This window comes from Bacteroides sp. 43_46, assembly GCF_001915455.1.
Taxonomy (GTDB): domain Bacteria; phylum Bacteroidota; class Bacteroidia; order Bacteroidales; family Bacteroidaceae; genus Bacteroides; species Bacteroides caccae.
Genome location: NZ_MNQN01000126.1, coordinates 57672 through 173014 on the forward strand (window position 1 = coordinate 57672; position 115343 = coordinate 173014).

At 42.3% G+C, this 115343-nt stretch carries 85 protein-coding genes, 1 tRNA gene and 1 pseudogene (2 of these 87 cut by a window edge); 44 read left to right on the plus strand and 43 right to left on the minus strand.

Features of this window, described 5'->3' with window-relative positions:
* A protein-coding gene (prmC, locus tag BHV72_RS14875) for a peptide chain release factor N(5)-glutamine methyltransferase (protein ID WP_005679010.1) crosses the window boundary here: on the minus strand, positions 1-694 show its 5' portion. Its footprint begins 143 nt before the window's first position; the window shows 694 of its 837 coding nt (coding positions 1-694); it begins with the start codon at positions 692-694; the stop codon falls past the left edge of the window.
* A gap of 54 nt (positions 695-748) precedes the next feature.
* On the opposite strand from prmC, the gene ribD reads away from it, so the two are divergent.
* The 12 genes from ribD (at position 749) to BHV72_RS14935 (ending at position 13628) form a co-directional block, all read left to right on the plus strand.
* Positions 749-1795 carry a bifunctional diaminohydroxyphosphoribosylaminopyrimidine deaminase/5-amino-6-(5-phosphoribosylamino)uracil reductase RibD gene (gene ribD, locus BHV72_RS14880; RefSeq protein ID WP_005679009.1) on the plus strand — a complete coding sequence of 349 codons (1047 nt, stop codon included), beginning with the start codon at positions 749-751 and terminating at the stop codon, positions 1793-1795.
* A gap of 133 nt (positions 1796-1928) precedes the next feature.
* Positions 1929-3422, plus strand: coding sequence for a BamI family beta-barrel-assembly machinery protein (gene bamI / locus BHV72_RS14885; RefSeq protein WP_122295436.1), 1494 nt, complete (start codon positions 1929-1931; stop codon positions 3420-3422).
* Positions 3423-3448: 26 nt separating this feature from the next.
* Complete coding sequence (locus BHV72_RS14890; RefSeq protein WP_005679007.1) at positions 3449-4183, plus strand: isoprenyl transferase; 735 nt, start codon at positions 3449-3451, stop codon at positions 4181-4183.
* Positions 4184-4213: 30 nt separating this feature from the next.
* The gene (locus tag BHV72_RS14895) at positions 4214-6868 is read left to right on the plus strand and encodes a BamA/OMP85 family outer membrane protein (RefSeq protein WP_005679006.1); all 2655 of its coding nucleotides are present in this window, start codon (positions 4214-4216) and stop codon (positions 6866-6868) included.
* Between the two features lie 26 nt (positions 6869-6894).
* Positions 6895-7410, plus strand: coding sequence for an OmpH/Skp family outer membrane protein (locus BHV72_RS14900; protein ID WP_005679005.1), 516 nt, complete (start codon positions 6895-6897; stop codon positions 7408-7410).
* A gap of 56 nt (positions 7411-7466) precedes the next feature.
* Positions 7467-7982, plus strand: a complete 516-nt coding sequence (locus tag BHV72_RS14905; protein ID WP_005682196.1) for an OmpH/Skp family outer membrane protein — start codon at positions 7467-7469, stop codon at positions 7980-7982.
* Between the two features lie 105 nt (positions 7983-8087).
* Entirely contained in the window at positions 8088-8930 is an 843-nt protein-coding gene (gene murI, locus BHV72_RS14910; RefSeq protein WP_022041689.1) for a glutamate racemase, read from the plus strand.
* Positions 8931-9006: 76 nt separating this feature from the next.
* The gene (locus tag BHV72_RS14915) at positions 9007-9240 is read left to right on the plus strand and encodes a DUF2007-related protein (protein WP_005679000.1); all 234 of its coding nucleotides are present in this window, start codon (positions 9007-9009) and stop codon (positions 9238-9240) included.
* 281 nt (positions 9241-9521) lie between these two features.
* On the plus strand, positions 9522-10604 hold the full coding sequence (gene proB, locus BHV72_RS14920) for a glutamate 5-kinase (RefSeq protein WP_122295437.1): 1083 nt from the start codon (positions 9522-9524) through the stop codon (positions 10602-10604).
* 23 nt (positions 10605-10627) lie between these two features.
* Positions 10628-11881 carry a glutamate-5-semialdehyde dehydrogenase gene (locus BHV72_RS14925; protein ID WP_122295438.1) on the plus strand — a complete coding sequence of 418 codons (1254 nt, stop codon included), beginning with the start codon at positions 10628-10630 and terminating at the stop codon, positions 11879-11881.
* 84 nt (positions 11882-11965) lie between these two features.
* Positions 11966-12919: a Rossmann-fold NAD(P)-binding domain-containing protein gene (locus BHV72_RS14930; protein WP_005678996.1), complete on the plus strand. Its 954-nt coding sequence runs from the start codon at positions 11966-11968 to the stop codon at positions 12917-12919.
* A gap of 4 nt (positions 12920-12923) precedes the next feature.
* A complete protein-coding gene (locus BHV72_RS14935; RefSeq protein ID WP_055170234.1) occupies positions 12924-13628 on the plus strand; it encodes a DUF5041 domain-containing protein in 705 nt (234 codons plus the stop codon).
* Between the two features lie 116 nt (positions 13629-13744).
* On the opposite strand, the gene BHV72_RS14940 is transcribed toward BHV72_RS14935, so the two are convergent.
* The 7 genes from BHV72_RS14940 to rpmH form a co-directional block, all read right to left on the minus strand.
* Positions 13745-14137, minus strand: coding sequence for a rhodanese-like domain-containing protein (locus tag BHV72_RS14940; RefSeq protein WP_081447324.1), 393 nt, complete (start codon positions 14135-14137; stop codon positions 13745-13747).
* 13 nt (positions 14138-14150) lie between these two features.
* The gene (locus BHV72_RS14945; protein WP_005682202.1) at positions 14151-14858 is read right to left on the minus strand and encodes a NigD1/NigD2 family lipoprotein; all 708 of its coding nucleotides are present in this window, start codon (positions 14856-14858) and stop codon (positions 14151-14153) included.
* Entirely contained in the window at positions 14855-15976 is a 1122-nt protein-coding gene (locus BHV72_RS14950; protein ID WP_286856388.1) for a 1-acyl-sn-glycerol-3-phosphate acyltransferase, read from the minus strand. Before BHV72_RS14950 ends, BHV72_RS14945 begins: the two co-directional genes overlap by 4 nt.
* 8 nt (positions 15977-15984) lie before the next feature.
* Entirely contained in the window at positions 15985-16959 is a 975-nt protein-coding gene (locus BHV72_RS14955; RefSeq protein WP_005678989.1) for a D-alanine--D-alanine ligase, read from the minus strand.
* On the minus strand, positions 16956-18029 hold the full coding sequence (locus BHV72_RS14960; RefSeq protein WP_005678987.1) for an RluA family pseudouridine synthase: 1074 nt from the start codon (positions 18027-18029) through the stop codon (positions 16956-16958). The genes BHV72_RS14955 and BHV72_RS14960 overlap by 4 nt, the downstream gene beginning before the upstream one ends.
* 26 nt (positions 18030-18055) lie before the next feature.
* Positions 18056-18706: a PASTA domain-containing protein gene (locus BHV72_RS14965; protein WP_286856389.1), complete on the minus strand. Its 651-nt coding sequence runs from the start codon at positions 18704-18706 to the stop codon at positions 18056-18058.
* Between the two features lie 373 nt (positions 18707-19079).
* The gene (gene rpmH / locus BHV72_RS14970; RefSeq protein ID WP_005678985.1) at positions 19080-19241 is read right to left on the minus strand and encodes a 50S ribosomal protein L34; all 162 of its coding nucleotides are present in this window, start codon (positions 19239-19241) and stop codon (positions 19080-19082) included.
* 90 nt (positions 19242-19331) lie between these two features.
* Here rpmH and efp point away from each other — a divergent pair, with 90 nt between their 5' ends.
* Entirely contained in the window at positions 19332-19913 is a 582-nt protein-coding gene (efp, locus tag BHV72_RS14975) for an elongation factor P (protein ID WP_286856401.1), read from the plus strand.
* Positions 19914-20015: 102 nt separating this feature from the next.
* Positions 20016-21416 carry an alkaline phosphatase gene (locus BHV72_RS14980; RefSeq protein WP_005682204.1) on the plus strand — a complete coding sequence of 467 codons (1401 nt, stop codon included), beginning with the start codon at positions 20016-20018 and terminating at the stop codon, positions 21414-21416.
* A gap of 78 nt (positions 21417-21494) precedes the next feature.
* Here the strand turns inward: BHV72_RS14980 and BHV72_RS14985 are convergent, their stop codons facing one another.
* The 6 genes from BHV72_RS14985 to pta all read right to left on the minus strand — a co-directional run bounded on the left by BHV72_RS14985 (position 21495) and on the right by pta (position 27070).
* Positions 21495-22259 (minus strand): UDP-2,3-diacylglucosamine diphosphatase, encoded by a 765-nt coding sequence (locus BHV72_RS14985; RefSeq protein WP_005678980.1) that lies wholly within the window; start codon positions 22257-22259, stop codon positions 21495-21497.
* The gene (locus BHV72_RS14990; RefSeq protein WP_005678979.1) at positions 22256-22567 is read right to left on the minus strand and encodes a metal-sulfur cluster assembly factor; all 312 of its coding nucleotides are present in this window, start codon (positions 22565-22567) and stop codon (positions 22256-22258) included. Before BHV72_RS14990 ends, BHV72_RS14985 begins: the two co-directional genes overlap by 4 nt.
* A gap of 115 nt (positions 22568-22682) precedes the next feature.
* Entirely contained in the window at positions 22683-23378 is a 696-nt protein-coding gene (gene radC, locus BHV72_RS14995) for a RadC family protein (RefSeq protein ID WP_022042776.1), read from the minus strand.
* Between the two features lie 314 nt (positions 23379-23692).
* Positions 23693-24682 carry a glycosyltransferase family 2 protein gene (locus BHV72_RS15000; protein ID WP_005678977.1) on the minus strand — a complete coding sequence of 330 codons (990 nt, stop codon included), beginning with the start codon at positions 24680-24682 and terminating at the stop codon, positions 23693-23695.
* A gap of 141 nt (positions 24683-24823) precedes the next feature.
* Positions 24824-26023, minus strand: coding sequence for an acetate kinase (locus BHV72_RS15005; RefSeq protein ID WP_005678976.1), 1200 nt, complete (start codon positions 26021-26023; stop codon positions 24824-24826).
* Positions 26024-26050: 27 nt separating this feature from the next.
* Positions 26051-27070 (minus strand): phosphate acetyltransferase, encoded by a 1020-nt coding sequence (gene pta / locus BHV72_RS15010; RefSeq protein WP_286856406.1) that lies wholly within the window; start codon positions 27068-27070, stop codon positions 26051-26053.
* 194 nt (positions 27071-27264) lie between these two features.
* Between pta and BHV72_RS15015 the strand changes: the two genes are divergently transcribed.
* The 4 genes from BHV72_RS15015 to BHV72_RS15030 all read left to right on the plus strand — a co-directional run bounded on the left by BHV72_RS15015 (position 27265) and on the right by BHV72_RS15030 (position 31544).
* The gene (locus BHV72_RS15015; protein ID WP_005678974.1) at positions 27265-27708 is read left to right on the plus strand and encodes a CidA/LrgA family protein; all 444 of its coding nucleotides are present in this window, start codon (positions 27265-27267) and stop codon (positions 27706-27708) included.
* Positions 27705-28400, plus strand: a complete 696-nt coding sequence (locus BHV72_RS15020) for an LrgB family protein (RefSeq protein ID WP_005682205.1) — start codon at positions 27705-27707, stop codon at positions 28398-28400. The genes BHV72_RS15015 and BHV72_RS15020 overlap by 4 nt, the downstream gene beginning before the upstream one ends.
* A gap of 61 nt (positions 28401-28461) precedes the next feature.
* Complete coding sequence (locus BHV72_RS15025) at positions 28462-29349, plus strand: DUF2156 domain-containing protein (RefSeq protein WP_122118075.1); 888 nt, start codon at positions 28462-28464, stop codon at positions 29347-29349.
* A gap of 11 nt (positions 29350-29360) precedes the next feature.
* Positions 29361-31544: a GNAT family N-acetyltransferase gene (locus BHV72_RS15030; protein WP_005678969.1), complete on the plus strand. Its 2184-nt coding sequence runs from the start codon at positions 29361-29363 to the stop codon at positions 31542-31544.
* Between the two features lie 94 nt (positions 31545-31638).
* Here the strand turns inward: BHV72_RS15030 and BHV72_RS15035 are convergent, their stop codons facing one another.
* Entirely contained in the window at positions 31639-32481 is an 843-nt protein-coding gene (locus BHV72_RS15035) for a TonB family protein (RefSeq protein WP_005678968.1), read from the minus strand.
* 151 nt (positions 32482-32632) lie between these two features.
* Here BHV72_RS15035 and BHV72_RS15040 point away from each other — a divergent pair, with 151 nt between their 5' ends.
* A complete protein-coding gene (locus tag BHV72_RS15040; protein WP_055170139.1) occupies positions 32633-33643 on the plus strand; it encodes a GNAT family N-acetyltransferase in 1011 nt (336 codons plus the stop codon).
* A gap of 11 nt (positions 33644-33654) precedes the next feature.
* Here BHV72_RS15040 and BHV72_RS15045 read toward each other — a convergent pair whose 3' ends face one another.
* From BHV72_RS15045 to BHV72_RS15100, 12 genes are all read right to left on the minus strand, one after another.
* A complete protein-coding gene (locus BHV72_RS15045) occupies positions 33655-34788 on the minus strand; it encodes a glycoside hydrolase family 88/105 protein (RefSeq protein ID WP_122134117.1) in 1134 nt (377 codons plus the stop codon).
* 4 nt (positions 34789-34792) lie between these two features.
* Positions 34793-36088, minus strand: coding sequence for an alpha-l-rhamnosidase (locus BHV72_RS15050; RefSeq protein ID WP_122264246.1), 1296 nt, complete (start codon positions 36086-36088; stop codon positions 34793-34795).
* A gap of 15 nt (positions 36089-36103) precedes the next feature.
* Entirely contained in the window at positions 36104-37126 is a 1023-nt protein-coding gene (locus tag BHV72_RS15055; RefSeq protein WP_286856412.1) for a glycoside hydrolase family 43 protein, read from the minus strand.
* 27 nt (positions 37127-37153) lie between these two features.
* Entirely contained in the window at positions 37154-38410 is a 1257-nt protein-coding gene (locus BHV72_RS15060) for a DUF2264 domain-containing protein (protein ID WP_122264235.1), read from the minus strand.
* A 123-nt stretch (positions 38411-38533) separates the two neighbouring features.
* Positions 38534-40441 (minus strand): family 43 glycosylhydrolase, encoded by a 1908-nt coding sequence (locus BHV72_RS15065; RefSeq protein ID WP_286856415.1) that lies wholly within the window; start codon positions 40439-40441, stop codon positions 38534-38536.
* Between the two features lie 16 nt (positions 40442-40457).
* Entirely contained in the window at positions 40458-41996 is a 1539-nt protein-coding gene (locus BHV72_RS15070; protein WP_286856417.1) for a BT_3987 domain-containing protein, read from the minus strand.
* 15 nt (positions 41997-42011) lie between these two features.
* Complete coding sequence (locus tag BHV72_RS15075) at positions 42012-42905, minus strand: discoidin domain-containing protein (RefSeq protein WP_005678960.1); 894 nt, start codon at positions 42903-42905, stop codon at positions 42012-42014.
* Between the two features lie 28 nt (positions 42906-42933).
* A complete protein-coding gene (locus tag BHV72_RS15080) occupies positions 42934-44571 on the minus strand; it encodes a RagB/SusD family nutrient uptake outer membrane protein (RefSeq protein ID WP_005682215.1) in 1638 nt (545 codons plus the stop codon).
* Positions 44572-44599: 28 nt separating this feature from the next.
* Positions 44600-47614, minus strand: coding sequence for a SusC/RagA family TonB-linked outer membrane protein (locus BHV72_RS15085; protein ID WP_286856421.1), 3015 nt, complete (start codon positions 47612-47614; stop codon positions 44600-44602).
* A gap of 32 nt (positions 47615-47646) precedes the next feature.
* Positions 47647-49587 carry a RagB/SusD family nutrient uptake outer membrane protein gene (locus BHV72_RS15090; RefSeq protein WP_005678957.1) on the minus strand — a complete coding sequence of 647 codons (1941 nt, stop codon included), beginning with the start codon at positions 49585-49587 and terminating at the stop codon, positions 47647-47649.
* A gap of 6 nt (positions 49588-49593) precedes the next feature.
* Positions 49594-52725: a SusC/RagA family TonB-linked outer membrane protein gene (locus BHV72_RS15095; RefSeq protein WP_258974627.1), complete on the minus strand. Its 3132-nt coding sequence runs from the start codon at positions 52723-52725 to the stop codon at positions 49594-49596.
* 249 nt (positions 52726-52974) lie between these two features.
* Positions 52975-57129, minus strand: a complete 4155-nt coding sequence (locus tag BHV72_RS15100; protein ID WP_286856426.1) for a hybrid sensor histidine kinase/response regulator transcription factor — start codon at positions 57127-57129, stop codon at positions 52975-52977.
* A 200-nt stretch (positions 57130-57329) separates the two neighbouring features.
* Here BHV72_RS15100 and BHV72_RS15105 point away from each other — a divergent pair, with 200 nt between their 5' ends.
* On the plus strand, positions 57330-58334 hold the full coding sequence (locus tag BHV72_RS15105) for a family 43 glycosylhydrolase (RefSeq protein ID WP_005678954.1): 1005 nt from the start codon (positions 57330-57332) through the stop codon (positions 58332-58334).
* 367 nt (positions 58335-58701) lie between these two features.
* Here BHV72_RS15105 and BHV72_RS15110 read toward each other — a convergent pair whose 3' ends face one another.
* The 6 genes from BHV72_RS15110 to folP form a co-directional block, all read right to left on the minus strand.
* Positions 58702-60660, minus strand: a complete 1959-nt coding sequence (locus BHV72_RS15110; protein ID WP_286856429.1) for a glycoside hydrolase family 97 protein — start codon at positions 60658-60660, stop codon at positions 58702-58704.
* A gap of 78 nt (positions 60661-60738) precedes the next feature.
* Positions 60739-63198, minus strand: a complete 2460-nt coding sequence (locus BHV72_RS15115; protein WP_286856474.1) for an alpha-L-arabinofuranosidase family protein — start codon at positions 63196-63198, stop codon at positions 60739-60741.
* Positions 63199-63390: 192 nt separating this feature from the next.
* On the minus strand, positions 63391-64362 hold the full coding sequence (locus BHV72_RS15120) for a glycoside hydrolase family 43 protein (protein ID WP_032838379.1): 972 nt from the start codon (positions 64360-64362) through the stop codon (positions 63391-63393).
* A 28-nt stretch (positions 64363-64390) separates the two neighbouring features.
* Entirely contained in the window at positions 64391-66727 is a 2337-nt protein-coding gene (locus tag BHV72_RS15125; RefSeq protein ID WP_122295441.1) for a beta-galactosidase, read from the minus strand.
* Between the two features lie 191 nt (positions 66728-66918).
* A complete protein-coding gene (gene cdaA / locus BHV72_RS15130; protein WP_005678948.1) occupies positions 66919-67683 on the minus strand; it encodes a diadenylate cyclase CdaA in 765 nt (254 codons plus the stop codon).
* Entirely contained in the window at positions 67673-68536 is an 864-nt protein-coding gene (folP, locus tag BHV72_RS15135; protein ID WP_022042789.1) for a dihydropteroate synthase, read from the minus strand. The genes cdaA and folP overlap by 11 nt, the downstream gene beginning before the upstream one ends.
* A 117-nt stretch (positions 68537-68653) precedes the next feature.
* Between folP and BHV72_RS15140 the strand changes: the two genes are divergently transcribed.
* Positions 68654-70669 (plus strand): tetratricopeptide repeat-containing sensor histidine kinase, encoded by a 2016-nt coding sequence (locus tag BHV72_RS15140; RefSeq protein ID WP_055256582.1) that lies wholly within the window; start codon positions 68654-68656, stop codon positions 70667-70669.
* Between the two features lie 76 nt (positions 70670-70745).
* Entirely contained in the window at positions 70746-72044 is a 1299-nt protein-coding gene (locus BHV72_RS15145; RefSeq protein WP_286856434.1) for a UDP-N-acetylmuramoyl-tripeptide--D-alanyl-D-alanine ligase, read from the plus strand.
* On the opposite strand, the gene BHV72_RS15150 is transcribed toward BHV72_RS15145, so the two are convergent.
* Positions 72045-72434 carry a VanZ family protein gene (locus tag BHV72_RS15150; RefSeq protein WP_005678944.1) on the minus strand — a complete coding sequence of 130 codons (390 nt, stop codon included), beginning with the start codon at positions 72432-72434 and terminating at the stop codon, positions 72045-72047.
* A gap of 103 nt (positions 72435-72537) precedes the next feature.
* Between BHV72_RS15150 and BHV72_RS15155 the strand changes: the two genes are divergently transcribed.
* Together BHV72_RS15155 and BHV72_RS15160 are read left to right on the plus strand one after the other, a co-directional pair.
* Positions 72538-73908: a sodium-dependent transporter gene (locus tag BHV72_RS15155; RefSeq protein ID WP_122134121.1), complete on the plus strand. Its 1371-nt coding sequence runs from the start codon at positions 72538-72540 to the stop codon at positions 73906-73908.
* Positions 73908-74831 (plus strand): ComEA family DNA-binding protein, encoded by a 924-nt coding sequence (locus tag BHV72_RS15160; protein WP_286856438.1) that lies wholly within the window; start codon positions 73908-73910, stop codon positions 74829-74831. Before BHV72_RS15155 ends, BHV72_RS15160 begins: the two co-directional genes overlap by 1 nt.
* A 203-nt stretch (positions 74832-75034) precedes the next feature.
* Here the strand turns inward: BHV72_RS15160 and BHV72_RS15165 are convergent, their stop codons facing one another.
* The 3 genes from BHV72_RS15165 to BHV72_RS15175 are packed head-to-tail and all read right to left on the minus strand — an operon-like array spanning position 75035 to position 78548.
* Positions 75035-75691, minus strand: a complete 657-nt coding sequence (locus tag BHV72_RS15165; RefSeq protein WP_005678941.1) for an ABC transporter ATP-binding protein — start codon at positions 75689-75691, stop codon at positions 75035-75037.
* Positions 75692-75696: 5 nt separating this feature from the next.
* Positions 75697-76431: a tRNA threonylcarbamoyladenosine dehydratase gene (locus BHV72_RS15170; protein WP_286856441.1), complete on the minus strand. Its 735-nt coding sequence runs from the start codon at positions 76429-76431 to the stop codon at positions 75697-75699.
* A complete protein-coding gene (locus BHV72_RS15175; protein ID WP_005682233.1) occupies positions 76413-78548 on the minus strand; it encodes a cation:proton antiporter in 2136 nt (711 codons plus the stop codon). Before BHV72_RS15175 ends, BHV72_RS15170 begins: the two co-directional genes overlap by 19 nt.
* A gap of 260 nt (positions 78549-78808) precedes the next feature.
* Here BHV72_RS15175 and BHV72_RS15180 point away from each other — a divergent pair, with 260 nt between their 5' ends.
* Positions 78809-79795 carry an aspartate-semialdehyde dehydrogenase gene (locus tag BHV72_RS15180; protein WP_286856443.1) on the plus strand — a complete coding sequence of 329 codons (987 nt, stop codon included), beginning with the start codon at positions 78809-78811 and terminating at the stop codon, positions 79793-79795.
* A gap of 200 nt (positions 79796-79995) precedes the next feature.
* On the opposite strand, the gene BHV72_RS15185 is transcribed toward BHV72_RS15180, so the two are convergent.
* The gene (locus BHV72_RS15185) at positions 79996-80535 is read right to left on the minus strand and encodes a DUF5043 domain-containing protein (RefSeq protein WP_005682234.1); all 540 of its coding nucleotides are present in this window, start codon (positions 80533-80535) and stop codon (positions 79996-79998) included.
* A 1-nt stretch (position 80536) separates the two neighbouring features.
* Positions 80537-80851 (minus strand): hypothetical protein, encoded by a 315-nt coding sequence (locus BHV72_RS15190; RefSeq protein WP_005678933.1) that lies wholly within the window; start codon positions 80849-80851, stop codon positions 80537-80539.
* A gap of 222 nt (positions 80852-81073) precedes the next feature.
* On the opposite strand from BHV72_RS15190, the pseudogene BHV72_RS15195 reads away from it, so the two are divergent.
* The 10 genes and pseudogenes from BHV72_RS15195 to murQ all read left to right on the plus strand — a co-directional run.
* A pseudogene (locus BHV72_RS15195) lies at positions 81074-81489 on the plus strand (DUF4857 domain-containing protein); the annotation flags it as partial.
* Positions 81490-81771: 282 nt separating this feature from the next.
* Positions 81772-83067, plus strand: coding sequence for a lamin tail domain-containing protein (locus tag BHV72_RS15200; protein WP_130056542.1), 1296 nt, complete (start codon positions 81772-81774; stop codon positions 83065-83067).
* Positions 83068-83248: 181 nt separating this feature from the next.
* On the plus strand, positions 83249-84691 hold the full coding sequence (locus BHV72_RS15205; protein WP_130056541.1) for an alpha-L-fucosidase: 1443 nt from the start codon (positions 83249-83251) through the stop codon (positions 84689-84691).
* Positions 84692-84725: 34 nt separating this feature from the next.
* Positions 84726-86198 (plus strand): sodium:solute symporter, encoded by a 1473-nt coding sequence (locus tag BHV72_RS15210; protein ID WP_005678928.1) that lies wholly within the window; start codon positions 84726-84728, stop codon positions 86196-86198.
* Positions 86199-86212: 14 nt separating this feature from the next.
* On the plus strand, positions 86213-88684 hold the full coding sequence (locus BHV72_RS15215) for a DUF4922 domain-containing protein (protein WP_286856450.1): 2472 nt from the start codon (positions 86213-86215) through the stop codon (positions 88682-88684).
* A 6-nt stretch (positions 88685-88690) separates the two neighbouring features.
* Positions 88691-90031, plus strand: a complete 1341-nt coding sequence (locus tag BHV72_RS15220) for a SpoIID/LytB domain-containing protein (protein WP_286856451.1) — start codon at positions 88691-88693, stop codon at positions 90029-90031.
* Positions 90032-90046: 15 nt separating this feature from the next.
* Positions 90047-91330 carry an MFS transporter gene (locus BHV72_RS15225; RefSeq protein ID WP_055170224.1) on the plus strand — a complete coding sequence of 428 codons (1284 nt, stop codon included), beginning with the start codon at positions 90047-90049 and terminating at the stop codon, positions 91328-91330.
* Positions 91331-91371: 41 nt separating this feature from the next.
* Positions 91372-92487, plus strand: a complete 1116-nt coding sequence (locus BHV72_RS15230; protein ID WP_055170121.1) for an acyltransferase family protein — start codon at positions 91372-91374, stop codon at positions 92485-92487.
* Entirely contained in the window at positions 92484-93320 is an 837-nt protein-coding gene (locus BHV72_RS15235) for an ATPase (protein WP_286856454.1), read from the plus strand. The genes BHV72_RS15230 and BHV72_RS15235 overlap by 4 nt, the downstream gene beginning before the upstream one ends.
* Positions 93321-93361: 41 nt before the next feature.
* The gene (gene murQ / locus BHV72_RS15240) at positions 93362-94192 is read left to right on the plus strand and encodes an N-acetylmuramic acid 6-phosphate etherase (protein WP_005678919.1); all 831 of its coding nucleotides are present in this window, start codon (positions 93362-93364) and stop codon (positions 94190-94192) included.
* A 180-nt stretch (positions 94193-94372) separates the two neighbouring features.
* Here the strand turns inward: murQ and bamJ are convergent, their stop codons facing one another.
* The 3 genes from bamJ to BHV72_RS15255 all read right to left on the minus strand — a co-directional run bounded on the left by bamJ (position 94373) and on the right by BHV72_RS15255 (position 99483).
* Positions 94373-94942, minus strand: coding sequence for a BamJ family beta-barrel-assembly machinery protein (gene bamJ / locus BHV72_RS15245; RefSeq protein WP_005678918.1), 570 nt, complete (start codon positions 94940-94942; stop codon positions 94373-94375).
* An 11-nt stretch (positions 94943-94953) separates the two neighbouring features.
* On the minus strand, positions 94954-96495 hold the full coding sequence (locus BHV72_RS15250; RefSeq protein ID WP_005678917.1) for a glycine--tRNA ligase: 1542 nt from the start codon (positions 96493-96495) through the stop codon (positions 94954-94956).
* A gap of 702 nt (positions 96496-97197) precedes the next feature.
* Positions 97198-99483 (minus strand): hypothetical protein, encoded by a 2286-nt coding sequence (locus BHV72_RS15255; protein ID WP_195414393.1) that lies wholly within the window; start codon positions 99481-99483, stop codon positions 97198-97200.
* A gap of 423 nt (positions 99484-99906) precedes the next feature.
* On the opposite strand from BHV72_RS15255, the gene BHV72_RS15260 reads away from it, so the two are divergent.
* From BHV72_RS15260 to BHV72_RS15300, 9 genes are all read left to right on the plus strand, one after another.
* A complete protein-coding gene (locus BHV72_RS15260; RefSeq protein ID WP_005678912.1) occupies positions 99907-102552 on the plus strand; it encodes a DNA gyrase/topoisomerase IV subunit A in 2646 nt (881 codons plus the stop codon).
* Complete coding sequence (locus BHV72_RS15265) at positions 102552-103415, plus strand: DUF3316 domain-containing protein (protein ID WP_122140668.1); 864 nt, start codon at positions 102552-102554, stop codon at positions 103413-103415. The genes BHV72_RS15260 and BHV72_RS15265 overlap by 1 nt, the downstream gene beginning before the upstream one ends.
* Positions 103416-103465: 50 nt before the next feature.
* On the plus strand, positions 103466-104488 hold the full coding sequence (locus BHV72_RS15270; protein WP_022042801.1) for a S41 family peptidase: 1023 nt from the start codon (positions 103466-103468) through the stop codon (positions 104486-104488).
* Between the two features lie 71 nt (positions 104489-104559).
* A tRNA-Leu gene (locus tag BHV72_RS15275) sits at positions 104560-104644 on the plus strand.
* Positions 104645-104701: 57 nt separating this feature from the next.
* On the plus strand, positions 104702-105592 hold the full coding sequence (locus tag BHV72_RS15280) for a carbohydrate kinase family protein (protein ID WP_055170117.1): 891 nt from the start codon (positions 104702-104704) through the stop codon (positions 105590-105592).
* Positions 105593-105739: 147 nt separating this feature from the next.
* Positions 105740-108805 carry a SusC/RagA family TonB-linked outer membrane protein gene (locus BHV72_RS15285; protein WP_286856460.1) on the plus strand — a complete coding sequence of 1022 codons (3066 nt, stop codon included), beginning with the start codon at positions 105740-105742 and terminating at the stop codon, positions 108803-108805.
* Between the two features lie 91 nt (positions 108806-108896).
* Positions 108897-110426: a RagB/SusD family nutrient uptake outer membrane protein gene (locus tag BHV72_RS15290; protein ID WP_005679333.1), complete on the plus strand. Its 1530-nt coding sequence runs from the start codon at positions 108897-108899 to the stop codon at positions 110424-110426.
* Positions 110427-110447: 21 nt separating this feature from the next.
* Positions 110448-112757 carry a beta-glucosidase BglX gene (bglX, locus tag BHV72_RS15295; protein WP_055170115.1) on the plus strand — a complete coding sequence of 770 codons (2310 nt, stop codon included), beginning with the start codon at positions 110448-110450 and terminating at the stop codon, positions 112755-112757.
* A gap of 290 nt (positions 112758-113047) precedes the next feature.
* Positions 113048-114400: a glucoamylase family protein gene (locus BHV72_RS15300; protein WP_502691118.1), complete on the plus strand. Its 1353-nt coding sequence runs from the start codon at positions 113048-113050 to the stop codon at positions 114398-114400.
* Between the two features lie 25 nt (positions 114401-114425).
* Here the strand turns inward: BHV72_RS15300 and BHV72_RS15305 are convergent, their stop codons facing one another.
* Positions 114426-115343, minus strand: partial view of a TonB-dependent receptor gene (locus tag BHV72_RS15305; RefSeq protein ID WP_130056537.1) — the end only. 1635 nt of this gene lie beyond the right edge of the window; only the last 918 of its 2553 coding nucleotides appear in the window; its start codon lies beyond the right edge, outside the window — the gene reads right to left on this strand; the stop codon is at positions 114426-114428.

Consider the following 115343-nt stretch of genomic DNA (forward strand, 5'->3'; position numbering starts at 1 on the left):
AAAGTAAGTCGCACCCCAGACGGGCAATCCGACGATAGAACCGCAAAGGATCATCATCGGGGACAAACAGGGCAAGTCCCGGTTCCCAATCAAGTACATTGGCTTCCATATCCTGCTTCTCCGCCTCAGTTATATAAGGTGGATTGCTGACAATAACGTCATAACAAGAAGTCGCGCCGAGTTCATCAGACAGCACATCTCTCCGTCGAAACATAACCCGGGCGTCCAACTCTTTATTATTTTCACTAGCTATGGCTAACGCCTCTTCCGAAACATCCCAAGCCTCTACTTCTGCATCCGGAAGGTTCTGATCCAAAGAGATTGCGATACATCCGCTTCCCGTACCTATATCTAATAGGTGACGGGCACCCGGATTCTCCTTCACTATCAATTCTACCAGCTCTGCCGTTTCCGGACGAGGAATCAAGACACCGGGAGCAACTTTAAATTTCCTTCCGCAAAATTCAGCAAAGCCGCGAATGTACTGTATCGGCTCATTTTTCTGCAAACGGAATATAATGTTTTCTAATTCACGCTGTTTGCATTCGGATAAAATTATATCTTTGCCCATGTAAATATCAAGCGCATCTAAACCTAACATGTCGCAACAGATCAACATCGAAAGAGCTTTTACCTCTTCCGGAGGATAAATATCCTGTAATGACTGACGGATGTAAGTAGTGATACGATTCATATTTTCACAATTTCGGAGTGCAAAAGTAAGAATAATATAGCGAAGAGCACCAAAATGGAAGAAGAAAAATACATGAGACGTTGCATTGAGCTGGCAAAAAATGGTCTATGTAACGCCGCCCCCAACCCAATGGTAGGGGCTGTCATTGTATGCGACGGACGTATTATCGGCGAAGGTTATCACATTCGTTGTGGAGAAGCGCACGCAGAAGTTAATGCGATTCGTTCCGTCAAAGACGAATCATTATTAAAACGTTCTACTATTTATGTCAGTCTGGAGCCATGTTCCCATTACGGAAAAACGCCACCTTGCGCTGACTTGATTATAGAGAAACAGATTCCACGTATTGTTATCGGTTGCCAGGACCCGTTTTCACAAGTTGCAGGAAGGGGTATCCAAAAACTAAAAGATGCAGGACGGGAAGTAATTGTAGGCGTATTAGAAAGTGAATGCAGACAGTTGATTCGTCGTTTCATCACTTTCAACACGCTTCATCGGCCTTATATTACTCTTAAATGGGCGGAATCTGCCGATCATTTTATTGACTTGGAACGAACGGACGGGCAACCTGTTGTACTCTCCTCTCCTCTGACTTCAATGCTCGTACATAAAAGAAGAGCAGAATCTGTTGCTATCATGGTAGGCAGGCGAACAGCATTACTAGACAATCCTTCTCTGACCGTACGTAACTGGTATGGACGAAATCCGATACGTGTCGTATTAGACCGTACGTTGTCTCTTCCTAATGATTTGCAGCTATTTGACGGCAATGTGCCAACATTAGTCTTTACAGCAAACAAACATCCGGAAGCAAAGAATATCACATATATCACAATCGACTTTAATCACAACCTATTCACTCAGATAATGGAAGAACTCTATCAACGAAAAATACAATCATTACTGGTGGAAGGAGGCAGCCAACTTCTTCAGTCATTTATAGCCAATGAGTTATGGGATGAAATATATATCGAGAAGTGCCCCAACAAGCTATATTCCGGTGTTAAAGCACCTGAAATATGCGATAAATTTAGTTATTCGACAGAAGAACACTTCGGAAGACAGTTTTGGCATTACATTCATCAAGATAAGCTAAAATAGTCCTATTCAGGGAGTTTTACGTCGATAAAATCGACGTTATTATCTATAATTTTATATAAAACTTGCTGGGAATGTTCTTTATCGGAAAAAATGTTTCTATTTTTGCAACTTGTAAATAAACACAATCTTTCAAATGAGAATAAAGTTTTTATCATTTATTGCGAGTTTTTTCATGGTGTCATTCGTTATAACGTCATGTCTTGACGATGATAACAACATCGAATATAGTCCGGACGCGACTATACATGCGTTTGAACTTGATACAACAGGCCTTGGGAAGTATAAATTCACTATTGACCAATTGAAAAGTGAAATCTATAATGAAGATTCACTTCCTGTTCATGCTGATACCATTATTGATAAAATTCTAATAACTAAATTGACTACAGCGTCCGGTGTCGTGACAATGAAAGACCAAAGCGGCAAGGATTCTATCATTAACATCGCAGATTCTATTGATCTCAGAAAGCCTATCAAACTTAAAGTATGGTCAACAGAAGCATTGGCCGGCACTTCTCCTGATCAAACAAGAGAATACACGATTAGTGTACGAGTACATAAGCATGATCCGGATTCATTGAGGTGGAATTATGTTGCTAATATTAGTAATTCTGAGTCCATTAAAGAACAAAAAACAGTCATTTTAGGAGAGAACATTCTTACTTATTCTGTAGTGGATAATGTCCTCAAAGTATATATTGCACAAAAAGGAAACGCAATGTCATGGGTCTCAAACTCTTTGGAAGAGAATCCATTTAAGAATAGTCTTCCTTCTTCAATATTGTCATACAACAATAAATTATATGCAACAACAGCCGATAATAATGACGGTAACGTGTATGAATCTACCAATGGTATAAAATGGGAGACTTCAGGCTTATTTGAAAATGAACATGTAAATCTACTCCTAGCTCCTTTAAGTAATAAAATAACATACATCAAGACAATAAATGAAACAAAAGTTTTTGCTTCTACTAATGAAATAACTTCCAACGCAAAAACAGACCAAGAACTTCAAGTTGTACCAGATGACTTCCCTATTGGAAACATATCTTATACAACTTATACTACAGCAACTGGTCTTGAAGGAATTATGCTCATCGGAGAACATGCTAAACAGCCAATAGCCGGAGATATTGAAGCTATCGTTCCATGGGGATATATGGGCAGTATATGGGTTTCATTCCCACCAAATAACGAAGAGACAAGCTGCCCGGTACTACAAACCCCTACCATTATGTATTATAACAACCAGTTCTATATCTTTGGAGAGAAATTTGAATCATTCTATACCTCAGAAGCAGGTCTTGCATGGAAAAAAGCAAATAAAAAGTTCTCTTTCCCTTATCAGGACTGGAGCGAAGCTGATTTTAAGCCAAGTAAAGAGCAACCGGAATTCAGAGGTAGAGAAACCTATTCCTCTGTATTAGACGACAAGAATGACTATATATATATTTTATTTAGCGGAGGAACTGCTAGTTTTGAGGAAGAAGTGGAAGATGAGGAAGATGAGGAAAAAAGTAGTAAAGCTACTAAAACACATACCTACACTTATGAATCTGAAGTATGGCGCGGTCGTTTGAACCAGCTATGGTTTGACAAGGATCCGCTAAATGCCGGTAAATAATAAACGTATACGTTTAAAATAAGAAGATGTCCTATATAGAGCAAATAGACAAAACTCGGATCCCCCAACACGTAGCTATTATTATGGATGGCAACGGACGGTGGGCTAAGCAACGGGGAAAAGAACGTACTTACGGTCACCACGCAGGCGCGGAAACAGTGCAGAAAATCACAGAAGACGCTGCACGGTTGGGAATTAAGTATCTGACTTTATACACCTTCTCAACCGAGAACTGGAATCGACCACAGAAAGAAGTGTCGGCTCTGATGAATCTATTGTTAGATTCTATTGAAGAGGAGACATTGATGAAGAATAATCTCCGCTTTCAAGTCATCGGTGATTTCATGAAATTACCTGCTGATGTGCAAGCTAGTCTGAAAGCATGCATAGAACATACAGTTCATAATACAGGTATGTGTCTGGTGTTAGCTCTTAGTTATTCTTCCCGTTGGGAGATAACTGAAGCAGCCCGACAAATAGCAGCACAAGTTAAAGCAGGAGAAATATCTCCTGAACAAATAACAGATGAGTACATATCCTCTCACCTATCAACAAACTTCATGCCTGATCCGGATCTGTTGATCCGCACGGGGGGAGAAATCCGGTTAAGCAACTATATGTTATGGCAATGTGCTTATTCGGAACTTTATTTTTGTGATACCTTTTGGCCGGATTTTGACAACGAAGAACTCTATAAAGCTATCTGCGAATATCAACAAAGAGAACGCAGGTTCGGCAAAACCAGTGAACAAATCAGCTAACATTATTCGAAACATCAAATTATAACATAAATGCATTATCGTATTTCCTTTATATTCGTAACGTTTATCTGTCTGTTCTGTTTTGTAACAACAGGCATTGCGCAAGAAGCCAACACTGATGAAGACTCGAAACCTGTCATCTTATACTCCGGTACACCGAAACAGTATGAGATAGCGGATATCAAAGTCGAAGGCGTGAAGAATTATGAAGACTATGTATTGATTGGAATATCCGGATTATCGGTAGGACAAACAATTACTGTGCCGGGTGATGAAATCACTGGAGCAATCAAACGCTACTGGCGTCATGGTTTATTCTCCAACGTACAAATTACAGCCGAAAAAATAGAGGGTAACAAGATCTGGTTAAAAATCAGTCTAACGCAGCGTCCCCGTATCTCTGAGGTACGTTATCACGGCGTTAAGAAGTCGGAACGCACCGATTTGGAAGGTAAGCTGGGAATGGTAAAAGGTATGCAGATCACTCCGAATACCGTAGACCGCGCAAAGACACTTATCAAACGATATTTTGATGACAAAGGATTTAAAAATGCCGAAGTGATCATTTCACAAAAAGATGATCCATCCAGCGAGAACCAGGTTCTTGTAGATATCGATATCGACAAGAAGGAAAAAGTAAAAGTTCACGAGATACAAATCGTTGGAAATACAGCTATCAAAGCTTCCAAGTTGAAACGAGTAATGAAGAAAACCAATGAAAAAGGTAAACTTCGTAACTTGTTCCGTACTAAAAAATTCGTACCGGAAAACTATGAAGCGGATAAACAGCTTATCATCGACAAATATAATGAATTAGGCTACCGTGATGCAATGATTGTAAAGGACAGCATATCACAGTATGACGAAAAAACAGTTAACGTCTTTCTGGATATAGATGAAGGTCAGAAATATTATCTCCGTAACGTTGCATGGGTAGGTAATACGCTCTATCCGTCGGAACAATTAAACTACCTGCTTCGCATGAAGAAGGGTGACGTTTACAACCAAAAGTTACTGAACGAGCGTATTTCCACAGACGATGACGCTATCGGCAACTTATACTATAACAACGGTTACCTATTCTATAATCTCGATCCGGTCGAGGTAAATATTGTAGGTGACTCTATCGACCTCGAAATGAGAATCTATGAAGGCCGCCAGGCTACTATTAATAAAATCAATATTAGTGGTAACGACCGTTTGTATGAAAACGTAGTCCGTCGTGAGCTTCGTATCCGTCCGGGACAATTGTTCAGCAAAGAAGACTTGATGCGTTCTTTACGTGAGATTCAGCAAATGGGACACTTTGACCCGGAAAAATTGCAACCGGATATCCAACCGGATCCTATGAACGGAACCGTTGACATAGGTTTGCCTTTGACTTCTAAAGCCAATGACCAGGTAGAATTCTCTGCCGGTTGGGGACAGACTGGTATCATTGGTAAACTGAGTTTGAAGTTCACCAACTTCTCCATAGCCAATCTGCTGCATCCGGGGGAAAATTATCGCGGTATCCTGCCACAGGGTGACGGACAGACATTGACTATCAGCGGACAGACAAATGCTAAGTATTATCAATCGTATAGTATTTCATTCTTCGATCCTTGGTTTGGTGGTAAACGTCCGAACTCATTCTCCGTATCCGCCTTCTTCTCTGTACAAACGGATATCAGTAGCCGTTACTACAATTCCAGCTACTTTAACAACTACTACAACAGTATGTATAGCGGTTATGGTGGTTATGGCATGTACAATTATGGCAACTACAATAACTACGAGAACTACTATGACCCGGACAAGTCTATCAAAATGTGGGGACTTTCCGTTGGTTGGGGTAAACGTCTTAAATGGCCCGATGACTACTTCACCCTTTCTGCAGAGTTGGCTTATCAACGCTACAACCTGAAAGACTGGCAGTACTTCCCGGTAACTAACGGTAAGTGTAATGATTTGAGCATTTCATTGACGTTGGCACGTAACTCTATTGACAACCCGATCTTCCCGCGCTCCGGTTCGGATTTCTCATTATCAGTACAGTTCACTCCGCCGTATTCAGCTTTCGATGGCAAGGATTATAAAGGTTACTACTCTAACCCTAAAACAGGTAGTATCACCCAAGACAATATGAACAAACTTCATAAATGGGTAGAATACCACAAATGGAAATTTAAAGGTAAAACATATACCCCGTTAATGGACCCTATTGCTCATCCGAAGTGTCTGGTATTGATGACACGTACAGAATTCGGTTTGTTGGGTCATTACAATGAATACAAGAAATCACCATTCGGTACATTTGATGTCGGTGGTGATGGTATGACCGGTTACTCAAGCTACGCAACAGAAAGTATCGCATTGCGTGGTTATGAAAATAGCTCATTGACACCATACGGTTCCGAAGGTTATGCTTACACACGTCTCGGAATTGAATTAAGATATCCGTTAATGCTGGAAACAAGTACCAACATTTATGTGTTAGGTTTCTTGGAAGCTGGTAACGCTTGGAATGATATCAAGAAATTCAATCCGTTCGATTTGAAACGTTCTGCCGGAGTTGGTGTGCGTATCTTCCTGCCGATGATTGGTATGATGGGTATTGACTGGGGTTACGGTTTCGACAAGGTATTTGGTTCTAAACAATATGGAGGAAGCCAATTCCACTTTATCTTAGGACAAGAATTCTAAAATGTATCACCAAAAAACTAAACGTCATGAGAAAGTCTGTTCTATTTATCACTCTGCTGTTTGCCATTAGTATGGCAGCTAACGCACAGAAATTTGCATTGATCGATACGGAATATATTATGAAGAATATTCCGGCTGCTCAAAGCGCTAATGAACAAATGCAAGAAGCTACGAAGAAATATCAGGCTGAAGTAGAAGTCTTGGCAAAAGAGGCACAGAAAATGTTTCAGGACTACCAAGCGAAATCGTCAACTCTTTCTGCTGCACAAAAAACAAAGAAAGAGGATGAAATCGTAGCCAAAGAGAAGGCTGCCGCTGAACTAAAACGTACTTATTTTGGTCCGGAGGGTGAATTGGCAAAGATGAGAAACAAGCTGATTACTCCGATTCAAGATGAAATTTATGAAGCAGTAAAGGCTGTATCTCAACAACATGGATACGACATGGTAGTCGATAGAGCCTCTGCCGCAGGCATAATTTTTGCAAATCCGCGCATTGATATCAGCGATGAAATATTAAGAAGATTAGGATATTCAAATTAATTTCATACATTTGCAACTGGAAATAACTAAAAATCATTCAAATAAATTATAGAACTATGCTAAAAAAAATCGCACTTGTAATGTTGCTTGCACTCCCAATGGGTGTATTTGCACAGAACTTAAAATTCGGTCATATTAACGCACAGGAAATTATCACTGTGATGCCGGAATTCACAAAGGCTCAAAATGACATTCAGAATTTAGAAAAACAACTTACTGCTGAACTTCAAAGAACCCAAGAAGAATTCAACAAGAAATATCAGGAATTCCAGCAAGCTATCGCTAAGGATTCTCTTCCGGCTAATATCGCTGAAAGAAGACAGAAAGAGTTGCAGGATATGATGCAAAGACAAGAACAGTTCCAGCAAGATGCTCAGCAACAAATGGCAAAGGCACAAAATGATGCAATGGCTCCTATTTACAAAAAATTAGATGACGCTATCAAGGCAGTTGGTGCCGCTGAAGGAGTAATTTACATCTTCGACCTTGCAAGAACTCCAATACCTTATGTTAATGAGACATTAAGCATCAACCTGACTAACAAGGTAAAAGCTAATCTCGGTATTAAATAAGCAATAAGAGTAAGAAATTCTAAAAGGGAAAGGGAAAAGAAGCACAGACTTCTTTCTCTTTCCCTTTTTTTCATGTACATTTGCGTATATAAATTCTCATCCGTTATGAAACAACAGTTACCCTATACCCCCGGACCGATCGGAGTATTTGACTCCGGATACGGCGGACTGACTATTCTCAATAAGATAAGAGAGATATTACCTGAATATGACTATATTTATCTGGGAGATAATGCCCGTACACCCTACGGAACACGTTCTTTTGAAATCGTATACGAATTCACTCTACAAGCAGTCAACAAGTTATTTGAATTGGGCTGCCATCTTGTTATATTAGCTTGCAACACAGCCTCTGCCAAAGCATTGCGTAGTATACAGATGAACAATCTACCGAAGATAGATCCGGAACGTCGTGTACTCGGAGTAATCCGTCCCACGGTAGAGTGCATAGGGAATATAACACAAAGCCGACATATCGGAATATTAGCGACAGCAGGTACAATTAAATCAGAGTCTTACCCGCTGGAAGTTCATAAACTATACCCCGATATTCAAGTAAAGGGAGTTGCCTGCCCGATGTGGGTACCATTAGTAGAAAATAATGAAGCACAGAATGAAGGAGCAGATTATTTCATCCGGAAATATATAAATCAGTTATTGCAGAAAGACTCACAGATTGACACTGTGATTCTGGGTTGTACACATTACCCTCTGCTACTTCCGAAAATTCAGCAATATATTCCGGATAATATCCGCGTGATCGCACAAGGTGAATATGTCGCCGAAAGCTTAAAAGATTATTTGTGCAGACACCCGGAAATGGATATTAAATGTACTAAAAATAACAGTTGTTTGTTTTATACAACAGAAGCGGAAGATAAGTTCATCGAGTCAGCCTCGACTTTCCTAAACCAACAGATTAATGTAAAACGAATCACGCTCGAATAAAATTCTGGAAAAGAATAACTATTTATTGCCATTTCTTGTTATATTTGTAAACAACAACCCTTAATACCATAAGATCATGAAAGAAGAAGATTACAGCAAGTCGATAGAAGTATTCTCCGGCTCTCCGTGGGAGGCAGAAATCATCAAGGGATTATTAGAAAGCAATGACATTCGCTGCGTTATCAAAGATGGAATTATGGGTACATTGGCACCCTATATTGCTCCGGCAGTCTCTGTCCTTGTCACTGAAGACGAATACGAATCCGCCACCGAACTAATCAGAAGTCGAGCTGAAAAAGATAACGACTAATACACTTCAGGCCTTCTCTGATATTCTTCAGTGAATTGGCCTAGGAGGACCGTATGCATATTTTTCACCTCCCGTACCCAAATTGACACAGGGAGTAATATTGATGTGTGCACTTTCAAATATGATGAAGGAAGTCATCTGTTCTACTTGTAGATTCGTATATTTCATTATTTACTTTTTCTCTATCAGGATGCTAAGATAATTCTTTTCAGCCCGTTTTGGTAACATATCGATAAAAAGTTCTATATTTGTACTTTCAAATCGTCAGTAAATTAGCAAAAATGAAACAGGTATTTACACGGGTTGCAGTAAAGGTCGGTAGCAATGTATTAACACGCCGAGATGGGACGCTGGACGTTACTCGTATGTCAGCGCTTGTTGATCAGATAGCAGAATTGCATAAATCGGGAGTGGAGATTATTCTCATTTCGTCAGGAGCGGTAGCGTCAGGACGTAGTGAAGTATCCCCACAAAAAAAACTCGACAGTGTAGACCAACGCCAATTGTTTTCTGCAGTAGGACAGGCAAAGTTAATCAATCGTTATTATGAGCTTTTCCGCGAACATAATATTCCTGTCGGCCAGGTATTGACTACAAAAGAAAGTTTTGGCACACGCCGCCATTATCTCAATCAGAAAAACTGTATGACAGTGATGCTTGCAAATGGAGTAATTCCGATTGTAAATGAAAACGATACGATTTCTGTCAGTGAACTGATGTTCACCGATAATGATGAACTATCCGGACTCATTGCCTCGATGATGAATGTACAAGCATTGATTATCCTCAGCAATATAAACGGAATTTATAATGGTTCTCCTTCAAATCCGGATTCTTCCGTCATTCGTGAGATTGAGCATGGAAAAGATCTATCCAACTATATCCAAGCTTCCAAGTCCAGTTTCGGCCGAGGGGGGATGTTGACAAAGACCAATATAGCCCGCAAAGTAGCAGATGAAGGGATTACGGTAATTATCGCCAATGGGAAACGAGATAATATCCTGGTCGACCTGCTTCAACATCCGGATGAAACTCTCTGCACACGATTCATTCCTTCCAACGAACCGGTATCCAGCGTAAAAAAATGGATTGCCCACAGTGAGGGATTCGCAAAAGGTGAAATTCACATTAATAAGTGTGCTACCGAAATACTAAATTCTGAAAATGCAGTCAGTATTCTTCCGATCGGTATTACACGTATTGAAGGAGAATTTGAAAAAGACGATATTGTGCGTATCATGGATTTTCAGGGAAATCAGGTAGGAATAGGGAAAGTAAATTGTGATGCTAAACAAGCAAAGGAAGCTATAGGAAAACATGGTAAAAAAGCGGTAGTACATTACGACTATCTATACATTGAATAATTAATCGAAAGAAAAAAAAGTGTATGGTTACTAACTTAAACGAAACCTTCGCTGCCGTACAAGCAGCTAGCCGTGAATTGGCAATCCTGGATGACACAATAATCAATCAGATACTAAATGCAGTAGCTGATGCAGCTATTGCAGAGACACCGTTTATTCTGGCAGAAAATGAAAAAGACCTCGCACGAATGGATAAGAATGATCCAAAGTATGACCGGTTGAAACTGACAGAGGAGCGTTTGAAAGACATTGCCACAGATACACGTAATGTTGCAACGCTTCCCTCTCCCTTAGGAAGGGTGTTGAAAGAGACCATACGCCCCAACGGAATGAAACTGACCAAAATCAGCGTGCCTTTCGGAGCAATAGGAATCATCTACGAAGCACGACCTAATGTGAGTTTCGATGTATTCTCCCTTTGCCTGAAAAGCGGAAATGCCTGTGTATTGAAAGGAGGAAGCGACGCCGATTATTCCAACCGGGCCATTATCTGTGTTATTCACGAAGTACTAAAAGAATTCAATATCAATCCACATATTGTCGAGCTACTCCCAGTCGATAGAGAAGCTACAACAGCATTACTAAATGCAGTAGGTTATATCGATCTGGTTATCCCCAGAGGAAGTAGTAACCTTATCAATTTTGTACGCAACAATGCAAAAATCCCGGTCATTGAAACAGGGGCCGGTATTTGCCACACTTACTTTGATGAGTTTGGAGATGTAAGTAAAGGGGCAGATATTATTTATAATGCCAAAACACGCAGAGTCAGTGTATGTAATGCATTGGACTGTACTATCGTACATGAAAAAAGACTGGATAAGCTTCCTTTGCTTTGCGAAAAGTTAAAAGACAGCAATGTGATTATATATGCCGATCCGCGAGCCTATCAGGCATTAGACGGCCATTATCCTGCCGAACTTCTGCAACCTGCAACGAAAGAAAGTTTCGGCACAGAGTTCTTGGACTATAAAATGGCGGTTAAAACAGTGAAGAGTTTTGAAGATGCTTTGAGGCATATCCAAGAAAACAGTTCCAGACACAGCGAATGCATCGTCACAGAGAACAAGGAACGTGCAGCGTTGTTTACTAAAATAGTAGATGCTGCTTGTATATATACTAATGTCTCTACGGCCTTCACCGATGGAGCCCAATTCGGTTTGGGAGCAGAAATAGGTATCAGTACCCAGAAATTGCATGCACGTGGTCCCATGGGATTGGAAGAAATGACCTCATATAAATGGGTCATTGAAGGAAATGGACAGACAAGATGGTAATATGTATGTAATAGTGAACTATAAACTGTGAATAGCAAACAGTTGAAAGATAAATCGTATAATAACGAATTAATTATAGAAAACATGAAGAAATTTACTTGTGTACAGGACATCGGCGATTTAAAATCAGCCCTTGCAGAAGCATTTGAAATCAAAAAAGACCGCTTCAAGTATGTAGAATTAGGACGTAACAAGACATTAATGATGATCTTCTTCAATTCCAGTCTACGTACACGCCTCAGCACACAGAAGGCCGCTTTAAATCTGGGAATGAACGTAATGGTGTTGGACATCAACCAGGGTGCATGGAAACTGGAAACAGAACGCGGTGTTATCATGGACGGCGACAAACCCGAACATTTACTGGAAGCCATCCCCGTCATGGGATGTTACTGCGATATAATCGGAGTACGCTCTTTTGCACGCTTCGAGAATCGTGATTTCGATTATCAGGAAACGATTCTGAATCAATTTATCCAGTATTCGGGACGCCCCGTATTCTCTATGGAAGCAGCAACCCGCCATCCGTTGCAAAGTTTCGCAGACTTGATCACCATCGAAGAATACAAAAAAACTGTACGCCCGAAAGTGGTTATGACTTGGGCTCCGCATCCGCGTCCATTACCACAGGCTGTTCCCAACTCATTTGCCGAATGGATGAACGCCACCGACTATGATTTCGTCATTACTCATCCCGAAGGCTATGAACTGGCTCCACAATTTGTAGGAAATGCCAAGGTGGAATACGACCAAATGAAGGCTTTCGAAGGAGCCGACTTTATATATGCCAAGAACTGGGCAGCCTATGCAGGCGACAATTACGGACAGATATTGAGTAAAGACCGAGAATGGACTGTCAGCGACCGACAAATGGAAGTGACTAATAACGCTTTCTTCATGCACTGTCTTCCTGTACGCAGAAACATGATTGTGACGGATGACGTTATCGAAAGCCCGCAATCTATCGTTATTCCGGAAGCTGCTAACCGTGAGATCTCAGCGACAGTCGTCTTAAAGAAATTACTTGAAAGTCTATAACATCATGTTCAAAAGTAAACTAATAATCATATTGCTATGCCTGTGCGTTGTTGCAGGCATAGCAAATGCCCAAGAAAAAAAGCCTCAAGTAATACAGTCAGAACCACAATTAGAAGATATCTATAATGTACTGGAAGCTATGGACATTCACATGTTCCGTTTTGAATTAAAAGAGTTTCTGAACAAAGTATATACGGTCACTGTCTACATGGATGAGTATGAAAATGGAAAATCCCCCAAACAAGTGCATAATATCAGACTCGGGAAAAACATTCAGTCTTTAAATGCAGTACCAGAAGAACATCGTCAAGCTTTCCGGGAAATAAAACATATTCCGGAAGGCAAGAACGAATGGGAGAATATCAAAGAGATGTCAATATATCTTAGAAAGTCCAATGATTCGACTTCAGTTTGCACTATTAATGTACCGGGAACGATGAAAGGTGGTGCACCATTAAAATTACAGGCAATAGAAAAATACCACTCTTATATTTATTACCCGCGCCTATTTAAATTTCAGCCTATACAAGACACAGACCATTTGAAAATTCCTTTAATTTTATATGGTTCCGCTTGGCTGGACAAGCAACATGACATCATCCGATTTTGTGGAGAAAGAGAAATTGATCCGGAAATGAAAGCAGAAATCCTTAAAGACATACCCCATTATTTTGTAATAGGAATAGAGCTTAAAGCTGAGAAAGAGTGATCAACTTTTTATTTTTAGACATGGACTAAACGAATAGACAATTCTCTATTAATATCACCGCCACACCGTCAAACCAATTAATCCATGTCTAAAACCTATATTTTTCACCACATCGACTAATGCTCAATCTCCTTGCCTGCCTCCTGCCAAGAATTGAATCCCTTATCAAGTTCAAAGACCTTATACCCTTTCTCACTCAGAATATTCGCAGCCTTTTTGCTCCGCTTGCCGCTACGGCAATACACAGCTACCGGTTTATCTTTTTGCAACAGCGAATCTGCCATTGAAGCAAAAGAATCATCCATTACATTGATATTGATTGTCTTTGCAATATGTCCTTCCGAATACTCTGCCAAAGTACGGACATCCAAACGCTGTATATCCTCATTCTGAATGAGGTTATCAAAATCATCCACGTTCATAGACTTGAAATCTCCTTTCTGCTGACAAGAGAAAAGAGAAGAGAGAAATAAAAATAATCCCACAGCTAGTTGATTCATTTTAAACATCATACTCTATTATTCAATTCTTATCCGGAACATATTCAAATCCGGGGTTACAGTACTTACCAGATTCTATTGCAGTGCCGTCCTTATCATACGTATAATATTTGAACTTAATCGTTATCTTTTGACCGGGATTCTCTGCATCCGCATATTTATCCAAAGGAACAGAGAGATAAGCACGACGATTATAGTACTCCTCATCACCATTCGCATCATGGTACAATAACATATTTACAGTACCATTTGTTTCAAATTCGGACAAATCTTCCACTATGCCGAAAACATGCTGTTTACCACCATTAACCTTGAGATTCAGAATCATATTCAGATAACCTCTTCCCAACCAGATACTGACAACATCTACCGGATCATGCTTTAACCCGTCTTTATAAGTTGGATCATCTGCCGGTTTAGGTGTCGGCGTAACAAGAGATTGCAAAGAATAAATCACAGCTGTAGCCGTGTGCCCGTTCGAAAGCGTTTCATAATTACTCATTACACGCCTGGAAGTATTTGGCGAAATAGCAGAACCCGTACGATCTTTAGATACAGTCAACGCTTCCCCATTATCAGGTATCAACGTCTGTATACTACCATCCGTTCCAGCCTTCACTGTTACAAATTCCAATTTAACCGACGGATAATAATAATCATCCTCCCCACAAGCGGACATCAGCAAAAGTAATCCCCAAAACCAGACTATATGTAACTTTCTTATTCTCATCGACACGCAGCTAAATGGTTTATTAATGGATTGGCATACATTAATAACAACTTCTCACGCAGAAAAGCTTCATCCTTATTAGGAATCTCTATTTTACCCAATTGTTGCTCAATATAGCCTACAAACTGCTGTTTCTCCTCCTGCGAATAAATCCCGGTAAACTCTGTCGTCCCATTCAACCAGTCATAAGCAACGTAATTTCCCGGATACATCCGGTAATTACGATAAATTCTCTGATCAATACAAGCAGAAATAGCAGCAAACAATTCCGGTTTCGGTAACGAGCGGTCTATTTGTTCCAGTTCATCATTTATGCAAGAAGCAACTTGAAAATGCACCTTACCTTTATATCCGAAAAGCCCGGTTTGCATATTAATCAAGTCGTCTTGTGTTGTTTTTTTATATCCTTCTATATCCCTTTTCAACTGAAATTCACGTGCTTTCAGGAAGTCGCAAGGATCATATTCGTATGAAATGGCAAGCGGAGCAATATTCATTTCCTTCAAGCGATCTATCAAATCTCCTTCACCTCCCATTGCCAGCATTTTCAGGACACTATCTTGCGTGCGGTCATTAGAATCCTTCGCCCGTCCTTCACGCTGTGCAATCCAAATAGATTGATTTTTCTCTGCAATGGTATAATGCATATATCGGGACATCCGCGTCGAAGCCTCCAACATCTGGCGCATCGTAAGCGCCCGCTGAACAATAAAAGACTTGTTGACACGCACCAGCTTCTTTATCCAAGGATAAATAAGTAAGTTATCACCAATAGCAATCTCTACCGTATCCATTCCCTGATCGACCAACAGAATAGAAAGGAAGCCTGAATCCAAGATAATATCCCTGTGATTTGAAATATATGTATAGGCTTTCTTCTTATTCGGCAAAGCATTGTGATCTAATGTCAGCCCATTTGTATGTTCTTCTGCTATCTTCCACAAAATACCATAACAGAATGCTTTCTGGAAATCAAGTTTCGTCTTACACGTACGCATTTTCTGCGCCAGAAGTTCAAATGGAACGTTCGGTATAGCTCCGGTAGCAGCTTTCCGAAAAGCCGGATCGGCAATCAGTTCCTCAAAGATTTGAGGAAGATTAAACTCTGTCAGATCCATAACGGTAATTAAAATTTATTTTCGATAATATCAGTCATCACATCCTTTATCTCCAGACCGGCAGCACGTACTTGCTGGGGAATAAAACTTGTCGCAGTCATTCCCGGAGTGGTATTCACTTCAAGAAGATTAATCTTTTCACCGGCTGTAACAATATAATCCACACGGATAATGCCGGAACAACCCAATATATCATAGATAGCTGAAGTCAACATCTGCACCCGGTCGGTCAATTCGTCCGAAATGCGTGCAGGAGTTATCTCGTCTACCTGCCCATTATATTTAGCATCATAATCGAAAAACTCATTATGAGTCACTACTTCCGTAGGCGGAAAAACTACTGACTTTTCCTTGGTTTTATAACAACCGCAAGTCAATTCCGTACCTTCCATAAAAGCTTCCACAAGCACTTCTTCCGCCTCACCGAAAGCTTTAACAATAGCCGGTTGGATTTGTTCTTTCGTCTTCACCTTCGTAACTCCAAAACTGGAGCCACCCAGACTTGGTTTGATAAAGCAAGGCAAACCAATCTTTTCCAAGACATCCTCGTCGGACACCGATTGTCCCTGACGCAATAACAATGATTCGGCAATACGCACTCCAAAGGCTTTCAGATATTGATTGCAAGCGAACTTATCATAGGTAATGGCAGCTGCCAACACTCCACAACAAGAATACGGAATACGCATCATATCGAAGTAACCTTGCAAACGTCCATCCTCACCCGGCGTACCGTGAATGGTGATATAAGCAAAATCGAACACAACCTTTTCCGTTCCGTTCATAAAACTAAAGTCATTTCTGTCTACCGGTACTTTATTTCCGTCCGGTAATTGTACCTCCCAGCGACGGCCCTCCATCTCTACGATGTACAAATTATACTTTTCCTTGTCAATAAAGGAGTAAATACCCTGTGCACTACGCAGGGAAACTACGATTTCAGAGGTATCCCCTCCTGCTACGATAGCAATGTTGCGTTTCATTCTAATTCTCTGTTACTTATATAGCCTCTCCACTTCTCGATAAGCCGGGCCATGTCATCCGGAAGTTCGGAAGTAAAATACATCTCCTCACCAGTGACGGGATGCACAAAGCCCAACGTCATAGCATGCAAAGCCTGTCGGGGACAAGTGTCAAAGCAATTATTTACAAACTGTTTGTACTTACTAAAATGAGTACCTTTCAATATCTCATGACCACCATAACGCTCGTCGTTAAACAGTACGTGCCCGATATGTTTCATGTGAACACGAATCTGATGAGTACGTCCGGTTTCAAGTATGCACTCCACCAAAGTGACATATCCCAACCGTTCCAATACCCGATAATGAGTTACGGCATGTTTTCCTACTGCCGGGTCGGACATCACCGCCATTTGCATCCGGTCCTTCGGATTACGGGCAATGTTACCGACAATCGTTCCTTCATCCTGTTCCACAGTTCCCCACACCAAAGCACGGTACTTGCGTTTGGTTGTCTTATTAAAGAACTGCAATCCCAGATTTGTTTTAGCATCCGGTGTTTTGGCAATCACCAGCAACCCGGAAGTATCTTTATCAATCCGATGAACAAGCCCGACGTGAGGGTCATTAGCATCATAATCAGGCACATCTTTCATGTGCCAGGCCAGTGCATTCACCAAAGTGCCGTGATAGTTTCCGTGTCCCGGATGTACTACCAGCCCTGCAGGCTTATTCACAACCATTACATACTTATCTTCATATACGATATTAAGAGGAATATCTTCAGGAATAATTTCATTTTCATAACGCGGACGATCCATTACCACAGTAATGACATCCAACGGCTTCACCTTATAGCTACTCTTCACCGGCTTGCCGTTAGCCATAACGAATCCGTCTTCGGCAGCCTTCTGAATGCGGTTACGCGAAGCGTTGACAATACGTTCGAATAGATATTTGTCGACTCTGACCATCGCCTGCCCCTTATCTACCACTACACGGAAGTGTTCGTAGAGTTGCGATTCGTCACCGACAGGTTCTATATCATCCAAGTCATTTTCCAATTCATCAGGAAGTTCTTCCTCTATCATGCGAGTCTGTTTCTGTTGTTTATCAATTAAAACCAACTATCATCTTGTGTGGATGATGATTCTGACGCCACCGGCTCTTCCGTGTCTAGATCGATATCAATAGAATCTTCTTCCACTGTATCACCGGCTCCATCTCCTACCATTAATGTCAAGGAGGCTCCCATAGGGATTTTCTCCCCTGCCGTTAATTGGCGTCCCTGAAATTTCACACCATACACCCAGTCTTTCTCTCCATTGACCAACTGTACTTCGTTCAATTTAAACCCGGCACTCAGCAACTTAGCCTGTGCTTGGCGAAGCGAACTGTTATCAGCAACATCCGGAATCACACGCAACGGCACATCCAAGGTATTAACCGTCAGATAGACCGTACGTCCTTCTTTAACTTTCTCACCGGCCCCCGGCTTCAGTTCAAGAATAATTCCTGCCGCTTTATCCTTAACATACTTAGTATCCGAGATCACCGCCACCAATCCACGATTGCGGAACATCTTTGCAGCCTCTTCCGTAGTCATACCTTTCACATCAGGCACAACCACAGTTTCTCCATGATGGGTGTACACATCCATCCATTTCAGCACACCGAATATCATTACTACCACTACCACAATCATGGCAACAATATTCAGCCAGAAAAATTTATTTGTTTTAAAAGAAAAGAATTCTTTAATAGTCATACGCTTTGCTGTTAATATGCGCCAAAGATACGACAAAATAGTTGAATTTTTGAATAGTAGGCAATGAAAAATGTCCTACCTCATGATGTTAGGACACTTATCATTGCCGGAATTGTTGCAACTATAATCCCCACTCCTATAGATTTCAACAACCTTATTATTTTCATCCGGGGGGTTCATTTCCCGAATATATTCCCATATTATACACAGCTTGTCTACAAATACTGATTCATATCACAAAGAAAAGCAAAAAAGCAACAAACAAGAATAAACAGCTGAATGTTTTAACATTCTATTAGCAAATTAAAAATCAGAAGAAACAAAAAGGCGAAGAGTTATTCTTCGCCTTTTTGTTTCTTCTGATGACTAGTGATTACCACTTCTGTCCATTGTACTCATCAGAAACAGTCAGTTTCTTTCTGCCTTTTGCACGGCGAGCAGCTAATACTCTACGACCATTAGCCGATGCCATTCTCTCACGGAAACCGTGTTTGTTTTTTCTCTTTCTGTTAGAGGGTTGAAATGTTCTTTTCATTACTGTATCTTGTTTTTTATGTTATTATTCTACGTAATCGGGCTGCAAAAATAGGCACTTTTTTTAAATTAACCAAGAGATAACTCATTTTTGCTCAAAAGTTTTTGTGTTTTTGCTCAAGACATCAAAAACGGAACTTGTATCCGTATGGACGGAAAGCTCTATTTCTGTATCGAATTCCTACATGTAAAACCTGGTAAAGGTAATACTTTCATGCGTACAAAACTCAAAGATGTAGTTAGCGGATACGTTCTTGAACGTCGTTTCAACATCGGCGAAAAGCTGGAAGATGTACGTGTAGAACGTCGTCCATATCAGTTTTTGTATAAAGAAGGAGATGATTATATCTTCATGAATCAGGAAACTTTCGACCAGCATCCTATCGCTCACGATTTGATTAACGGCGTTGACTTCTTGCTCGAAGGCATGACTTTGGACGTTGTCTCCGATGCTTCTACAGAAACTGTACTCTATGCAGACATGCCTATCAAAGTTCAGATGAAAATCACATATACAGAACCGGGCCTGAAAGGTGATACAGCTACCAACACACTGAAACCGGCAACGGTAGAATCTGGTGCAACAGTACGCGTTCCGTTATTCATCAACGAAGGCGAAACAATTGAAATTGATACACGCGACGGTTCCTACGTAGGACGTGTGAAAGCATAATTGTTATATAAATGACATAAAGAAACGGTGGATTTGCTACGGCATCTCCACCGTTTTTTATTAACTTTGTGCCACACTAACTCTATACAAAAATATAAAAGAATGAAAAAGTTAATCTACACGTTATTCTTTGTCCTCATCTCCGTCGTTGCAAACGGTCAGGCAAAGTACGTATTCTATTTCATCGGAGATGGAATGGGAGTCAACCAAGTCAATGGCACAGAGATGTTCCAAGCCGAATTGCAAAACGGGCGTATCGGTGTTGAGCCACTACTGTTTACACAATTTCCGGTAGCTACTATGGCCACTACTTTTTCCGCTACAAATTCTGTTACCGACTCTGCCGCCGCAGGTACAGCACTCGCCACCGGAAAGAAAACCTACAACCATGCAATTTCCGTGAATGAAGAGAAAAATGCCATACAAACAGTAGCCGAGAAGGCTAAGAAAGCCGGTAAGAAAGTAGGTGTCACCACTTCGGTCAGTGTAGACCATGCCACTCCTGCTGCATTTTATGCTCATCAACCGGATCGTAATATGTATTACGAAATCGCTCTAGACCTGCCAAAAGCTAATTTCGATTTCTACGCAGGCGGTGGTTTTCTAAAGCCAACCACTACGTTCGACAACAAAAAGGCTCCGAGCATCTTCCCTATTTTCGAAGAAGCCGGTTACACCGTAGCACGCGGTTACAATGATTACAAAGCAAAATCCCAGAATGCCGAAAAGATGATATTGATACAGGAAGAAGGAGCAAATCCTTCCTGTTTGCCTTATGCTATCGACCGTAAAGACAATGATCTGACTCTTGCCCAAATCACCGAAAGTGCTATTGACTTTCTGACTAAAGGTAAAAATAAAGGCTTTTTCTTAATGGTAGAAGGCGGAAAAATCGACTGGGCTTGCCATGCAAATGACGCAGCTACTGTATTCAATGAAGTAAAAGACATGGATAATGCGATCAAAGTAGCGTATGAATTCTACAAGAAACACCCGAAAGAAACTCTTATCGTAGTAACAGCCGATCACGAAACCGGTGGTATCGTATTAGGTACAGGCAAATATGCATTGAACCTGAAAGCACTTCAACATCAGAAACATTCTGCTGACGGCCTTTCCAAACGTATCAGCGAACTAAGAAAATCCAAAGGAAACAAAGTGACTTGGGAAGATATGAAAACATTCCTTGGTGAAGAAATGGGCTTTTGGAAACAATTCCCTATTTCTTGGGAGCAAGAAAAGAAGTTACGCGACGAATTTGAGAAGTCATTCATCAAAAACAAAGTAGTATTTGCTGAAAGTATGTATTCCAAAAGTGAACCAATGGCTGCATGTGCCAAAGAAGTAATGGACGAAATCTCCATGGTAGGCTGGGTAAGCGGCGGCCATTCAGCAGGTTTTGTTCCTGTATTCGCTATCGGGGCAGGTTCTCACTTGTTCAGTGAAAAAATAGACAATACGGAGATTCCCAAAAGAATTGCTAAAGCGGCAGGGTACAAATAAGATATTAAATAATAAGTATTAAGTATTAGTTTGCGCTATAACTGCATAGAATTAATGCTTAATACTTATTATTTATTTCTAAGCTTGTGTCTCTCCTTCTATATAATCTTCAAGGAAAAGGTTTTCGCCGTCGAATACTGCATATGAAAAATAATTAATCCAGTCCCCAAGAATCAACACGCGTGAAGTGGTACTCAACATCAGATCCAGTTCAATGTGACGATGACCATAAATAAAGAAGTTGATATTAGGATGACTTTTCAGATACTCCTTCGTATATAGTACCAGATGTTCCTGGTTTTCTCCCATATAATCCGGTTCCTTTCCATCAGCCCGTTTCTGTCGGCTGTGTTTTGCCCATGTCAATCCCAATTCCACACTCCAACGAGGATGAAGGGCGGAAAATAGGGTCTGCAATGTTTTGCTGTGAAACATGGAACGAAGTAATTTGAACTTTTTATCCGGGTCACCAAGTCCGTCACCATGAGCAAGATAGAACTCTTTTCCATAGATCTCAGTAGTCAATGGTTCACGGTGCATAATGACACCACACTCTTTGGTAAGATAATCTCCGCACCAAATATCATGGTTACCGGTAAAAAAATGTACTTCTACTCCCATATCCGTCAGCTCGGAAATTTTCCCCAGGAAACGGGTGTAACCCTTAGGTACGACCAACCGGAATTCATACCAGAAGTCGAACATATCTCCCAGCAGATAAACGGCAGCTGCCTTGTGCTTTATACTATCAAGAAAATTCACCAAACGCCGTTCCTGTGTACGCCCATGTTCAATAGCACGGGAACCAAGATGTGCATCGGAAAGGAAATAGACATTCTTCATAAAAAACCCAGTTCCAGTTTAGCCTCCTCACTCATCATATCCTTATCCCATTCCGGTTCAAACACCAGATTAATGGTAGCCGAGTTCACTCCTTCCACAGATTCTATCTTCTGGCGAATATCTTCCATGATAAAATCAGCGGCCGGACAGTTCGGTGCTGTCAGTGTCATATCCAGCACCACTTCCCCATTATCAGAGACATCTATCTTATAGATCAGCCCAAGATCGTATACATTCACCGGGATTTCCGGATCGTACACAGTTTTTAGCATGGCTACAATCTTTTCTTCTATTTCAAACTTTTCCATACGTTCTTATTTATGTATTGCAAAGATAGAGATAAAAAATTAGACACGGAATGCGTACCTAACTAAAAAACATACCGAGAGACTAAATTGTTGCGGGAAATATTCATCAATCGTTTCAGAGCAGCCCTTCATCTGCAAAGCTGTAAAAGCCGTCCTCACAGACTATGACATGGTCTATCAGGCGAATATTCATCGTATCCGCCGCTTTACGGATATGTTCCGTCAATGTCCTGTCAGGCTGGCTAGGCTGAATATTTCCGGAAGGGTGATTGTGCACCACAGCTATTTGTGTAGCCCTTTGCATCAATGCTTCCCGAAGAATGGAACGCACATCGGCATAAGTACCGTCTATACCGCCGGAACTGATACGTATCTTATCAATCAGTTTCGTTGCCTGATTCAACAACAGTACCCAGAACTCTTCTTGCGCCAGGTCGCACATTAGTGGTTGAAAAATCTCGTAGATATCTTTTGAGCAGGTGATCCGAAGTCTCTCTCTGATGTTTTGCAATTTCCGCCGCTTGCCTAATTCAAGGGCGGCCATAACCGTAATGCTCTTTGCCGGTCCCATTCCTTTAAAACGGGAATAGTCGCACACTTCCCACTTCGCCAAAGCATTCAGGTTATTATCACAGGACAAAAGCAGGCGTCGCATCAGTTCGACAGCGCTTTCTTCCGTATTCCCGGAGCCTATTAATATAGCGAGTAGTTCGGCGTCACTCAATGCGGCTGCTCCCTTCTCTATCATTTTCTCCCGCGGACGATCCTCCGGTGCCCATTGGTTGATAGATAACTTGTGTTTGTTTTCCATTTTCTATGTTTTGAAAGTGTAAAGGTAGACTTATTTTATTTAATGGCAGGGGATATAGAAAAGAAAATAAAATACCGGTGGTATTTCCCTATAGGAAACTGAAAGTTTCAAGCCTTGGGAACTTTAGTTTCAAGCGTCTGAAACTAAAGTTTCTCCATGATGAAACTAAAGTTTCCCACCGGTGAAACTATAGTTTCTCTACCGCGAAACCAAAGGTTCCAATGCATGAAACTATTGGTTTTGCCGTATTAATTTATAGTCATATAAGTATCCTAGTTCATAACCGTGAAGACACAATTCAGAATCATACGAGTTTACTTATAAAAGTTCTTTTGAAATGCTTCAAACTCATCTTTTCCTCTGATGCAACGTTGCCACCATGCACGCCAGAAACCTGTACCATAGCCTATAAGCTGAATAAATGCGGCAGCAATGGAATATATTCCGATACTTAAACTCTTATTTTGAATCGTCGAGTCTATACAGACCAACAGTGCATAAAGAAGAATAGGCGTGAAACTAAACAGACAAAACGGTGTCCCCAATAATAAAACAGCTACTCCTAATGTAAAGACCGCCGGAAGCAGATGCACCAGTTTCAACGAATCAGGGTACTTCTTGTAAAGATTGATACGGGCAATACCGGAGTTGTGCACTTGTTTGAAGAATTTCTTCAAGTCTGTCCGGCGCTTGTGATATACCCAGGCATCCGGAAAAAGCCGACAGGTATAACCACCTTTAAAAATACGGATGCTGAAATCAATATCCTCGCCGAAACGCATCTTCGAGAATCCTCCCAAGGTTTCATACACCGTCCGACGTACCCCCATATTGAAACTACGGGGATAGAATTTATCCATTTTCTTTTTTCCGCCACGAATACCTCCCGTTGTGAAAAAAGAAGTCATGGAATAATTAATCGCTTTCTGGATATCCGTAAAGGAATCGTGTGCGCGGTCGGGACCTCCGAAAGCATCGGCAGGAGAAGCGAGAAGTTCCGCCTCGATGGCATCGAAATATCTCTCGGGGAGAATCACATCAGAATCCAGTATAATAAGGTATTCACCCTCGCTGCGTTCCGCTCCGTAGTTACGTGTTTGCCCTGGTCCTGAATTTGGCTTAGAGAAATATTTGATATTCAACCGGTCAATATAGCGGTCTGTTACTTCTTTGCAGGGAATGGAAGAACCGTCTTCCACTACAACAACTTCAAAATCTTTAAAGTACTGTGCCGTGAGACTTTGTAATAGTTCATCCACTTCATCGGGACGATTGTAAACGGGGATTATGACAGAGTAACGCATAGTAAAATACTGGATATAACTGTTTGATATGCAAAGTAAAGGAAAAAAAATGAGACTGATACAGGAATGATAAATTTCTATTCATTAAAAAAGGCGACACTTTTATAGAGCCGCCTTATCATATATACAAAAGTATGTTTATTACTTATTCAGAATATCCATTGTATCCGAAGCAATCAGCAATTCTTCATCTGTCGGAATCACTACCACTTTTACCTTAGAAGCAGGAGTAGAAATGACTGCTTCCTCACCGCGAACCTTAGCATTCACGTCATTATCAAGTTCGATACCCATGAATTCCATGTCTTTACAAACTTCACGACGACATTCCATCTGGTTCTCACCTACACCACCTGTAAACAAGATGATATCCACACCACCTAATGCAGCAGCATAAGCACCAATGTATTTCTTGATACGATAATAGTACATCTTCTCAGCCAGAATTGCTTTTTCATTACCGGCAGCACAAGCAGCCAATAATTCACGCATATCGCTTGATACTCCGGAAATACCCAATACACCGCTCTTCTTATTCAGCAAATTAGAAACTCCTGTTGTATTCAAGCCTTCCTTTTCCATGATAAATGTCACTGCACCGGCGTCAATATCACCACTACGAGTTCCCATCATCAAACCTTCCAATGGAGTCAGTCCCATTGTAGTATCAATACATTTACCGTCTTTGATAGCAGCAATAGAGCCGCCATTACCGATGTGGCAAGTGATAATTTTCTTTCCTTCCGGATTCACACCCAGAAATTCACACACACGTTTTGATACATAACGGTGAGAAGTTCCGTGAAAGCCATAACGACGTACACCATATTTCTCGTACAATTCGTAAGGGATAGCATACATGTAAGCATAATCCGGCATAGTCTGGTGGAAAGCTGTGTCAAATACGCCTACCTGCGGAATATTAGGAAGAATAGCGGAAACTGCGTTTACTCCTTTCAAGTTGGCAGGATTGTGAAGTGGAGCCAAGTCGTTACAAGCAGTAAATGCTTCCAATACCTCTTTATTCAGCAATACAGATTCGCTGAAACGTTCTCCTCCGTGTACCATACGATGACCTACGGCATTGATTTCATCCAATGACTTGATAGCTCCATATTCAGGGCTAATCAATGTATTCAGGATAAACTCCACACCCACTGTATGCTCCGGAATATCTTTTTCCAGGATTTTCTTTTCACCATTCGGCAAAGTCAATTTCAGGAATGAACCCTTCAGACCGATTTTTTCAATACCACCTTGAGCAATTACCTCTTTGGTGGTCATGTCGAACAATTTGTATTTAATAGATGAACTACCACAGTTCAATACTAAAATCTTCATATCGTTTTATTATTTAATATCCGTTATTTATTTGTTAGCTTTTGCTGCAATAGCTTGATTAGCAGTGATAGCAATCATACGGTAAACGTCTTCGATAGAGCAACCGCGTGACAGGTCGTTCACCGGGCAAGCAATTCCCTGGAGAATCGGGCCGATAGCGTCAGCATGTCCCAAACGTTGTACCAGTTTATAAGAAATATTTCCTACTTCCAAGCTCGGAACAATCAGAACGTTTGCCTGTCCGGCTACGTCTGAACCCGGAGCCTTACTTGCACCCACTTCAGGAACAAGAGCAGCATCTGCCTGCATTTCACCATCCAAGTCGAGAGTCGGAGCCATTTCTTTAGCGATCTTCGTAGCTTCCACGACTTTGTCTACCACTTCATGTTTTGCAGAACCCTTCGTAGAGAAGCTCAACAGGGCAACTTTCGGATTTTCGATACCTGCCACAGCTTTAGCTGTTTGAGCTGTGCACACAGCAATCTGAGCTAACTGGTTAGCATCCGGTACCTGAGTAACAGCAACATCGCCCATTACCAAAATTCCATTCTTTCCATATTCAGGAGCGTGAGTTAGCAACAACATTGCACCTGATACACAAGTGATTCCGGGCGCTGTCTTGATAATCTGCAAAGCAGGACGCAATACATTACCAGTAGTGTTGCGTGCACCAGCCAAATGGCCATCAGCATCACCGCTCTTAATCATTAAACAACCATAGAACAAAGGATCATTCGTCAACTTACGAGCTTCTTCAATAGTCATTCCTTTCTTTTTACGAAGTTCACACAGCAATTGTGCATATTCTTCGTGTTTCGGAGAAGTCTCAGGATCAATAATAGTAGCTTTACCAATGTTGCCCAATCCCCATTTTACAGCAAGTTCGATGATTTCTGCCGGTTTACCCAGTAGAATAAGGTCAGCAACTTCATCTGTCAAAATCTGATTGGCAGCTTTTAATGTGCGTTCTTCAGTTCCTTCAGGAAGAACAATACGCTGGCGGTTTGCTTTCGCACGCGCCACAATTTGGTTGATTAAATTGAGCATAGAAATATTGAATAATGTTATAAAACCTGGTTACAATTTATAATTTGCGGTGCAAAAGTACTCAATTTTGTAATATACACATTACAAATCCGTCCATTTTTCGAACCCAAGTCTAAAATATTATAATATTTAACACTGTACTTCTATTTTTTCTACCTTTGCAGCGTTTTCAAACAAATCAATAGGTAATTAGTATGATACGTCAGTGCGCCATTTTATTTGGCTGTTTGGCTTTGGGTGAATTAATAGTTTATCTTACAGGCATCAAACTTCCCTCCAGCATCATAGGCATGCTGCTGCTCACCCTTTTTTTGAAATTAGGTTGGATTAAACTACACTGGGTGCAGGGCTTATCCGACTTTCTGGTAGCTAACTTAGGTTTCTTTTTCGTTCCGCCCGGAGTGGCGCTTATGCTATATTTTGATGTAATTGCTGCCGAATTCTGGCCGATAGTGATAGCAACAATTGTCAGTACCGCCCTTGTGCTAGTCGTTACGGGTTGGGTACACCAGATTGTTCGTAAGTTCAGGCTGGCGCGCCAAATAAAACTGGCGCGTAAACTTCATTTACCGGATCTCCATCTATCGGACAGACTTCGTTTAAAAGATAAAATCAACTTAATGAATAAAGACAAATGAGCTTTTTAGAAAATGACTTTTTCCTGTTAGCTGTCACTTTCGGGATTTTCTTCTTCGCCAAACTACTCCAGAAGAAAACAGGACTGGTATTGCTAAACCCGATATTACTTACAATCGCAGTGCTTATTATTTTTCTTAAAATGACACATATCTCTTATGAGACTTACAACAAAGGCGGACATCTTATCGAATTTTGGTTACGTCCGGCAGTTGTAGCTTTAGGTGTGCCCTTATATCTTCAGTTGGAAATGATAAAGAAACAACTTTTACCGATTCTTCTGTCCCAACTGGCAGGATGTATTGTCGGAGTTATTTCAGTAGTGCTGATAGCCAAACTCATGGGAGCTTCGCAGGAGGTTATTCTTTCACTGGCTCCAAAATCCGTCACTACGCCGATTGCCATGGAAGTAACCAAAGCTATCGGAGGTATTCCGTCACTCACTGCGGCTGTCGTGGTTGCAGTAGGCTTACTAGGCGCTATTTGCGGTTTTAAAACGATGAAAATCATGCATGTAGGTAGCCCGATAGCACAAGGTCTCTCAATGGGAACGGCTGCACATGCGGTCGGAACCTCCACTGCAATGGATATCAGTAGCAAATATGGAGCGTATGCCAGCTTGGGCCTAACCTTGAATGGAATATTCACAGCATTACTGACACCTACTATCCTTCGATTATTGGGTGTTTTGTAATTGAATTGAACAATTTCAAGCAATAATCCGTTATTGAGAAACAAACCAATATTGTCAAATCATGTTAGACTTTCAACCAATCACAATAGAATCTTTCCACGATATTCTCCCATACCTAAAACAACAAACGTACAGAACTTGTGACTTTACAATAGGAGGTATATATATGTGGATTGATTATTTCCAATATGAATATTGTATTGCTGATGATTTACTATTCATCAAAGGATATGCTGAAAATGAAAACAAGAAACTATCTTTTACTATACCTATCGGAGCTTCCTCTTTGTCACATGGTATCTCACTGCTAAAGGAATATTGTGACAATCATCATTTACCGCTATTTTTATCGGCAGTTCCTGAAGAAGGTAAAAGACAAATAGAAATGCTATTTTCATGTCAGTCTACGCCTCTACCTGATTGGAGTGACTATTTATATGACCAGAAAGACTTGTCCATTTTACCAGGCCGAAAATTTAACAAAAAGAGGAATCGAGTTAATAAATTCTACAAAGAATACACTAACATCAGCTATGAACCGATCACGATAAACAATATAGAAGCAGTAAAACAGTTTTTTCGCGAATTTTATAGTATAAATCAAAAAGAAAGTCTTTATTTTGCATATGAGGAAGAGATGGTCAATCAAGTACTCAACAACTATTTTAAGTTGAACTTTACGGGTGGGATATTAAAAGCTGAAGGTTGCATTATCGGATTCAGTATAGGCGAAATAATCAATGATACGTTATTCGTCCATATCGAGAAGGCACTCAAACAATATTCCGGAGCATACGAAACTATCAATTTTTTGTTCGCTCAAAATGCTATCACACCTGAAGTTCTTTATATCAATAGAGAAGAAGATGTCGGAGATGTCGGTTTGAGAAAGGCTAAATTGTCCTATAACCCGATCCATATATTGACAAAGTATAATATCATTTTATAATAATAAGTTACATGATAATTAAACCTATAAAAATAGCAGATATAGACATTGTTGCCCAAGTAGCTGCCGAATGTTTTGCCGACGATCATTTTTATGCTAGCCTACATAGTGACAGGGAACAAAGAAAAGAACTTCTCAAGAAACTTTTTATAGAAAGTATCCATATTTGTATCCTTCATGGACATGCTTATTTTTATGAATCAAAAGGAGAATGCATAGCTTTTGCATTATGGTTTAATTATAACCGGCTCAAAAAATTAGACATTAAAGCATTTAATCATATATTTACTTCTACAGACAACCATTTAGAAGGTAAACTCAAAGAAGAATTACATTCCATTGAAAATATCTTAAATGGCAGTCGTGAATACTTTTATTTACTCGCTATCGGAGTAACGCCTTCTCATCGAAGACAGGGTATAGCCACAACATTAGTTAGAAAAATGTTAGATACATATCCTCAATACAATTTATTCGCAGATGTTTCCAATCAACGTTCTCTTAAAATATATGAACAATTAGGGTTCGAAATTCTGGAAAAGTCAGGAAGCTGTACTTTTATCCGTTTACTTAGTCAACAAAAAGACTACTGTATACCAGAAGATAATAATATTTATCTAGCAATACCAAATACTTGCTCTGCAGAATCATTTTTCAACAAGAAAGTCAAATCCCAGCCAATCACTTTGCCATATATGGAAGTGATAGAAACAGGTTGTCCTTTCTTTCGCCAGTCTCTTTATCAGTCTTGTCCCGCTCGACTAATAAAAATTAGTTATATTGAATTACTGCGTTATCAGCGTTTTATCAATATTCTCAATTTTCAGGAAATAGAATTAACAATTGACAATACTTCATGCTTAGTATATGTTTATTCCGGGCATGATGAGAGAAACATTATATACAATAACGAGATACATCATTCACTTTACTGTAAACAATGTGAATGGTCAATCGTCCCAGATGTATATATATCTGTTCCTATTCTTTATAACAATATAGACAAACTTATTCAGACTCACAATCAGCATGATGAATTTACAATTAACCGGGTATTAACATCATTAGACTTTCGAACAACATACGAAGCCGGCATACCTGTCAAAGACCTTGACAGCAGATGCTTCAAATATAGAATTCACCGTTTCTATTTAGGAAAAGTTACAGTACAGATCCAATCCGAGGATCAGATTTCATTTAACGGACTAGCCAACAAAATAAATATTGGTACACCTGTAGAAATCGGATTAATTATTTCCGTTGATGAAATGACCCAATGCGGTGTTTTACACCTTATTTCTTTATCATGCGGATTGCCAATCACCCAGTTATTGGATTCTGTTTCTAGAAATCAAATCAATATCATAAAGGCTACTTCTCAATCTGAGAATTTTTACCAATATATTAAAAATGAATTTGATCTTGAAAAAAAAGGTACAGCTAAAAGTTTTATTACCATTCCTCAAAAAAGGGAAGAAATTGGTAATGACTTATTAGCTTCCATGTTATTTTGTGAAACACTCTATGAAGACAATGAGTCTATCGGAAAAGTGGCAGATAAAGAAATTGTTCAGAAATTAGTATCACCGACCGGAATTGCTCAATATAACTATGCATGCGTTTTTGCCCATACTAACATAGTAATGCAAATTTCCGACACTCTGCAAGGAAGTGTTACCGAACGAATTATAAAAGAATCTATCACTCTTTTTTACATAGAACTAATTCTTTTTGAAGAAGCTGCCATTTATATAGCTGATGACAGAATTGTCAACTTCCTTACTCAACTTGATCAATACAGTCCTAACCAAGTATTAAAGAATATCAATCTTATTATCAGTAACCACGTACGCACTATTGAATTTTGGGATATACAAATGAATTACCCTTCCTCGAAAAAGTCCGTTGACGACATACGTAGAGCCTTTAAAATCAGAAAGGAGCAAGAAAAGATTGAATGTAATAAAGCACAGTTATTAACTATTCATCAAATTAGAAGCGCTATTGTAGATCGTACCGAAGCCTCCATATTATCTGCTGCCGGTATTATACTAACCGTCATTTCTGTCATAGATATAATAACCGACACATCCAAAAGTCCGATATTATCAGTCGTAGCCTTACTTGTTGGTATATTATTATTGATTAAACGTTCTATTTTTCAAAGAATAATTTCAGTGTCTCGCATCAAATAATTTATATAAGAAAAAAATAAAGAGCAAGTTCAATTGAAAAGTAAAACTTGCTCTTTTAGGAATATCTAAAGGCGGTATATACAGAACAGCCCTATTAATCAGCCATAATCTTTATATCCGGTGACGGAACCCGATACCAATATTCTACTCCCGGTTCTTCTCTTCCCGGGATTTTAAATGTCAACTTAATTAAGTTATCATGCAAGCGTTCAACACTGATTTCGTTTTCAACACCTGCGGGGAAAACTGAGTAAACAGATTTTGTAATGTTCTCCACATAGATACTATCCGACTTTAATTCATATTCGCCCTGAACCAGAATTACCGAACCCATTTTATTAGTATCAATAATGATATTCATGAATGTATTATCGACCGAGATAAATTTCAACAATGGGCCTAGTGACAATCTGTAACCCTTTTCGACCGATTCTACCATACATGTCTGCCATACCCCTTGCATTCTCTTATTCTTTATCTCCTGTCCATTGGGTATCACAAGTTTGAACGGGACATTTTTTGAACTATTTTTTTGTAGACTGAACATAATGGGAACCGTGAATTTCACCTTGACTGTCTTGCCGTCTACTATTCCCGGAGTCCATTTAGGCATTTCTTTTACCACACGTAAAGCCTCTTCATCCAATAAAGGGTCAACACCTCTTATTACCTTTGCCTGACTTAGTGTTCCATCTTCCATAACTACAAACTGAACAATAACACGCCCTGAGATAGCATTTTTCTGTGCTTCCACCGGATATTTGACGTTCGAAGACAAGAACTTCATCATGGCCGGAACGCCACCCGGATACTCCGGCATTTTATCAGGAATCAGGTAAACGCCATTTACATCCACCTTCTGTATCGGTTGCTCCTGTGCAACTAATAGTGAACAAGCAAATAAAGAGATAATCAGACTAAGTAGTTTTGTTTTCATAATATATTAATTTAAGAGTTAGAACAGCAAATCAATTATGCAATAATACCTAAAAAAGAATGAAATCACAAACATTATTGAACATTTCTACTCTCCTCATACGTTTTTAAGGTACCTTTGCAGAAATAACGAAGAAAAACCTAAGCATACAATGAAAGAAAAAGTAAAAGCATTATGGAAGTTGTGTTTCGACGATAGTGATCAGTTCATCGATATGTACTTCAGACTACGGTATAAGAGTGAAATAAATGTTGTTATTGAAAGCGGGAACGAAGTGATTTCCGCCCTTCAAATGCTTCCTTACCCCATGAGTTTTTGCGGGAAACAGGTAGCTACTTCTTATATATCCGGCGCCTGCACTCATCCGGACTTTCGGAACAGAGGAGTAATGCGTCAGCTTTTATCACAAGCTTTTGCCCGAATGCTACCGAACGGGATCTTCTTCAGTACACTGATACCGGCAAATCCGTGGCTATTCGATTATTATGCACGCATAGGATATGCTCCGGTGTTTCAATATTCTACGAAAGAAATCATTCTTCCGGAGTTTATTCCTTCCAAAGAAATAAAGGTTGATATCGTGTCCGAATATAAGGAAGAAGTATATTCCTATTTGAATAAGAAACTTGCGGAACGCCCTTGTTGCATCCAGCATACAACAGAAGATTTTGAGGTAATTATGGCTGATCTCGCTATCAGTAATGGTATTTTGCTCGTAGCCAAATTAAATAACGAAATAAACGGAATAGCGATTGTGTATAAAAGAGACGAAAGCGTCATTATCAACGAACTTCTCGTAGAAACTAAAGACGCTGAACATAGTTTATTGTTTCATCTCAAACAACATACCGGATGTAATCGTATGATTCAATTATTACCTCCTGACAAAAAGCGGCCTCAACAAGCATTAGGAATGGCACGCATCATCAATGCAAAAGAAGTTCTACAATTATACGCTGCCACTTTCCCGGAAGATGAAATGCAGATAGAGGTATCAGACAAGCAGTTATCTGTAAATAATGGTTATTACTACTTATGCAAAGGAAAATGTATGTATAGCACCGAACGTTTGCCCGGTGCACACATACAAATGAATATCACTGAATTAACTAACAGAATCCTCCAACCGTTAAATCCCTATATGAGCCTTATGCTGAATTAAAAGCATCTATTTTATTTATTCAGATAACGTACCCGTTCACAAGCTGCCAACAGAAATGCTCCCACTCCAAAATTGGAAGTAGAATTAGCATCTACTACTTGTCCCGGTATAGCCTTTTCGCCGATAGGCTGTACATAACCGATTTTCCCATCAGGTTGAAGGGCAACTGTTATCAAATATTGCCATGCTTTTTCAACTATCGGCTGATATTCGCCGGCATTCAGGAAACCGTTATTAATTCCCCATTGCAGACCATAAGCAAAGAAAGCTGTTCCGCTGGTTTCCGGTCCCGGTGCATGTTGCGGATCAAGCATACTGCGTGTCCAATAACCTTCCGGTTGCTGACAAGCAGCAACAGATTTAGCCAATGTACGGAAACGGTCTATATATTCCTGGCGATATTTATCCGTTTTAGGCAAGTCTTTCAGCACCTTTGCCAGTCCGGCTAATACCCAACCGTCACCGCGTGCCCAAAAATCTTTTTTACCATTCACACTTTTATGCTTCGGATATACGTATTTTCCATCCCGATAATAAAGTCCGGCTTCTTCGTCGTACATAATACTATCGGCATAAACGAGATATTCATGCAATTTCTCCAGGTAAAGTGGATTCTTGGTGATATTATACATCTTTGTCATCACCGGCATTACCATATACAGTCCATCGGCCCACCACCAATAATCACGGTTAGGTGTACTCATCTGATACTCCATTACTTCGCGGGCACGGGCTATTTTTTGCGTATCCGGCTCCAAATTATATAAATCGGCATAGGTTTGAAAACAAATCTGATAATCTCCGAAAAGCACATAGTCGTCACTTTCTCCATAGCTGTATTTCCAGCAGGTTTTATCGTCCGACTTAGCTCCTTTCCATTGATTATGCTCAGCCCACTCTTTCGAATATTCCAGATATTCCGGTTTCTTTGTCAAAAAATAAACTTCCATATTCCCGGTATGATAGGCGGCATTATCCCAGAAGGACCGACCATGTTCCGGATGATTCGTCTGCCAATAGCCATTCACTTTATGAATCATCTCTATCACTTCTCCCGAAGAACCGGTTTTCTTTTCCGCACAACCTGTACATATTGTACTTCCCAAAAGGAAAGCCGAAAAAAGAGTTACATATAAATTCTTCATATTTTTATTTTTTTGTATTCATATCCATTTCCAACACATATACCATTTGAGGTTCAATCTCGGCCATACGTTCGCCGTCCCCCTGACGAGTGTGTTGTACAAAGAGATGTAGTTTCCGTTGTTTCTTCCAAAGCTCCGTATCATGTGAAGGTTCCCAGGCATCCACCGAGAAATCTGTTAGATCCGTTATCGTCCATTGACTGATAGCAAGATCAGTAGCGTGAGCTATTGAAACACAACTTCCCCGTTCTTCGTCACGAAAGATGTAGAAAACTTCCCCTCCCCCTACAACAATACGCGGACGAGCAATAGGAATCATTTTCGTACCGCCGCCTTTCAACGTGAAAGGTGTTTTCCGATCGGTTACCTGACGATGATGCCATACCTTCCCATCATTCCAGACAATGCGATATTGAGGTATATTACTGTCAGGGTCCCTCCAATAAGTAGCTATATAAGGATTTCCTCCAGCATCGGCACTCATACTGGTCTGATTGATTAACTCACTATTTTGGGGTAGCCGACAAGCGTATTCCGCATTCGACAACTTAATCGGAAGTTCGTATTGTTCTCCGCTTGATTTGTACCATGTCACACCATTATCAAATGAACGGGCATAACAGATATCGTGGTTTGTCTCCACTTGCCAAGTTTCACGCCATACCCAGGAAAGGTGAATCGTTCCTTGCTCGTCAACATATAGCTGCCAATAAGCATTCCGCTTATTTTCTCCGTCTATTAAGACATCTTGAACACGGCTCCACTTATGTTCTTTCAATGAATAACGGTTCATTACCAAATTACCACGTCCGGAAGAACCGGAACGGTAAACAAACAATAAATCTCCACCGGACAAAGAGTAAAATTCCGGATAAGTAACATTGCCTTCATCTACTCCGGTCATTGGCATTTTCTCTCCCAATTCCAAAGAAGCGGGAGCAATGCTCCGGCAGTAATTCAGTTTATGCCCGTGATGATCAAACGAAATATGCAAATACCCTTCTCCATCTATTATCATACTGATGATATTATGAGCATCTTTCACATTTCCACGATATTGTGTACGGTGCAATGTCCACAGTTCCGAATTCAGTTTACGTTTTCCCAATACAAGATAACCTTCAGCATCATAATAGCTGATATACTGCTCATCACCGTGAGTTATCAGGGAGTTGTTACGGAATACCGTAGTATTGACCGAAGTACAACTATATCCCTTCCCCACTTCAACCAAATGTTGAGGGTAACATAGTACAGGAATAAACATGATTCCGCAAAGTAGTAGCAATATTCGCCTCATGTTCATTCTTCTTTTTTATTTATCAAAAATAGAAAAGTCCCATTTCTCATGCCAGGGAATTGTAATTTTCCCGTCTTTTATCAATACAGGCAACCAGACATAGCGAGAATCCTCCAAATCTTTCTTTTTCCAACGGTCAAACATAGCGATGTATGCATCCTTCTTGCCAATAACAGGCTGAACGTATGTGCTTTGTGCATAGAATGTCTTGTCCGCATCCGGCCCCGTGCAAGGATTACCGATTGTTTTCCACGTACCCATGATAGAATCCGCAACCGCAATCTCCGCTACATTCGGATCCCAGCCTGTACAACCGGAACTCAACATATAGTATTTACCATCATATTTAAAGACAGCAGGAGCTTCACGGGATTCTTTCACAAAATTACGTGTAAAACGTCCGCTCGGTTTCAGATAGTCGTCAGTCAGCAAGCTGATATACATTGTAGCATTGTTCTCCGAAGAGTAGAATTGATAAGCACGGCCATCATCATCCACAAAAACGGTCTGGTCGCGACTCATCGCATTGTTAGGGCGGAAACTTCCCTGATAAATAAATGGCCCGACAGGAGAATCGGAAACAGCAACTCCGGCACAAGCCTTGCTGTAATCGGCACTTTCCACATGTGCCCACATCACAAATTTACCTGTCTTTTTATTATAAACCACTTTTGGGCGTTCCAAGACTTTGGACGGATGCAGATCGTGATCCGGGTCATTTTTAACAGCCGGAAGCACAATACCTTCAAATTTCCAGTTCAGTAAGTCCTTGGAAGAGTAGCAACCTACTCCAGTCACATCCGTACGATAACATTCCCACGTAGCCCATTCGGGCAGAACGGTTTTTCCTTTCTTATATTCACCATACCAATAGTAAGTGCCATTGTGATAAAGAAGCCCGCCACCATGAGCATTGATCGGATTTCCATCCGTATCTTCCCATACTTCGCCGGGAATAAACTCCGTATTCTCCTGAGCCTGTACCGCCACAGGTAATAAGCCTACGCAAATTACAAATAGTAATAATAGTTTAGCCATATATCAATCTCTGTTAGTTAGTTTATTTTAATGAAAAGCATGATCTTTCGGAAAGTCCTTTCCTTCCCAAGCCTTTTTACTGGTCCAATCTTCAGCAGGAGATGTCCAGAATGTATGGTCGGCGGGAAGTCCGAGCGGCAGGAAAGCAAGTGATGCCATATATAGACTGCCATTGTTCGTATACCAGTCGGAAATATTCGGCTGCTTGCCATTGAATCCTAAAGTTAAAAATCCCTTTTCATTGAAGTTACGGTCATCACCAAACATTCTTTTAATAACTGCCGTCATAGCTGCACGAACTTGTCCATCCGGTAATTCCTTGGGCAGCCATCCTCTCCATGCCAATAAAGCTAAAGGCTGCAAAGTTCCTGTACGATAAGTGATAGAACGACCGAAAACCGGAAGCGCCCCTTCCGGAGAGATAAACCGTTCCAAAATCATTCCGAAACGCTGCATCCGTTTCTTTGCACGGTTATAGTCACAATCCGGTGCGTTCCAAATCTTACTTTTACCAGCATTTGTCATGATTTCCAAAGGTTCTATATACATCGGATGCAAAACAAAACTATTATAATAGTCAAAAGCAAAACCCGGACCATCGGAGTACCAACCATCGCCTACGTACCACTCTTCTACTTTACGCAAAGCGGAAACTATGCGGTAAGTATCACTTGGAGCGCCTGCTTTACGCAAGAATGCTTCGACCGTAGCAGAAAACAACAACCAATTTGTGTAAGGCGGATCTACTCGGCGAAGTTGTGTAAACTCAGCTATATAACGTTGTTTCGTAACACTATCTAAAGGAATCCATAAAGCATCATAGCCTCTTATAAAACTCTCTGCAATATAGGCTGCGTCAACCAACGTTTGCCCTTCTTTTCTCCACAAAAGATAATCGGGACTTTCGGGGTCAACAGCCTGTACGTAACTTTTCAAAGCCCATTCACGCAATTGTTTTCGTTGAATGCCTTCTGCCGTATCATCGTCCGGCAAAGAAATCCAAGGAGCTAACCCAGCCATTAATCGACCAAAGCACTCCATATAGGTTACCTTCTTGTTTCGCCCATCCCATGTAGGACTGACTTCTACCAGCATATTCTGTTGCAGCTTCCCTTCACTCAGATTACTAAGTACCGGAGCAGCCATTCGGTACAACACCCCCGCCCATAATTCACGGTCAGTCGGTTCCTTTACTTGTTTCTTCTTTTTTGCCAATAAGTCCTGTGACGGAATCAGCAAGATTGCGATCAGCAATAGTAATGTACAATGTTTATTCAATCTCATGATATTATTTAGGATTTTCGTACGCAAAGATACTTTATACTCATAAGAGTAAGGTTCAATTTTATATCAAAAAAGGGATACAAAACAACCATTTTTCATACAAAAGCTGTAATATATGCGAGTTTAATCAGGTTTCCACCTATCCACCCATTCTATAAAAGGTATTCCTTTCTCATCAAACCGGACAGGTAGCCAAATGTAACGAGAGTCAGCCAAACTTTCCGGCCTCCAACTATCTGCCATAAAAATAAATTGTTTTTCAGTCCCTTGCAAAGGGAGCACATACGTGCTCTGCCCTCCGAAAGTTTTATCCGCATTCTCTCCGACACAAGGATTTGGTAGTTGTTTCCATTCCCCTAAAATCGAAGTAGCAGTCAACAAACGAGCTTTATTAGGTTCCCAACCCGTACAGCCGGAAGTTATCATCCAGTAGATTCCGTCTTTTTTAAAAATAGCAGGAGCTTCATTATGTCCACCTGGAAAAATACGTATATACTTGCCTGTATGACTAAGATAATCATCAGACAATTCTGCAATCTGCAATGTCAAATTGTCTTCCGAAGAATAAATATGATAAGCTTTTCCATCATCATCCACAAACAAAGTCATATCACGGGACATTTGTCCTCCTTCCAAATCTCTTTTCACAAACATTCCCTTTTCAACTGCATCATACCATTCCGGAGTCCACCATTTTTCATATTCTGAAAGATTCCATTTGATCCGTTTCTCTTTCTTCGTCATATTCAATGGATAGATACTCGAATTTACACGAGCCGAACGAATAAAACAATAAGGTCCAGTTGGTGAGTCACTGACAGCGACGGCAGCACGGGCCGGTCCATACCCCCGGCCTTTCAATTCCAGATGAAACCACATTACGAATTTTCCGGTCTGCTTATTATAAATAACTTTCGGGCGTTCCATGATGCACCCTTTTTCAATATCACTTCCTTTTGCTTCAGATATGGGTAACACCACTCCTTCATAGTTCCAGTTCAACAAATCAGTAGATGAATAACAATTGATCCCTTTTTCGGTCACAAAGCCCGAATCGGGGCGATGTTCACCGAACCAATAATATTTTCCTTCATGATACAAAACGCCTCCACCATGAGCATTAATCACATTTCCCTCCGTATCTCTCCAAACCTTACCAGAAACAATTTTTTTCTCTTTCTGATAAACCCGCACATAATCTATTTCATACTTCATCGGCAAAGCACTCTCATCAATCGGACCACCATTGATACCACCAATAGCCAAATTCAACAAAAGATATTGCGGTTTCGTAAAAGGATTCGTCCTCTTGCCGATACTTCCGTTTACAGTATCCTTTAAAGGAATCTCATTCAACAGTTCATCATCCAAATAGAGTTTGATAACTTCTTCATCCCAATCCATCCGCCAAATGTGAAATTTGGAAGCCCATTCCGGATCTTTCTCCGTAAAATGGATATAGGGTGTGGCCTTACTATTCCATTTAGCCCCCCATTGCTTGTCCGTGCCCCACGCAGCATTTGCCAAAATATGAGGAACTCCTTTGATTTGGTAATATTCCATAATATCTATCTCTCCACATGAAGGCCACTCCATATTACTACCCAATGTCCAGATAGCCGGCCATGCACCTTTCGCCACCGGTATGCGGGCACGTACTTCAAAACGCCCATAGAGAAACTCCTTCTTTCCGGCAGTCGTCACCGATGAAGAAGTATATTCTATAAATTCCCGTTCTTTACGCCAATCGTTACTACCGGGTATGTAAAGAGGATTCTGACGATTCCGCTCTTTCCGAGCTTCGATGACAAGGAAGCCTCCTTTACAAACTGCATTGTCCGGCTGATACCATTGAGCCTCCTCATTGCGGACATAACCCTGTTCATAGTTCCATACGGAAGGGGATAATCTCCCCTCCGTATTAAACTCATCGCTCCAGACCAGCCTCCAATCGTCATTCCGCGCAGTTGCGAGCAAAGGCAAGGTCGTCAGTAACAGCAATATAACTGAATAATTTTTCAAATATACCATTGCTTAATCCTATCGTTTATTCAAACTGATAAACACGAACATAATCCACATGATATTCAAGCGGGAACTTAGACAAGTCCGGTTCACCTCCATTGGATCCCAAAGCCAGATTCAACCAGATACATTGTCCGAATCCTTCATCATTCTCTTTACCCGCGTTATTACCTTCATCAAGATATGGATTACGATATGATCCTCTCCACCAATCATCCAGTCCACCAGATCCATTTCCTGTAGTCGCTTTCAAATCCTTAATTTCATTCATCAATTCGTCATCCAAATAAAGTCTCAAGGTATTCTCGTCCTCATCCAGGCACCAGTCCATACGCCAAATATGATACTTCTTCCCCCAATCTTTATCTTTCGCTATAAATTCAGCAACCGGCCTGTTATAAGACTGCCATTTGCCGTTCCAACGGGTGTCCGATCCCCAACAAACATTGGCGTGTACGCTCGGCTTTCCATTTACCAGATAATATTCAAGCAAATCAATTTCGCCTCCCAGCGGCCATTCCCAGCACCAACTGTCAGTGCTTCCACCAGTCGTCCAGATAGCCGGCCATGCTCCCATTGCCGTAGGAATCTTGGCTCTGACGAGCATTCGTCCTTTCCGGAATCTATAATCTTTTGTAATCAGGCAGCTCGAAGTATACTCAGCATATTCACGATTCTTTTTCCAGTCGCTACTTCCAGCTTCATAATTCGTATTCTTTACCCATTCCTCTTTTCCTGTAATTATCAATGCCCCGTCTTTACAAATAGCATTTTCTTTCTGATACCATTGCAATTCCTGATTACGTTGGAAGCCTTCTTCCCAACGCCATACATTCCAGTCCGGCTCTCCCGTTCCATTAAATTCATCATGAAACTTCAAAACCAGTCCTTCTTCCGTCGTTTCCGGTGCATCATTGGGATCAGGCACATATTCCGGTCCTTTTTCATCTTCAGCCGATTCTACATAGGTCACATTGAAAAGTAACATCAACGTATTTGTTTTAGAATTAATTCCATAAGAGGATGAGCCCTCAATCGCTAACGGAAGTACATACAACAAATTCCTCTCCGCTTCCTGGCAAGCTGCAACCAGTTCACTAGAATAGACTGTTACTGATACGGCATCCGATTTTGTTTCACCAGCTTGTAGCGTTAATGTCTGAGAAGATAAATGATAATAGGACTCCGGAAGTAATTCCGCACCGTCATATTTTGCATAAATGCCTCCTTCCGCCACCTTAGCTAGCACTTTATTCAATGTATCTTTATTCACAACCAAGCTAACTTTAGCTTCTTGTCCGGCTGTGCGTCCTTGATAAAGAGACAAGCTCAACTTATAAGTAAAGTTTTTAACAGGCGTTTCATCCTCACTTTGCCGTAAATCCGTAGTCACGTTACATTCCGCACCATCCCACACTTCACGGGCTTGCGTCAGATTCAACAAATTCAGATCTAGTTGACCTTCATAACTAAAATCTTTATCATCGTCACAGCCATATACTCCACCGATGAGGGTGGCCGCCATACAGGCGACCATCCATATTTTATTCATTTTCATCATAAGTCTCATTTTAAATTAATCCAAAGGAACCGTTTCCGGGTCATACTTTTCAATATCCGCATCAAAAAAGGCAATCTCCCCTATATGAAAATATTTCTTGTTCAACGAACTTGTCAATACATTGAAACGGAAATATTTAAACTTCTTACCCGGCATTACAAAATCAGAAGCGTATTTTGTCTGACGTGTTGTGGGCAATCCACTCAAAGTAGAAACAGTTTCCCAATGTTCACCATCCGTACTAATCTGTAATTCCGCAGAAGTAGGGAATCCGTCCGTGTTACCTGTATCCCGCGTATAATACTCGAATGCAAAATTTTCATGTTCTTCCTTTAAATCGATCTGTATATAATGCGGCAGGTCAACTTGCGGAGAATGCCAGTTGGTGTGAAAAAAAGAGGGATCCGCCGTTTTACCATCTATCAAACGGTCAAAATACCCTTCAGACGCGTCCGGATAATTACAAGATAATTGGTCTACTATCAGACTGACCTGTGTACGGGATTTCTCCGTATACGATGCCGGCATCGCTCCCGACCGTGCTTTCAATTCCTGAACTGCTCCTGCTTCATGAGCCGCATTAAAGGTCTGCAAATAAAAAGTATAGTCTCCGAAACGAGCACGAGTATTTTCTATCAACATTTCCGTTGTTCCTTTAGAAGCAATCTTACAGATATTTTTCTTTTGTAAAGGGTCATAATAGCGAATCTGCATATAAGCGTAATCTCCTTCCGGTGCTTTCCAAGTCAGTTTAATCTGTCCCGGCAAAGCCTCCGACACGACCGTAGAAAGTTCAACGGCAGCAGGACTTCCTCCCCCCGATGTTTCAAATTCTTCAAAATTCTTATCACAGCCAACCAGTCCTAAAAGCGCAAAGGCTGCAATCATATATTTAACATTCAACTTCATAGCTTTTATCTTTTATCATTAATAAAACTTACCAACCCGGATTCTGGCTCAGATTCGGATTCTTACGCATTTCCGAAGCCGGAATCGGAAAGAAATACATTTTATCATCCCAAACCAATGATTTATTTGTCCGCTCATAGAGGAAGTTTCCATCCTCTTTTTGGGTAATCTGCATACGCCCGATTTTAGTGAAGCCACCTTCTTTCCAACGGCGAACATCCCAGAAACGATGTTGTTCAAAAGCCAATTCTACCATTCTTTCTTTTTTATATCGTTCCCAAAATTCAGTGTTAGAAATATTATCCGGGAAATCCGGCATTTGTACATCCGAACGCTGACGCACCTTATTGATTGCGGCACAAGCAGACATCCTGAATTCGTTGTCCGTAGCACCGGCCGCTCCCAAATAACGGTAGATTGCCTCTGCATAATTCAGATAAAATTCTCCCAGACGGAAAATAACCCAGTTATGCCGTTTGCCTCCACTGCCACTCTCCGCACTGATGTCGGTAGACGCATCCAAATACTTCTTCAAATAATAACCGGTCGGTGTTGCATAAGGAAGAGGCAGACCATTCTTACCGCCAATAAATGTTTCCAACGGATTCGGATTCGTATTCGGCCATTTGTCACCATTACATGCGATAGTCATGCCGAAACGCGGATCTTTATCTCCATTATCCTTAGATTCGTAAGCATCCACCAATGTTTGTGTCGGGCAATTACCGGAACTGGCATTCTCCATACCAACCGGGAAATTTGTATATTCCGGACTACTTGTATCTCCAATACGACGAACGAAAATCATTTCAGAAGCTTGATAATTATCCGTACCCCAAATATCCGTATATTTTCCAAGCCGGATACCGTTAGCCGTACAATAATCAATAACAGCTTTATTGGCCACAGCAGCTTCACGCCATAAATTCCGGTCTTCACCACCACTGAACAGTTTGCTTGCTCTATATAATGCGGCACGGGCTTTTAATGCCAAAGCCGTTCCCTGCGTGACACGACCGGCCTCCGGGTTGGAACCACCCGCAGCATCATTATCCAAAGCGGAATAAGAAACGGGCAACTCAGGCGCCACTTCCTCACATTCACTAATAATAAAATCAAAGACTTCCGACGCCGGAGTACGTGAAAGAGAATTAGCTTCTTTCTCTGTCAACACATTCACCGTAAAAGGCACATCCCCATACGCACGCACCAACAAGAAATAGTAATACGCACGTAGCAGACGAACTTCATACTGATAACGATTAAATCGGTTCATCTGAGCCTCATAATCCTGCGCATAGCGTAAATCATAAAAATCAAGGTCTTTACTTTCTTCCAGAAAGTAATTAGCGGCACGAATACCCGAATAATACCCCCACAGAGATTTAGGGTTCAATGCACTCCAAGCACCATTTGTATAGTCGAGAACAGATGAATAAGTAACAGCCATTTCTGCTTCATCACAAGCGGAAGCCAATGACTGATAGCTTGGCAAGTCGGAATCCAGATAACTATAGATATTATTCACAAATCCTGCCGTACGGGAAAAATCCGAAAAGACATAATCCTTGTCGTATGACGTGTATTCATGATAATCCATCTTATCGTTGCAAGCTGACACCACCGCTATACAAGCTATTCCTAGGCATATATTTTTCAATTTCATAGTTTCTTTCTTTTTATAGCGTTAAACGTTAAAATCCTACTGACAAACCAACATGAATAGATCGGGTAGCAGGATAAGAGTTATTCATCGCTTCCGGATCCAATTGGTCAATACTATCGAAGCAAAGTAAATCAACCCCTCTTACATATACTTTCGCATTCTTTACCCAAAACCTGTTCAACCAGGATGAAGGAAGCTTGTAGTACACCTCACAATTACGCAACTTCAAAAAAGAACGATCTGCCAACCATAAAGAGCTTGTCTGCAGATTGTTGTCAACAGTTTCCGTCGTCAACCTTGGGAAACGAGCGTTCGGAGTTTCCGGTGTCCAACGATTCCGGTAAACATAATTAGAAATTGTCGTATTATCCACCAATGGATGATAATAAGTTCCCGACAAGATTGCCGTATAATTTCCCACTCCTTGGAATTGTGCACTAAAACCTAATCCCTTCCATTCCAAACCAAGACTGAACGAATAATAAATTTCAGGACATGTACTATTGTATCCCATAGCTACTCTATCATCCGAATTAATTACTTTATCACCATTCATGTCCTTGTATTTAATATCTCCGGCCTTTACCGGTCCAAACTGCTGTGGCAAGCTATTATCTATATCTGCCTGATCTACAAAATATCCAATAGCCTGCAATCCAAAGATTTGTCCTACCGGATTGCCCGTAGAGCGCGTATAGTCATAAGCTGCCGGTTCTTCTAGCATTTCTATAATTTTACTTCGATTGTAAGTGAACGTTCCTCCCAGATTTAATTCCACATTACCCATCTTCTTATAGTAATTGGCGCCGATTTCCGTGCCCCAACTATCTACGATACCCGCATTTACATAAGAACCGGATGCACCCAACACCGCCGAATTCTGTCCGTCTGAACTGACCCAAATATCAGAACGTCTTTCATAAAAGCCATCCACTGTCAAAGTCAATCCCTTGAACAAGGTAGCATCCACACCCGCATTATACTTATAAGCTTTTTCTGTGGTTCCGTTAACAGATGCCAGACGACCTTCATGCCAGCCTCCATCACCACCGAAATTATTATTTATCGGATAGCCATTACCGCCACCTACCGTCTCATTCCAATAGCCGTTACCGGGAATATTATCCGTATTCAACATACCGAAGGAAGCCCGCAGTTTCAGGAAATCCACCACATTCTGGCTTTGCATAAACTTCTCATTAGAAATAAGCCATGCCAGCCCAACTGTAGGAGATACATTCCAGCGATGATCGGGCGCCAATAAGTTGGAGGCAGAAGCCATCAATGTAAAATCTGCAAAATAACGATTCTTAAAGCCATAATGAGTATACCAACCCGCATTCTGACGGTAGAACGTATTATTGATTCCTTTAGCATTATCATATTTATAGGTATAAAGCAACATGGAATACAGACTGTGTACACCAAACTGACGTTGCCAATCGACATTCATTTGGAAGTTAAAGGCGCGATATTGCCAGTCAAGTTTGCTGTCACCCGACATTTCCGTATCTTTTCCTCCCGTTATTTCCTCACCAGCTATCGGCAATCCGTTTTCCCAGGAAGCGACCGATGCCATACCATATTTATATCCTTTTGTGTGATTCTCCCAGTAAGAAGCGAGATTGTCATATCCTATACGGACAGAAGCTCCTAACCCCTTGGTTAAAGAAGACAAATCCTGCCGTAAAGACATATCAGCATATAATCCACGAGTATGTCCTTTTGAGTATGCGCGCCCTTCAGTCAACGCTACCGGATTCCAGTTCTCACCCCAAGTAGTATTTCCTCCCCACAAACCACTTTCCGTACGGATAGGGAAAGCCGCTGAAGGTAATTGATACAGTTTGCTTATCAAATTATCGCTGCCCATACCCGGACGACTGAATTCATTCAAAATCCCCATGATATTGGCCTGCATCTTTGTTTTCGGTGACAAATCAATATCCAGATTGGTACGGAAGTTAGCTTTTGAATACTTTTCCTGAGTGGAATAGTCAGCATTCGTATCAAAGTTTTTGATAAATCCACGGTTGTTCTGCAAATTCATCATTGTATAATAACGCATCTTGGTAGATCCGCCGCGAAAACTTAATGTTGCGATATCTGACGCCCCACGATCACGAAAAACTTCTTCCCACCAGTTTACATTCGGATAAAGATAAGGAGAAGTGCCATTTTTAAACGCATTCAATTCATTTTGCGAATATCGCACCTGCTTGCCATCATTTGTCAATGCTTCATTTAAGGCAGAAGCATACGTATAGGCATCCGCCAATTCCGGCTTGCGCGTCATATAATTGAAAGCATGGTCATAAGAAAAATTAATCTCACGAGTATCGTATTTACCACGTTTTGTCACAATATTGACTACGCCATTCACTCCCCTATAGCCATAGAGAGCCAACGCGGCCGCATCACGAAGTACACTAACAGATTCCACTTCTTCCGGAGTAATATATTTTAAAGCCTGCCAGTTATTATCCCGTTCAAGTCCGTCCACGACCAACAAGATGCCATTATTACCATTCAGTGTCTTCAGGCCGCGAATATACATCGACGGCATCTGCCCCCATACCACACCGGTACTTTGCATGGTAGTCAGTCCCAGCACATTGCCATATAATGAATTTCCGATTGAAAAAGCCGAGCTTTTATCTATATTCTCTGCATATACAGTAGATACGGCACCAGTAGACTCCGCATTCGTTTGCTGCAATCCAAATCCGTAATTTACTTTCTCTGAAGAGTAATCCATGACAACCGTCAATTCCGAACCGTTTTCTATTTTCACCACCTTCATTGCATCATCACCAGTCTGTACTTTCAAACGGCTTCCTTTCACAGCAGTGATTTCAAAACGTCCATTTTTATCTGTAGCCACCCGCACCAATGGGTTCTCTTCAACCGAAACCAAGGCTCCCGCTACCGGCTTCCCTTTTTCATCAAGAACTCTTCCGGTTACATTATCTTCACTTTGTGCCCAGCCGTTCAAGGTGACGCAAGCGAATATCGCTAAAGCTAGTATCTTATATTTTTTCATTTTATTCTATGATTAATCGTAGTTATTCCACATTAATTCCAACCAGGATTTTGAGTCAATCCGTATTTCTTGTTCACCTCTGATGGTGGGAATGCTGACAAATACCACTTCGGACTAAAATTACTCCACCATGCACGGGAAGGATTCACTAGCGGAAACGCTTCATGAGTGAATTTCGTTGGTTTAGGATAAATACTGCTGTTTCCGGTACTTCCGGACCAAGGCGTATTTCCTCCCCCATCATTTCTATAAATCTTCAATCCATGGAGTTGTTTTCTAAAAAGATCTTCTCTTTTATATCGTGTCATGTCAAACAGACGTACATCTTCCAAGCCTAATTCGCAAGCACGTTCTCTGAGGATCTCTTCCAGCAAGGCATCAGCGTCAGTCGTCAGATTCTTGCCGGGATTGCAAACCGCCAAGTCTCCTAAACCAACACGGGCACGTACTTTATTTACTTGCTCAATAGCACCTGGCAGATCATTCTTCGATTTAAGCAAAGCCTCCGCATAAATCAGATACATTTCTGCCAGACGCAGATATGGCCATTGCAGATATTTATCTTTCAGAGAATTGACACCTTCCTTATAGAACTTGTAACATCCGAATCCAGTAGCATATTTACCTGTCTCTTTCTCTGTATCATTGATATTGTCACGTCCTCCAATCCATAATTCGGCAGCATGATCTCCAAACTGTGTTCCATTCACCAGCATCGTTTCATACAACCGTGGGTCACGAATCGGTTTATTGTAATCATTATCCGTATAAAACAGGTCTGTAGCAGTATTCAACTGGAAAGGTTCGCCATTACTCATTGGAAACATCTCCATAAATTCCAGTGTAGGGGTCAATCCACCCGTAATAACTGTACCATTTCCGCTATTGACAAAAATATACTGCCATTCATCCCATGAATTAAATTTACCGAAACGGGAAATATGCGTAGAAATCAACAGTTCTTTATTATTCTCACGGGTAAAATAGGCCTTATTATACGCATCTCTGTAACCTTTTGCCGTAGCTTCCGTTGCCTGTGTCAGTTCATAATACCCTCTTGATTGAAGTTCTGTAAAGAAATCAACACAAGCCTGCAAACACTGGTCCCATAACTCCGGTTTGTAAGCACCATACCACACCTGATGATTAGTTACAGCATCTTGCGGTGGCTCCGTACAATAGGGGACATTGTCATTAAATAATGGGCTGGCTGCAAACAAAAGAATCTTACACTTGAGCCCCATAGCAGCTGCTTTGGTAAAGCGTCCTTGCCAATTCGTGTCATCCGTACCTAAGTCCCACGGAAGTTGAGGAGTAGCAGCAGCCTCATCTAAAAGATTAATCATGTAATTCACCGTTTCTTCCACCGTAGCGCGAGGCAATTCATAAGAAGGCTGCACGTCATAGGTTTCCTTTATTAACGGAAGCCCTCCAAAGTGGCGAAACAAATCAAAATAACGAGATGCTACAATCACTTTAGCTTCTGCCGCCAAACGTTTTTTCTCCGCATCTTCCATATCCGGAACCCGCTCTACATTCTCCACAAAAAGTAATGCAGCACGAATCGCCTCCCAACAATTCTCTTTAGTATAACCAAAGCGCGTATCATCGCTACTATCCTCATCACCTGCCTTATAAGAGCCTGAATAGTATTTCCGGTTAATTCCATTCCAATCCGTGTGGCTATGCCAGCAATCGGACATCATTTCAAAGATTCCTGTGTTCATTTTCCCCTCCACCGTATTCCAATATACAGGGAGCGCGTAATAAAGTTTACTATAAGTATTCCACAGGAAAGCACGAGCGTACGTAGCTTTTCCGAAGATTGTATCTTGCGTTACCGCTACCCCCGGAGCCTTTTCTAAAAAGCTATCTCCAAATTTCACTTGATCGACACAAGAAGAGGAAAACAAAGCTACTCCTGCCAATGTCGCTATAAACCATTTACTTAAATGTTTCATCATATTATTCATAAAGTATTAGAATCCAAGTTTCAATCCAATATTAAATACACGTGTCAAAGGATAATTAGGGCGGGAGCTCTGACGAGATTCCGGGTCTCCCCATTTGAATCCAGTAATAGTAATCAAATTATATCCATTTACATACAACCGGCAATTATCCATCTTCAGTTTCTTCATGAAAGGGAAATTGAAATTATAACCTATTTCCACACTTTTCAGACGCAAATAGCTGGCATTAATCAAATACAAGTCAGACCCTGCATAATTATTGGAAGCATGCAAACTAGAAGTACGCGGGAATTTAGCAGTGAATGTATCAGCCGATGAACGCCACGTTGTATCATACTGATAAAGCAACAATCCCTTTTCATTTGTATCACCCAACGGACGTCTGAATTCGTCTAACATCCGATCCACATTCCAAGCTCCTGTCCATTGCATGGAAAAATCAAAATTCTTCCAACTGAATCCGGTATTCAATCCGGCAGTGTATTCCGGCATATCGGTATACCCTATATCGCGCGTAGCATCATTGGAATTTATTTCACCATCGGCATTCAAGTCCACATAAACGCAATCACCCGGCACCAATGTAATACCATGATTAGCTATCGGACGTCCAAACTCCTCTTGATAACGCATATCTGCCGTTTCATCATAGAACCCCCAAAACTTATACATCGAACGGGAACCTATTCTACGTCCAGTCTCATACATCCAAGGCTCATTTTGCTCTACCTCATTCTTATAGACAATTTTATTCCTTGAGAAAGAAATATTAAAGTTTGCCCAATATCTGAAATCATTTTTCAGAGTTTCGTTCCATTTCAACTGTACTTCAAATCCTCTATTCAATGTCTCCCCAACGTTAACAGAAGGAAGTGACATACCTAGAATTGCCGGCAAATAATCGGGTTTAGATAAAATATCACTACGATCTTCCCTAAAGTAATCTAAAGAAACCGTCAAACGCTCTGCCAGGAAGGTGGCATCCACTCCATAATTCTGCTTTACTGCAGTTTCCCACTTGGCATCCGGATTAGAACGGCTGACTTCACTGGCACCGGGCATTTTATTTCCAACATTCTGCCCGAAATAATATCCTCCATCACCATATTGATAAGAATCAGGCAAATATAAGAATCGTTGTGATACATCATTACCCACCATTCCTACAGAAGCACGTAGTTTTAAATAATTCACTACACTTTTAATCGGTTGGAAGAAAGATTCCTCACTTACAACCCAGCCCAATGAACCTGCCGGGAAGAAACCATACCGATTTCCTGGACGAAAGTTTTCCGAACCATTATAACCCGCATTAAACTCTGCCATATAACGGGTTTTCCAATCATAAGTCACACGTCCTACCAAACCTACATATCCGGTAGGAATGTCAGAGTACTCTGACGGATAGTATTTCTTTGATTGATTATAGAGTAACAATGCTGTCACATTATGATCCCCAAACTTACGGGCATAATTCAATGCCAGTTCCATATACCAGTTGCGCGCCTTAGAAAAACCGTTATCAGGTTCCCCATAACTTAATTGAGAGTCAGTCCCATATTTACGAAGAGAAATAGATCCATCAGCATTTGCAACAGGTGTATAATAAGCCTTGGATGAACTCGCTTTCTTAGTATTAGCATATTCTGAATTATAAGCACCTTTCAGTTTTACGGACAATCCTTTTGTGATAAAATCCAACTTTTGATTCAATGCAAGGTCTACATTCAACACATTTGTTGTCTTTGTCTGAAAGCCTTTTCCATAATAAGAGCTCAATCCATCCACTCCCGTAAAAGGAAGAACTTCAGAATTAGATACAACACGTTCACCGTTTACAATACCTGCACCCGCAAAAGGAACCGCCCAATAAAGTTTGCGGAACAATTGATTCTGATCTTCACCTGATTCCGGAGTACGCTTTGTCTCTATACGACCGCCAATATTGACTGACAGTAAGGTTGTTTTCGTTACATCAAAATCCAAATTAGCACGATAATTGTATCGTTTGTAATCAAAGTTAAAATCATCTGTCGCATTAAACTGCTTGAACATACCGCCTTGCGTGAACAAACCGGCAGAAACAAAATATTTCATATTACTAGTTCCACCAGATATATTCACATTATGCTGAGACTGAAAAGCAGCCTTATTCATACAATAATCAATCCAATTAATATCCGGATACATCAACGGATTAGAATGATTGCGGAATGTTTCCAACTGTTCATCGCTAAAAGTAGCCACCCCACCATCATTTACTTTCATCATATTATAATAGGAAGCATACTGGTAAGAATTAGCGAACTCCAGATCCTTTGTTCGCACATTGACACCAGCCGATGTAGAGAAAGAAACCTTAGCCTTACCTTCTGCACCACGTTTGGTTGTAATCAAGATAACACCATTGGCACCACGTACACCAAATACAGCCGTAGCTGAAGCGTCTTTCAACACAGTCACGCTCTCAATTTCATTCGGATCAATCTGAGAAAAGTCACGTTCTACACCATCAACCTGAATCAGCGGTTTCGCATTGTTCCATGTAGCGACACCACGCACATAAATATCTGCTGCATCCGCTCCCGGCTCACCGGAATATTGTACAGAAGAAATACCGGTGATTTGCCCGGATAATACATTAGATAAAGATCCTGCCGGAGTCTTCAACAGATCATCCCCCTTCATAGATGAAATAGCTCCTGTGATAGATACTTTTTTCTGTACACCATAAGCTACTACTTGCACTTCACCCAGTGTCTGTGCGTCTTCTTCTAATACTATATTTAGACTAACACCTTTCTTTGCGGTTACCTCTTTATCCTTGTAACCAATAAAACTAATTTTGATTTTCGCACTTGCACCGGATACATTGATTGAAAACTTACCCTCAAAATCGGTAATGGTTCCTTGTGTCGTTCCTACAACCTTTACATTGGCCCCAATCACCGGTTCACCATAGGCATCCTTCACTACACCTGTGATTCTTGTAGAATTCTGTTGTACTACCTCCGGCATGGGAGTATCGTCACCATAGCCGTTCAGAGGAATCAAAAGAAATAAAAACAAAGGGAATACGATTGGGAGTAACCGTTTTTTCCCGACTTGTCTTCCATGGAAGGTCTTTCGCTTTTCCATTCAGTATAAAATTAAGATTAAACATTAAATAAACAAATCTCATGATCCTTAGGAATCACAACGCAAAGATAGAAACCTCCCCTCCTACCAACCTCCAAAGATGCTTTTTAGAGGTAGAATTTTAGACATTCGCCTTTTTTGAATGATAATTCGACATAAAAAAGAGCATAGAAAACCTTCCCTATACAAAGTACAAGGATTAAGCAGAACAAGATAATATAAAATAGAAAGGTAAACCAGAACAGATTTCTACTCGTGCTCTTTTTCAACTACAAATTGGTCGAGGTATTCAGAAGGTAAAACTCCAAACTCTTTCTTGAAGCAAGCACTGAAATATTTTGGATCATTAAATCCGACCGCATAAGCCAATTCGGAGATACGTATACTATTTCCTTTTTCCTCCATAATCCGGCAAGCCGATTTCAAACGGACGTTCCGGATAAAGGCAGAGGTGTTCAGCCCAGTCAAAGACTTTAACTTCTTATATAAAGTAGATTTACTAGTTTTCATTTCATCCGCAAACTGGGGTTGGTCAAATTCACAATCTTCCAAATGATTATTCACACAGTCAATGGCTCGTTGCATAAAATCCTCATCCAGACTGGTATAATTCAAATCTTTTAATTCAAAAACCAGCTGTTTCTTAAATTCGTGCGCCATACGCTCCTTATATTTCAGCAAATTACGAATACGTGCATGCAATACAGCCAAATTGAAAGGTTTGCTTATAAAAGCATCCGCCCCTACCTCATACGCTTCCGCCCTGTCCTCTTCCTTATTTTTAGCAGTCAATAGAATCACAGGAATATGACTGATTTCCAGTTTCCCCTTCACATATTTACAAAACTCCATTCCGTCCATCTCCGGCATCATCACATCAGACACAATCAAATCAATGTCTTCATTCTCCAACACTGCAATGCCTTCTTTTCCATTTTCAGCAGTAAAAACATTGTATTCATGCCTCAAGAGTTTCGTCATTAAATGCAATAGTTCCTCATTATCTTCTATTACTAATATAGAATTTGCCTTTTCGGCCGTAACTAATATTTCATCAGACTGTTTCTCATCCATTTCTTCTTCATAAGCTACTAATTTCTGAACCGGTAAGATTACTTCATCATCAATTTGTTCTTCCCTGAAATAAGAACGGTCAATAGGAAGGCGGATAATAAACTCTGTTCCCTGTCCTTCTTCACTTTCCACAGTAATAGTTCCTTCATGCAACTCTACCAAATCTTTAGTTAATGAAAGCCCGATTCCTGTACCAATGGTATTAAATTTCCGGTAATCACCCTCGTAGAAACGACGGAAAAGTGTCTTTTGTTTCTCTTTCGATATCCCTTTCCCATTGTCCTTTACACGTAAAAGCACCCAATCTTTATTTTCCGCATAGGATAAAGTTACCTGAATAAAACCATCTTCTTTTGTATATTTTGCAGCGTTAGACAGCAGATTATAAAGAATCTTATCCAATTTATCCGTATCAAAATAACCAATGATTGATTCCGGATCACACAACACAGAGAAATGTATCTTTTGTTTCTTAATCAAAGGCTGAAAACTTTCCGCCCCATTTTTCACAAAGGAAGCGATATCTCCCGGAGATACACGAAGCCTCAGATTGCCGGTTTCCGCTTTTCGAAATTCAAGGATTTGTTGTAATAAACGTATCAACCGACGAATATTACTATTCATCACCACATACAAGTCTGTATGCTTTGGAGCTTGTATTTTAAGCTCATCTACGGTAGCTGAAATAATTGTCAACGGAGTCAGCAATTCATGGGTAATATTTGTGAAGAACTGCAACTTGGCATGGTTCAACTCCTCCGCTTTCGCCTTCTCCAATTCACGCAAACGGAGTTCATTCCGTAGTAAAATACGATTTTTCGTTATTCTGTATAGTCCAATGACAGTTCCAATGACAATCAATAAATATAAAATATATGCCCACCAGGTTGCCCAAAATGGAGGAAGCACAACAACCGTCATTTCCCGAATATATCCATTCCAAATACCATTCTCATTTGTCACTTTCAATTTAAATTTATACGTCCCGCTTTTCAAATTATTATAGTAAGCAAAACGACGCTCGGCGCTTGTATAAATCCAATCCTTATCAAATCCCTCTAACTGATAAGCGTATCGGTTAAGTTCGGGATTCTTATATGTCAGTGCCGCAAACTCTATATTGAAGTTATTATATTTATAAGGTAACTCTATTTTCTGAGTAAAAGCAGGAGTTAATGAAGATATTTCCCGTTGCACATCCAAAGGTAATGTACTTATGGAACGATTGAATATCTTTATATCCGTAATTGCAAACTGAACATCTCCTTGAATATCTTCCATATCCTCAGGAATAAAGCTATTATAGCCTTTATAACCACCAAAAAACAATTCTCCCTCCCGACTGCAAGCAGATTGAGCGATAAAGAAATTTCCTTGTAGCCCATCAGCTTCTGTGTACACACGAACAACCGGTTCGTTACTTTTCATTTGAGCACCCAGTTTTACCAAGCCGACATTCGTCCCCAACCACAAATTTCCATTTTTATCTTCTTCGATACTTCCGACCATATCTCCGGGAATATTATATTCCTGATTTTTCTCTTCAAACCGGTCATTCTGTCTATTATACAGATAAATTCCTCCCCCTTCGGTGCCAACCCATAAACGTCCCGATTTATCTATGTGCAAACACAAAACATTATTGGTCAGCATTCTTTTATTATAAAAACTATAATTATAATATTTCAAGGTAGACGGATTTCGGATGTCACCTTCAATATGAATCAGACCATAATTCGAAGTGGCTATCCACATACTATTATCACTATCGGCAATTATATCCCTTACATAAAACCAATTCAATTGAGCACCATCTACAAAACTCATATTTTCGAATAAAAAGCTATTTCCATCCGCCAACTGTACACCTAAACTTCCACGTGTACCTACCCAACAATTAGCATATTTGTCTTCATAAAGTGCAGAAACACAAGAAGAACCTAAGAATTTACAATTTTCCGGAGTCAGGTTTCTTACCCTTTGTCCTTTGTGGTAAGCAAATATTCCACCATCATACGTTCCAAACCAAATTTCTCCACTACCCTTTCTCTGGACGACAGAAAAAACTGTGGGAATAGTCATTCCGGTAAATTCCGGCATTTGTGAATGCGACTTCAATTTTCCTGTTGCGTATTCCAGACAAGCTAATCCATAGGTACCGATCCCCATCCAAATATTATTGTCAGAATCTGTAAACAAAGACCGTACGGAAGTGGTCGGAATATCATCATCGGCAAAATTCAAACTATGAAAGGTAAACATAGACTGATGTGTATCTGCATTCAGGACTCCTCCTCCAATAGAACCAAGCCACATCATACCGGAGTTATCACGTATAATGGAATTTATTTCATCACAAGAAATATAATGAGAAGAGCCGCGGGATTTATAATTAATAAAGTGTCCGGGAGTATCATTGCTCATAATACTCAACCCGCTACGTGTTCCTACCCACAAAGTATTGGTATTCAAGTCTTCAGATATATCATATACAATATCATCGGATAAACTAATATTGTCACCTAATTTATGCCGATAGTTCACGTAAGATACCCGCTGCAGGTCTTTCGGATTATTGAGTTTAAAAAGTCCGCAATTCCAACTACCTACCCATATATTTTTATTGGTATCTTCGTAAATAACATGAGCAGAATTACGTTCATTCAATTGAGGATAAGCATAAAACTTGCCGGTAGAAGGGACATACCTATATAATCCCGACGACCATGTACCAATCCATAAATCACCTTCCGAGTCTTCGAATAAAGATTTGATAGCAGTATAATCCAGGACTCCATCAGTCTGTTCCCGATGATAAACTACAAATGAATCTTTTTCGGCAATATATTTGCACAGCCCGGAATCCGTTCCCAGCCATACAGAATGATCCCGAGTAACCAGCAAACAAGATACGACATTATTAGGAATCTCAGGAGCCAGAATTTTTCTGATCTCCCCTGTTTTTTTATTAAGAATATTCAAGCCTTCCTGAGTGCCAATCCACAAGTTGTGTTTATAATCATCCACCAAACAAAGTATGTTGTTATTAGTCAGTAAACCGGGGGCGTAAAGATTTGATTTATATAACGTTGCCTCATAGCCATCATATTGATAAAACCCGTAACGGCTAGCCAACCAGATAAAGCCATCCTTATCCTGATAAACTTTCTGGATTTCATCTGTAGGCAAATTATTAAGAGCAGGCAGTTTCTTAAAATTCAAATGTGAAACAATATCACCTTCGAATGCGAAAAGTAAAGTTGAAAATAAGGCACAAAAAATAGAGGCATAAAACCTTCTATTGATACAAGAATATTGATTGTTTTCCATAATACAATAATTGTAATATTTGCAAAGATAAAAAAGTTTTATGTATATATAAGGAGAATTATCATTCTTTTTAATCGATTTTACACGCAAAAACGCCCTTTTCTGTAATTGAATGATATATAACCGTTATCGAAACATATTTGCTCCAAAGATTTGATTAAAAGAATTATCTTTGAACCCTGAAACAAATACCTCAAGTCATGAAACATTTATTTATCAGGTTTCTTTTATTTTACCTGTTTTTTATTGGAATAAGCCCAATAAACGCACAACACAGAAAGTCTGCTAATCCTATTTTATCCGGCTTTCATGCCGATCCGGAGATCTTATACTCCCGGCAGACCAAACGTTATTATATCTATCCTACCAGTGACGGTTTCCCCGGTTGGGGTGGAAGTTATTTTAAAGTCTTCTCTTCAAGGAATTTGAAGGAATGGAAAGAAGAAAGAGTCATTTTAGATATGAAAAAAGATGTCTCTTGGGCAAACGGAAATGCTTGGGCCCCCTGTATTGAAGAAAAGGAAATAGACGGGAAATATAAATACTTTTTTTATTACAGTGCAAATTCTGTCACTAATAAAGGCAAGCAAATAGGAGTAGCCACGGCAAACTCACCGACCGGTCCGTTCACCGATTCCGGAAAACCGATTATCACTTCCTCACCTGTCGGACAAGGGCAACAAATTGATGTGGATGTATTTACTGATCCCACATCAGGCAAAAGTTATCTCTACTGGGGGAACGGCTATATGGCAGGGGCCGAACTCAATAATGATATGCTGTCTGTCAAAGAAGAAACAATCACGGTGATGACTCCCAAAGGCGGAACTCTGCAAACGTATGCTTTCCGAGAAGCTCCCTATGTATTCTTCAGAAAAGGAGTTTATTATTTCCTATGGTCCGTTGATGACACGGGATCACCCAATTATCATGTAGCTTATGGGACCGGCAATTCTCCATTAGGCCCCATTCAGGTTGCCAAAGAGCCGATTATTCTCATACAATCTCCTAAAGATGAAATTTACGGTCCGGCACATTGTTCGGTGCTTCAAGTTCCTGACAAAAAGGACAGTTGGTTTATCGTATATCATCGTATTAATAAGGAATATCTGAAACATGGACCGGGTTGGCACCGTGAAGTCTGTATAGACCGGTTGGAATTTAATAAAGACGGGACAATCAAGCAAGTAATTCCCACACCCTAATCCCATTATCAAGTTTCATTAGAAAATGATAAATCAGGATCAGGTAAAGTCAGTTTCCTTATGGGAAACTCTAGTTTCAAAGGTTTGAAACTTTAGTTTCAGAGTCTTGAAACCAATCGTTTCACTAAGGGAAACACTTTGTTTCTCGGTGAGAAACAGAATCGTTTGCCTTAGCTACTTTTTCGCCTGTAGACTCTATCTAAATTGAAGGTGATAGGTGATAGATTAGGTGATAGGTTAGCGACAACCTATCACCATTCTGAATGTACGATGAACAAGCAGTTTCAGAAGGGCGGTGATAGGTTGAAAGAGGATTCTTGTTTTTTACATAGGAAGAGGATTGCGAATATACAGGGTCCGGCATTTATTATGTTTCTTCTATCCGATCAGAAAGCACAATTCCTCCTTGAGGATAAACTTCTAATTGCACCCTTCCCTTTTCTTTTACCTTCAAAGGTATAAGCTGAGGTTCCCCTCTCTTATCATCTTTATAAAGAGACACTGTTTTTCCGGCAAACATATCCAAATCAAGCTTCAATTTTAACGGTTCACTTCCGGCATTTACAGCTGCTACATACCAAGTATCTCCATGACGACGAGCTAAAACTATGTATTTTCCCGGATAACCTTCAATGAAACGTGTTTCATCCCAAGTGACAGGAACCTGTTTCATAAAATCCATGCAAACCGGAGAAACATCATTCAGATTATTCGGAGCAAGAGCAAAGTTCTGAACGGGGTTTTGGAATAGTATGGCTGTCGCCAACTGGAATATGTCAGTAGTACGACGAGTGGTGCCTCCGTCATTGTTACGATTCAGACGCTTGTTCAGGAAGCAGCCGCCAAACTCCATACAGCCTACTGCGTTGCGAATGAACGGATGCAGGCAAGTATTGAATGCTTCTTCATCACAGAAATGCTGGCTGAACACCATATTCTCGGAAGCCAACACAGCTTCGCTGCCTACATAATTGGGATACATACGTTCCCAGCCGCGAGGTAAGGTGCAACCATGGAAGATTACCATTAGCCCGTGGTCATCCGCATCGCTCAGGATCTCTTCATACAGGCGCATCGTCTCCTGTTTGTCGCCACCGAAAAAATCGACTTTGATTCCTTTTACACCCAGGCTTTGCAGCCATTTCATTTCACGTTTGCGGATGATTGCATTGTCCATGTGATTAATCGGGCCTTGTTCAATGTCATTCCAATAGCCGGAGGAACTGTACCACAAAAATAATTCCACTCCTTTGCCACGTGCGTAGTCAATCAGAGATTTCATACGTTCACGGCCGATATTAGTATCCCACCAGTTATCTATCAGTGCATATTCATATCCCATAGCGGCGGCAAAATCAATGTAACGCATCTGGTCGTCATAGTTGATACTGCCGTCCTGCCAAAGAATCCAACTCCATGTGCCACGCCCGAAACGGTAGTCATGCTTCGTCTCATAAAGAGGGTTTACGACATCCCAAGGAACAGTGGTTTCCACAATCGGTTTCAACGTTTCGCCGACGGTAATCGTACGCCAAGGGGTAGCACCGGGTAATGCAAATGCCGGAGCAACCGTTCCGTTGCCATTATTCTCTTCGGGCATCGGGAACGCCACTGTGTACAGATCGCCTTCACTGACATCGCTCAAACGGGAACCGCAATAGCGACTGTCTACTCCTGTTTCGCTCACCAGCACCCAACCGGCGTCACCGATACGGAACAGACAAGGGAAAGTATATCCATGACCGTACTGCGAACGTTCGCTCATCGGTGCATCCGCTTTATATTCTTCTTCATAACTCGGTTTTGTGCGCTTCCATCCGATCATCGCATCGCTCTGCGGACACAGGAAAGTTGTAGTCTGCCGTGGAAAACGGAAACCGGTCTGTTCATGATTGACGGTAACGCTGCCTTTCCCTCCCTGTCGCGGTAAGGTATAACGGAAAGCGACATCATTATTACTTACGCGGAAAACGATTCCTATCTTCTGTCCCTGCGCATTCTCCAAATTACAAGTCAGTTCATTCGCACGATAATGTACTTGGGAAGTCTTAATACGTGTCTGATGATAGACAGTGTCTATCACCTCTACGGAATGCCCCGACAACTTCAGGGCTTTCGTAAAGTCGCCTATATTCGTGCTGATTCCCAAAGGAGATTTTTCCAGCATTGCTTTCCCGTTGTAGGTAACGGAATAGCAGGGAGTTTCTTCGTCCTGCACAAATACAACTAATTGCAGTTTCTCATCCGGGCCTTTCACTACTACATCTTGTGCTGCAAGGCTATTCAGGCTGAGAGATATCGCCAATATGCTTACAATGTTTTTCATATATACTAATTCCAGCTTATTATCTTTAGAAAATTCACATCTACCCCCAGATACGTTCTTTTTCACTTCCAGCAACTTCTACTTCGTTTTCAGACGAATCACCGTAAATGAATAGGCGGGTAGTTGCTGCTTGAAGTTTGCTCCGACTTCGATAGTGTCGGTCACGGGAAGTGGAGTTGATTCCGGTGCACCTGCCAATACTGTCCTTACAGCAGAAGGTTGAACACTGCCTATGCCGGGTAATTGTATTTCTGTCTCCACACTGACAGGCAATAAGTTGACCAGTTTCACAATCACATCTCCGGTCTTGCTATCGCGGATAATGGAGGAACCGATACGAAGCTTCACCCGGTTGTCCTGATTATCAAGAAGTATCTGTGAGGGGATATAATGGCTACCTGCATTCTGCCCATATAACTTTTGAACGTAATATCCGGTAGTCGGTTTCACTTCACGGTTATTGAAGTAAATCAAGTCCGGGCTCCATTGGGTATGCTTTTCTTTTGCCAGCAAAGGAGCATAAGAAGTCATGTGTACTACGTCTCCATTACGTTCCAAGGCGGTCAGGTAAAGAGCTTCAGTCAATGCTGTTTCCATATTGGCTTTCCGCCCGGGAATATGAGTGGCATATTCGCCCAAATAAACTTTAGTCTTTTTTGAACGGTCGTATTTATCGTAGAAGTCCTGATTATGCAGAAACCACCCCGGAGACTGATAATAATGTTCGTCTACCATAGGAATGCCTAATTTATCCGCCAACTTCCAACCTTCGACGTAATCGGTACCTTCATTGAAAGGACCAACTGTACCTACAACGATTATTTCAGGGTATTTCTCCTTAATCGCATTGAAAATCATCGTAAAGCGTTCCTCGAAAATATCAGTGATAAGATCCTCATTACCGATACCTATATACTTCAGATTGAAAGGCTTCGGATGTCCGGATTCGGCACGTACCTTTCCCCATTTTGTCTTTCGGGCGTCACCATTCGCCCATTCTATCAAATCCAGAATATCCTGAATATAAGCAGGCATTTCACTCATCGGGATACCGCCTTGTTGTCCGCCTCTCAAATCACCGTGACAAGCAGAGTTCTGACAAGGCACACCGGCAGCAAGCACCGGAAGCGGTTCGGCACCTATATCCTCGCAAAACTGGAAATATTCATAATAACCCAGTCCCATGCTCTGATGATACCCCCAAAGGTTGCGGGCAGATTTACGGGCTTCCAACGGGCCAATCGTATTTTTCCATTGATAGATATTCTTCAAACCGTCTCCATGAGCTACACAACCACCGGGGAAACGGACAAAGCGAGGATGTATATCGGCTAGTGTCTGCGCCAAATCGGCACGCAGACCATTCTTTCTACCTTTGAATGTATTCTGTGGAAAAAGAGAAATCATATCCAATTCGACTTCTCCCACTGATTGCAGTTGAAGTTCCAGATGCGTATCGGCAGCTGTTTTTGCAGTCAATACAGTTTTATAAGTTTTCCATGAACGGGAAGAAACGGTTATCGATGCCTCTCCCTGCACTGTGCCATTGGAATCTATCAAACGTATCTGCAATTTGTTAGATTTATGTCCGGCCGGAATACGTCCAAACAAAGAGAAATCATACTTTTCGCCGGCTTGAAGGGCTATCCCATCAAACCCTGCATTTGTCAGTACAGCTCCCGGCTGTTGTATATTCAACACAGCGTAATGAGGATTATTCGGATGAACGGGATCGGAGGTATTTATTGTGAATGTGGCATTATCTCCCTCCAACTTCCAGGAATGCGTACTGTTCCAATTCTTATCTCCCTCACGGTCGGACGGATCATATTCAAAATCCCTGTTTTGAATCAGTTCTGCGTATAAGCCACCATCAGCAGAATAGTTAATATCTTCGAAGAATATTCCCAACAGCAAATTACTGATTTCTTTTGTTTCCTCCGGTTGTACCGTAATCGTCGCTTTTACAGGTTTCAGCCCGGCAAAACGCTCTTTATCTTGTACCGGACGTTCTGCGTGCAAAACATTCCGGTATTGGTTCCTTTCATAGTGTTTCGTCAATTTGTCCACCAGTGTCCAAGATACCCGATTAATATTTCCGGTCTGTTCCTGCCCGTCAATAGTTACCTTTACTCTTGTTCCCTCAAAATCAGAGGTTACTTGAGGATATTTCTGACTTTCCCAATAAACCAGGTCTTTCGATTTTGCCTGCCCGTATCCGTCATGTGTATTCAACTTCCATGTGCAGAGCCATCCGCCGTCAGGAAGTTGCTTCAAGAACGGATCGAGCATTTTCTTCTGCGATCCCCAACGGCTATAATCACAACGGAGGTATCCGGTTCCCTGTCCTACTGCGAACCAATGCTTCTGATCCATGCTCCAGGCAAAACGAAGTCCGCTGCGTCCGTCATCCCGGGAAGTTGCATACGAAAATAGAAAAACGGAATCCGGAGTGTTCGCCGCCTCTCCGATTGCAGCTAAAGTAACCTGTTGGAACGACAAAAACAAGACAATTACTAGCAGGAATAATTTTTTCATGGCATAAGTATCATTAAGATTATCAATCATAAAGACAAACTCTTCACTGTTATGAGAAGCACATATTGAGTGTAAAATCACCAATTATTATTCAAAGGCATATCAAGAAACAAGCGAACAAGAACAAATTGTACGCCTTTCCTGTTTTATGTATTATTTTCCAGTCTTAAGGCAGCAATTTGCTCCGGCTTATCATAGGCCGGTTGGTTTGCCGTAGACCTTATACAAACGTTTCAATTCTTTTTCAGTGATAGGTATCACAGTTCCGTGACGAGGGTGAAAGTCCATACTGACAGCATGATCTATGACTTTAAAATTTTCCAGGTCGGTACTTTCCGTAAACTGGTATTTGCCTTTCATATATACATCGTACATCAGGATATACTTGTCCGAACCTATTAGCGGAAAGATACTCGAACCTTCTACCGCTTCTTTCGTCTGCTGTTTGTATTCCCCTGATTCCGTCCATTGTCCGGAAGTCAGGGAGACGGTAGTCGCTTTCTTGATGCCGTTTCCATCTCCTTCTGTCTTATAAAACAGATGATACAGTCCATCTTTATAGATGATATCTCCGTCGATACATGACTTGCCATTTTTAGGAAGAAACAAGGGCTTCGGCTCACCTTCAAGGTCGGTAAAGTCTTTATTCGCATACGCATAATAAATGATATCTGCGCCATTGCCATGCTTCATTGACCAATATACCATATACTTTCCGGCTTCTTTGTCATAAACGGTCTGTGGAGCCCATACACGTTTCAGGTTTTCCTGGGCAGGATATTTCTTTTGAATATTGACAATATTGGAAGTCCAGTGCACCAGGTCCTTCGATTTCAACAGCACCATGGCACGGTTGGAATCCCAACCGTTTCCGGACACCATGTCGGTGACAACCATATAGAATGTTTTACCGTTCTCACAACGCAAGATATGAGGATCACGTACCCCACCCGTAGAACTAATCACACGGGAATCAAGTACAGGTTGGTTACCATTCAGGGCTTTATAATTATATCCGTCGAGGCTGACTGCCATGCGGATCGCTTCTTCGCTCATCCGGTTCCCGGTAAAGTAGACAAACAAGTAAGCGGATTGCTGGCAGTAACCGGTCAGCACTCCTATAAAAAGGAGTGCTAAAAGGGTAGTATATTTCTTCATATTCATTTAATATTCAGCACTTGGCTGGGAGTAATCAATACTTGAAATCGGCTGGTTTCACATAGACACGATATTCTTTAATCATACCCGGATAATTCTTTTCGGCACGGGGCAGATAACGGAAGCCTGTTACAGTCTCCACCTTACTCAAATCAATCACCAGTTGGTGAGGATACGCCACATTATCTACTGTCATCCAGAAAGTAGATTCCTGTAAATCGAAAATCTTATCGGCTGTACGGTTGCCGCTGCGTGTTTCCTCACTATCGGCATAACGAATCTTCCAATGTTCTCGGGATACCGGTTTACCGTCCGCACCCAGAACATCAAATTCTGCAATAGCAGCAATATTGTCATTTGCCTGTGGTGAAAGAGCTTCGAGACAAAAATAACGTCCTTTCACCGGAGTAGTAAAACGTACTTCCTGCCAGCCGTTGCCCGGAGTAAATGCACCTTCGTGTGCAACCTTCTCGCCTGTCAGTTTCAGTTTCTCTCCCTCTTTGCGATGAGTTTCCGGTGCTTTTTCACGAAGCACATCCAAGAGGGGTTTCTTCAGGCCTTTGATAGAAGCTTTGGCGGGACCTTTCAAGTCAAGAACAAGAATCTCATTCTCACCTTCTTTCAGCCAACATCCCGGCATAAAGAGAGTCTGCTGAGGACCAATCTCCCAGAAACGTCCCATAGCATGACCGTTCACCCATACCATACCTTTTCCCCAAGTACTCATATCAAGGAAAGTATCACCGACTTTGTCCAGTTTAAAGGTCGTTTTATAGTAAGCAGGCATAGCTGGTAATATTTTCGTATCCTGATAGTTCTTATTCTTAATAAAGGAATAATCCACAGGGAAGCTGTACACCGTCCAGTTTTTCAGTTCTTTTGACCGGTCGCCGGAAACAAGTTCCACCTTTTCCGTGATTCCCTTCCGGTCGTGAATGGACTTATCAAAGTTTACACGTCCCATAGCCTCTACCAGAATATCCAGTTGCGTCCCTTTCTTCAAAGCAGGCAACACCGTCGTGAACTCACCTTTACGACGATCCAAACGTGTCAACAGTTTACCGTCAGCATAGATTTGTGCCCAATCATGCACTTCGGTAATCTTCAGAGTCGTTCCGGATTTTACAGCTTCGGGCAATGTCGTCCGATACAGAATTGTTCCCCAACCTTGGTTAAATTGTTCCATAGGTTGAATATCCACCGTTTGTTTTGCTTCCGGCAGATTAGAGAAAAGAGGAGCTATTTTTGTAAAATGAAACTCAGGAATTTCAATGACCGGCAATGCGGCAGGTATTTCAGGCAACGCTTCACCGGCAGGAAGATATGTTTTCAATAAATCGCGAAGCAGGAAATACTTCTCTGTCGTCCAACCGGCTTCACTGATAGGAGCGTCATAATCATAGGAACTGCACATGGCAGAATAAGCAGGATTATTAGCACCTCCCCAATGTCCGAAAGTGGTTCCGCCGTGAGTCATATAAAGACTGAAAGAAATATTACGATCGAGCATATCCTTGATTCCCTGTACCATGTCTTTTGCAGGACGCGTCTCATGTTTTCGTCCCCAATGGTCGAACCAGCCACTCCAGAATTCACTGCACATCAACGGAGTTTCCGGACGAAGTTCTTTCAGTTTCTTGAATTGTTGGTCAATATTGGCACCGGTTCCAAAATTCACAGTCCAGAGCAAATCCTCCAATGCGTTATTTGTGAAGTTACTACTCCAGTCACACTGGAAAAGAGGCACATCCGTAAACCCTGATTCGCGTACCAAATCACGCACGGCAGCTACATAAGGCTTGTCGGTTGCATAAGAGCTGTATTCATTCTCTACCTGCACCATGATGATATTACCACCTTTATTTATTTGCAGTGGCGCCAATTGTTTGCCGACTTCTTTCATAAAGATGCCTACGCGCTCCATATAATAGGGATCGAGGGTACGAAGCGCCACATCTTTTTTCTTCAGCAGCCACCAGGGAAGACCTCCCATTTCCCATTCCGCACACACATAAGGACCGGGACGGACAATGACATACATCCCATGCTTTTGTGCCGCACGACAGAAAGCAGCAATATCGTTCTGACCGGAAAAGTCAAACTTACCTTCTTCCTGTTCATGGATATTCCAAAAGATATAGATACAAATGGTATTCATCCCCAATGCTTTGCACATCTCAATACGATGTTCCCAATAAGCTTGCGGGATACGGGTGTAATGAAGTTCGGCGGCCTTCACCACAAATGGTTCACCGTCCAGCAAAAAGGTATTCTTGCCGGCTTCAAATTTGCGGGCAGTAGTTTGTGCCTGTGCACTACTAAAGATAACGACTGTAAAAAGTACCAGTAAAGCAATCAATCTGTTTCTCATGGTTTATTCAAAATAGAATTTTAATAGTATACGACAAAGGTAGGCGATTCACCTAAATCCGAGGGCATAATTATCATTCAAAAAGGGTTAGAAATAAAGCAAAATAACTACAAACAGGGCCATTTTCATTTATTTTCCCACTACAAAAGCAATATCCAGCATAAGTCCGGCTATCAGTCATAACACCAAAATCAGTTTTCTTTCGTCAACATACTTTCCAGTTCTTCCGCATTCAGGCGAAGATAAAATTGCCCGCGATAGGCGACAGAGATAGCTCCCGTTTCTTCGGAAACAATAATGGCGTGTGCATCCGACTGCTGTGAGATACCCATAGCGGCCCGATGACGCAAGCCAAGTTCTTTAGGTATATTCAAATCGTGAGAAACAGGAAGAATACATCCTGCCGCTTTGATACGTTTCTTGCTGATAACCATTGCCCCGTCATGTAACGGACTATTCTTGAAGAAGATGTTTTCAATTAAACGTTGGTTGATTGCCGCATCAATCATTTCACCTGTACGGACGATTTCGTCTAAAGGAACGTTATGCTCAATGACAATCAGTGCACCGACTTTTTGCTTTCCCATGCTCAGACAAGCCATTACCACAGGCATAATATCATCATGTTTCAATACTTCTTTCTTCGCCCCGTTAAAGAGACGGGCCAATGCACTGACATGCCGGTGAGAACCCAAAGTCAGCAAGAAACGGCGTATCTCGTCCTGAAACAGTACGATCAGCGCTATCACGCCCACATTCATCAAAGTATCGAAGATGGAACCCAGCAACTTCATCTCCAAAACCTGAGTCACCACCAACCAGATCAGTATAAAAACCAGAATACCGGTGAATACCTTGATAGAGCCGGAAGCCTTCATCAACTTGTATGTATAATACAGCAAGAAAGCCGCCAACAGAATATCAATAAAATCTTTTATGCCAAATTCAAAAAACATCGTTCTCTGATTTTAATTTTTCAACAATGCGAACCGCTTCCACTGCTTCGCGTACATCATGTACCCGAAGGATGTGAGCGCCTTTCATTAACGCAACGGTATCCAATATAGTTGTCCCGTTCAACGAATCCTGCGGAGTGCCCCCCAACAATTTATAAATCATAGATTTTCGTGAAACTCCTACCAACAAAGGTAATTCGAATATACGGAACTCTTCGAGATGTGCCATTAGTTCATAATTATGCTCCAACGTCTTCCCGAACCCGAATCCCGGGTCGAGTATGATATCCTTCACTCCCAAATCACGAAGCTGCTGAACTTTACGCGCGAAGTAAAGGAAAACGTCCTTTATCAGATTATCATAATGGGGTTCTTTCTGCATATTCTGCGGGGTGCCCTGCATATGCATCATGATATAGGGCACTCCCAGTCCGGCTACTGTCTGAAACATCCGGTCATCCATTTCACCGGCAGCAATATCGTTAATGATAGCAACGCCATACTCGTTTACGCATTGCGCTGCTACATCAGCCCGAAAAGTATCTACGGAAATAATAGCCTCCGGATGATTGCGGTTCAGAATCTCCAGACCGGTGCGTAACCGGTTCATTTCTTCTTCGGCAGAAATATGTTCTGCATTAGGACGCGAAGAATAAGCGCCTATATCGATAATAGCAGCGCCTTCATCAATGATTTGTCGGGCCCGGGCAGCAATATCTTCTTCGGTCTGCATCCGGCTACCGGCATAAAAAGAATCGGGAGTTACATTCAGAATACCCATTACCTGCGGAATGGAGAGATCAAGCAACTGCCCTTTTACATTTATATAAATAGGAGACGTAGATTTCATCATTGACAGTATTCCTTTTAGATTGCCCACAAATGTAGAGAAAAAAAGCAAGCAATCGTACTAAAAAGAAGAAATAAACGTATATTTGCAAACAACAGAAGAAACCGAAAACATCATACCATGAGCCAAACAGCCCTATCTTTCACCCGATTTCTTTTTTTATTTTTATTCTTTACCGCTTCTGTAAAAGCCCAGAAAGAAGCTAAAGACTTTAACGTTGACTCTACCCTTTATGCCTATTATCAACGTTGTCAGGAATGCTTATTGCAACCCGTTGTACTTAGCATGTCCGATACCTTGTATCGAATGGCAGAGGAACGGCATGATAAACGGATGCAGGCAGTAGCTATTTCCACCCAACTGGATTATCATTATTTTCAGGCAACAAATGAAGACAGCATTATCTATTATACCAATAAGGTGAAAGACTTCGCCAAAGCAACCCAACAACCCAAGTATTATTATTTCGCATGGTCGAACAGGCTTATTCTATATTATCTGAAAAACGGTAGAACCAATATTGCACTTTATGAAGCGCAAAAGATGCTGAAAGAAGCACAAGAGGAAGACGACAAAACCGGTCTGTCCCGCTGCTATAACATCATGTCGCAGATTTATACAGTCAAAAGACTGGATTCCATGGCTTTCGAATGGCAATTGAAAGAAATAGAACTGACGGAAAAATATGATCTGGAAAACTATAACATCTCGCAAACATACAGCCAGATAAGCAGTTATTACATCAATACCAACCAGCCGGAAAAGGCACTGGAAGCATTGAAAAAGGCGGATGCAACCGCATACTCCCCTACACAAAAAATATCCGTGCAACTGGAATACGTTAATTATTACAGCAAATTCGGAGATATGCAGGCAGCCGAGAAAATACTAAACGAATGTAAAACAGCATTTGATCAGGATAAAAGATTATGGTCGATAAAGAAAAGACTATATAATATAGAATACGTCTATTATCTGCAATCCAAGCAATACCCAAAGGCACTGGAAGCTGCCAAGAAACAGGAAGCGGAGGAATTAAACCTTAGCGAAAGTATACAGAACAGTGTCCATTACCTGACGAAAGGAAAAATATACAGCAATATGGGTAATATGAGCGAAGCAATCAAATACCTGCAAATGTATATCGAAGCAGAGGATTCTTTAAAGATAGCCAATGAACAAATGGCCAGCAGCGAATTTGCCACTCTGCTCGAAGTGGAGAAACTCAATGCCGAAAAAAAGGAATTAATGCTCCAGGCACAGGAAAAGGAGATACGCAATAAGACGACATTAATCATCTCATTAATTGTTTTGTTAGGTATCCTATTCATGTTCTTATACAGAGAGAATTTCCTGAAACGTAAGTTGAAAGTTTCGGAAAGCGAACTTAAAATCAGGAATGAAGAGCTCACTATATCCCGGGAGGAATTGCACAAAGCCAAAGATATAGCCGAAGCAAGCAGCCGGATGAAGACAACGTTTATTGAAAGTATGACACATGAGATTCGTACACCGCTTAATTCAATTGTAGGCTTCTCACAGATTTTAAATGATCATTATAGCAATAGTCCGGAAACTCAGGAATTCGTTAAAATCATAGAGAATAATAGTAATGACCTACTCCGGTTAGTTACCGACGTGCTTGCTCTGTCCGAACTCGACCAATATGACAAGCTACCTACGAATATCACCACAGACGTCAACGCCATCTGCGAACTTGCTTACGAAGTAGCTAAAAATAAGAGCCAGAAAGGAGTTGAAGTATTCTTCAAACCTGAAAGAGAAAGCCTGTTTATACTCAGCAATCAGGAACGTATCTCACAAGTATTGAATAATCTGATGCACAACGCTGCCAAATTCACCTCGCACGGAAGTATCTGTATAGCGTATTCCATATCGGAAGCTGAAAAGAAGATTGAAATCAGTGTCACCGATACAGGAATGGGGATACCCGCAGACAAACAAAATTGCGTATTCGAACGTTTCTATAAAGTAAATTCTTTCACACAAGGGACAGGACTAGGACTTTCTATATCCCGAAGTATTGCAGAAAAACTGGGAGGCAGCCTCCAGATAGATTCTTCTTATACAGACGGATGTCGGATCGTACTAACCTTACCTTTAGTATACGCCTAAGCAAAAAACCGTCCGAAGCCGTATCTAATCCGAAAGAATAGCCTATCTTTGCAACGTTTTAATAGATGTTCAGGTTATGAAACTTTCTGCTATTTACCAGATTTTTCTGGATTGTCAATCAGTAACCACTGATAGCCGGAATTGTCCGGACGGTTCATTGTTTATCGCTCTGAAAGGCGAGTCATTCAATGGCAATGCCTTTGCCGGAAAAGCGTTGGAAGACGGTTGCGCATTTGCTATTATTGACGAGGCCCAATATGCCATAGAGGGTGATCGACGATACATACTCGTAAACGACTGCCTGCAAACATTGCAACAGCTAGCCAACTATCATCGACGTCAACTCGGAACACGGGTTATCGGTATCACCGGAACCAATGGAAAAACAACAACCAAAGAATTAATCTCCGCCGTTCTTTCTCAAACGTATAACATTCTCTATACCCAAGGAAACCTGAACAACCATATCGGAGTGCCAACAACTCTACTCCGGCTGAAACCGGAACATGACCTTGCCGTCATCGAAATGGGTGCCAATCATCAGGGAGAAATCAAATTCCTTTGTGAAATAGCCGAACCGGATTATGGCATTATAACCAATGTCGGTAAAGCTCACTTGGAAGGATTCGGTTCTTTTGAAGGTGTAATCAAGACTAAAGGAGAGCTGTATGACTTCCTCCGCAAGAAAGGAAATTCTACAATCTTTATCCACCATGACAATCCCTATCTGATGAATATAGCCAAAGGATTGAATCTGATTTCTTATGGAAGCGGGGAAGATCTTTATGTCAACGGCTGCATCACAGGGAATTCACCTTATCTCGCTCTCGAATGGAAGGCAGAAAAGAATGGTGAAACCCACCGGATACGGACGCAGTTAATCGGAGAGTATAATTTCCCCAATGCCCTGGCTGCCATTACAATCGGACGGTTCTTCGGGGTGGAAGACCGGAAGATAGACGAAGCGTTGGCCGGATATACACCCCAGAATAATCGTTCACAGCTTAAAGAGACAGCAGACAATACCCTTATCATTGATGCATACAATGCCAATCCTACCAGTATGGCGGCTGCCCTGCAAAACTTTCGGAATATGACAGTTTCTCACAAAATGCTTATATTGGGGGACATGCGCGAACTGGGCACCGAAAGTCTGAACGAACATCAGAAGATTGTTGATTACATAAAAGAGAGCGACTTTGAAAAAGTATGGCTGGTCGGAGAGCAGTTTGCATCTGTCTGTCACTCTTTCAAGACGTATGCAAATGTACAAGAGGTCATAAAGGAACTTGAAACAAATAAGCCTAAAGGCTATACCATTCTCATCAAAGGTTCCAATGGGATCAAACTTAGCTCAACAGTAGAATATTTATAATCACTGTTTCATCATTCTTGGACGCACCACATAATAAGCAACCAGACTTGCGAGCAATGCTCCGGTAGAATTTGCTGCAAAATCCAGCCAGTCTCCTCCACGGTAACTGGTACAGTATTCTTGCAGCAATTCTACACACCCGCTGAACAGCACGGGGCAGAAGAACGCTCCTACCCAAGCATGCCACAACGGTGCCTCGTCCCGGCGATGTGCACGCAAAAATTCCAGCCACAACATACCTGACATACCGAAATACATACAAATATGAACCAGCTTGTCTAAGTTAGGAATCTCACTCAAATCCGTCTTGGGCGGTTTAAAAAATGAAAGATAAATCACAGTCAGGATTATAAAAAGTGAGATCGGATATTTCTTAATATAAGATAGCATATCTAAATAATATTACATATTTCGTGCAAATATAAGTATCATTTTCTATATTTGCACTCTTATAGGTACATTTTATAACGATTTGTAAGATAAAACAAGATTTATGACAAAAAATGATAGAGCGAACTTCGGTAGTAAGTTAGGCGTAATACTTGCTTCCGCCGGCTCGGCAGTAGGACTGGGTAATATCTGGCGGTTTCCCTATGAAACCGGAAATCACGGAGGTGCTGCATTTATATTAATCTATTTAGGGTGTATTCTCCTTTTAGGGCTTCCTATTATGATTGCAGAGTTTCTGATAGGACGCCATTCGCAAGCTAATACGGCAAGGGCTTACCAAAAATTAGCTCCCGGCACACATTGGCGCTGGGTGGGACGTATGGGAGTATTGGCAGGTTTCCTGATTCTCAGTTATTATGCCGTAGTTGCAGGGTGGACGCTGGAATATATTCTCGAAGCTGCCACTAATGGTTTCTCAGGAAAAACCTCCGGAGAATTCATCACCTCGTTCCAACAATTCTCCAGTAATCCCTGGCGACCAGTTATCTGGTTAATAGCCTTCCTGCTGATTACGCACTTCATCATCGTGAAAGGGGTAGAAAAAGGAATCGAGAAATCTTCCAAGATTATGATGCCTACCTTATTTATTATTATAGTTATATTGGTTGTTTGCTCGGTCACTCTACCGGGAGCCGGTGCGGGCATCGAGTTTCTACTGAAACCGGACTTTAGCAAGGTGGACGGAAATGTATTTTTGAGTGCTATGGGCCAAGCCTTCTTCTCTTTAAGCCTGGGAATGGGATGTCTTTGTACGTACGCCTCTTATTTCAGCAAAGAGACCAACCTGACAAAAACGGCTTTCAGTGTAGGAATCATTGATACTTTCGTTGCGATATTAGCCGGATTTATCATCTTCCCGGCCGCTTTCTCCGTAGGCATACAACCTGATTCGGGTCCAAGCCTCATCTTTATCACTCTGCCTAACGTATTCCAACAGGCATTCGGCGGAGTACCTATATTAGCATACATATTCTCTGTGATGTTTTATGCATTGCTGGCAATGGCTGCATTAACCTCCACGATTTCCCTGCATGAGGTAGTAACCGCCTATCTGCACGAGGAATTCAACTTATCCCGTGGAAAAGCAGCAAGACTCGTGACCGGAGGATGTATCTTTTTGGGAATATTCTGTTCACTATCCCTCGGAGTGACGAAAGGATTCACGATTTTCGGTTTGGGAATGTTCGACCTTTTCGACTTTGTTACGGCTAAAATCATGTTGCCGCTCGGCGGGCTCTGTATTTCTCTCTTTACCGGCTGGTATCTTGATAAGAAAATCGTCTGGTCGGAGATTACAAATAACGGTTCAATAAAAATTCCTGTATACAAACTAATCATCTTTATATTAAAATATATCGCACCAATCGCTATCTCACTGATATTTATCAATGAACTGGGACTAATCAAACTATAATGTGGAAAGACTTTTTTTATTTCACTAAAACCGAACGACAAGGCATTATCGTCCTTGTCGTTCTTATTATAGGGGTATTCTCAATTCCCCGGCTCGTGCAACTATTCTCCACTCCTCAAGAAGTTACTCCTGAAGAAGATGAGAAATTCAAGCTAGAATATGATGAATTCATTTCATCGATCAAAGAAATAAAACCTCAAAGGAAATTCGCAGAAGGGGACCCTCCGAAAAACTATTCCTATTCACCAAAAGAAGTCAGGCTCTCTATATTCGATCCGAACACTGCCGATTCCATTACTTTTATATCATTGGGATTGCCTCCGTGGATAGCTAAAAACATTCTGCGTTACCGCAAGAAACAGGGAAAGTTCCGTCATCCGGAAGATTTCCAAAAGATATACGGGTTGACAGACGAGCAATATCAGACTTTACATCCTTATATCCGTATTACCGAACAGTCCTCAACAAAAGATACCGTCCGACTATTAATGAAACAAAGGATGCCGCAGGATACCCTGCTTAAATATCAGCCCGGCACCGTCATCAACCTGAATGAAGCAGACACGACCGAACTTAAGAAAGTTCCAGGTATCGGAAGTGCCATTGCCCGTATGATTGTAAATTACCGGACACAGCTAGGGGGCTTTTATAAAATAGAGCAATTACAGGAGAAACATTTAAAAGCAGAGATGCTCCGGCCCTGGTTCTCTATCAACGCAACCCAAATCCGCCGTATTAACATAAATAAGGCAAGTATCGAACGGATGATGCATCATCCGTATATAAACTACTATCAAGCCAAAGTTATTGTGGAATACCGAAAAAAGAAAGGGATCTTGACAAACCTCAAGCAATTATCACTTTACGAGGAATTCAATACAGCAGATTTCGAACGGATTACTCCTTATATTTGTTATGAATAGTTCCTCGTTTGTCACAATAAATAAAAAAAAGATGCATTCCTATCACACCAGACAAGAATGCATCACACACAAACAAAACAAACACTCTACTATCATCTTCACAGACTTCCGTAGAGAAGCGACTATAAATATATAGCTAAAAGATAGAACACTTGCAAGGTTCTACCTTTTTGGTATGCATTTTTAGAAGTTGAGTTCTCTTATTAATCTTTTTTAATCATGCCGTCAACCATATGTATCGTTCGGTCGGTGATTTTCGAAAGTCCCTCGTCATGGGTAACAATCACAAAAGTCTGTCCCAAACGCTCCCTCAGGTCAAAGAACAGTTGATGTAAATCTTCTTTATTATGTGTATCCAAACTACCGGAAGGTTCATCCGCCAGTATTACAGCCGGATCATTGATTAAAGCACGCGCCACAGCAACGCGTTGTTTCTCTCCTCCCGACAACTCATTCGGTTTATGGGAAGCACGCTCTGCCAATCCCATAAAATCGAGTATTCTAATAGCATGTTCGTTTGCCTCTTTCGAAGATACTCCTGCGATAAACGCAGGAATCATCACATTCTCCAATGCGGTGAACTCCGGCAGCAATTGATGAAACTGAAAAACGAAACCTATATTCTTATTACGGAATGCAGAGAGTTCTTTTTCTTTCATCCGGCTCACTACAGTTCCGTCAATCTGCACATTACCTGCATCCGGTTCGTCCAACGTTCCCATGATCTGCAACAAGGTAGTCTTACCTGCCCCACTAGGACCTACAATACTGACAATCTCGCCTTTGTTAATTTCCAGATCAATACCTTTCAGGACTTGCAATGAACCGAAGCTTTTTGTTATTCCTTCTAATTTTATCATGATATTTATAATCGTTTAATGACATATTCCGCCAAATAGCAGCCGAACACAGCCGGCATATAACTCACTGTCCCGCAAGTTGATTTCTTATTCTGTTCATCATCAGTCAGCAATACAGCTTTCGGATCAGCCTGTTCGGTACTGAATACTACCGGAAGTTTACGTTTCATTCCCATTTTCTGCAAACGTTTCCGCACCGCCTTACTTAGTCCACAATGATAAGTATCCCAAAGATCTGCAAAACGGACCTGAGAGATATCGCTCTTTGCTCCCGCTCCCATACTGGACACAATCTTGATATGCCGTTTCATCGCCTCATAAATCAAGAAGCACTTCGGACTGATTGTATCAATTGCGTCTACTATAAAATCATACTTGCCTGCGTCCAATAGTTCCGGTATATTCTCATCTTTCAGATAAACAGGGAGTACCGTCAGTTCAATATCCGAATTGATATCTTTATACCGGGTAGCCAATACTTCCGCTTTCGGCATTCCCAACGTAGAGTGCATGGCAGGTAACTGGCGGTTCATATTCGTAGGCTGCACAGTGTCCGCATCTACAATAGTCATTTTGCCAACTCCCGTACGACAAAGCATTTCGGCAGCATAAGCGCCCACTCCGCCTAATCCCACAACCAATACGTGTGCCTTCCGGATGCGATTCATCTTTTCTTCTCCTAACAGGAGTTCCGTTCTTTGTTGCCAGTCGTTTTTTTCCATTAGCTTTTCTTTAACCATTTATAGAACCATTTACCCACTTTCTCATAATGTTGTGATTCATTATGACCGCGCGGATCAGAGAAAGACACAATTTCCTGCGGATCTCCGAATTGGTCGGGATACAGGATAATCAAACTATTGTTTGAGAAATATTTTCCTAGCTGCGCCGGAAGACGTTCGAAAGAGGTGTCATAAGAGATAGAACCGCGACGGGCTGAGATTACCACCAGCAAATGATCATAGTTCACTTGCCCTGTTAATAACAAAAGGTCTTCCCATTCTTCCAACAAGGAAAATTCAGTCGGAGTTCCTGCATATTTTTTCTTTACCAGTTGCTGAAGACGCATCAGCGTACGTTCATTGGAAAAGAAATGCACGCGACATCCCAGAATACTTCCCATACGGCAGAAATGTTCCACCCATTTTGAGAACCCGGTTTCATATTCCGCCTTTGGCGGCACGGCAATATTTATCCGGCGCAAGGTATTAACCGGCATCAGAAACTTAGCGATCATCACCTCGCGATGTGTACCTTTCAAAAGGCTTTCCGCCAAATTCCCGAAAAAGGTATCAACAATATTCGCTTTCCGATGCAGACCGATTACTACATCCGTAGCTTCATATTCTTTAATCGTGTGGATAATTCCCGAAGCGATGTTCAGGTCATAACGGCTGACCATATTTACAGGAACATCGGCAGCAGCGGCAATCATTGCCGCTTTTTCCAAATTTCGCTTTCCTTGCAGTTCTTTCTTCTCCGAACTGTTACTATCATTAATAACGTTTAATGCGATTAAACCATTCTTCTGTTTGGCGTCTTTTATCACTAAAGCCAGATTTATCAAATCCTCAATTGTATCCGGGTTAGCCACGGGAATCAATATCTGTTCGGTACTTTTCTTTGCACCTTGTTCCTCTGATTGCAATTCCTCATTCATAGCGAAACGGCGGGCGGAACGTTCTGTTACCAAAGAACTGATTACACAAGTAAAAAGAATCATCACCACCGTACCGTTCAACACATCATCATTCAGCAAACGCTCCCCATTCTCCATAATAATTTCGTGACCGATCAATACCGCTGCAAGCGTAGCTGCTGCCTGAGCATTACTAAGTCCGAATATCATACTCCGTTCATTCGGTTGCATACGGTAAATCTTCTGCGTGATCCATGCAGCCAGCCATTTACTAAAAGTAGCTACCACTGTCATAACGACAGCAACTTTCAATGCCTCGCCTCCGGTAAACAGGCTTCGTACATCAATAATCATTCCTACACCAATCAGGAAGTAAGGAATAAACAGTGCATTTCCTACAAATTCCAACCGATTCATCAAGGGAGATACATGAGGAATCAGACGGTTCAAGACCAATCCGGCAAGGAAAGCTCCCAAAATGCCTTCCATTCCTACAAACTCCATTAATCCACCACCGAGAAAGACCATCGCCAGCACGAATACAAATTGCATCACGCTATCATCGTACTTCCGGAAAAACCAACGGCCGATACGAGGAAAGAAGAAAACAATCAGAAATCCGAGAAAAGCAACTTTTGCCACAAGAAATCCCCAGAACCAACCGTCAACAGTTCCTTTGAACATACCGCCTATGACGGCAAGGATTATCAAAGCAAGAGTAACGGTAACAGCCGTACCACCAATCGTAATATTGACACTGCGCAAACGCGACAATCCATAACGACTGATAATAGGATAAGCTATCAACGTATGAGAAGCATACATACTAGCCAGTAACACAGCGGTAAGGAAACCATAACCCAACACACTCATACTACTCCAGATACCCAATCCCATTGGAATAAGAAAAGTGAGCCAACCGAACACAATGCTTTTCGTCCGGTTCTTCTTGAAGTCTTCCATGTCCATTTCGAGTCCGGCAAGGAACATGATATAATATAGTCCTACTTTACCGAAGAGTTCGAAGCTGCTGTCACGATCGAGCACGTGAAAACCATGTTCACCTATCAGTACTCCCGCCAGAATCATGCCAATAATATGAGGTATATGAAGGCGTCCCAAAATCATCGGAGCAAAAAGAATGATAATCAATACCAAAAAGAATACCCAGGTCGGATCGGTTATCGGTAAAGTCAAATTAAAATCAAACAAGTTCATAGGCTGTGGCTTTAGGAATTCAATGCAAAGGAACAAAAAAGTTCGCATACCACCAATAAGTTACAAGGTTTGAGTCGTGAGTTTTAGGTTATTTCAATACAGGTTCTATCAGTTACTGCTAAAAACTCATAGTCTTATAACTTTTTTCTCACCCGAAATACTGATTATATGGCAAAATGTTATAATTTTGCAGCCAAATATCTTCTATTCGACAGTGTAAGAAGATAAATACAATATTCACAATTTAACAAAAGAAAAAGATGAAAGTAGCTATTGTTGGCGTAAGCGGAGCCGTGGGACAGGAATTCCTGCGCGTGCTCGATGAGAGAAACTTCCCGTTGTCTAAACGTAGTGCCGGAACAATTTATACTTTCCGCGGTAAACAGATCGAGGTGAAACTCTTACAACACAACGATGACTTTAAAGGGGTAGACATTGCTTTCACTTCTGCCGGAGCAGGAACATCCAAGGAATTCGAAAAAACAATCACCAAGTATGGTGCTGTGATGATCGATAACTCCAGTGCATTCCGTATGGATGCCGATGTACCTTTGGTAGTGCCTGAAGTAAATGCCGAAGACGCATTGGAACGTCCTCGCGGCGTCATCGCCAACCCGAACTGTACGACTATCCAAATGGTAGTTGCACTAAAAGCCATCGAACAGCTTTCTCATATAAAAACCGTGCACGTGTCTACCTATCAGGCAGCAAGTGGTGCGGGTGCTGCTGCCATGGACGAATTGTATGAACAATATCGCCAAGTATTGGCTAACGAACCTGTTACCGTGGAAAAGTTCGCGTATCAGTTGGCATTCAACCTGATTCCTCAGATTGACGTCTTCACCGAAAATGGTTACACCAAAGAAGAAATGAAGATGTTCAACGAAACACGCAAAATCATGCACTCCGATATCAAAGTCAGTGCTACTTGCGTACGTGTTCCTGCATTACGTGCTCACTCTGAAAGCATTTGGGTAGAAACAGAACGTCCGATTTCCGTAGAAGAAGCCCGCGAAGCATTCGCCAAGGGCGAAGGATTGGTTCTTCAGGACAATCCGGCAGAAAAGGAATATCCGATGCCGTTGTTCCTTGCAGGTAAAGATCCGGTTTACGTAGGACGTATCCGTAAAGACCTGACGAACGAAAACGGACTGACTTTCTGGATTGTAGGTGACCAGATCAAGAAAGGTGCGGCATTGAACGCAGTACAGATAGCTGAGTATCTGATTAAAGTAAAAAACGTATAAGAAGGCATAAAGCCTAAGGATATCCAAATGATCGACTTAGGGATATTCCTAAAATAAGAAAATGCAAGGCAACTAATTCGCTATGAATTAGTTGCCTTTTTACATCTTTAAGCATTCCCTCGAAAATACAGTTGACGACGAAAACGGGAGTAACTTACTGTTTTTCTTATTATTACACACCATTTTTTAATATTAGTATTCTATTTCACAGTATGAGCCCACACAAAAGGAATATAATTGAACCTTTTTCCTTTTTCCGTTATATTAAAGACTATTTCCTTTTTCAACTTTATTTCCATTTCTTGATAAACAGAAACCGGTACTGTTGCAAGCATACTAACAGCCGGAAAACGATATTCTACATCACGTATTATTCCTGTGTTAGTATCAACACGCAGTATTATTATAAATTTGCAACCTTGTACCCGCGTTCTCTCCTCTTCAGAAAAAGATTCATTCAAAATAGACAAACATTTTCCCCATAACTGACTATCATCTACAAAGTTTGCCTCTTTTCTTTCAGCATCAGTAATTTCTGCGCCCGTTTCTTTATTGACAGCTTCAACTTCTGTAAACTTATTACTTTTACTATATAGCCTTACAGACTTGGATTCTTGTGTTACATCACAAACATAACGCTGAGCATAAAACACCTGAGTAGTATCATAATAAAATGTTTGTGCATACATATCAACTAGCACAAATAACAAACTAACTAGGACTATTACTTTTTTTCTCATATCAACAATTTTTAGCTATTTCTCTTAAATTTTCAAAATCAAATTCCACACCACGACTATTGTCATATGGATAATCTTTATAGGCATCAGTTTTTCTAAAAACATTTACAATATTATTTTCAATAAGACCATTCACATATTCCGGTGACATATCAGGTAGTAATCTCCTTTTATTGTTAATATATGTACTTAACATCTGTATCGCTATGCCTCGATTGTCTGCATGCTCAGCCGCAAACGACCATCCTGGAGCATCATCCTCACTCTTTAATAAATAACAGTATTGCGCAAAATGTGCCTCAATTTCATGATTCATTTTCGCATTACAGAATGAAGTGATGTTCTTCTCCTTTCGATACTGGTACGCATGAAACAATTTATGAAAAAGTTCGTTGCTCTCCAACTTTGAATTTATTCTAAGAAGATTGTTTTGTGGATAATATGCCGTATCTATCTAAAAATGTATATCAAAAGTAGTAAATAATAATATTAAAGACAAGATATATATAGTTTTTCTCGAAATCAATTAAGCAAATAAATTAACGTAACCATTGCATTCCTGCTTCTCTGGCAGTTGCCGTGGTGCTACACAATTTCTTTGTCGTAAAGCTGGAGAAGATTTCCTTTACGCTATGCAGTTCCGTGATCGGTGATTTCGTCATGATGGGGCAAGAGGAAGAGAAAGGAACCGTACGCTGTGACCTCACCGGAAATATTTATTCGGAAACAGTATTCGCCAGTATCCTGTCCATGTTTTATTTCCGCCGGTTGATGTCCGACGAGCGTTTTCCAGACACTCTCAACGGAGTAACCGTTACTCCCAAAATAGTACAGACGGAGAACTTCAACTTCCGAAGTGCCCCTACCGATATAAACACCCCTTCTATCAGGCTGTACCCTCTGTTGGAGTCCATGTCCGGACGCGTAGACTTGAAAATGCCCGGCATAACATTCACTTCCTATACGGATAAATATGTAATGCCCCGCTTCGAACAGTCTTTTAATGTTACCTATAAATAAAATGAATCAGAGATTACCGGAAGCCTATAAAACAGAATGGCTCCCGGCAGTCCTTGATTATTATTTCTAAATTCCACTTAAAACAATAGACGATTTTTTTTCTTTATTCAACAGAAAGCCATACCTTTGTCCCCGTAATCATAAGATAAGCCGCAATTGTCTCTGCGTTATTCACAAACAAATACGGTTAAATAAAATGACTTTATACAAAACCGTATGAGAATTTGTAAGACTTTCACGTTTCTAAGTATCTTTATTGTCTTATTCTATAATTGTTCGCTTCCCGCCGACGATGAAGATGAGAGAAATCCAGAAGAAGATAATACTACATCCGAACTGCCCTGGGAAGGAGAAACAGATAAATTCACAATCAACTCTAAAGAAGGACTGCGCCTGAACGATCCGCAAGAAAATGCAGGAACCGCTTATGTCACTATACCTTCCAACTCCGTAAAGAATACCCGTTGGGAGTTCGGAGTCCGCCTTACATTCAATCCTTCCGCCAACAATTATGCTCGATTTTACCTGACTTCTTCTTCAAATGTACTCTCCGGCAACGTAAACGGTTACTATATCCAAATAGGAGGAGCCAAAGACAACGTTGCCCTTTACCGGCAGAACGGAGAACAACCCAAGCTGTTGGCTTCGGGAAGGGAAGTGATGAAAGGAAACAACTCACCCAAGTTATACATAAAAGTGGAATGTGATAACAATGGTTACTGGACTTTCTGGACACGACTGGAATCAGAAAATGAATACACCAAAGAAAAGCAAGTAAAAGACAACAGCATCCTGACTTCTCTTTATTGTGGAATATACTGTATTTATACCAAGACACGTTGTAAAGGTTTCACATTCCACCATATACAATTGTCCAATGATGTGGAGACTACTACCAAACCTACTGAAACACCTGATGAGCCAGATAAACCTGATGTTCCCGAAGATCCGGTTCTGCCTGATTATCCGGAAGAAGTCAAGAATATATTATCATTCAACGAAATCATGTATGACAATGCAACAGACGGTGCGGAATACATAGAGTTTTATAATCCGGGTAACAACGATATTTCTATTCCGGCATTAAAACTTCTAAGATATATCGACACAGATAACGGCTCAACAGAAACCAAGACAACGGTAGTCTTGAAACACCCGGACAACAATCAAAACATCTGCATTTCTTCCCACGGATATATATGCCTGACCAAATCTGCCGCCGCACTTAGAAAAAAGCATAAAGTAAACGGAGAAACCATTATAGAGATTCCCAACTTCCCGAAGTTGACTAATGAAGACAGCCACCTGGCTATAATGACTAACGAAGAAAATCCCCGAATGATCGACAAGTGCAGCTATCTTGAGTCAATGCATAGTTCCGGTAACAAAAGGAACCAAGGTATCTCTCTCGAAAAGAAATCACCGGACTTAGTATCTTCAAAGCAAGCTAACTGGCATTCTTCCAAAGACCCGACAGGAGGAACACCCGGAATAAAGAATACACAAGAATAATCAGGGTTTCTATGATAAATGTCTATATTCAATCCTCCAAACAGAGTCTAAATAAAGAGCGAAATGAGAAACCTCAATTTTTACAATCCAAAAATATTACCACAATTACAAACTAATCCCTATCTTTGCAGCAAAGCCAATAAATGTAAAGTATAAAACAACATCTAATCACATATATATCATGAAAAAGCAACACTTGATAATTATTCTTTTATTCAGTTTTCTATTAGCCGTTCCGGCTGTACAAGCACAAAAGAAAGTTCTACCTGCAGAACTGGAAGTTGAACTCAAATATGGCGCCGACCGTCTCGGTAAAAGACAGGACCCTGCTATGCAGAAGTTTCGCGAAAACCGTTTGGGTGCATTCATTCACTGGGGGTTATATGCCATTCCCGGCGGTGAATGGAACAATAAAACATACCACGGCGCTGCCGAATGGTTGAAAGCGTGGGCCAAAGTTCCGACTACGGACTGGCTGAAACTTATGAAACAATGGAATCCCCAACAGTTTGATGCCAAGAAATGGGCTAAAATGGCCAAAGAAATGGGAGTAAAATATGTAAAGATAACCACCAAACACCATGAAGGCTTTTGCCTGTGGCCCAGCAAATATACAGAGTATACGGTAGCTAATACCCCTTACAAGAAAGATATCTTGGGAGAATTGGTAAAGGCTTATAATGCAGTCGGTATCGACGTACATTTCTATTTCTCCGTGTTGGACTGGAGTCATCCGGACTGGCGAAGCAGTATCAAGACCCAGGAAGATAGCATCGCTTTCCAAAGATTCCTGACATTTACCGACAATCAGTTGAAAGAACTGGCAACCCGCTACCCTACTGTCAAGGATTTCTGGTTTGACGGAACATGGGACGCAAGTATCAAGCAAAACGGTTGGTGGACTGCACACGTGGAACGTATGCTGAAAGAAATGCTTCCCGGTGTAACTATCAACAGCCGATTGCGGGCCGATGATTACGGGAAACGCCATTTCGACAGCAACGGACATCTCATGGGGGACTATGAATCGGCTTACGAGCGCCGCCTGCCTGATCCCGTAAAAGACTTACACGTAACAAAATGGGATTGGGAAGCCTGTATGACTATTCCCGAAAACCAATGGGGATACCACAAAGACTGGTCACTGAGCTATGTGAAAAATCCGACTGAGGTATTGGCACGTATTGTACACGCCGTATCTATGGGTGGAAATATGGTAGTCAACTTCGGCCCTCAGCCCGACGGAGACTTCCGCCCGGAAGAGAAAAAGATAGCCGATTTCATCGGTAAATGGATGAAGAAAAACAGCGAATGTATCTATGGTTGCGATTATGCCGGCTGGGAGAAACAAGATTGGGGATATTATACCCGCAAAAGCAATCAAGTCTATATGGTCGTATTCAACCCTCCCTATTCCGGACAGCTCACAGTTAAAACTCCCAAAGGGATAACTATCACCACCGCAAAGACATTGACGGGTGAACAAACCCAGGTAACAGAAACCACTCGCAATGAATATAATGTCAGCCTGCCTAAAAATATGCCGCAGGAGCCGTTTGTTATTAAGTTGGAAGTAAAAGATGCACAAAAAACGCAGGATAAGTACCGGGAAGCGCTTACATAAGTGCGAAACGAATCGAATCCTTTAAACAGTAGATATGAGTCCAATCGTTTTGTCCGTTACTATCGTGGCATACTTCGCAATCCTGTTCACAATCTCTTATATAGCAGGACACAAGGCCGATAATGAAGGTTTCTTCGTAGGAAACCATAAATCGGCATGGTATATCGTCGCTTTTGCCATGATCGGCTCCACCATCTCCGGAGTTACTTTCGTTTCTGTTCCGGGCATGGTGCAAGCCAGCAGTTTTTCCTATCTACAAATGGTATTGGGATTCATCGTCGGGCAAATTATCATAGCGTTTGTGCTCGTCCCGCTTTTCTACCGCATGAATTTGGTATCCATTTACGAATATTTGGAGAACAGGTTCGGCTCCTCGTCTTATAAGACAGGCGCATGGTTTTTCTTTATCTCAAAGATGTTGGGGGCAGCCGTACGGCTATTCCTCGTTTGTCTGACACTGCAACTGCTCATTTTCGAGCCCTTTCACCTCCCTTTCCTGCTGAACGTCATTCTCACCGTATTTATTGTGTGGCTCTATACATTCCGGGGAGGTGTGAAATCACTGATATGGACAGATGTACTCAAAACATTCTGTCTCGTTGTTTCTGTTGTCCTGTGCATTTATTATATAGCTTCGAGCCTGCACCTGAATTTTAACAGCTTAGTCACTACCCTATCGGACAGTGATTTCTCCAAGACATTCTTTTTCGATGATGTGAATGACAAGCGATATTTCTTCAAACAATTTCTGGCGGGTGTATTTACCGTCATTGCCATGAACGGACTCGACCAGGACATGATGCAACGTAATCTTAGTTGCAAGAACTTCCGGGATTCTCAAAAGAACATGATTACAAGCGGCATCTCACAATTCTTCGTGATTCTGCTTTTCCTGATGTTAGGGGTATTACTCTATACATTCACAGCGCAACAAGGCATTAAGAATCCGGATAAGAGTGATGAGATATTCCCTATGATTGCCACGGGAAACTACTTTCCGGGTATAGTCGGTATCCTATTCATCATCGGATTAATAGCTTCCGCCTACTCGGCTGCCGGCTCGGCATTAACCGCACTGACCACCTCTTTCACTGTCGATATTCTGAATGCACAGAAAAAAGGGGAGGCCGCTCTCAGCAAGATACGCAAGCACGTACATATCGGCATGGCAATCGTTATGGGAATCATTATTTTCGTTTTCAACCTGCTGAATAATACCAGCGTCATTGATGCGATTTATACATTAGCCAGTTACACGTATGGTCCTATTCTCGGATTGTTCGCCTTCGGTATCTTCACCAAGAAACAAATTTACGATAAATATATCCCGCCGATAGCTATCGCTTCCCCTGTCCTCTGCTATATCCTGCAAAGAAATTCGGAAGCATGGTTCAACGGTTATCAAATCAGTTACGAACTGCTATTATTTAACGCTGCATTTACTTTCACCGGGCTTTGCTTCCTTATTCGAAAGAAATCAACCATAAACAATACGACAGCTCTTTAATACCAATTAGCAAAATGAAAAAAAGAATCAATTGCTTTATACCTTTCGGCACTTCGGAAGATACAATGCAAACAGTGAAAGAATTACAAGCGTCAGAGCTAGTAGATAAAATCTATTTATTAGGTTCTGCTCCCGGTAAGAAATGTCTCCCGGATTGTAAATGGCTCCCTATCGATGGGCTTTACTCCACAAGTACGATGAAAACAATCGCAGCTCATGCAAGTACAGACTACATTCTGTTGTACACCAAACAAACTCCATTAAAGTTGGGATTATATGCATTGGAACGCATGGTGCAAGTTATGGAGAACAACAAGAAAAATGGAATAGTATATGCCGACCGCTATCAACAGATTCATGAAGAACTAAAACAAGCACCCGTCATTGATTACCAATTGGGAAGTGTTCGAGATGATTTCGACTTCGGTTCCATACTTTTATTCAGCACTTCCGCATTCACTTACACAGCGGATAAACTGTACAAAAGATATCAATATGCAGGACTATATAATATGCGCTTGTTCATAGCTGTCAACTATTCCATTATACACATTAACGAATATTTATATACCGAAGTTGAAACTGATACCAGAAAAAGCGGAGAGAAACAATTCGACTATGTAGATCCCCAAAATCGGGAAGTACAGCTCGAAATGGAAGCTGCTTGCACAGAATATCTGAAATGCATTGATGCCTACTTAATGCCTTCTTCTTCACGGACAGTCAATCTTTGCAACGAGACCTTTGAATTTGAAGTATCCGTAATCATCCCTGTCCGCAATCGTATTCATACTATTCGTGATGCAGTCAGCTCTGCTTTAAACCAACAGACTACCTTTCCTTTCAACGTTATCGTTATCGACAATCATTCGACCGACGGAACTACCGAAGCGCTTCAGGAACTAAGCGCAGACAAAAGATTGATTCATTTCATTCCCCAAGAGAATGATTTAGGTATAGGCGGCTGCTGGAACAAGGGTGTACATCACGAGAAATGCGGAAAGTTCGCCATACAGTTAGATAGCGACGACTTATATAAAGACGAACATACAATCCAGAAAATCGTGGATACTTTTTATAAGGAAAGCTGCGCAATGGTGATAGGAACGTATCTAATGACCGACTTCCACTTGAACGAAATAGCCCCCGGCATCATTGACCATAAAGAATGGACATTGGAGAACGGAAAAAACAATGCTTTACGCATCAATGGTTTGGGCGCTCCACGTGCTTTCTATACCCCTATCATTCGTAACATCAAATTTCCAAACACCAGCTACGGTGAAGATTATGCCATAGGATTAAACATTTCACGCGATTATAAGATCGGACGTATCTATGATATAATATACCTTTGCCGACGTTGGGAAGGTAATTCAGATGCCGCATTAAGTATTGAAAAAGTCAATCAGAACAACTTTTATAAAGACAGAATCCGCACTTGGGAAATACAAAGCAGAATTCAGATGCATACGATTGATGAAGATTTTCAGGAGCTTGTAGAAGAAATGATAGAAGATCAGAAAGAAAACTGGGAACTCGCGAAAAAGAATTATGAGGCACTGGAAGAAAATCTGGAAAAAGCAAAAGAACTGGAAGTCGAAGAAGATGATATTGAAATGGTGTTCCGAATTTTCCCCAACCCTCAACGCGCCCTCTCCACTATGGCAAAAACGGATACCCGCTCCATTCAGGAAAGACCATGTTTCTTATGCGAAAAGAATCGCCCTGCAGAACAAACCAGTTTGCCGTTCGGACATTATGAGATATGCCTCAACCCTTATCCCATTTTTCAGCGGCACTTGACAATCATCGACAAGGAACATACCTCACAAAGCATTAAAGGACGTTTTGAAGATATGCTTCACTTAGCCGAAAATATGATAGACTTCTATATACTCTATAACGGCCCGGAGTGCGGTGCTTCTGCTCCTGACCACATGCACTTCCAAGCAGCAGGAAAAGAGGAAAGTTTATCTACTCCCTTTTTCAAGGATTTTCTGAACGATATAATAGAACAAACAGACTTCGACGATGTCCCGGCTATCGTAAATAGCTATGCAAACAATACTTTTATAACCAGCATTGGTCTAGCATCAATTCTCAGGTCTGAATTAATAGAGAAATTCGAGAATATCTACAACATCCTCTCTACCTTTTACGGTAAAGAACCTTTAATCAATATAATAGCTTGGTATGCAATTGACAGTACAAAGCATGGCGAAGATGATGAAGTGGTAGCTTGGAATTGCGTCATTTTCCTACGTTCCAAACATCGTCCCGACTGTTACTATAACCAAGGGGAAAAAGGATTGTTAATAAGTCCTGCTGTTGCAGAAATGGGTGGTGTTTTCCCTATTATCAGAGAGGAGGATATGGATAAATTAAACACAAAAGAGATTATTGATATTTACAAGGAAATTAGTTTGTCACCGGAGCAGTTTGAAACCCTATGTGACGAATTATTCAGAAAAGACGAAGTGTAAAACTTTATGCAGGAGCCTGTCATTACAGTCGGTATTCTTTCCGGGAAAGAGATTGGATTCTCTTTCCCGAAAGAATTTATATCTTCTGACGGAATAGCAATCTGCGGAATACAACAGGCTGTCTATCGGAAAGGAAAAATCTGTTGGCAGGAGAAAGAATATGACGAACTCTCCTTCACTCCCCAACAAGATACTTCTTCTTTCTTTGAACTGCAAGACGTAACCATAGGCATCAACTTCCATTGGGAACGTAAAGAAGTTCAAAGATTCAAAGGTGAACTGAAGATTATTGTTGAAGATGACAGACTGACTGCTATCAATATAATTCCTATTGAAGATTATCTCACCAGCGTGATTTCATCAGAGATGAGTGCAACAGCTTCTTTGGAGCTATTAAAAGCACATGCCGTTATTTCCCGAAGCTGGCTGCTTAATAAGTTGAAAGTTGCAAATGGGAAATTGAAAGTTATTATGCACCCAGACAACACAGCCAACTTTGAACTTTCAACTCTCCCCTCTCAACTTATTAAATGGTACGACCATGAAGCCCACAAAAACTTTGATGTATGTGCCGATGACCATTGCCAGCGTTATCAAGGCATTACACGCGCCTCAACTCCACAGGCAATTGAAGCTGTTTTTGCTACACGGGGTGAAGTACTTATGTATGAAGGAGAGATTTGTGACGCTCGTTTCTCTAAATGTTGCGGTGGCGCTTTCGAAGAATTCCAGAACTGCTGGGAGAATGTAAAGCATCCCTATCTTATCGGGCAACGGGATAGTAAAACAGAAACGCGACTTCCCGACCTGACAAAAGAAGCGGAAGCCGATAAATGGATACGTACTTCTCCTGCGGCCTTTTGCAACACCCATAACAAACAAGTGTTGAGTCAGGTATTGAATAATTATGACCAGGACACAACAGACTTTTACCGTTGGAGAGTCTGCTACTCCCAACAAGAACTCTCGGAACTGATTCATAAACGTTCAGGAATCGAGTTCGGAAAAATCATTGATTTGATTCCGGTCGAACGGGGAACTTCAGGACGGCTGGTCCGATTGAAAATAGTAGGAACGTTACGCACTCTCACCATCGGCAAAGAGTTGGAGATCCGTCGTACCCTATCATCTTCCCACTTATATAGCTCCGCTTTCGTTGTGGACAAAGAATACAAAGAAGATGAAAAAGAAATCCCTTCCCGGTTTATCCTCACGGGATCCGGCTGGGGACATGGCGTGGGACTTTGCCAGATCGGTGCCGCCGTAATGGGGGAACAAGGCTATAAATACAAAGAAATACTATCCCACTACTACCCCGGTAGTGCGATTGAGCAACAATATAAATAGAACCCAATGAATACCATGACAACGCCAACCCTGAAAAGAGATCCTTGGAGCTGGATTCCAACCCTCTACTTTGCAGAAGGACTTCCCTATGTAGCAGTAATGACAATCGCTGTCATCATGTATAAACGTCTGGGGTTATCGAATACAGAAATAGCTCTTTACACCTCCTGGCTTTACCTGCCGTGGACTATCAAGCCCTTATGGAGCCCGTTCGTTGATCTGATTAAAACGAAACGAGCCTGGATTATTGCCATGCAAGGATTTATCTCAGCCGGATTTGCCGGTATTGCCTTTTTCATCCCGACAACACACTACGTACAATTCACCCTGGCTTTTTTCTGGCTGCTGGCATTCAGTTCCGCCACTCATGACATTGCAGCAGACGGTTTTTATATGCTCGGACTCAATAACAAGGAACAATCCTTCTTTGTAGGTCTTCGGAATACGTTCTACCGGTTTGCCAGTATTTTCGGTCAAGGAGTTCTTGTGATGTTGGCGGGTTGGCTGGAAACATTACAAAATAATGTACCTCTGGCATGGAGCATTACTTTCTATCTTATGGCAGGACTATTTTTGGCACTCACTATCTATCATCGTTTCATGCTCCCTTATCCCGATTCCGACGTCAAACGGGAAGGCCTGACACCCAGCAAACTGCTAGAAGACTTCTTTAAAACCTTTGTCTCTTTTTTCCAGAAGAAACATATAGGTCTTATGTTCTTTTTCCTGCTCACCTACCGACTGGGCGAATCTCAATTAGCCAAAATCGCCTCACCTTTCCTTCTGGATAGTATCGAAAAAGGAGGATTGGCTCTATCTACAACAACAGTCGGAATGATTTATGGTACCATAGGCGTTGCAGCTCTCTTATTCGGTGGAATCATCAGCGGTTTGCTCGTTTCCCAAGACGGATTCAAAAAATGGATATTACCCATGGCATTAGCGATTAATCTCCCCGACCTGTTATATATCTGGTTGGCAGCAGCAACCCCAGATAACCTCATTCTAATATCTATTTGTGTCGCCATTGAGCAGCTAGGCTACGGTTTTGGTTTCACTGCCTATATGCTTTATCTGATTTATATTGCGGAAGGCGAGCACAAGACTGCTCATTATGCTATCGGAACCGGATTTATGGCATTGGGCATGATGATTCCGGGAATGCCCGCAGGCTGGATACAGGAACACATCGGATATACCAGTTTCTTTATCTGGGTCTGTATTTGCACCATACCCGGCATTATAGCCTCATTGATGATTCGCAATCGGCTGGATGATTCTTTCGGTAAGAAACAATAAACAATTTACTTAATAACTTAACACATTAACAAGTAACAGTCATGAATGTAACAAGTAACAAACGTCTGTTGGCACTTGATGTAATGCGAGGCATTACTATCGCAGGAATGATTCTGGTGAATAATCCGGGTTCATGGGGATATGTATATTCCCCTCTTAAACATGCTCAATGGAACGGTCTCACCCCCACAGATCTGATTTTTCCTTTCTTTATGTTTATCATGGGAATCTCTACTTACATTTCACTCAGAAAGTATAACTTCACGTTCAGTACCCCCGCTGCCCTGAAAATTATCAAAAGAACGATTGTCATTTTCCTTATCGGGATAGCCATCAACTGGTTTGCCTTGCTTTGCTACTATCACGACCCGCTTCCCTTTGCCCAAATCCGGGTTCTGGGAGTGATGCAACGGCTTGCCCTTTGCTACGGAGCATCCGCATTAATTGCCTTGCTTATTAAACACAAGTATATCCCTTATCTGATCGTCGCCTTATTAGTGGGTTACTTCATACTCCTCATCACCGGCAACGGCTTTGCCTACAACGAAACGAACATTCTTTCCATTGTAGACCGTAGCATCCTGGGAGATGCACACATGTATCAGGACAATCACATCGACCCGGAAGGACTTCTAAGCACTATCCCTTCTATTGCACACGTACTGATAGGCTTTTGTGTCGGCAAACTACTAATGGAAGTGAAAGATATCCGCGAAAAATTGGAACGTCTCTTTCTTATCGGTACGATTCTCACTTTTGCAGGTTTCCTGCTTAGCTATGGATGTCCGTTGAACAAAAAGATATGGTCGCCGACTTTTGTTCTGGTCACTTGCGGATTAGGTTCCAGTTTTCTGGCTTTACTCGTCTGGATTATCGACATAAAAGGATACAAGAAATGGAGCCGTTTCTTCGAATCCTTCGGAGTAAATCCGCTCTTTATCTATGTACTGGCAGATGTTCTCGCTATCCTGCTAGGTGTCATTACCGTCACATATCAGGGAGAAAACACTTCCTTGCAGCAAGTCTTTTATGCCGGTGTCCTTCAGCCCGTTTTCGGTAATGAAAGCGGTTCCCTTGCTTATGCCATTCTATTTGTCCTTCTCAACTGGGCAATAGGCTATATATTATATAAAAAGAAAATATACATTAAGATATGATACTTATTGCAGATAGCGGTTCTACCAAAACCGATTGGTGCATCGTATTCAACGGCACCCTGATTAAACGAATTGGAACGAAAGGGATAAACCCTTTCTTCCAATCGGAAGAGGAAATCCAACAAGAGTTAACTGCCTCTCTCCTGCCACAGTTACCGGAAGGGACGATAAACTCCGTTTATTTCTACGGTGCAGGATGTACGCCCGAAAAAGCTCCCGTCCTCCGACGGGCAATTGCCGACAGCCTGCCCGTCATAGGAAATATAAAAGCCAATTCGGATATGCTTGCCGCCGCCCGCGGACTATGTGGACACGAAGCAGGCATTGCCTGTATCCTCGGCACGGGTTCCAACTCCTGCTTTTACAATGGCGAAGAGATTATAAGTAACATTTCACCTCTTGGATTTATTCTGGGTGACGAAGGAAGCGGCGCAGTATTAGGTAAACTGCTGGTAGGCGATGTACTGAAAAACCAGCTTCCGTCAACCATAAAAGAGGCTTTTTTAAAGCAATTCGACCTGACAGTCCCCGAAATCATCGACCGGGTTTACCGTCAGCCTTTCCCGAACCGTTTTTTGGCAAGCCTCTCTCCTTTCCTGACTCAACACCTGGACGAACCTGCTATCCGCACACTCGTGCTCAATAGCTTCATTGCTTTCCTTCGCAGAAATGTAATGCAATATGATTACAAGCAATATCCGGCACATTTCATCGGTTCTGTTGCACATTGTTATAAGGATATATTACAAGAGGCAGCACAGCAAACAGGGATTCAAGTCGGTAAAATCCTCCAAAGTCCAATGGAAGGATTAATCCAATATCATCAAAAATAATTTCTCTATCTACAATTAATTGGTAAACAGCAATTTGTATTATGCAGATAACCGAACAACCATCGCTTTACGATCACCTGGAAAAGAAATCCGTACGGGAAATACTGGAAGACATCAATCGTGAAGATCAAAAGGTAGCATCAGCCGTACAGAAAGCAATTCCGCAGATTGAGCACCTTGTCAACCTGATTGTCCCCCGCATGAGACAAGGCGGACGTATCTTCTATATGGGGGCAGGGACAAGCGGCCGTTTAGGAGTATTGGACGCTTCGGAGGTTCCCCCTACCTTCGGAATGTCTCCCAATTGGATTATCGGACTGATAGCAGGAGGTGATACGGCCTTGCGCAATCCCGTAGAGGGCGCCGAAGATGACACAAACCGTGGTTGGGAAGAACTGACCGAACATCACATCAACAATAAGGATACCGTTATCGGCATTGCCGCTTCCGGTACTACTCCTTATGTAATAGGAGCTTTACACGAAGCACGCAAACAGGGGATCCTGACTGGTTGCATCACTAGTAATCCCGATTCTCCTATGGCAGCAGAAGCAGATGTTGCCATTGAAATGATCGTCGGACCGGAATATGTCACAGGCAGTTCCCGGATGAAATCCGGCACCGGGCAAAAAATGATTCTAAACATGATCAGCACTTCTGTGATGATCCAACTCGGACGGGTGAAAGGAAACAAAATGGTGAACATGCAATTGAGCAATCAAAAGTTAGTGGAAAGAGGAACACGGATGATTATGGAGGAATTAGGATTAGACCACGATCATGCCCAAAAGTTATTATTGCTTCATGGTTCGGTAAAGAAAGTAATTGACGCAAACAGCCAATCATTTCACCGAAATACAAAGTCTAATTAACCTATACCGAATTTTAGGAGAGGGACAGGAATAAACTGTACCATGCTCTCTGTTTTGTAAATTGATGAAGAAAGAGGGGGTCCGAAAAGTGAAGTGCACCCCAAAAGTTAGACAAAAAACTTTTGGGGTGCACTTCATAATAGACGCAACACCTGTTTATCTTTATTATACTATATAAGATTATAATTCTACAATCTTATCTAACTTTACGTTATAGACTAATGCCGAATAAGGTTGTAAAGAACCGTCTTCGCTAGTACCGGAGCCATATCCACTCTGATAAGGAATATACAAAGTCCATAATTCACCTTCTGTCATATGCATCAATGTATATGACCAACCTGTAATTACCCCGTCCAAAGAAAATTTGGATGGTGAATCGTAGTTGCTAGGTTTAATCCCATTAAAGTTCTGCTGCACCACATCTCCGTTAAAATAAGTCATACGATAATATGCACTTACCGTAGAAGTATATAGTGGTTTTTTCTGACTGCTATTTTCATCCTTACTAATCTTCTTAACGTACAACATTTGATTATTAGTCGGATCTTTGTAAGCATGAAGTTTTTCCGGGTCGTTATCCGGCAAAGCCTTATTCTCGGCGCTGTTATATACATTTGCAATAGAATCAATGAATGCCTCACTACGTGCCTGCCAATTATCATAGCGACCCGCCTCCTCTGTTTCACTACAAGCAGTAAACGTCAGAGCCAGCAATACTAAAGAAAATAAATAGATCTTTTTACTCATTCGTCAAAGGTTTATTGTAAAGTTTTCAATAGAGAAGTGATACTTACTCTGTCTGCAATGATATTATTCAGTTCAGAGATAGCCACACGTTCTTGCTGCATGGTATCGCGGTTACGCAATGTCACACAGTTATCTTCCAATGTCTGATGATCGACTGTTACACAGTACGGGGTACCGATTGCATCCTGACGGCGGTAACGCTTGCCGATGCTATCTTTTTCGTCATATTGGCAATGGAAATGGAACTTCAGGTCATCGATGATTTCACGCGCTTTTTCAGGCAGACCGTCTTTCTTCACCAACGGCATAACCGCCAGTTTCACCGGAGCCAAAGCAGCAGGCAATTTCAAAACAACACGGCTTTCACCATTTTCCAGTTGTTCTTCGCAATAAGCGGCGCTCATAATGCTAAGGAACATACGGTCTACACCGATAGAAGTTTCAATTACATACGGAGTATATGATTCGTTCAGTTCAGGGTCGAAGTATTTAATGCTCTTTCCGGAGAACTTCTCATGTTGTGACAAGTCGAAGTTGGTACGGGAGTGGATACCTTCTACCTCTTTGAAGCCAAACGGCATCAGGAATTCGATGTCAGTTGCAGCATTTGCATAATGCGCCAATTTATCGTGATCATGATAACGATAGCTTGCATCGCCGAAGCCCAGCGCCTTATGCCATTTCAGACGGATTTCTTTCCATTTCTTGAACCAGTCAAGTTCCGTTCCCGGTTTTACGAAGAACTGCATTTCCATTTGTTCGAACTCACGCATACGGAAGATGAACTGACGGGCAACGATCTCGTTACGGAAAGCCTTACCGATCTGTGCAATACCGAAAGGAACTTTCATACGACCTGTTTTCTGCACATTCAGATAGTTTACGAAAATACCTTGTGCCGTTTCCGGACGAAGGTAAATCTTCATAGAACCGTCGGCAGTAGAACCCATTTCGGTAGAGAACATCAGATTGAATTGACGAACCTCTGTCCAGTTCTTAGTTCCTGAAATCGGGCATACGATTTCTTCATCAATAATAATCTGACGAAGTTCCTCCAGATTATTGTCGTTCAGTGCTTTTGCGAAACGGGTATGAAGAGCATCACGTTTTGCCTGATGTTCCAACACACGTCCGTTGGTAGAACGGAATTGAGCCTCATCAAAGCTTTCTCCGAATCTTTTGGCAGCTTTCGCTACTTCCTTATTGATTTTATCGTCATATTTAGCCAACTGATCTTCAATCAGTACGTCGGCACGATAGCGTTTCTTGGAATCTTTGTTGTCAATCAATGGGTCATTGAATGCATCAACGTGTCCGGAAGCCTTCCAGATAGTAGGATGCATAAATATGGCAGAGTCGATCCCGACAATGTTTTCGTGCAACAGCACCATGCTGTCCCACCAGTATTTCTTGATATTATTCTTCAATTCAACGCCCATTTGACCGTAGTCATACACAGCGCCCAGTCCGTCGTAGATATCGCTTGAAGGAAATACGAAACCGTACTCTTTACAGTGCGATACTAGTTTCTTAAAAACGTCTTCTTGTGCCATTTTCTTTTCTATATCTATTAATTTGATTTTGCTTTTTTCGTAAAAAGTGCCACAAAGATAGGGATTTATCTCATAAATAAGACAGGTAGGGTATTAATTTATCTTATTCCTGAACTTCTTCGCCGAAACGGGAAACGAGAAAAGAAGATAAGCCTCCTCTTTTTTGTTCAAAAATATAAAGTCGGAATATGTTATTATAGTTTATCACATTAATAGTTGAAATTAAAACATTTCAATGAATGCGTTTCAAATAAATCAAAAAGTGTTTACTCTTTATTCATAATCGATTAAACCTTTTCTAATAAATAAATGAATCGTTTATTATAAACGTCACCCTAGTTTATTATAAACTTTCGCACGCCCTTCCAAAGCGAATATATCAATATTATGCAACAATAAAGGCTGCGAATTTATAATAAATCCACAGCCTTTATTCCCCAAATCGTTTTTGTGAGTCTATTTCCATAGACACCAAACGTCTATGTCGTCAAATTATAGTACCATTCCAAGGTACAAGAAGATCCTCTATGATAGCAAAAAGCAATTCTTTTTTTCATTTATTCCGGTTTTTAGCTAAAAGACAATAGTCGATTACAAATATACAATATAAATAAGACGTTGTCAAGTAAATCTGTTATTGGCAGAGTTAAATAATGAAAGAATGAATCTTTAAAAAGTTATGCATATCATTTATAAATGTCTTTATTCAAAGATATACCAATTAAATCCTTTTGCGGGTATTCTAATTTTCAACGAAATAGAATAGTCTCTGTCAACAGTATAGGTCCGGGCTTTGCCATCCTGTTCTTTTACCCGAACTTTATCATGCAAACCGGTATAGTATAATGGTACCCGAATAGTGCGTTCGATGTCAGTTAAAAGAGGGTTATACACAGCCAGAAAGCCTTTCTGTTGAATGTCAGGATTAACATGCAGGATACCATCCCAGTCTCTGCCATCAGGGCGACGTAAATGAACAATATCAGAATCTAGAATACGACGATATTTCTTATAAAAAGCGACCCAATGACTTACCATTTTGCGAGTATCCTCCGTATCATACAGTCGGGGACCTCGAAAACATGCCTGGACTCCCGCCCCGAATAGATTCTGCAAACGAATCTGGTAATGCTCCAAATGTTCGCAAAGAGGCTCAATAGTCGCAGCTTCCCCGCCTCCATGATATTGTGTAAGAGGAACAAACATAAAGCCCATAGTCGGAGTTTTCTGCCAAGTTCCATCATATATGTTTTGGCGTTCAATAATTTCCTGATATGCACGGGGCAACGACCAGTTTGTTTCTACATATCCCATTGGGGTTTTGTTGGAGCCATTGAGAAAATACCAATCGGGAACATTCAAATATATGCCCTGTTCACGACACCAACGATAAAAGTGCCGTATCACCTCCCATTGCTTCCATTGGGAATCCAAATAGCCGCGATGATGTTTGTGTTGTGTCGAAGCACAAGGATCTCCGGGATAAGAACCGTCATTCTCAAATACCCCCATACCCGTCTGCGTAAAGAATGAGCGTAACTTGCCAAAGTAAGTATCTCCCCATGAAGAAGCAAGACAAGGAGATTTTCCAAAGCGGCTTCCCTCTTCCCGTGTTGTAGCAGGTTTTCCTGTCTTTCTACTGATAGCGGCATCTTCCGTCTTGGCGCCTCTGCTTGCCAATAGCGAATATCCGCCGAGTGCTATACCTTTAGAGTGAGCATAAGCATTCAGCCGTTTCATCATTTCCATATATTCCGGAGAATTGTTTTCTATATTAAACCCGCTGCCAAAAGTCATTATTACCATTTCAAAACCAACAGCGGCACATTGGTCTATGGCGGCCTTAACAGAAGCTTCATCCGAGCGGCGAACGTGCATAAAAATAGGATTCTCTTGAGTCCAGGGTGCCATCATTCTCCAAAAACGGCATTCCGCTAACCCGCGGCGTTCATTATCAGTGGCATCTCTCAGCATTTCAAAAGCTGTGCATGAACGGAAAGTCATTCCCGGAGTTATTTCATAATCAGGACCAATAGGCGGGCATACTTCTAAACGCGCCGGTTTGTACTGTCCGTAATACCGTATTCCGGTAGCTTCATATTCCGGATGGTCGAACACCCAACGGACTGCCGGATTGTCTTTCATCGCTTCCATATCACCTCCCATGGCATAATCAGTCACTACAAAGAGCTGTGTAAAGCGATCTATATATTCACGAGGCGCGTCAGTCTGTGCAGGAGATTTCCGATAATTACGAGTGTAAGTACCCGGTTCCTGAGCCAACATACGTATTTCATGCGGTTCACCATAGTGCACTTTGGGAGCTGTTTCCGTTAAAGCCAGTATTTCAGATTTAAAAGAATTCAGAACAATCGAAGATTTTCCTTGATTTTCAACTTCTATCTGTTTTGACAGGATAGGAGCCCCATCATATAGCTCATAGATCACTTTTACCGTCACATTCCGTATCATTTCCGGTGCACGTGGGGCAGCTTTATATATAAAAACAATCCGCTTGCCGGGAGCCGGCCATGGATTTTTGTTCGACAACCATTCTTGTTTGGGACGATAGGGAAAACGTTCGATCGTTTCTCCCACTGTATGGCTCACATACGTGAATGCAGTGTCGCAACTTATCATATCCTCAATAAAATCGTTATTCAGAAAATTTTGAACCGGTTGTTTATAAAGCCCTCCTACCGGATATTCCATACCATTAATGGTCAATACAGCTTCCGGACGGATAGCACGCAGCTCCGCATTGCCATTCATCAAATTGTCAAATGCAATCGTTGCGACATTAGGAGATAATATGAATGTACGTGAGAGTAGCCCGTTACTAAGGCACAATTCTTTATCGGTAGTTGTCACTTTGGCTTGATAGGATGATCCGTCAATCAACCAATCTTTTTGAAGATTCAATGCAAGAGAATATTGTACTTGTAATGCACACAATATCACCAGGATGTGTTTTTTAAGGTGTTTCATATAACTCAATATATTATATAGATAAATTCAAACATAAGCAAAAATACAGGAGGTGCATAATTTATATACACACAAATATTGTAAAAAAGTACGGTTTTCAATCTACATGAACAAAATAAGCACATTTTATGGAGGATTTGAACACATTTCTACTAAAAAAGTCTATCGGCAGAATTAAATATACACAAAGTCAACTCCGCCAACCGGTCAAATAAATCAAGAATATGACTCTTTATCCCATTAACCTGTATGTTCAGAAAGCAAATCCGGTGCCTGCTAAAAGATTAATGAAGCTGTCAGTATCATAAAAAACGTGAGTTCTTTTCGTCCTCATATGAATTTATTTCGTATTTTTGCGTGGACATCCCCTTTTTTGATGTTCAGGAAGATTATTTGTTGTAAAAGCAAAGTGAAGATTGATTTATGAGTGACGAAATTAACGAGATACCGGAAGAACATTCAGACTACAAACCGGCGGACGCACGGGACGAAAACGTAAAACACCAGTTAACAGGCATGTATCAGAATTGGTTTCTGGACTACGCCTCATACGTTATTCTGGAACGTGCCGTACCCCATATCAACGACGGTTTGAAACCTGTGCAACGCCGTATCCTGCATTCTATGAAACGTCTGGACGACGGGCGATATAACAAAGTGGCAAATATTGTGGGACACACGATGCAGTTCCACCCTCACGGTGACGCTTCTATCGGTGACGCTCTGGTGCAACTCGGACAGAAAGATTTACTAATCGACTGTCAGGGTAACTGGGGTAATATCCTTACGGGAGATGGTGCTGCCGCCCCCCGTTATATCGAGGCACGCCTTTCCAAGTTTGCACTGGATGTTGTCTTCAATCCCAAGACTACCGAATGGAAATTGTCTTATGACGGACGAAACAAGGAACCGGTCACTCTCCCTGTGAAATTCCCGTTATTGCTGGCGCAAGGAGTGGAAGGTATCGCCGTCGGGCTTTCTTCCAAGATACTGCCGCACAACTTCAACGAACTTTGCGATGCCTCTATCAACTACCTCCGTGGAGAAGAGTTCCAACTATATCCCGATTTCCAGACGGGTGGTTCTATCGACGTAGCCAAATACAACGACGGCGAACGTGGCGGAGCCGTAAAAGTACGTGCGAAAATCAACAAGCTGGACAACAAAACCCTTGCTATCACGGAAATCCCTTACGGAAAAACCACTTCATCCGTAATCGACTCTATCCTGAAAGCTGTTGACAAGGGAAAAATCAAAATCCGCAAGGTGGATGACAATACGGCTGCCAACGTAGAAATACTGGTACACCTCGCCCCCGGCACTTCGTCGGACAAAACGATTGATGCACTATACGCTTTCACCGACTGCGAAGTGAGCATCTCTCCCAACTGCTGCGTGATTGACGACAGCAAACCTCATTTCCTCACCGTCAGCAAAGTCCTGAAAAAGTCGGCAGACAACACGCTGGATTTGCTGAAGCAGGAACTGGAAATCAAGAAAGGGGAAATCCTGGAAGCACTGCATTTCGCTTCCCTCGAAAAGATATTTATCGAAGAACGTATCTATAAAGACAAAGAGTTCGAGCAGTCCAAAGATATGGACGCTGCCTGCGAACACATCGACGAACGGCTGACCCCGTTCTATCCGAGCTTTATCCGTGAGGTGACCAAGGAGGATATCCTCAAACTAATGGAAATCAAAATGGGACGTATCCTGAAGTTCAACTCGGACAAAGCGGACGAACTCATTGCCCGGATGAAAGAGGATATTGCCGAAATTGACGACCACCTGGCGCACATCGTCGACTATACCGTCAACTGGTATCAGATGTTGAAGAACAAATACGGCAAGAACTTCCCTCGTCGTACCGAACTGCGTAACTTCGACACGATCGAAGCCGCCAAAGTGGTGGAAGCCAACGAAAAACTTTACATCAACCGCGAAGAAGGATTTATCGGAACAGCCTTGAAGAAGGACGAGTTCGTAGCCAACTGCTCGGATATCGACGACGTAATTGTCTTCTTCCGCGACGGGAAATATATCGTCACTCCGGTAGCCGACAAGAAATTTGTAGGCAAGAACATACTTTATGTCAATGTCTTCAAGAAGAATGACAAACGTACAATCTATAATGTCACCTACCGCGACGGCAAGGAAGGCACAACCTATATCAAGCGTTTTGCAGTCACTTCCGTTGTCCGCGACCGCGAATATGACGTCACGCAAGGGACACCGGATTCACGTATCACTTATTTCAGTGCCAATCCGAACGGGGAAGCCGAAATCATCAAGGTGACTTTAAAACCGAATCCGCGTGTGCGGCGTATTATCTTCGAGCGTGACTTTAGTGAGATCAGTATCAAGGGACGACAAGCACAGGGAGTTATCCTGACCCGCCTGCCGGTACACAAGATAGCCTTGAAACAGAAAGGCGGTTCCACACTCGGCGGACGTAAGGTATGGTTTGACCGTGATATCCTCCGTCTCAATTATGACGGACGCGGCGAATACCTGGGCGAGTTCCAGAGCGACGACACCATACTCGTTGTGCTGAACAACGGTGACTTTTACACCAGCAACTTCGACCTGAGCAATCACTACGAAGACAACGTAAGTATTGTCGAGAAATTCGACTCCAACAAGGTATGGACTGCCGCGCTATATGATGCCGACCAGCAGAATTACCCGTACCTGAAACGTTTCTGCTTCGAAGGTTCCAACCGTAAGCAGAACTATCTGGGCGAAAACAAGAATAACCGCCTCATCCTGCTGACCGACGAGTTTTATCCCCGCCTGGAAGTGATATTCGGCGGACACGACAGTTTCCGAGAACCATTGGAAATCGATGCGGACGAGTTTATTGCTGTCAAGGGATTCAAAGCTAAAGGTAAACGTATCACCACTTACACAGTGGAGACGATTAACGAGCTCGAACCGACCCGCTTCCCCGAACCGGAACAGGAACCGCAGGAAGAGGCAAGTGAAGAACCCGAAAATCTAGATCCGGACAGTGACAAAAGCGAAGGGGATATTATTGATGAAATCACCGGGCAGATGAAATTATTCTGATGAAGAAAAAACTAATATACTTGGGGCTGACAGGATGCATCCTGTTCGCCCTTTGCACAAAATTACAGGCACAGATTGATTCCCTGCAGGCTCATCGTTATGTAACACGTGCCACCATGTACGGCATCGGTTTTACCAATGTGTTCGACACCTACCTGTCACCACAGGAATATAAGGGAATCGACTTCCGCATTTCCCGCGAAACAATCCGTATGACAAAGTTGTTCGACGGCAATGTTTCCGTACAGAATTTCTTTCAGGCAGATATCGGCTATACGCATAACCGTGCCGACAACAACAATACATTCTCCGGATTAGTCAACTGGAATTACGGCCTGCATTACCAGTTCCGTCTGACGGAGAACTTTAAATTACTGGCCGGAGGACTGATAGACGCCAACGGCGGCTTTGTCTACAATCTCCGTAACACGAACAATCCGGCTTCCGCAAGGGCATACGTCAATCTGGACGCTTCAGGAATGGCTATCTGGCATCTCAAAATCAAACGCTATCCAATGGTGTTGCGCTATCAAGTGAACCTTCCTGTCATGGGAGTTTTGTTCTCACCGCACTACGGGCAGTCTTATTACGAGATTTTCTCATTGGGCAATGCCGGCGGAGTGATTAAATTCACTTCTTTGCACAACCAGCCTTCCCTCCGGCAAATGCTCTCGATTGACCTGCCGATAGGATATACCAAGATGCGTTTCAGCTATCTGGCTGATTTGCAACAATACAAAGTAAACAATATCAAAACACATACCTACTCTCATGTATTCATGGTAGGATTTGTGAAAGACCTATACCGAATCCGAAATAAAAAAGGAACAGCCCCTCTGCCTTCATCGGTAAGGGCCTACTAAGAGAACGAAAGATTTAATGTTGAAATTTCAAAGAGCGATAGATAAGAAGAATGAAAAATAAGATTATACAATTACTTTTACTAATCTGCTGCCTGCCGGCGCTGACCGGTTGCATCAGGGAAGAAGAGTACGCCAATGATCCCGTAGGCAACTTCGAGCAACTATGGAAGATCATTGACGAACAGTATTGTTTTCTGGAGGCAAAAGGCATTGACTGGGATGCCGTACACGAAAAATACCGAAAACTGGTGGTACCGACCATGTCCAACGATGATTTGTTTGACCTTCTGAGTCAGATGTTATATACCCTGAAAGACGGGCACGTCAATCTTTCTTCCGCCAAACGCACTTCTTTCTATGATGAGTGGTATCAGGGGTATGATTGGAATTACCGGGAAGACATTCTTTACCAGACCTATCTGGGCAGTGCCAGCAGCGGTTACTACACAGCAGCCGGACTGAAATATAAGATATTCGACAATAATATAGGATATATCCGTTATGAGAGTTTCAGTGCAGGGGTAGGAAACGGTAATCTGGATGAGGTTCTTCTCTACCTGTCACCTTGCAACGGATTAATCATTGATGTACGCGACAACGGAGGGGGAAACTTGACAAACTCCACCCGTATCGCCGCCCGGTTCACCAACCAAAAGACGCTGACCGGATACATTCAGCACAAGACCGGACCGGGACATAATGATTTCTCCCAAATGGAACCGATTTATCTGGAACCGTCCAACAGTATCCGGTGGCAGAAAAAGGTAGTGATATTAACCAACCGTCGTTGTTACAGCGCAACAAACGATTTTGTCAATGCGATGCGCAGCATAGAAGATACAGAAATTATCCAGTTGGGCGACCGGACCGGAGGTGGTTCCGGTCTTCCGTTCTCGTCCGAACTGCCGAACGGTTGGAGCATCCGCTTCTCCGCCAGCCCGCATTTCGATAAGAACAAACAGCCGTTGGAAGAAGGTATCGCACCGGATGTTGCTATCAATATGTCTAAGGAAGACCAACTTGAGAACAAAGATACACTGATAGAAAAGGCATTTGAGATACTAAGCGAATAACTTTATTGCCGAATAATTTGTCAAATCAGAAAATCTTCCTATCTTTGCACCGCTAAACAAAAAAGCTACCTGCGGATGTGGCGTAATTGGTAGCCGCGCCAGACTTAGGATCTGGTGCCGTGAGGCGTGTAGGTTCGAGTCCTATCATCCGCACCAAAATAAACTAGAAAGCCTTCAAGATACATTCTTGGAGGCTTTTTAATTGCTTACAATATGAAGAAACATCAACTTTGCTGTATTGGTCACATCACATTAGATAAAGTAGTTACCCCTCAAAGCACTGTTTATATGCCGGGAGGAACCGCTTTTTACTGTTCACACGCCATTCGTCATTTCAATGATATCGACTATACACTGGTCACGGCAGTTGGTGCAACAGAAATGAACGTTGTAAAACAGCTGCGTAAGGTCGGCATTGACGTCACTGCATTGCCCAGCCGGCATTCCGTATATTTCGAGAACATCTACGGGACCAATCCCGATGACCGTACCCAACGTGTACTGGCAAAAGCTGATCCTTTCACCGCTTCCCAACTCCGTGAGATAGACGCGGAGATTTACCACCTCGGCTCCCTGCTGGCCGACGACTTCTCACTGGAAGTAATCAAGGAGCTTTCCCTAAAAGGATTGATTGCAGTAGACTCACAAGGTTACCTGCGTGAAGTACGTGACACTCATGTATATCCGACAGACTGGACCGACAAGCGGGAAGCCTTACGATATATCCATTTCCTGAAAGTCAACGAACACGAAATGGAAGTGCTGACCGGACTTTCCGATCCTCACGAAGCCGCCCGGCGGTTGCATGAATGGGGAGTAAAAGAAGTGTTAGTTACATTGGGAAGCATGGGCTCACTTATTTTCAACGGGACGGACTTTTTCCGTATCCCGGCTTATAAGCCTGCGCAAGTGGTGGACGCGACAGGCTGCGGCGATACATATACAATCGGCTATCTGTATCAACGGGTATCCGGAACCGGCATTGAGGAGGCGGGGCGTTTCGCCGCTGCGATGTCGACACTGAAAATCGAGAAATCCGGTCCTTTCAACGGCAACAAAGAAGATGTCTTCCACTGCATAGAGACAGCGGAAGAAATGTTTTAAGGTCACTATTGCTATTTCACATCGGTTCCTTTTGTGTTAAAATCGGACATTCCTGTATTTTCCAAAATCTTTTTTGCCTTTCGTTTGTTCACTTTGTTACTTTCGCCAAATAGCGGCAGAAAAAGACTTCAACCTAAATAGTAACAAATGGAAAAATTTAATGCAATGAGGACTAGACTTTTACAACATCTTCAGAAGAAAACCACTTGGTTTAAGAGCATAGTGGCGCTCACTTGCTTATTGCTTACCTCTGCATCTGCCTTTGCACAAACAAAGACGGTGACGGGTACGGTAACAGACGCTGCCAATGAACCACTAATAGGCGCATCGGTGCTCGTACAAGGAACTTCCACCGGAAACATTACAGACATGGACGGTAAGTATTCAATCTCTGTCACCCCGGACGACGTACTGGCATTTTCCTATGTGGGAATGACCTCGCAGAGCGTCAAGGTCGGTGCGCAGACCGTTATCAACGTCACCCTGAAAGAAGATTCGCAAGTGCTAGCCGAAACGGTAGTTATCGGATATGGTAGTGCTAAGAAAAGGGACCTGACAGGTTCTATCACCAACATCAAAGGAGAAGAACTTGCCAACAAACCTGCCATGAACCCGCTTTCTTCCTTACAGGGAAAAGTGGCCGGCGTGCAAATCGTAAACTCCGGACGTGCCGGCTCCGACCCGGAAATTCGTATTCGCGGTACAAACTCTATCAACGGATATAAACCTTTGTATATCGTTGACGGACTATTCAACGATAACATCAACTTCCTCAACCCGGAGGATATCGAATCCATGGAGATTCTGAAAGACCCGTCTTCACTGGCGATCTTCGGTGTCCGTGGTGCTAACGGTGTGATTATCATCACCACCAAAAAAGCCAAAGAAGGACAAACACTGGTAAATATAAACACCTCCTTCGGCTTCAAGAAAGTAGTAGATAAGGTGAAGCTGGTAAACGGATCGCAATTCCGTGAGTTATACAGCGAGCAGCTCGCCAATCAGGAAGACGCCCCGTTCGACTTCACCGGCTGGAATGCAAATACCGACTGGCAGGATGAAATCTTCCAGACAGCTTTTATCACCAACAATAATATAAGCATTACGGGAGCTTCGCCCAAACATAGTTTCTATCTGGGCGTAGGTTACTCGTATGAACAGGGCAACATCGAACATGAGAAATTCAGCAAAGTGACGATTAATGCAAGTAACGATTACAAGATTACGGATTATCTGAAAGTCGGCTTCCAGTTCAACGGGGCACGTATGCTTCCCGCCGACTCCAAACAAGTACTGAATGCCCTCCGTGCCACCCCGATCGCTCCGGTATATAATGATGAATACGGACTATACAGTGCACTGCCGGAATTTCAGAAAGCACAGATCAACAATCCAATGGTAGACGTCAGTCTGAGAGCAAACACCACCAAAGCCGAGAACTACCGGGCGTCCGGTAATATCTACGGTGAAGTGGACTTCCTGAAACATTTCAACTTCAAAGCGATGTTCTCTATGGACTATGCTTCCAATAACGGACGGACATACCAGCCTATCGTCAAAGTGTACGACCCCACTGTCAGCGGGAATATAGCCACCTTGGGAACAGGCAAAACCGAGGTCAGCCAGTTCAAGGAAAATGAAACGAAAGTACAGAGTGACTATGTGTTGACATATACGAACAGCTTCGACAATGGCAACCATAACCTGACTGCTACTGCAGGTTTCACGACTTATTACAATTCCCTGAGCCGCCTGGACGGAGCACGCAAACAAGGTGTAGGTCTGGTGATTCCCAACGATCCGGACAAATGGTTCGTGAGTATCGGTGATGCAGCCACTGCCACTAATGGAAGCACGCAGTGGGAACGCAGCACACTGTCCATGCTTGCACGTGTTATCTACAACTATAAAGGCAAATACCTGTTCAACGGTTCGTTCCGTCGCGACGGTTCTTCCCCTTTCTCTTATACGGGCAACGAATGGCAGAACTTCTTCTCTCTGGGAGGCGGCTGGCTGATGTCCGAAGAAGAATTCATGAAAGATATCAAATGGCTCGATATGTTGAAAATCAAGGCTTCTTACGGTACGCTGGGTAATCAAAACCTAGATAAAGCCTACCCTGCCGAGCCGTTACTGAGCAACGCTTATTCCGCCGTATTCGGCAAACCGTCTATCATCTATCCGGGCTATCAGCTTGCCTATCTGCCCAATCCGAATCTCCGTTGGGAAAAAGTGGAAGCTTGGGAAGCCGGATTTGAAACGAATCTTCTCCGCAACCGACTGCATTTTGAAGGTGTTTATTATATGAAGAATACGAAAGACCTGCTGGCCGAAGTTCCCGGTATTTCCGGAACAATTCCGGGGATAGGTAACTTGGGACAGATTCAGAATAAAGGAGTAGAAATGGCTGTGACCTGGCGCGACCAAATCGGCGAATGGGGATATTCTGTCAGTGCCAACCTGACCACCATCAAAAATGAAGTGAAGAGTCTGGTTCAGGAAGGATACTCTATCATCGCCGGAGACAAGCAGCAAAGTTATACAATGGCAGGCTATCCGATCGGTTACTTCTACGGTTATAAGGTAGAAGGCGTTTATCAGTCGCAAGCCGACATAGACGCATCGCCCAAGAACACGCTCGCCACCGTCACCCCCGGTGACTTGAAATTCGCAGATGTCGACGGAAACGGAGAAATTACTCCGGAAGACCGTACCATGATAGGTAATCCAACCCCGAAAGTAACTTACGGTTTCTCCCTCGGAGTGAACTACAAGAACTGGTCGTTGGGGATCGACATGATGGGACAAGGCGGTAACAAGATATTCCGCACGTGGGATAACTATAACTTCGCCCAGTTCAACTACCTCGAACAACGGCTGGACCGTTGGCACGGGGAAGGTACTTCCAATACCCAACCGTTGCTGAACTCCAAGCACTCTATCAACTACCTGAATTCGGATTATTACATCGAAAGCGGCAACTTCTTCCGTATCCGTAACGTACAACTTGCCTATGCATTCGACAAGAGCCTGCTTGCCAAAATCCGCCTGCAAGCCCTGAAAGTGTATGTCAACATACAAAACTTGAAAACATGGAAGCATAACACCGGATATACTCCGGAACTGGGAGGAACCGCCACCGCATTCGGCGTAGACAACGGAAGCTATCCCGTACCGGCAGTCTATACGTTCGGTATCAACCTGACATTCTAATGGCAAGATAGTAGCGTAGGGGCGAAAGAGGAGAAACCATGCAGGCCCCTTGCGAAACTTCAGCAACTTTAATCTTTAAAACTATAATTGTATGAAACTAGATAAATATATATTTTCAACCTTTATTGCTGCGGCCGCACTCACTTTGGGCAGTTGCAGTGACTTTCTGGACCGCAGTCCGCAAGGACAGTTTACAGAAGACGATAATCCCAATGCGTTGGTCAACGGTAAAATCTACAATGTCTACACGATGATGCGTAGCTACGATATCACTGCAGGCACTACCGCCCTCGCTATCCACTGTCTCCGTTCCGAAGACGAAGAAAAGGGTAGTATTGCCAGTGACGGGTCGGATGTAGCCGAGATGTATGACGACTTCAAATACACGGCCTCCAATGGTCTGCTAGGTGCTTATTGGGGAAAGAACTACGCCGTTATCTATCAGTGTAACGACATCCTCGACGCCATTGCCGAGAAAGAAACTGCCGGACAGACCGAAGCCGAAGACATCATCAACAAAGGTGAAGCCTCTTTCTTCCGTGCCTATTGCTACTTCAACCTGGTAAGGGCATTCGGCGAAGTCCCTCTGGTGACTTACAAGATCAACGACGCTTCGGAAGCCAACATTCCGAAAACCACCGTCGATAAAATCTACGAGCAGATTGATGCCGACCTGAAAACCGCCGAGGAGTCACTGCCGGAAACATGGAGTACCGAGTACTTGGGACGACTGACATGGGGAGCCGCCCGTTCTTTGCACGCACGTACATATATGATGCGTAACGACTGGAACAATATGTACACTGCCTCCACCGATGTCATCAAGAAAGGGCTCTACAACCTGAGAACTCCGTATAATGAAATCTTCACCGACGATGGCGAAAATAGCGGCGGTTCTATCTTCGAACTGCAATGTACCGCTACTGCCGCCCTTCCTCAAAGCGATATTATCGGCAGCCAATTCTGCGAAGTGCAAGGTGTGCGCGGAGCGGATCAATGGGACTTGGGCTGGGGTTGGCACATGGCAACCGAACTTATGGCGCAAGCCTACGAACCGGGCGACCCGCGCAAGAACGCCACCCTGCTTTACTTCCGCAGATCGGACAGCGAACCGATTACTCCGGAAAATACCAATGAGCCTTACGGCGAATCTCCCGTCTCTCCGGCAATAGGTGCTTACTTCAACAAGAAAGCCTATACCGACCCTGCCCTGCGTAAAGAATATACCAATAAAGGATATTGGGTGAACATCCGCCTGATCCGTTATGCAGATGTCTTGCTCATGGGAGCCGAATCCGCCAACGAGAAGGGTATCTCCGGTGAGGCAATCGACTACCTGGAACAAGTACGTGCACGTGCCAGAGGCACCAACACCAACATTCTTCCCAAAGTGACCACTACCGACCAGGGAGAACTGCGTGAAGCTATCCGCCACGAACGCCGTGTGGAACTGGGACTTGAGTTCGACCGTTTCTACGACCTCGTCCGCTGGGGCATTGCAAAAGAAGTATTGCAAGCTGCCGGCAAGAATTATCAGGACAAGAACGCTTTACTTCCATTGCCTCAGACTGAAATAGACAAGTCCAAAGGGGTACTGGTGCAAAATCCCGATTACCAATAAAACAAAATAGAATATAATAATATGATATACAAGAAACTAAGTTTATTAATCCTGTTCTTTGCGACAGGACTCCTGACCGCATCCGCTCAGAAGTCGCCACAAGACATGGATCGTTTCATCGACGCATTGATGAAAAAAATGACCACCGAAGAAAAGATCGGTCAGTTGAACCTTCCCGTCACGGGAGAGATTACTACCGGACAAGCCAAGAGCAGCGACATCGCCGGCAAAATCAAGAAAGGCGAAGTGGGAGGACTGTTCAACCTGAAAGGGGTGGAGAAAATACGTGAGGTACAGAAACAGGCTGTGGAAGAGTCACGCCTCGGCATTCCGTTGTTGTTCGGCATGGACGTGATCCATGGATACGAAACGATGTTCCCTATCCCTCTCGGACTTTCCTGTACATGGGATATGGCGGCTATCGAAGAATCCGCCCGCATTGCAGCCGTAGAAGCCAGCGCCGACGGTATCTCATGGACGTTCAGCCCAATGGTGGATATTTCGCGCGACCCGCGTTGGGGACGTGTATCCGAAGGTAACGGTGAAGACCCGTTTCTGGGAGCTATGATTGCCGAAGCCATGGTGCGCGGCTATCAGGGCAAAGATATGAAACGCAATGACGAAATCATGGCTTGCGTAAAGCACTTCGCCCTGTACGGAGCAAGTGAAGCCGGACGTGACTACAATACGGTGGACATGAGCCGCCAACGGATGTTCAACGACTATATGCTGCCTTACGAAGCCGCCGTTGAAGCAGGCGTAGGCAGTGTCATGGCATCATTCAACGAGGTGGACGGCATTCCGGCCACTGCCAACAAATGGTTAATGACGGACATCCTGCGCGGTCAGTGGGGATTCAACGGATTTGTAGTCACCGACTATACCGGTATTTCCGAAATGATAGACCACGGCATCGGCGACCTCCAGACGGTAACGGCACGTGCCATCAACGCCGGAGTGGATATGGATATGGTCAGCGAAGGTTTTGTAGGTACTCTGAAAAAATCCATTCAGGAAGGCAAGGTTTCTATGGAAACATTGAACACCGCCTGCCGCCGCATCCTGGTAGCGAAATACAAACTGGGGTTGTTCGACAACCCGTATAAATATTGCGACCCGAAACGTCCGGCACGTGACATCTTTACGAAGGCACACCGCGACGCTGCCCGCAGAATTGCGGCAGAAAGTTTCGTCCTGCTCAAGAACGACAGCCCCGACGGAAATCCGAACGGCAACCCTCTGCTGCCTTTTAATCCTAAAGGCAACATCGCCGTGATAGGCCCGCTAGCCAACAGCCGTGCCAATATGCCCGGAACATGGAGCGTAGCCGCCGTGCTCGACCGTTGCCCATCACTGGTGGAAGGCTTGAAAGAGATGACAGCCGGAAAAGCGAATATCATGTATGCCAAAGGCAGCAACCTGATTAGTGACGCCGCCTACGAAGAACGCGCCACCATGTTCGGCCGTTCACTGAACCGCGACAACCGGACCGACCAGCAATTGCTGGACGAAGCCTTGAATGTAGCCCGCCGCTCGGACATCATCATCGCAGCCTTGGGCGAATCGTCAGAAATGAGCGGGGAAAGCAGCAGCCGCACCAACCTGAACCTCCCCGACGTACAACAAAACCTGTTGAAAGAATTACTGAAAACCGGAAAGCCGGTAGTACTGGTGTTATTCACCGGTCGTCCGCTTACGCTAAACTGGGAACAGGAACACGTGCCCGCTATTCTGAATGTATGGTTCGGAGGCAGCGAAGCGGCCTACGCTATCGGTGACGCCCTCTTCGGTTATGTCAACCCGGGCGGCAAACTGACGATGACTTTCCCGAAGAACGTCGGACAGATCCCTCTTTATTATGCACATAAGAACACCGGACGCCCGTTGGGACAGGGTAAATGGTTCGAGAAGTTCCGCAGCAACTATCTCGATGTGGATAACGAGCCACTCTATCCGTTCGGTTACGGACTTTCTTATACCACTTTCTCTTACAGCGATATCGACTTGAGCCATTCCAGCATGGACATGAACGGCTCGCTGACCGCAGCAGTGACAGTCACCAACACGGGCACATGGCCCGGTTCGGAGGTAGTGCAGCTTTATATCCGCGACGTCGTCGGTAGCAGTACCCGTCCGGTGAAAGAGCTGAAAGGTTTTCAGAAGATATTTCTCGAACCGGGTGAAATGAAGATTGTCCGTTTCAAGATTGCTCCGGAAATGTTGCGATATTACAATTATGACCTGCAACTGGTAGCGGAGCCGGGAGATTTCGAAGTGATGATCGGTACCAACAGCCGGGATGTGAAAACAGCAAGATTCACTTTGAACTAAAGTAACCGTGAAAAGTCGGTAGTAACTCAATTCTCCTCCTTCGGGAAGGAGGAGTACCCGTAGGGGGAGGTGGTAGGTGAATGCGTAAGTCTATTATTATCAGCATTGTGCATCCACCTACCACCCCGGCTTTCAGCCACCCCTCCTTCCCCGAAGGAGGGGAATGAAGATACAACCGCCTCTTGCCCCTTTTACAAACCAAACTTACCTTTTACAAACCAAACTTAATAGTATCAGTTATGAAAAATAAACATCATAGAAGAATCACAACAGGAAGCCTACTCCCTCTCATGCTACTGTTTCTATCCACCCTTACCCTGACCTTCCAAAGTTGTAAGGGAAAAAGCAGCAGCAACCTCACCGCCGCCACCGACTCACTATCGGATGACGCCTTAATGGATACCGTTCAGCGAAGGACTTTCCTTTATTTCTGGGAAGGTGCAGAACCCAACAGCGGTCTTGCCCCCGAACGTTATCACGTAGACGGCGTATATCCGCAGAATGACGCCAACGTGGTCACCTCCGGCGGCAGCGGCTTCGGCATCATGGCTATCCTTGCCGGTATAGACCGCGGCTACGTCACCCGCGAAGAAGGATTGGCACGTATGGAACGTATCGTCTCCTTCCTCGAAAAGGCCGACCGTTTTCACGGAGCTTACCCACACTGGTGGTATGGTGATACCGGAAAAGTGAAGCCGTTCGGTCAGAAAGACAACGGCGGCGACCTCGTAGAAACCGCCTTCCTGATGCAGGGTCTTCTAGCCGTGCACCAATACTACGCAAACGGTAATGACAAAGAAAAGGCCATAGCCCAACGTATCGACCGCCTCTGGCGGGAGGTAGACTGGGACTGGTACCGCAAAGGCGCACAAAACGTTCTTTATTGGCATTGGAGTCCTACTTACGGCTGGGAAATGGATTTCCCCATACATGGCTACAACGAATGCATGATTATGTATATCCTTGCCGCCGCTTCACCGACGCACGGAGTACCTGCCGCTGTCTATCATGACGGTTGGGCACAGAACGGAGCGATTGTTTCCCCGCACAAGGTGGAAGGTATAGAATTACATCTCCGCTACCAGGGCACGGAAGCCGGACCGCTTTTCTGGGCACAATATTCTTTCCTCGGCCTCGACCCCGTCGGACTGAAAGACGAATACTGTCCCAGCTACTTCCACGAAATGCGTAACCTGACGCTAGTCAACCGCGCCTACTGTATCCGCAACCCCAAACACTATAAAGGTTTCGGGCCGGACTGCTGGGGGCTGACCGCCAGTTACTCCGTCGACGGATACGCCGCCCACTCGCCGAACGAGCAGGACGACAAAGGGGTCATCTCCCCCACCGCCGCACTTTCGTCTATCGTCTACACCCCGGAATATTCTCTGCAAGTGATGCGCCACCTATATAATATGGGAGACAAAGTATTCGGTCCTTTCGGATTCTACGACGCTTTCAGCGAAACGGACAACTGGTATCCGCAACGCTATCTGGCTATCGACCAAGGACCTATCGCCGTCATGATCGAGAATTACCGGACAGGCCTGTTATGGAAACTCTTTATGAGCCACCCCGATGTACAAGCCGGATTGACGAAACTCGGTTTTAATACCAACAAACAGGATGTGAGACAACAATAAGGAATCACGGTCGGTGGAAGTGGTCTTACTGACCACCTCCGCCACCGGCGTTTCCTCCGCCTCCGCCGCCTTTCACATCATCATTACTAATGCTTCGGGCAGCTTTCTTCACGCTGGCTTTCAGTTCTCCGATCCGGTAGCTGACACTGACTCCAAAGCTACGGCTCGGCCATTTGCTGCTGCTCTTTGACACGAAGTTGGCTCCTTCCGTATGGTTGTTGTAGCTCCTGTATTTTTCAAAGATGTTATTACAATATAAGTTCACAGACAAACGGTCCTCTTTCAGGAACGAGCGGTTCAGGCTAAGACCATAATATTGATAACCGGACCCCTTTCCTTGCAGACTGATATACGGCGTACTTCCACCGCCATTCAGGCTCAACCGCAACTTCAAAGGAAGCGTGTGCTGAATACCCCCGTAGAAAGAACCGTTCCATCCATAGTTGTGCAATCCCTGCGCCTCACTTTTCATATCTGTATAACTTCCGCGTCCGTTCACATAAATACGTGTTTTCGGAGAAGCATTCCAGTTCAGATAAAGGGAAAGACCGGTATTCCGGTTCTTGCCTATATTATCATAGGTGCTGTATAAAGCCCCTTGCGGTGCTATATGACCTCCGCCAAAGTCTTCCCCGTCCTCGGCAGTAATCAAACGGCTGATTCTCTCGATTCCATTATTATTAAAGGAGTGACGCAACGAGACATTCACGTTAAACTTAGCACTGAAACTGCTGTAAGCCACATCGAACGCATGACTTTTCTCACTCTTCAAATCCGGATTACCCTGACTGATAAACATCGGGTTCTGATCATCAAAATAAGGGTTCAGGTTCCAGATACCCGGACGCCAGATACGCATATTATAACCGGCACGTATGTTCTGCGTTTTGCCGATCTTCATCCCCAAAGAGACGGAAGGCACCAAGTCACTGAAATTGGTATG

What these genes read in the sequence shown, in the direction of transcription:
- ribD (WP_005679009.1), top strand. Translation starts at nt 749, where the DNA reads ATGGAAGAAGAAAAATACATGAGACGTTGCATTGAGCTGGCAAAAAAT.
- bamI (WP_122295436.1), top strand. Translation starts at nt 1,929, where the DNA reads ATGAGAATAAAGTTTTTATCATTTATTGCGAGTTTTTTCATGGTGTCA.
- BHV72_RS14890 (WP_005679007.1), top strand. Translation starts at nt 3,449, where the DNA reads ATGTCCTATATAGAGCAAATAGACAAAACTCGGATCCCCCAACACGTA.
- BHV72_RS14895 (WP_005679006.1), top strand. Translation starts at nt 4,214, where the DNA reads ATGCATTATCGTATTTCCTTTATATTCGTAACGTTTATCTGTCTGTTC.
- BHV72_RS14900 (WP_005679005.1), top strand. Translation starts at nt 6,895, where the DNA reads ATGAGAAAGTCTGTTCTATTTATCACTCTGCTGTTTGCCATTAGTATG.
- BHV72_RS14905 (WP_005682196.1), top strand. Translation starts at nt 7,467, where the DNA reads ATGCTAAAAAAAATCGCACTTGTAATGTTGCTTGCACTCCCAATGGGT.
- murI (WP_022041689.1), top strand. Translation starts at nt 8,088, where the DNA reads ATGAAACAACAGTTACCCTATACCCCCGGACCGATCGGAGTATTTGAC.
- BHV72_RS14915 (WP_005679000.1), top strand. Translation starts at nt 9,007, where the DNA reads ATGAAAGAAGAAGATTACAGCAAGTCGATAGAAGTATTCTCCGGCTCT.
- proB (WP_122295437.1), top strand. Translation starts at nt 9,522, where the DNA reads ATGAAACAGGTATTTACACGGGTTGCAGTAAAGGTCGGTAGCAATGTA.
- BHV72_RS14925 (WP_122295438.1), top strand. Translation starts at nt 10,628, where the DNA reads ATGGTTACTAACTTAAACGAAACCTTCGCTGCCGTACAAGCAGCTAGC.
- BHV72_RS14930 (WP_005678996.1), top strand. Translation starts at nt 11,966, where the DNA reads ATGAAGAAATTTACTTGTGTACAGGACATCGGCGATTTAAAATCAGCC.
- BHV72_RS14935 (WP_055170234.1), top strand. Translation starts at nt 12,924, where the DNA reads ATGTTCAAAAGTAAACTAATAATCATATTGCTATGCCTGTGCGTTGTT.
- BHV72_RS14940 (WP_081447324.1), bottom strand. Translation starts at nt 14,137, where the DNA reads ATGTTTAAAATGAATCAACTAGCTGTGGGATTATTTTTATTTCTCTCT.
- BHV72_RS14945 (WP_005682202.1), bottom strand. Translation starts at nt 14,858, where the DNA reads ATGAGAATAAGAAAGTTACATATAGTCTGGTTTTGGGGATTACTTTTG.
- BHV72_RS14950 (WP_286856388.1), bottom strand. Translation starts at nt 15,976, where the DNA reads ATGGATCTGACAGAGTTTAATCTTCCTCAAATCTTTGAGGAACTGATT.
- BHV72_RS14955 (WP_005678989.1), bottom strand. Translation starts at nt 16,959, where the DNA reads ATGAAACGCAACATTGCTATCGTAGCAGGAGGGGATACCTCTGAAATC.
- BHV72_RS14960 (WP_005678987.1), bottom strand. Translation starts at nt 18,029, where the DNA reads ATGATAGAGGAAGAACTTCCTGATGAATTGGAAAATGACTTGGATGAT.
- BHV72_RS14965 (WP_286856389.1), bottom strand. Translation starts at nt 18,706, where the DNA reads ATGACTATTAAAGAATTCTTTTCTTTTAAAACAAATAAATTTTTCTGG.
- rpmH (WP_005678985.1), bottom strand. Translation starts at nt 19,241, where the DNA reads ATGAAAAGAACATTTCAACCCTCTAACAGAAAGAGAAAAAACAAACAC.
- BHV72_RS14980 (WP_005682204.1), top strand. Translation starts at nt 20,016, where the DNA reads ATGAAAAAGTTAATCTACACGTTATTCTTTGTCCTCATCTCCGTCGTT.
- BHV72_RS14985 (WP_005678980.1), bottom strand. Translation starts at nt 22,259, where the DNA reads ATGAAGAATGTCTATTTCCTTTCCGATGCACATCTTGGTTCCCGTGCT.
- BHV72_RS14990 (WP_005678979.1), bottom strand. Translation starts at nt 22,567, where the DNA reads ATGGAAAAGTTTGAAATAGAAGAAAAGATTGTAGCCATGCTAAAAACT.
- radC (WP_022042776.1), bottom strand. Translation starts at nt 23,378, where the DNA reads ATGGAAAACAAACACAAGTTATCTATCAACCAATGGGCACCGGAGGAT.
- BHV72_RS15000 (WP_005678977.1), bottom strand. Translation starts at nt 24,682, where the DNA reads ATGCGTTACTCTGTCATAATCCCCGTTTACAATCGTCCCGATGAAGTG.
- BHV72_RS15005 (WP_005678976.1), bottom strand. Translation starts at nt 26,023, where the DNA reads ATGAAGATTTTAGTATTGAACTGTGGTAGTTCATCTATTAAATACAAA.
- pta (WP_286856406.1), bottom strand. Translation starts at nt 27,070, where the DNA reads ATGCTCAATTTAATCAACCAAATTGTGGCGCGTGCGAAAGCAAACCGC.
- BHV72_RS15015 (WP_005678974.1), top strand. Translation starts at nt 27,265, where the DNA reads ATGATACGTCAGTGCGCCATTTTATTTGGCTGTTTGGCTTTGGGTGAA.
- BHV72_RS15020 (WP_005682205.1), top strand. Translation starts at nt 27,705, where the DNA reads ATGAGCTTTTTAGAAAATGACTTTTTCCTGTTAGCTGTCACTTTCGGG.
- BHV72_RS15025 (WP_122118075.1), top strand. Translation starts at nt 28,462, where the DNA reads ATGTTAGACTTTCAACCAATCACAATAGAATCTTTCCACGATATTCTC.
- BHV72_RS15030 (WP_005678969.1), top strand. Translation starts at nt 29,361, where the DNA reads ATGATAATTAAACCTATAAAAATAGCAGATATAGACATTGTTGCCCAA.
- BHV72_RS15035 (WP_005678968.1), bottom strand. Translation starts at nt 32,481, where the DNA reads ATGAAAACAAAACTACTTAGTCTGATTATCTCTTTATTTGCTTGTTCA.
- BHV72_RS15040 (WP_055170139.1), top strand. Translation starts at nt 32,633, where the DNA reads ATGAAAGAAAAAGTAAAAGCATTATGGAAGTTGTGTTTCGACGATAGT.
- BHV72_RS15045 (WP_122134117.1), bottom strand. Translation starts at nt 34,788, where the DNA reads ATGAAGAATTTATATGTAACTCTTTTTTCGGCTTTCCTTTTGGGAAGT.
- BHV72_RS15050 (WP_122264246.1), bottom strand. Translation starts at nt 36,088, where the DNA reads ATGAGGCGAATATTGCTACTACTTTGCGGAATCATGTTTATTCCTGTA.
- BHV72_RS15055 (WP_286856412.1), bottom strand. Translation starts at nt 37,126, where the DNA reads ATGGCTAAACTATTATTACTATTTGTAATTTGCGTAGGCTTATTACCT.
- BHV72_RS15060 (WP_122264235.1), bottom strand. Translation starts at nt 38,410, where the DNA reads ATGAGATTGAATAAACATTGTACATTACTATTGCTGATCGCAATCTTG.
- BHV72_RS15065 (WP_286856415.1), bottom strand. Translation starts at nt 40,441, where the DNA reads ATGGTATATTTGAAAAATTATTCAGTTATATTGCTGTTACTGACGACC.
- BHV72_RS15070 (WP_286856417.1), bottom strand. Translation starts at nt 41,996, where the DNA reads ATGATGAAAATGAATAAAATATGGATGGTCGCCTGTATGGCGGCCACC.
- BHV72_RS15075 (WP_005678960.1), bottom strand. Translation starts at nt 42,905, where the DNA reads ATGAAGTTGAATGTTAAATATATGATTGCAGCCTTTGCGCTTTTAGGA.
- BHV72_RS15080 (WP_005682215.1), bottom strand. Translation starts at nt 44,571, where the DNA reads ATGAAATTGAAAAATATATGCCTAGGAATAGCTTGTATAGCGGTGGTG.
- BHV72_RS15085 (WP_286856421.1), bottom strand. Translation starts at nt 47,614, where the DNA reads ATGAAAAAATATAAGATACTAGCTTTAGCGATATTCGCTTGCGTCACC.
- BHV72_RS15090 (WP_005678957.1), bottom strand. Translation starts at nt 49,587, where the DNA reads ATGAATAATATGATGAAACATTTAAGTAAATGGTTTATAGCGACATTG.
- BHV72_RS15095 (WP_258974627.1), bottom strand. Translation starts at nt 52,725, where the DNA reads ATGGAAAAGCGAAAGACCTTCCATGGAAGACAAGTCGGGAAAAAACGG.
- BHV72_RS15100 (WP_286856426.1), bottom strand. Translation starts at nt 57,129, where the DNA reads ATGGAAAACAATCAATATTCTTGTATCAATAGAAGGTTTTATGCCTCT.
- BHV72_RS15105 (WP_005678954.1), top strand. Translation starts at nt 57,330, where the DNA reads ATGAAACATTTATTTATCAGGTTTCTTTTATTTTACCTGTTTTTTATT.
- BHV72_RS15110 (WP_286856429.1), bottom strand. Translation starts at nt 60,660, where the DNA reads ATGAAAAACATTGTAAGCATATTGGCGATATCTCTCAGCCTGAATAGC.
- BHV72_RS15115 (WP_286856474.1), bottom strand. Translation starts at nt 63,198, where the DNA reads ATGAAAAAATTATTCCTGCTAGTAATTGTCTTGTTTTTGTCGTTCCAA.
- BHV72_RS15120 (WP_032838379.1), bottom strand. Translation starts at nt 64,362, where the DNA reads ATGAATATGAAGAAATATACTACCCTTTTAGCACTCCTTTTTATAGGA.
- BHV72_RS15125 (WP_122295441.1), bottom strand. Translation starts at nt 66,727, where the DNA reads ATGAGAAACAGATTGATTGCTTTACTGGTACTTTTTACAGTCGTTATC.
- cdaA (WP_005678948.1), bottom strand. Translation starts at nt 67,683, where the DNA reads ATGTTTTTTGAATTTGGCATAAAAGATTTTATTGATATTCTGTTGGCG.
- folP (WP_022042789.1), bottom strand. Translation starts at nt 68,536, where the DNA reads ATGATGAAATCTACGTCTCCTATTTATATAAATGTAAAAGGGCAGTTG.
- BHV72_RS15140 (WP_055256582.1), top strand. Translation starts at nt 68,654, where the DNA reads ATGAGCCAAACAGCCCTATCTTTCACCCGATTTCTTTTTTTATTTTTA.
- BHV72_RS15145 (WP_286856434.1), top strand. Translation starts at nt 70,746, where the DNA reads ATGAAACTTTCTGCTATTTACCAGATTTTTCTGGATTGTCAATCAGTA.
- BHV72_RS15150 (WP_005678944.1), bottom strand. Translation starts at nt 72,434, where the DNA reads ATGCTATCTTATATTAAGAAATATCCGATCTCACTTTTTATAATCCTG.
- BHV72_RS15155 (WP_122134121.1), top strand. Translation starts at nt 72,538, where the DNA reads ATGACAAAAAATGATAGAGCGAACTTCGGTAGTAAGTTAGGCGTAATA.
- BHV72_RS15160 (WP_286856438.1), top strand. Translation starts at nt 73,908, where the DNA reads ATGTGGAAAGACTTTTTTTATTTCACTAAAACCGAACGACAAGGCATT.
- BHV72_RS15165 (WP_005678941.1), bottom strand. Translation starts at nt 75,691, where the DNA reads ATGATAAAATTAGAAGGAATAACAAAAAGCTTCGGTTCATTGCAAGTC.
- BHV72_RS15170 (WP_286856441.1), bottom strand. Translation starts at nt 76,431, where the DNA reads ATGGTTAAAGAAAAGCTAATGGAAAAAAACGACTGGCAACAAAGAACG.
- BHV72_RS15175 (WP_005682233.1), bottom strand. Translation starts at nt 78,548, where the DNA reads ATGAACTTGTTTGATTTTAATTTGACTTTACCGATAACCGATCCGACC.
- BHV72_RS15180 (WP_286856443.1), top strand. Translation starts at nt 78,809, where the DNA reads ATGAAAGTAGCTATTGTTGGCGTAAGCGGAGCCGTGGGACAGGAATTC.
- BHV72_RS15185 (WP_005682234.1), bottom strand. Translation starts at nt 80,535, where the DNA reads ATGAGAAAAAAAGTAATAGTCCTAGTTAGTTTGTTATTTGTGCTAGTT.
- BHV72_RS15190 (WP_005678933.1), bottom strand. Translation starts at nt 80,851, where the DNA reads ATGAATCATGAAATTGAGGCACATTTTGCGCAATACTGTTATTTATTA.
- BHV72_RS15200 (WP_130056542.1), top strand. Translation starts at nt 81,772, where the DNA reads ATGAGAATTTGTAAGACTTTCACGTTTCTAAGTATCTTTATTGTCTTA.
- BHV72_RS15205 (WP_130056541.1), top strand. Translation starts at nt 83,249, where the DNA reads ATGAAAAAGCAACACTTGATAATTATTCTTTTATTCAGTTTTCTATTA.
- BHV72_RS15210 (WP_005678928.1), top strand. Translation starts at nt 84,726, where the DNA reads ATGAGTCCAATCGTTTTGTCCGTTACTATCGTGGCATACTTCGCAATC.
- BHV72_RS15215 (WP_286856450.1), top strand. Translation starts at nt 86,213, where the DNA reads ATGAAAAAAAGAATCAATTGCTTTATACCTTTCGGCACTTCGGAAGAT.
- BHV72_RS15220 (WP_286856451.1), top strand. Translation starts at nt 88,691, where the DNA reads ATGCAGGAGCCTGTCATTACAGTCGGTATTCTTTCCGGGAAAGAGATT.
- BHV72_RS15225 (WP_055170224.1), top strand. Translation starts at nt 90,047, where the DNA reads ATGACAACGCCAACCCTGAAAAGAGATCCTTGGAGCTGGATTCCAACC.
- BHV72_RS15230 (WP_055170121.1), top strand. Translation starts at nt 91,372, where the DNA reads ATGAATGTAACAAGTAACAAACGTCTGTTGGCACTTGATGTAATGCGA.
- BHV72_RS15235 (WP_286856454.1), top strand. Translation starts at nt 92,484, where the DNA reads ATGATACTTATTGCAGATAGCGGTTCTACCAAAACCGATTGGTGCATC.
- murQ (WP_005678919.1), top strand. Translation starts at nt 93,362, where the DNA reads ATGCAGATAACCGAACAACCATCGCTTTACGATCACCTGGAAAAGAAA.
- bamJ (WP_005678918.1), bottom strand. Translation starts at nt 94,942, where the DNA reads ATGAGTAAAAAGATCTATTTATTTTCTTTAGTATTGCTGGCTCTGACG.
- BHV72_RS15250 (WP_005678917.1), bottom strand. Translation starts at nt 96,495, where the DNA reads ATGGCACAAGAAGACGTTTTTAAGAAACTAGTATCGCACTGTAAAGAG.
- BHV72_RS15255 (WP_195414393.1), bottom strand. Translation starts at nt 99,483, where the DNA reads ATGAAACACCTTAAAAAACACATCCTGGTGATATTGTGTGCATTACAA.
- BHV72_RS15260 (WP_005678912.1), top strand. Translation starts at nt 99,907, where the DNA reads ATGAGTGACGAAATTAACGAGATACCGGAAGAACATTCAGACTACAAA.
- BHV72_RS15265 (WP_122140668.1), top strand. Translation starts at nt 102,552, where the DNA reads ATGAAGAAAAAACTAATATACTTGGGGCTGACAGGATGCATCCTGTTC.
- BHV72_RS15270 (WP_022042801.1), top strand. Translation starts at nt 103,466, where the DNA reads ATGAAAAATAAGATTATACAATTACTTTTACTAATCTGCTGCCTGCCG.
- BHV72_RS15280 (WP_055170117.1), top strand. Translation starts at nt 104,702, where the DNA reads ATGAAGAAACATCAACTTTGCTGTATTGGTCACATCACATTAGATAAA.
- BHV72_RS15285 (WP_286856460.1), top strand. Translation starts at nt 105,740, where the DNA reads ATGGAAAAATTTAATGCAATGAGGACTAGACTTTTACAACATCTTCAG.
- BHV72_RS15290 (WP_005679333.1), top strand. Translation starts at nt 108,897, where the DNA reads ATGAAACTAGATAAATATATATTTTCAACCTTTATTGCTGCGGCCGCA.
- bglX (WP_055170115.1), top strand. Translation starts at nt 110,448, where the DNA reads ATGATATACAAGAAACTAAGTTTATTAATCCTGTTCTTTGCGACAGGA.
- BHV72_RS15300 (WP_502691118.1), top strand. Translation starts at nt 113,048, where the DNA reads ATGCTACTGTTTCTATCCACCCTTACCCTGACCTTCCAAAGTTGTAAG.